Raw genomic sequence first — 114,538 nt, 5'->3', positions numbered from 1 at the left:
CAGCTGCTTGTCGCGCTGCACCCACGACCAGCCCTCGCCCATCTTGTGCCAGTCGACAGGACCGCCCTCGCCGGAGGCGCCGAGGACCTTGAGCGCGTTCTCCTCGCCGACCTTCCACTTGGCGGACTTGACGAACTGGAACACCCCGATCGGCCACCCCTGGTTCCAGGCGCGCAGCGCGAGCCCGAACGCGGCCGTCGACTTGCCCTTGCCGATGCCCGTGTGGACGACGACGAGCGGGCGGTTGCGGCGCTGGCGGGTGGTGAGCCCGTCGTCCGGTACGACGGACGGCTGTCCTTGCGGCATTACGCGGCCCTCCTGGCAGTCTGAACGTCCTTGACGAGTCCGGCGATGGAGTCGGCGTGCAGCTCGTCGAGTGTGACGGCGGTGCCGCCGAGATCGCCGGCCAGTGTGCCCGCAAGACCGAGCCGTACGGGCCCCCACTCGCAGTCCACGACGATCGCCGCTGTCCCTCCGGCGGAGTGCAGCCGCGCCGCGCGCGACGCCAGCGCCACCGGATCGACCCCGCCCGTCGCCCGCCCGTCCGTCACCACGACCAGCAGCGGCCGGCGCGACGGATCGCGCATGCGCTCCACCCGCAGCACGTCGTGCGCCTTGAGCAGCCCGGCCGCCAGCGGCGTACGGCCGCCCGTCGGCAGCGTCTGCAGACGAGCGGCGGCCGCGTCCACCGACGAGGTCGGCGGCAGCGCCACCTCCGCGTCCTTCCCGCGGAAGGTGATCAGCCCGACCTTGTCGCGCCGCTGGTAGGCGTCCAGCAGCAGCGAAAGCACCGCGCCCTTCACCGCGCTCATCCGCTGCCGGGCCGCCATCGAACCCGACGCGTCCACCACGAAGAGCACCAGGTTCCCCTCGCGCCCCTCGCGGTTCGCCTGCCGCAGATCGTCCCGCCGCACCACCAGACCCCGGCCGCTGCGCCCGCGCGCCCGCTGGTGCGGGGCCGCGGCCTGCACGGTCGCCGCCAAGTGCAGCTTGGTGAGCGCGCCTTGGGGCCGCCGCGCCCCGGTCGTCCGGCCCTGCTCCGTCCGCGCACGTGACCTGCGCCCTGCCGCGCCCTCGCCGAGACCCGGCACGCTCAGCATCTTCGTACGGAACGGCTCGGCGGCCCGTACGGCCTGCTGCTCACCGCCGCCGGCCTGCGGAGCGCCACCTTCGGCCGACTCCGCCTGAGCGGGCGTGTCGCCCTGTCCGGCATCGCCCTGCGGCGGCACGTCGGGCCCGCCCTGCGGCGGCTGCCCGCCCCCGCCGGGCCCGTCCGGATCCGGGTCCGGATCGTCGTCGCCGAATTCCTCCAGGGTCTCGTCGAGCTTGTCCTCGTCGAGGCCGGGTGCGTCGAAGGGATTGCGCCGCCGCCGGTGGGGGAGCGCCAGCAGAGCGGCCTGCCGCACATCCTCGGCGAGCACCTCCGTACGCCCCGCCCACGCGGCGAGCGCGGTGGCGGTACGGGCCATCACGATGTCGGCGCGCATACCGTCCACCTCGAAGGCCGCACAGGTGGCGGCGATCTGCCGCAACGCGCCGTCGCCGAGCCGGACCTGGGACAGCAGGGCCCGCGCGGCGGCGATCCGGGCACGTACGGCGGATTCCTCGTCGGACCACCGGTCGGCGAAACCCGCCGGATCGTCGTCGTAGGCGAGCCGCCGCCGCACCACTTCCACCCGCTGATCGGGCTCCCGCGAGGCCGCGACCTCGACGGTGAGCCCGAAACGGTCCAGCAACTGCGGCCGCAGCTCGCCCTCTTCGGGATTCATCGTCCCGACGAGAAGGAAGCGCGCGGCGTGCCGCACCGAGACGCCTTCGCGCTCGACGTACGACGCGCCCATGGCGGCCGCGTCGAGCAGCAGGTCGACCAGGTGGTCATGGAGGAGGTTGACCTCGTCCACATAGAGAATCCCGCGGTGCGCGTCCGCGAGCAGCCCCGGCTCGAAGGCCTTCACGCCCTCGGCCAGTGCCCGCTCGATGTCGAGCGCGCCGACAAGCCGGTCCTCGGACGCCCCGACGGGCAGCTCGACCATGCGCGCGGGCCGCGCAACACCGCCGCCCGTCTCGTGCGGACCGTCGGGACACGCCGGGTCCGGAGACACGGGATCGCACGAGAACCGGCATCCGGAGACCACCGCGACCTCCGGGATCAACGCCGAGAGCGCACGTACGGCGGTCGACTTGGCGGTCCCTTTCTCTCCGCGCACCAGCACACCGCCGACCGCCGGGGAAACGGCGTTCAGCAGCAGCGCGAGCCGCAGGTCGTCCATGCCGACGATCGCGGTGAACGGGTATGGCGTACTCACGAAGAAGCCTCCACATCAAGCCTGTTCAGCCCGGCAGGACCGGCCGGCGCCGGCGTTCGGGGACCGGGGTCCGGGTTCGGGCTCCGGTTCGCCAAAGACGTCACGCGTCCCCCTCCAAGTCACCCTCGAGCTCCAGATACGTCGCCCGCAGCCGTTCCAGCGTCTCCGCGTCCGGCTCCGCCCACAGCCCACGGTCCGCCGCCTCCAGCAGCCGCTCCGTAATGCCCCGCAGCGCCCACGGGTTGGACTTCTGCATGAACTCCCGGTTCTCCGGTGCGAAGACGTACTCCGCCGAGAGCTTCTCGTACATCCAGTCGTCGACCACGCCCGCCGTCGCGTCGTAGCCGAACAGGTAGTCCACCGTGGCGGCCATCTCGAAAGCGCCCTTGTAGCCGTGCCGCCGCATCGCCGCCATCCAGCGCGGATTGACCACCCGCGCCCGGAACACCCGGTGCGTCTCCTCGCCCAGCGTGCGCGTCTTCACCTGGTCCGGCGTGGCACTGTCACCCACATACGCCTCGGGCGACTCACCGGTCAGGTGCCGCACCATGGCGACCATGCCGCCGTGGTACTGGAAGTAGTCGTCCGCGTCGACGAGGTCGTGCTCCCTGGTGTCGACGTTCTTCGCGGCGACCGCGATCCGCCGGAACGCCGTCTCCATGTCCCCGCGCGCGGCCCGTCCTTCGAGCCCGCGTCCGTAGGCGTATCCGCCCCATACCGCGTACACCTCGGCCAGGTCGGCGTCGCTGCGCCAGTTCCGCGCGTCGATCAGCGGCAGCAGCCCCGCACCGTAGGCCCCCGGCTTCGAGCCGAAGATCCGGGCCGTGGCACGCCGCCGGTCGCCGTGCTCGGCGGTGTCCTCGTCGGCGTGTGCCCGTACGTAGTTGGACCCGGCCGGCTCGTCCAGTTCGGCCACCGCCCGTACCGCGTCGTCGATCAGCCCCACCACATGCGGGAAGGCGTCCCGGAAGAAGCCGGAGATACGCACCGTCACATCGATGCGCGGGCGGCCCAGCTCCGCGGCCGGCACGATCTCGAAGCCGGTGACGCGCCTCGACGCGTCGTCCCAGACCGGCCGGCAGCCCAGCAGCGCCAGGATCTCGGCGATGTCGTCGCCCTGGGTGCGCATCGCGGATGTGCCCCACACCGTCAGGCCCACCGACTTGGGGTACTCACCCGTGTCCGTCAGATACCGGGCGACGAGGGAGTCGGCCAGCGCCTGGCCGACCTCCCACGACAGGCGGGACGGAATCGCCTTGGGGTCGACCGAGTAGAAGTTACGGCCGGTCGGCAGCACATTCACCAGACCGCGCGTCGGCGACCCGGAAGGACCGGCCGGTACGTAACCGCCGTCCAGCGCCAGCAGAATATGGTCGATCTCGTCCGTCGTCCTGGCCAGCCGCGGCACGACCTCCGCGCAGGCGAAGTCCAGCACGGCCACCGCGTCCGGGCACGGGGATACGGTGGGAGTCACCCCGGAAGGCCCGGCACTGCCCAGCACCTCGGCCACGAGACCGGCCACGGCGGACACCTCCCAGCCGCGCTCCTCCATCCCCTCCGCGAGCCGCCGGCACAGCTGTTCCAGCAGGTCGATCGCGTCGGCACCGGTCCGCGCGGGTCCATCGACCAGCTCCGTGAGCTCCACCGGCACCTTCACCGGCGCACCCGGCTCGCCGAGCAGCTCCTTCTCCACCAGTCCGAAGTGTTCGGCGAGACAGGCCCTGAGCCCCGGCAGCGCGTTCGCCGTGCCGCCCCACACCTGAGAGGCGCGCAGCACGGCCAGTACGAGATTGACCCTGGCCTCGGCCTCCGGGCCGCCGCCCAGGATGTGCAGACCGTCCCTGATCTGAACGTCCTTGATCTCGCAGAGATAGCCGTCGATGTGCATGACGAAGGAGTCGAACTCGCCGTCGTCCGGCTGCTCGTCGACATGCAGATCGTGATGCAGCTCGGCGGCCTTCACCAGCGTCCAGATCTGCGCCCGTACGGCCGGGGCCTTTGTCGGGTCGAGATCGCTGACGAGGGCGTACTCGTCGAGCAGCTGCTCCAGCTTGGCCAGGTCGCCATAGGTGTCGGCACGCGCCATCGGCGGCACCAGATGGTCCACGACGGTGGCGTGACCGCGCCGCTTGGCCTGGGTGCCCTCGCCCGGGTCGTTGACGATGAACGGGTACACCAGCGGCAGTTCGCCGAGCACCGCGTCGGGGCCGCAGCCCGCCGACAGCCCGAGCCCCTTGCCCGGCAGCCACTCCATGGTGCCGTGCTTGCCCATGTGCACGATCGCGTCCGCGCCGAAACTGTTGTCCAGCCAGCGGTACGCCGCCATGTAGTGGTGCGACGGTGGCATATCGGGGTCGTGGTAGATCGCGATCGGGTTCTCGCCGAAGCCGCGCGGCGGCTGGATCATCACGACGACGTTCCCGAACTGCAAGGACGCCAGCACGATCTCGTCGCCGTCGATGTACAGGCTGCCCGGCGGTTCGCCCCAGTGCTCCAGCATTCCGTCGCGCAGCCCCGGCTCCAGCTTGTCGAACCAGGCGCGGTAGTCGGCGAGCGGCACGCGCGCGGGCGCGGCGGCCAGCTGCTCCTCGGTGAGCCACTCCACATCATGACCACCGGCGTTGATCAGCCGGTGGATCAGCTCGTCGCCGTTGTCCGGATGGCCCTCCACGGCGTAACCGGCGTCGCGCAGCGCGTCCAGCACCCGCACGGCGGACGCCGGGGTGTCGAGACCGACGGCGTTGCCGACCCGCGAATGCTTGGTCGGGTAGGCGGTGAAGACGAGCGCGAGCTTCTTCTCGGCGTTCGGCTTGTGCTTCAAACGGGCGTGGCGTACGGCGATTCCGGCGACGCGCCCGGCCCGCTCCGCGTCGGCGACGTACACCGGTACATCGTCCGGGCCCTGCTCCTTGAAGGAGAACGGGACGGTGATGATCCGGCCGTCGAACTCGGGGATCGCCACCTGCATCGCCGCGTCCATGGGGGACAGGGCCGCGTCCGAGGCCTCCCAGACGGCCTTCGACGAGGTCAGGCACAGTCCCTGCAGCACCGGCACATTGAGCTCGGCGAGCGCGCCGATGTCCCAGGCCTCGTCGTCCCCGCCGGCGCTGGCGTCGCTCGCCCGCGTGCCGCCCGCCGCCAGCACCGTGGCGACCAGTGCGTCGGTCCTGGCCAGCAGCTCGTACAGCTCCGGGTCGGCACCGCGCAGCGAACCGCAGTACACGGGCAGGGCGTTGGACCCGCGCGCCTCGATCGCATCGCACAGCGTGTCGACGAAGCCGGTGTTCCCGGAGAGCTGGTGCGCGCGGTAGAAGAGCACGCCGACGCTCGGCCGCCCCTCCACATACGCACGCGCGCCGTGCACGCCCCACTCCGGCATCTTCCGCGGCTCGGCACTGCGCCTGTTCTGCGCGGCTTCGGCACGACCGTGTCCGGCCAGCAGTACGTCCTCGGTGAGGAAGCGGGCCAGCTCTACAAGGTTCCCGGGACCGCCCTCGACGAGATACTGCAGAGCCTCCGCGACAGCACCCGCATGCACGGACGACTCGGCCATCAACTCCGCGTCGGGCACCGCCTCGCCGCCCAGCAGCACGGTCGGGATACCGGACGCCTTGAGGGCCGCGAGCCCGTCCTCCCAGGCCCGCTTCCCGCCGAGCAGCCGCACGACCGCGACGGACGCGCCCGCGATGAGCGCGGGCAGCTCCTCCGCCACATCGATACGGGTCGGATTGCCGATCCGGTACGGCGCGCCGGAGGCCCGGGCCGCCAGCAGATCCGTATCGGCGGTGGACAGCAGCAGCACGGTGCTCTCGGTGCTCATGGCGCTCCAGGTGCGATGAAGGGAAGTCCTGAGGGTGCGCCCGACTCGATCAGCCGCAGCAGCGCATCCGTATCCGCGTGTTCTTCGATGAGGTCGCCGAGGCGGTCCAGCTGCTCCTCGCGCAGCGCCCCGAAGGTGGTGTCGGGCGCGGGCACGAACCGCCGGCCCGCGGCCCGGGCGACGTCGCGCAGGTACGCCCGGCGGAAGCCGTCGCTCTCCAGCGATCCGTGCCAGTGCGTACCCCGGACGGCACCGACCCGGCAGCCGTCCAGGCCCCGTCCGTCGCCATCGGAGATGAAGGTGTCGCCGCCGAGCACTTCGGCGACGCCGTGATGGATCTCGTAGCCCTCCACGCGCTCACCCAGAGCCTCGCCGACCGGCCGGGCGAGGGTCTTCTCGCGCGCGAACCGCACCCGTACGGGCAGCAGTCCAAGCCCCTGGACACGGCCCGCCCGAGACTCGACCTCGTCCTCGATGTGCTCGCCGAGCAGCTGGAAACCGCCGCAGATACCGAGCACGGGCCGCCCCTCGGCGGCCCTGCGCGCCAGCGCGTCGGCCAGCCCGCGCTCCTTGAGCCACGCCAGGGCCCTGACCGTGCCCCGGGTTCCCGGCAGGACCACCAGGTCGGCGTCGACGAGCTCCTCGGGCCGGTCCACGAACCGCACGACGACACCCGGCTCGGCGGCCAGCGCGTCCACGTCCGTGAAGTTGGACATCAGGGGCACGGCACACACCGCGACCCGCAGCACGTCCTCGCCCACGGGCGGCGCGACCACCGACTCCCGTACCGCGCCGCGCAGCGAGATGCGCAGCCCGTCCTCCTCGTCGATGCCGAGCCCGTGCGCGAACGGCAGAATCCCGTACGTGTGCCGCCCGGTCAGCCCGCGCAGCATCTCGATACCGGGCTCGAGCAGCGACACATCGCCGCGGAACTTGTTGACGATGTACCCGGCGACGAGCGCCTGATCCTCGGCGCTGAGCAGCGCGGTGGTCCCGAAGAACGAGGCGAAGACCCCACCGCGGTCGATGTCTCCGACCACCAGCACCGGGAGCCGTGCAGCTCGCGCGATGCCCATGTTCACGATGTCCGTACGCCGCAGATTGATCTCGGCCGGGCTGCCCGCCCCCTCGCAGATCACGGCTTCATACGTGCCCCGCAGCTCCTCCAGGCACTCCACGACGGTGCCGAGCAGCGCCTCCTGCCGGCCCCCGCGCAGTGTCCTTGCCGGGGACCCCGCGGCTGACTGCGGCTGCGCCGCGGGCCCGGACCCCCCGAAGAACCCCCGCGCACTGAGTTCGCCCACCGGCTTGCCCATCAGCACGACCTGACTGGACCGGTCGCTGCCGGGCTTGAGCAGCACCGGGTTCATCAGCGCGCTCGGCTCCACGCGTGCGGCCTGCGCCTGCATGGCCTGCGCCCGGCCGATCTCCGCGCCCTCACGCGTCACGAACGAATTGAGCGACATGTTCTGCCCCTTGAAGGGCGCGACCTTCACTCCCCGCCGTACCAGCCACCGGCAGATCCCGGCCGTGACGACGCTCTTGCCCGCGTCGGACGTCGTCCCCGCGATCAGCAGCCCGCCGCCTCTGTGCCCGCTCATCCCCGCCCCTCTCCCGCGCGCCGCGCGCGCAGTGCGTGACCCGCGAGGCGGCCCGCCGCGCAGGTCGCCAGTGTCAGCCAGCCGACGCGGCGCGAGAGCCGTACGGCGCGTTCGATGTCGCCGAACTCCACCGGGCGCCCGCCGGAGTTGAGAACGGGACGGTGCTCGACCCGGCCGCCGTACGAGAGGGTCCCGCCCAGCCGTACGCCGAGCGCACCCGCGAACGCGGCCTCCACCGGGCCCGCGTTCGGGCTGGGGTGCTTCTTCGCATCGGCCCGCCAGGCCCGTACGGCCCCGCGAGCGTTCCCGCCCGCGAGTACCGCGAGACCCGCGGTGAGCCGGGCCCCTGGCCAGCCGGCCACATCGTCGAGCCGCGCCGAGGCCCAGCCGAACCGCCGGTACCTGGACGACTTGTGCCCGACCATCGCGTCCAGCGTGTTGACGGCACGGAACCCCACCAGACCGGGCACGCCCGCGAGAGCGCCCCAGACCAGTGCGCCCACCACGGCGTCGGAGGTGTTCTCGGCGACGGACTCGACGACGGCGCGCGCGATCTGCTGCTCGTCCAGCGCCTGCGGATCGCGCCCGCACAGATGCGGCAGGCGCTCCCGCGCCACATCCACGTCCCCGGCGGCGAGCGCGCCGCCGATGGCCCGTGCCTCCCGGCCCAGCGAGGTCCCTCCGACGACGGCCCAGGTGGCCGCGGCGATCAGCGCGACGGATGCGCGGCCGCGGTCCCGTACACCGCGCGCGAGAAGCGCGGCGGCACCCGCGGCGCCACCGGCGCACACGGCGGTGTGCAGCGCGCCCCAGCCGCGGTGGTCACGCCACAGGACATGCTCGACAGCGCCCGCGGCCCGCCCGAACGCGGCGACCGGATGGCCTCGGCGGGGGTCGCCGAGCAGCAGGTCGCCGGCCAGGCCGGCGGTGGCGCCGTACACGAATTCACGGTCGGCACGCATGGGTTCAGGCCGACGCTTCGCCTCGAACGACCCTTGTACTCACAGCAGGAACTGAACCGCAGCCGGGCATGGCGACATGTCCTCACTCAGGGTGTCCGCGCCCTGGTTCGACGTGATCGGCGGTGAGAGTTCCTGGCTTCCGGGGATTGTTCCCCGGTGACAGTGGCGGGACCGCGCCGGATTTGCACCGGCTTCCTCTTCTGCCGCCGTAGATGGCCTCGGCAGTCCACCACGCTGCGAGAACGACCGTCAACTTGCCTTTGACCTGCGGTGCAAGAGTGTGTTGGGGCACACATGGGGAGCGGATCGTCCTAGGTGTCGAAAACGGGCCGTACTGCCGCTTCGCCCGCGACGGAAAAGCCGGGCCGGGTCACCCGAAGGGGTGCCCGGCCCGGCCTGTGAAGCGGCTGTCGAAAGCCCGGTGGAACTGTGCCGTCAGGTGACGATCAGATAGATCCCGTACGCCACGGCCGCCGCGCACAGCGCGAAGCAGGCGTACGCGCCGGTGCGTGCCAGGGCGGCGGAACCGCCCTGCGCGGCCGCCGACTCCTGCTTGGTCAGGCCCACGACGCCCAGGGTGAACAGACCCACCAGGGCGACGGTGGCGACGAGGCTCACGCCGAAGACGGAGCCGAGAGCTGCCCAGTCGATACTCATGCTGATCTGTCCTTACACCGTGGCCGGCTGGGTCGGCTCGGAGTCGGCGGAGGCCGGAGCCGGGATGGTGGTCTTGAAGTCCTGCGCGGGCGTGCCGGCCGGCGGCGGGGTGACGGCCGCGATGGCGGTGGTCACGACTCCCGCGGGCTCGGCGTCCGGCGTGGTGACGTTGGTGTGGTCGACCACCTGGCGGCGGGAGATGAACCAGATCGCGGCGCAGGCGCCGATCAGGAAGGCCGCGACGACCGCGACACCCCAGTCGCCCTGCTTGGTCACGAACTCCGAGCCCGCGGCGACCAGGCCCGCGGCCGGCAGCGTCAGGCCCCAGGCGACGAACATCCGGGTGGCGGTGGACCAGCGGACCACGCCGCCCTTGCGGCCCAGACCCGCGCCCATCACGGCGCCGGAGCAGGAGTGCGTGGTCGACAGCGAGAAGCCGAGGTTGGAGGAGGCGAGGATGACGCTGGCCGCGCTGGTCTGGGCGGCGAAGCCCTGCTGCGGCTGGAGGTCGGTGAGGCCCGTGCCCATGGTGCGGATGATGCGCCAGCCGCCGAGGTAGGTGCCCGTCGCGATCGCGAGACCGGCGGAGAGGATGACCCACATCGGGGGGTTGGAGCCGGGGGAGAGGACACCGCCGGCGACGAGAGCCAGCGTGATGACACCCATGGTCTTCTGAGCGTCGTTGGTGCCGTGGGCCAGCGAGACCAGGCCGGCAGACGCGATCTGGCCGGAGCGGTAACCCTTCGAGGTGGCCTTCGCGTCGGCGTTCTTGCCGATCTTGTACGTCAGCCGGGAGGCGAGGAACGCCGCGACGCCGGCGACCAGCGGTGCGGCGATCGCGGGAATCAGCACCTTGGTGACGACCGTGCCGCCGTTGACGCCGCTGACGCCGACCGAGGCGATGGTGGCGCCGACCAGACCGCCCATGAGGGCGTGCGAGGAACTGGACGGCAGGCCGATCAGCCAGGTCATCAAGTTCCAGAGGATGGCGCCGACGAGCGCCGCGAAGATGACTTCGGGTGTGATGCCTGACTCGGTGACGATGCCGCTGGAGATCGTCTTGGCGACCTCCACGGACAGGAATGCGCCGACGAGGTTGAGCGCGGCGGACATGGCCACCGCCGTCTTGGGTTTCAGAGCGCCGGTCGAGATGGTCGTCGCCATCGCGTTGGCGGTGTCGTGGAAACCGTTCGTGAAATCGAACACGAGAGCTGTCACGATCACAATCGCGAGCAGCAAGGTGATGTGTTCCATTTACCCAGGCAATCGTTTGACGTCAGTGGCTCGGCGAACGTAGTTAATCTGGATGAACGGAAGATGAACTGGGACGGGCTTTGCGGTGTCCGCAAGTGAGGAACCGTCACTCCGCTTGTCGATCGCCGCGGCAACGGTACGGGCGATGCCATGAAAGGCGCCATTTCTGGCGAATTGGGTGATATCGGTCACTGCGGCCTCTGTGGCGGCGCGGCCCCGCCTGACAGGATCACCGCATGACCGATCAGGTGCGGCAGGACGCGATCGAGCGGGCATGGGAAGACCTCGTGGCCACGGCCCGCAGAACGGCGGCGGAAGGCCTGGTCGTGGGCACCTCGGGCAATGTCTCGGTACGGGTCGGCGGACTCGTCCTGGTCACCCCGAGCGGAGTGCCCTACGACCGGCTCACTTCCGAGGACGCCGTCGCCGTCGATCTCGACGGGAACCAGGTCCTCGGTGATCTCGCCCCCACCAGCGAGCTGCCGTTGCACCTCGAGGTCTACCGGAACACCGGTGCCGTCGCCGTCGTGCACACCCACGCCGTACACGCCACCGCCGTCTCCACCCTCGTCCCCGAGCTGCCGCTCATCCACTACATGGCGGCCGCCCTCGGCGGCCCCGTCCGGGTCGCCGCCTACGCCCTGTACGGAACGGAGGAGCTGGCCGAGAACATGCTGAGCGCCCTGCGGGACCGCACGGGGTGTCTCCTCCAGAACCACGGCACGGTCACCTACGGCGACTCCCTCGACCAGGCCTACGACCGCACCGCTCAGCTGGAGTGGATGTGCCGGCTCTGGATCACCGCCGCCGCGGTGCCCGGCTACTCGCCCACCCTGCTCTCCGGGGCCCAGCTGCGTGAGGTGGCGGACAAACTCCAGAGCTACGGCCAGCCCCGCTGACGCCCGGGACACGCCCGCTGCCCGGGTCGCCTCGACCCCGGAGATCTCCGCAGACACCGGCGGCCCCCGTCCACTGGCCGCGCGGCGCGCGGGTGCCGACACTGGAACGGTGCGCCCGGCAACAGCGACGGCAGTGGCCGTCACCACTCTGATCGGTGTCGGCGCGGCCGCGATAGCGGCCGGCCGCTACGCAAGCGACCTCGCGCTCAAGACGCCGCCCGGCAGGCCCCTGCCCGGTGACCCCCCGCTCACCGTGCACGCCATGACCCCGGACCGGGTGACCCTGACCCGCAGCCTCGCCTCGCTGCGCCCCGGTACGTACGGTCTCGAGGGCCCGGACGTCCACGCGGTTGTCGGCCCCGCCCTCGACGACGTGCCGCACGCCGCCGACACCGTCGTACGCCGCCTGGAACGCGTCAGCCACGGCAGTCTGGAACCGGGCACCCGGGTGCGGCTCACCCCGCAGGTGCACAGCGGCGACCCGGACAGCGCGCTCGGCCTCAAGTACAGCGATGTCGACATCCCGGGCGAACTGGGCGGGCTGCCCGCCTGGTTCGTGCCCGGCGCCCGCGACACCTGGGTGATCACCGTGCACGGCCTGGGCGCCACCCGGGAACACCCCATGAACATCATGGAATTCCTGCATGTCCACCGGTTCCCGGTGCTCGACATCGGCTACCGCGGAGACGTCGGCGCCCCAAGGTCCCCGGACGGGCTCGGTCACCTCGGCGACTCCGAGTGGCGCGACCTGGACGCCGCCATCCGCTACGCCGTGCGCTACGGCGCCCAGCACGTCGTCCTCTACGGCTGGTCCACCGGCGCCTCGATGGCCCTGCACGCCGCGGCCAACTCCGCGCTGCGCGACCGGATCAGCGGACTCGTACTGGACTCACCGGTCCTCGACTGGGAAGCCACGCTGCGCAATCTGGCCGCCGCCCGTGGCACCCCGGGGCCGCTGCTGACGCTCGCCGTCAGGGCGGCGCAGGGCAGAACAGGACTGCACGGCGACCGGCTGCTCGAAGCCGCGGACCCCGACACGATGCGCGTACCGACGCTGATCTTCCACGGCCCGGACGACAACCTCGCGCTGTGGTACCCGTCCCGCGAACTCGCTGCCCGCCGCCCGCAACTGATCAGCCTGCAGACGGTCCCGCACGCCCCGCACGCCGCGATGTGGAACGCGGACCCGGTTCGCTACGAAGAGGCCCTCCGCCGGTTCCTCACCCCCTTGATGTAGCACCTCGTGAGTCGACGGGTCATCCATGCCGGAGGGCCGCCCCGTCCGGCCGACCAGGTTCCGTTTGGGCTTTCGGGCTGTCAGCGGGAAGACTGCCCCCCGTGACGTCCCGAAAGCCTGATGAGCAATTGGCGCGCAACTCCAGACTCCGTCTTGTCCGCTCGCGATCGCTGGCCACCGCACGGCGGGCCGTGACTGCCCGGCGCACCCGGACCGCCCCGCGGCCTCCCGAGGGCACTCCGGCCCCCGCCGAGCTCGCCCGCCAGGCGCGGGCGGTCCTCGCCGATGCCGTACGGATCGCCCGCTGGGCCGCCGTCGAACGGGACCCCAGCACCGCGCCGCTCGCCGCCCGTGCCCAGGACCGGGCCGCGGCCGACCTGGAGTTGACCCCGCTCCAGGTACGCGCGGGCTGGGACCGCGCCCGCCTCGCCGGCCTGGTCGAGCTGCACGGCGACACCGCACGCCCCGGCTGGCGGCTGCGCGCCTGGGACCGTGACGACATGGCCGTACTGCGCGGCTGGGTCGCCCTCTTCGACGCCTGGTCGCTGGTCCACCCCGCGCCCGACGATGTCGCCCCCACCGCGGTCGCCGAGGTCGTCGAGGCCGTCCCCCAGGTGCTCTCCCTCCTCCAGCTGTCGGCCGGCCCCGTGCTGGTACCGGTCCTGCTCGACCTGCTGCAGCAGCGCGTCGTGGAACTGCGCGAGGAGCGCTGCGAGGTCGCCCACGGTCCTCAGTCCGCATCACGGGATGTCGTCGCCGGGCCGGAGACCGGGACCGCACCCGGGACCGAGCCCGCCCCCGACCCCGGGTTCAGGTCCGGGTCCGACCTCGAGCCCCGGCGGGACGTTCCCGTCTCCCTCCTTCTCGACTGGGCCCTGGAGGGACTGTCCGCCGTCGGCGCCCTGACCCTGGACAAGGGCCGGTCCGCCACCCTCACCCCGCTCGGCAACTGGGCGGTCTGGGTCAAACTCGAGCAGATCTGCGTCGCCGCACAGAGCCCCGCCGGTAATATCGAGCAGCCCGCCGAGGACATGCTGCGCGGCTGCGCCCGCCTCACCCCCGGTCCGGCCCGCGCCGAGTACCGTGCCTGGCTCGCCGCCCGTACCGTCTCCAGCGCTGTCGCCGAGCTCCTGGGCGTCGCGCGTGGCGAGGACGCCCTGCTGCGCGGACTCGCCTTCGAGGCACTGCGCGTCGTCGGCGCCCCCGCCGAGGCCGACGTCCGCGCGGCCGCCGACGAGCCTTCGCTGCGCCCCTACGTCCTGCTCTGGCTCGCCGAATACGAGGGAGCGGACCCCGAGGACGCCGCCGAGGTCCTCACCCGCGAGGAAGCGACCTGGCTCTGGGTGGACACCGCGGCGGCCGTCGCCGACCACGGCGAGCCCCAGCTGCTGCTGCGCCATCTCGACTCCGCGGTGCAGGGCACCGTCCCGGCGCTGCTCGACGAGGTCCGGGCCGGCGGCCACCCCCGCACCGTCCAGGTCCTGGTCGCGCTGGCCGCCGCGCACCCGGACCCGGCCCTGGCCAAGGCCGTGCGGCGGGCTGCGTTCCAGGTGCACACCGGAGGCGTCTAGCGCGAACGCGGCGAGTGGCGGGGGAGGCTAGGACTCCTCCGCCCCCGGTGCGTAGGTGCCGAAGCTCCACACATTGCCCTCGATGTCGCGCGCCATGTAGTCACGGGCGCCGTAGTCCTGGTCGGTCGGCGGCATCACGATGTCCGCGCCGTGCTCCACCGCATGGCTGTGATGTGCGTCGACATCGTCGACATGGACGAACACACCCGTCGGCCCGCCGCCCTCCATCAGCTTGTCGAACTCGCTGCCGGTGCCTCTGCTGCCCAGCATGACCATGCCGTTGCCGAAGGTCAGCTCGGCATGCATCACCGCACCCGCCTCGTCCTCGTACACCGCGTGCTCGGCGAAGCCGAAGGCCTCGGTGAGCTGCTTGATCGCGGCCTTCGCGTCCGCGTACACCAACGTCGGACAGATGCTCGGTGAAACCGACATCTCGGTCACTCCTTCATGCTCGACGGTAGGAATGTGATCCGTGCCTCAGTCTTGCACCGGCCACTGACAACGCCCGGCAGTCGGGCGCTCAGGCGAAGGTGTTGCACCGGGCCATGTCGCCGGTGCGGAAGCCGTTGTAGAACCACTGCCGGCGCTGCGCCGCCGAGCCGTGCGTCCAGGACTCCGGAGCGACCCGGCCCTGGAACCTCTCCTGGATCCGGTCGTCGCCGACCGCCGCCGCCGCGTCGAGACCGTCCTCGATGTCCGCCGCCGTCAGCGTGGTCAGCAGCGGCCGCCCGGTGACCTCGTCGGGCGTGGTCGTCGCATGGTGCGCCCACACCCCGGCGTAGCAGTCCGCCTGCAACTCCGCCCTCACGGCATTGCTGTTGGCACCCGGTCGCCCGTCCTGCGCCCGCCGCAGCGTGCCCATCAGGTTCTGCACATGGTGGCCGTACTCATGAGCCACCACATATGCCTGGGCGAACGGACCGCCGCTCGCCCCGAACGTGGTACGCAGGTCGTCGAAGAAGCCGAGGTCCAGATAGACCTTCCGGTCGCCGGGGCAGTAGAAGGGGCCGACCGCCGAGGTCGCGGTCCCGCACGCCGTGTCCACCCGGCCCGTGAACATGACCGTCTGCGCGTCCGAGTAGCGCCACTGACGCCGCCGGAATTCGGCCCGCCAGTAGTCCTGCACGCTGTTCACCACCGCGACGATCCGGCAGTCCTCCCGCTTGTTGGCGTCCGAGCCCCGCTTGCAGGCCTGATCGACCTGCGCCTGCGAGGAGGCCGTCGCCGCCGGGTCGGAGTCGCCCGACGACAGCCCGAGCTCGTCGGGCCCCACCCCGAAGAACAGCCCCAGGATCAGTGCGATGAGGCCGGCGACGCCGCCGCCGATGGTGGCCTTCCCGCCGGGAACGCGGCTGCCGCGCACATCCCGGACCTCCGAAGTGTCCAGATCGGCGTCGTCGTCGAACTGCATGGGCCACCACCCTCCGCTCCTCGACGGCGGCAGCCCGCCGCCCTGCGCCGAGTATCGATCACGCCGGTGCCGCCCGCCCCTTTTGCCGTACGGTTACAGGGCCCGTGGCCCACGGCCCCTGCGCCCGCCCACCGACACGGCGCCATCCCCGCCTTCGGTGGCCGCTCCGAGGGCGCAAACCACTTGCACGGCCCCGTTAGACTGGTTCGTATGGCAATTCTCCTTGCGCACTAGACGGCGTCGAAGCTCCCACGTCCGTCCCTTCCGCCGTCCATACCGCCCTGGAGACTTTCCGTGATCAACGCTTCCGGCATCGAGCTGCGCGCCGGCGCACGCATTCTTATCGAGTCCGCTTCCTTCCGTATCGCCAAGGGCGACCGCATCGGCCTGGTGGGCCGCAACGGAGCGGGCAAGACCACGCTCACCAAGTGCCTCGCGGGTGAGGGCATCCCCGCCGCCGGCACCATCACCCGCTCCGGCGAGGTCGGCTACCTCCCGCAGGACCCCCGTACGGGCGACCTCGACACCCTCGCCCGCGACCGCATCCTCTCCGCCCGCGAGCTCGACTCCGTGCTGAAGAAGATGCGCGAGAACGAGGAGCGGATGGCGAACGGCAAGGGCGCCACCCGCGAGAAGGCGATGAAGAAGTACGAGCGGCTGGAGACGGAGTTCCTGACCAAGGGCGGTTACGCAGCCGAGGCCGAGGCCGCCACCATCGCCGCCGCGCTCGGACTGCCCGACCGGGTGCTCGGCCAGCCGCTGCATACGCTCTCCGGCGGCCAGCGCCGCCGCGTCGAGCTCGCGCGGATCCTCTTCTCCGACGCCGACACCCTTCTCCTCGACGAGCCCACCAACCACCTCGACGCCGACTCGATCGTCTGGCTCCGGGATTACCTGAAGAGCTACCGCGGCGGCTTCATCGTGATCTCCCACGATGTCGACCTCGTCGAGACGGTCGTCAACAAGGTCTTCTACCTGGACGCCAACCGCTCGCAGATCGATGTCTACAACATGGGCTGGAAGCTCTACCAGCAGCAGCGCGAGGCCGACGAGAAGCGCCGCAAGCGCGAGCGTCAGAACGCCGAGAAGAAGGCCGCGGCCCTCAACTCCCAGGCCGACAAGATGCGGGCCAAGGCGACCAAGACCGTCGCCGCGCAGAACATGGCCAAGCGCGCCGAGCGGCTGCTGTCAGGCCTGGACGCGGTACGTGTCTCCGACAAGGTCGCCAAGCTGCGCTTCCCCGATCCCGCGCCCTGCGGCAAGACCCCGCTGACCGCGGAGAGCCTGTCAAAGTCGTACGGCTCACTCGAGATCTTCACCGATGTGGACCTCGCCATCGACAAGGGCTCACGCGTCGTCATCCTCGGGCTCAACGGCGCGGGCAAGACGACACTGCTGCGGCTACTCGCGGGCGTGGAAACGCCGGACACCGGAGAGGTCACCCCCGGGCACGGTCTCAAGCTCGGCTACTACGCGCAGGAGCACGAGACTCTCGACCCGGACCGTACGGTCCTGGAGAACATGCGCTCCTCCGCGCCCGACCTCGACCTTGTCGCGGTGCGCAAGACGCTCGGCTCCTTCCTCTTCTCCGGCGACGACGTCGACAAGCCGGCCGGGGTGCTCTCCGGCGGCGAGAAGACCCGTCTCGCGCTGGCCACCCTGGTCGTCTCGTCCGCGAATGTCCTGCTTCTCGACGAGCCCACGAACAACCTCGACCCGGCCAGCCGCGAGGAGATCCTCGGCGCGCTGCGCACCTACAAGGGCGCCGTCATCCTCGTCACCCACGACGAGGGCGCGGTCGAGGCGCTGGAGCCGGAGCGGATCATCCTGCTGCCGGACGGGGTCGAGGATCTGTGGGGGGCGGACTACGCGGATCTGGTGGCGCTCGCCTGATCCGGGCCCGGACCCGGACCCGGACCGGGCTGCTCTGCCCCGGATCCGCCGCTGATCCACTCCGTATGGATCATTCGGCTCACGGGTGATCCATCATCTGTGTGAGAACGTCTCGTACCCCGGCGTGGCACCGTGCGGATTCCCTCCGTCCGGGCCTCTGTCGTGTCTGCGCCCCTTGCGCGGCGCTGACCTGGCACTTCTGCCGGGACCCCGTTCGGACGTGCGAACACGGACTCGCGGAATCTCTGATTCCGGTAGTGGTGTGCGCCCGGTGTACGGCAAAGCTTGTCGCACGGACCTTGCCGAATGGGTGGCCAGGAGGCTCCCGAGGGGTGATCATGAGAGTCCAGAGCGCACTTCGCATGAGGAGGCACGGGTGGCCGAGACTCTGAAGAAGGGCAGCCGGGTTACCGGCGCCGCGCGTGACAAGCTCGCGGCAGACCTGAAGAAGAAGTACGACTCCGGTGCGAGCATCCGGGCGTTGGCCGAAGAGACAGGCCGCTCCTACGGATTCGTCCACCGGATGCTCAGCGAGTCCGGAGTCACGCTGCGGGGACGCGGCGGAGCGACGCGAGGCAAGAAGGCCGCCTCGGCCTGACGACCGAGGCTTCCTTCGGACCACCGGTTTTCCACGGTGGCCACCCGGCCGGTCGCGCGGTCGACCGGGTGGTTACTGTGCAGTCACTTATCTTCGTTTGCAGTGACTGTTCCCGAACCGGAGGCGCCCCATGGCTTCGCTCGACTCTGTGCTCGACAAGGACGGCGTACGGCTCACCGTCGAGGACGCGGTTGCCACGGTAACCCTGACCAACCCGGACAAGCGCAACGCCCAATCTCCCGCTCTGTGGCGGGCGTTGGCGCAAGCGGGACGGTCGTTGCCGGGCAATGTGCGGGTCGTGGTGCTGCGCGGCGAAGGCAAGTCCTTCTCCGCCGGTCTCGACCGGCAGGCGTTCACGCCCGAGGGCTTCGACGGCGAGCCGTCCTTCCTCGACCTCGCACGCGGCTCCGACAAGGAGCTCGACGCGGTCATCGCCGAGTACCAGGAAGCGTTCACCTGGTGGCGCCGTAGCGACGTCGTCACGATCGCGGCCGTCCAGGGCCATGCGATCGGAGCCGGCTTCCAGCTCGCCCTCGCCTGCGACCTCCGGGTCGTCGCGCAGGACGTGCAGTTCGCCATGCGCGAGACCAGCCTCGGGCTCGTCCCGGACCTCACGGGCACGCACCCGCTGGTGTCGCTCGTCGGCTACGCCCGCGCGCTGGAGATCTGCGCGACCGGCCGTTTCGTCCACGCGGACGAGGCGGAGCGTACCGGCCTCGCCAACCTCGTCGTGCCCGCCGATGAACTGGACGGTGCGGTACGGGACCTGGCGTCCGCCCTGCTGGCGGCGCCGCGGGACGCGGTGATCGAGACGAAGGCGCTGCTGCAGGCCGCGGGCACCCGTTCGTACGAGGACCAGCGCACCGCGGAGCGCGCGGCACAGGCGCGCCGCCTGCGTGACCTGGCGGGGCTTGCGGACTGATCCGCTCGGCCACCCCGGCTCACGCCTGTACCGATTCACGAGGTACCCCTTCACGCCGGTGACGGTTGTCCTCACCCGGTACCGGCGTGAACCTCACTCGGTACCGGGTGGCGGTGGCACCCCTTCACACCGGTACCGAGGTGACCAGCACCGCCACCGGGCGGCCGTCCGCGAGCGCCGCCGTCACCGCCTCGCGGACCGCCCGGACCACATCGGGCGGGTGATACCCGCTCGCCGTCGCCACCTCGACGCGGACATGGTCGGGTGCCAGGTGCACCGCCGTGCCCAGCGCTGCCGTCAGATGCGCGACACCCGGGGCTCCGGACGCCGCCGTGCCCGCCGGGTCGCTCGCGGTGACGGCCCGTACCCCGGGTGGCGGAGCGGGGACCGGGGCTTGTGCAGCGCTGTCCAGCAGCTCCGTCACCCGCAGATCCACCTCCGAGACACCGAGCCCGAGATCCACCGATGCCGCGAACAGTGCGGCCCGCAGAGCCGCCGCGGCAGCAGGCAGCGGCTGCAGTGCCGAGGCCGCGAAATCCGCCTCGATCCGCAGCGGCCCCGGAGGCAGTGCGCTCGGCGGAGCCGGTACGACAGGCCGCGCCGTCGAGTCCGGATCGGCGAGCCCCAGCCTCAGCCGCCCGAGCACCACCCCTGGTACCGCGGCCGCCGCGCGCCGCAGCACCGTGTCGGCAGCCTGCTCGGTCAGCCAGGCCCCGTCCGCCGCTCCGCCCAGCGGGAGCAGCCGGCCGAGGCCGAGCCGTCTCCGTACCGCATCAGCAGTGGTCATTGCTCCAGCCTGCAGCATCCCCGGCGCGATATCGGGCAAGCGCACTTAATGTGGGCAGCGGAGTCCACCACCGCCCGGAAAGGACGAACGGCGATGAACGACACCGCTCAGTGGAACCGGTCCGAGTCCCCCGGTAGCGAACCGTCGGGCTCGGGCGAAGGTCTCAGGAAGTCGTCGGGGAGCAAGCGCGGCGGCGGCGATCCCGCCTCCCGCGGCCGTACCACCATCGCCGACGGCGTGGTGGAGAAGATCGCCGGGCTCGCGGCCCGCGAAGTGCTCGGTGTCCATGCGATGGGCAGCGGTTTCTCCCGTACGCTCGGCGCGGTCCGCGACCGTGTGCCCGGCGGCAGGTCCAATGTCGCCCGGGGCGTGAAGGCCGAGGTCGGCGAGGTGCAGACGGCCCTCGACATCGAGATCGTCGTCGACTACGGCGTCTCCATCGCCGCCGTCGCCCGCGCGGTCCGCGAGAACGTGGTCTCCGCGGTCGAGCGGATGACGGGTCTCGAGGTCGTCGAGGTCAATATCGCGGTCAGCGATGTGAAACTGCCCGATGAAGAAGAGGAAGAGCCGGAGCCGCGTCTCCAGTAGAGGAGCTTACGATGAGCATGGCGGTGGTCGGCCTGATGGCCGGCATGGCGCTCGGCTTCGCCGGATACTTCGGCGGCTTCGGCGCCTTCCTGCTGGTGGCCGCGTTGGGGGTGGTCGGCTTTGTCGCGGGCCGCCTCCTCGAGGGCGACCTGGAACCAGGCGACTTCTTCCGGAGTCGTGACCGCGGCGACCGGCGGCGGTGACACGCTGTGACCGCCGGGGGTCCCCCCGCCCGAGGCAGGGGGAGCGTCGCAGCGGCCGAGCGCGGCGCGACCACGATCGCCGACCGGGTCGTGGCGAAGATCGCCTCGCAGGCGGCGCGGGAAGCGATCGACGGCGTACCGGAGGGCGGCTCGCCGCCGCAGGCCACGGTCACGGTCCACCATGACGCCGCCCGGGTGCGGGTCAGCCTCGAACTCGACTATCCCTGCGACATCGGCGGTCAGTGCGGTGCCGTGCGTCAGCGAGTCGTACAGCGGGTAAAGGCGTTGGCGGGGATGGACGTGCCCGAGGTGGCCGTGCTGGTCGAGCGGCTGCACTCCGTCCACTCGCGCAGTGCGGCCCAGGGGAGGATCCGATGAGCGAGCCGGTACGGCCCGCACCGCCCGTACTCGATCTGGACCAGTCGGCGTCAGCAGCGGCGTACGAGCCGGTTCCGGTCCTGGAAGGCGAAGGCGGCAAGGCCGGACGCTTCTGGTCCGTGCGCCGGGTCCCGGCCGGGCTGCTGGCTGTCGTGGTCCTCGGCTGCGCGGGTCTGCTGCTGTACGACATCGCGGCGGTACGGGCCGGCCGGCCGGCCATGGAATGGCGCCGCGCCGCCGCGGAGCAACTCGCGAAATGGCGGCTGGAAGATGTGGGCGTGCTGGCGTGCGCGGGAGCCGTGATGCTTCTCGGCGTCATTCTGATCGTCCTCGCCGTGACCCCTGGACTGCGGGCACTGCTGCCGATGCGTCGCTGCACCGCGGCCGTACGCGCCGGCCTCGACCGGGAGGCCGCTGCGCAGGTGCTGCGGGACCGGGCGATGGAGGTCTCCGGGGTGCAGTCCGCACGCGTGCGGATGGGACGGGCGAAGGTCTCGGTGCGGGCGCAGTCCCACTTCCGTGAACTCGACGACGTACGGGCCGATCTGGACTCGGCGCTGGCCACCGCCATCCGGGAACTCGGCCTCGCCAGGCCGCCGGCCCTGGCCGTGCACGTCACCAGGCCGCCGGCGAAGAAGAGGTGAGGGCGCGGTGGGTGGAACGCTGCGAGTGGTCAACCGGGTCCTGCTGGGCCTCGCCGGTCTGGTGCTGCTGTGCGCGGGCGGCGCGGTCATGGCGGCGGGGGTGGGGCTGCCCGTGCCGGCCTGGTGGCCCTACGACGGGCCCCGCGATGTGCTGCTGAGCAGGGCGGACCGGTACCGCTGGCGGGACGAGGGCTGGTGGTGGCCGACGGTCATCGCGGTGCTCGCAGTGCTGGTGCTGCTCGCCGTGTGGTGGCTGCTCGCCCAACTGCGGCGCTCCCGGCTGGCGGAAGTCCTGGTCGACAGCGGCGACGGCGAGGGCGCGCTGCTGCGGGGCCGCGCGCTGGAGGGAGTACTGGAGGGTGAGGCGAAAGCCCTGGACGGGGTGGCCCGCGCCCGGGTGACCCTCACCGGCCGCCGGAGCACGCCGGAGGCCCGGGCGGACCTGCTGCTGGAGCCGCACGCGGCGCCCGTCGAAATGCTGGCGCGCCTGACGGACGAGGCGGTGGCACACGCACGGGACTCGGCGGGTCTGGCGTCGCTGCCGGCAGAGGTCCGCCTCAGGGCGGCGAAGCACCGGGCGCAACGGGTGAGTTGAGGCACAACGGGTGAGTTGAGCGGCGCGCCCAGCGCGCTAGAACCCGTGCCGTGCGCCCCCGTCCACCGGGAGCATCACTCCCGTCAGGTACGACGCCGCAGGCGACAGCAGGAACGCCGCCGCGTTGCCGAACTCCTCCGGTGTGCCGTACCTCCGCAGTGGAATGCGGGACTCGTGCGCCGTACGTGCCGCCTCCGCGTCGCCCGACAGCGCGTCGAGTTCGCGCACCCGGTCCGTGTCGATACGGGCCGGCAGCAGGCCGACGACCCGGATGCCGCGCGGGCCCAGCTCGTCCGAGAGGGACTTGGCGAAACCGGCCAGGCCCGGACGGAGGCCGTTGGAGATCGTCAGGCCCGGGATCGGTTCGTGGACCGAGCCGGACAGGACGAAGCCGATGACGCCGCCCTCGCTCAGCGCCGCCGCCGCGCTGCGGGCGAGGCGCACCGCGCCCAGGAAGACCGACTCGAACGCCGACTCCCACTGCTCGTCCGTATTGTCCGCGGCGAAGCCCGGTGCCGGGCCGCCCACGCTGATCAGTACGCCGTCGAGACGTCCGAACTGCGCCCGCGCCGCCGCGACGAGGCGCTCCGCCGACGCCGGGTCGGCGTTGTCGGAGGCGAGACCCACGGCGTTCGGGCCGAGTTCCGCGGCGGCGTCCGAGACCGCCTTCTCGCCGCGCCCGGTGATGACGACCCTCGCGCCGTCGGCGACGAGCGCGCGGGCGGACGCGTTGCCCAGCCCACGCGACGCACCCGTGACGATGTAGACGCGGTCCTTCAGTCCAAGATCCATGGGCCTATCCTGCCGTCTCTTCCCCGCTCAGCGCGAGGGCCGTGTTCACCAGCCCGATATGGCTGAAGGCCTGCGGGAAGTTCCCGACCTGGCGACCGCTCACCGGGTCGTACTCCTCGGCGAGCAGCCCGACATCGTTGCGCAGGGCGAGCAGCCGCTCGAAGAGCTCTGTGGCCTCCTTCACCCGGCCCGTCATCCGCAGCGCGTCCGCCATCCAGAACGAGCAGGCCAGGAACGCCCCTTCGCCTCCCGGCAGCGCGTCGACAGCCTTGTTGTCCGTGCTGTAGCGGCGCACCAGACCGTCGGCGCCCAGCTCCGCCCGTACCGCGTCCACCGTCCCGGTCACCCGCGGATCGTCGGGCGGCAGAAAGCCGACCCGCGGGATCAGCAGCGCCGCGGCGTCGAGTTCGATGGAGCCGTACGACTGCGTGAAGGTGTTCCGTACCGGGTCGTACCCCTTCTCACACACTTCCCGGTGCACTTCGTCCCGCATCGTCCGCCACCGCGCGACGTCGCCGGGCAGCGAAGGATGCTCCTCCAGGGTTCGAACCGCACGGTCCGCCGCGACCCACGACATCACTTTGGAGTGCACGAAGTGGCGGCGCGCGCCGCGTACTTCCCAGAGCCCCTCGTCCGGCTCGCGCCACTTCGACTCCAGGAATCCGAGCAGGCTGAGCTGCAGATTCCAGGCGTGCCTCTCCGAGGACAGGCCGGCCTCCCGCCCCAGACGGAGGGAGTCGATGACCTCTCCGTACACATCGAGCTGCAGTTGGCGTACGGCTTCGTTGCCGGTACGGACCGGGACGGAGCCCGCGTACCCGCTCAGCCACGGCAGCTCCGTCTCGGGCAGCCGGCGCTCGCCGGACAGCCCGTACATGATCTGCAGATCGGCGGGGTCACCGGCCACCGCCCGCAGCAGCCAGTCGCGCCAGGCCGCCGCCTCGTCGAGGTAGCCGGCCGAAAGGAGCGCGCCCAGGGTGAGGGTGGAGTCTCGCAGCCAGCAGTAGCGGTAGTCCCAGTTGCGTACGCCGCCGAGCTCCTCCGGCAGGGACGTGGTGGGCGCGGCGACGATCCCGCCGGTCGGCTCGAAGGTGAGTGCCTTCAGGGTGATCAGAGAGCGGACGACGGCCTCGCGGTACGGGCCCTTGCTCCGGCAGCGCGAGGACCACTTGGCCCAGTCCTCCAGGCTCTGCTCCAGTGACTCCAGCGGATCGCAGAGCCATGGCCGCGGTTCGTTCGAAGGATGCCAGGTGAGGATGAAAGCCACCTTTTCGCCCGGGCCGACCGTGAACGACGAGCGGGTGCTCAACTCGTGTCCCCAGGTCTTGACCTGCGGCTCGCTGCGCAGCCATACGGAGTCGGGGCCGGCGATCGCCACCCGGTGGCCGTCCGAGCGGCGCATCCACGGCACGACGGAGCCGTAGTCGAAGCGCAGCCGCAGCGTCCCGTTCATCTCCACCCTGCCGCTGACGCCCTCCACGATCCGGACGACATCGGGCGCCGTGTCGCGCTGCGGCATGAAGTCGAGGACTTTGACGGTGCCGGAGCGGGTCTCCCACACCGACTCCAGGACCAGCGATTCACCGACGTAGCTGCGGCGGGTGCACTGCCCGGCGCCCTTGGGGGCGATCCGCCAGTGGCCGTTCTCCTCGTCGCCCAGCAGTGCGGCGAAGCAGGCCGGCGAGTCGAAGTGGGGCAGGCACAGCCAGTCGATGGAGCCGTCTTTGCCGACCAGCGCCGCGGTCTGCAGATCGCCGATGAGGGCGTAGTCCTCTATACGTTGGGTCACGCTCTGGCGTGTTCCCGCCAAACGCTGCGGTTAAGCGGTCGCGGGGGCGGGCTGCGGGGCGCTCCGGGCGTCGGCTGCCCGGCGGTCGTGCTTCTCGCGGCGTACGAGAATCACCCAGCCGACAGGTACGGCCGCGGCGAACAGCCACCACTGGACGGCGTATGCCATGTGCGGGCCGATGGACTCGTGATCGGGTTCGGGGATCAGTTCCGGATTGCCGCCCGAGGGCTCCGGCGCGCTCTGTTCCAGATAGCCGCCGAGGACGGACCGGCCCAGCGACTTCGTCTGCTGCGCACTGTTGATCAGCATGATCTGGCGGAGCGGCAGGCCGGACAGGTCCTTGATGCCGCTGGCGCTCGTCGTCTCGTCGGCCTTGAGCCGGCCGGTGACGGTCACGGTGCCCTTGGGCGCCGCGGGTACGGGAGGGAAGGACTTCTGGTCGGCGGCGGACGGCACCCAGCCGCGGTTGACCAGGACCGCCCGGCCGTCGGCCAGGACCAGCGGGGTCAGCACATGGAAGCCGACGCGCTCGTCGGCGGAGGTGCGGCGGCGTACGACGACTTCGCGCGCGGTGTCGAAGGTGCCGGTGGCGGTGACCTGGCGCCAGTAGTCGGCGCGCGGCACGGTGTGCCCCGGGGAGGTGAGCTCGGTCACGGGGACGGGCTTCGCCTTGAGGTTCCGCGAGATCAGGGTGTTCTGCTCGACCCGGTGCTCGTGCCGGTGAAGCTGCCAGAAGCCCAGCTCGATCATCGCGGGGATGAGGACGAGGGCGATGAGGGTGAGGATCACCCACTGCCGGGACAACAGGAAGCGGTACACCCCATGACCGTACAACTGGGGTCATGGGGTGCGGAGGGTGGGGGTCGGGGTGCGGTGCCCCCGAGCACCGTGGGCGGGGGCCGTGGGATCAGACTTTGTCGACGATGCCCGCCCTCCCGTCTGCGCGGGCGCAGTGCCCGCCGCAGAACCAGTGGCCCTCGACCTCGACGCCCTGGCCGATGATCTGGACCCGGCAGTGTTCACAGATGGGCGCCATGCGGTGAATGGCGCAGGAGAAGCAGTCGAAGACGTGCACCGCGCCCTGCGCGTGCACCTCGAAGGACATGCCGTAGTCGTTTCCGCATACCTCGCAACGTGCCATGCGCCACAGGGTGGGACGCGAGGCGCCACGGGGCGAGCGGTCGCCGGGCGAGTCGCGCCGGGTTCACTCCGATGCGGGTGCCGGAGCCACGTCCCGCAACAGCTGGGTGAAGGCCGCCTCGTCGATCACCGGCGTGCCGTACGACTTCGCCTTGACGGTCTTCGAGGTCGACGCCTGCGGATCGTTGGTCACCAGCAGGCTGGTCAGCCGGGAGACGCCGGACGCGATATGCAGCCCCGCCTCGATCGCCCGGTCCTCGAGCAGCTCGCGGTCGACGGAGGTGTCGCCCGAGAAGGCCACCCGCATGCCTTGCACGAGCGGTTTGTCCGCCTGGTATCGCCCGGGGTTGGGATAGGGGCACGGCGGGCGTTTGCGCGAGGGCCGCCAACTGCTCTGCCCGTACGAGGCCTGGTAGCCGATCCGCGGGGCGGCGGGGGAGTCCGACCACTCGGTCAGCGGGCGGCACTCCAGCAGCGGCAGTCGCACCCCGTCGCGGGCCGCGGTGTGCAGACTCGGCCGGAACGCCTCGGCCAGCACGCGCGCGTCGTCGAGCGCGTGGTGCGCCCGCTGCTGTACGACACCGAAGTGCGCGGCGAGCGACGCCAGCTTGTGGTTGGGCAGCGGCAGCCGCAGCTCCTTGGAGAGCGCGATGGTGCACAGCCGCTGACGGGTGGGCGCGGTCCCCTCCGCGCGTGCGTACTCCCGGGCGATCATCGACCAGTCGAAGATGGCGTTGTGCGCGACGAGGACCCGGCCGTCGAGCCGCTCGGCGAACTCGCCCGCGATCTCGCCGAAGAGCGGGGCGCCCTCCAGCACATCGCTGGTCAGACCGTGGATCCACACCGGGCCCGGATCCCGCTCCGGGTTGACCAGGGTGTACCAGTGGTCCTCGACATTGCCCCGGGCGTCGAGGCGGTACACCGCAGCGGAGATTATCCGGTCGTCGCGGGCGAGTCCGGTGGTCTCCACGTCGACGACCGCGTACCCCTGTGGGTACGCGGCCGGCCACGTTGTTGCTGCGGTTGTACGGTCGTCGAGCATGGTCACAGAGAATACGGGCCGGGACTGACAGGCCCGCCATCCGCCCGGCCGCATGGCCGGTTCGGTGTCGGGGTGCTGACGGTGACCAGGTCCGGGCCGCGGCGGCCGAAGGACCGCTCCGGTCACGAGCGGGTGGACCGCTCCGGTCACGAGCGGGCGGGCGGTGACTGTCGCTCCATCGGGGGACACGGAACCACGCCATGGGCGAGCAACAGCCGCCTGCCGGCCCCGGGTTCGGAGTCGGGCGCGTCGGCGCTGTTATCGGCCCCGAGACTCCTGACGTCCGGTTTCAGCCGTCCAGCAGGGCGCTCACCAGCGCCCGTACGGAGGCGGTGAACAGCTTCTCCGGATCGGCGGGGCGCGCCAGCGCACGGGCCAGCGCCGGGTCGTGCTCCGCCGCGCCGGCGGCCTCCCACAACTCGCCCTCCCCCGGCGACTGGACGGGCGAGCGTTCGCGGTTGCGCTCGACGAGTACGAAGCCGACGACCTGGAACTGCACGGCGCGCACAGCCTCGGCTGCGCGCGCCCCGCGCAGCCCCGCCGCGTGCACCTCATGGACGAGCGCCTGTTGGGCGGGCAGGAACATCCTTTCGGTGAGCCCCCGTTCATGGACCATCGCGATCAGATGAGGACGGTCCCGCAGCTCACGACGGAGCTTGCGCGCGACCGAGACCGCGCGCTCGGCGGGTGTACGGCCGGTGGGCCGGATGGCGCCCATCTCCTGCACCGTGCGCTCGACCAGAGCGTCGAGCAGCGACTCGCGATTGCCGACATGCCAGTAGATCGAGGTGACGGCGGTGCCGAGCCCGGCGGCGAGCTTGCGCATCGTCAGGGCCTGCGGGCCGTGCTGCCTGACGAGGACGGCAGCCGAGTCGAGGACCTCTTCGCGGGTCAGGGCGGTTCTCGGCATGGTGCCCCCAATTCCGGTACGCGCACGGCTCTTTACCCTTCATCGCCTCCGGTGTAACTGTGTTACAGACCCCGGAGAGGAACACCCCACGAAGGGCGGGTACGACATGGCACGCGTACGGTACGGCGCGCGCACCGAGGCGGAGATCGCCGCGGCCCGTGCATCCAGTTCCAAGCTCCCCGACATCTGGTCCACGGGCGTGACGGCAGTGTGGGAGAGCGACCCGGACGCGGTGGCGGCCGTACTGCCGCCGCCGCTCAAGCCCACCGAGCGGCCGCTCGTACGGGCCGGCATCAGCAAGGTCGATCTGCCCGGCTATCGGCTGGGAGCGGGCTCCGTGGCGGTCGCCGCGCTGCACGACGGCCGCGAGGGGTGGTACCCGCTCGTCATGCCGATGACCCATGAGCGCGCGCTGATCGGCGGCCGTGAGGTCTTCGGCGAGCCGAAGAAGCTGGGCGAGGTCGGGGTCGAACGCGACGGCCTGGTCGTACGGGCGGTGCTCGCCCGGCACGGCATCGCCTTCGTCGAGGTGCGGGGCGCGGTGGACGGACCCCTTCCGCTGCCCGAGCCGGCCGAGAAGCTCGACTTCTACTTCAAGTTCCTGCCCGCCGTGGACGGCCAGGGCTTCGACGCCGACCCGGTCCTCGTCCACTGCACCCGTAACGAGAAGTTCCGCAAGCTGGAGAGGATCACCGGCGACATCGTGCTGCGGGAGTCCATGTACGACCCCGTCGCCGACCTCCCCGTACGCCGCGTGGTCGAGCTCACCGTCGGCGAGAAGACCACCGACCAGAAGGGCCGGGTCGTGGAACGGGTCAGCGCGCAGGCGCTGCTGCCCTACATCCATCAGCGCTACGACGACCCTCGGCAGATCCTCGACGGCCCGCCAGAGGGGAGCGTCTGATGGAGCTGACGGCGGGACAGGTCGCCGTCGTCACGGGTGCCGCGAGCGGCGTCGGCCTTGCGATGGCGCGCCGCTTCGCGGCGGACGGGCTGAAGGTCGTCCTCGCGGACGTCGAGGAGAAGGCGCTGAGCGCGGCCGCGGACGAACTGACCGGGGAAGGCGCCCGGGTGCTCGCCCGCACCGTCGACGTCAGCGACCGGGCCTCCTTGTTCGCGCTGGCGGACGCGGCGTACAGGACCTTCGGCGCCGTCCATGTCCTGTGCAACAACGCGGGCGTCGGTTCCGGCGCCGAGGGCCGGATGTGGGAACACGAGCCCAACGACTGGAAGTGGGCCTTCGCGGTCAACGTCTGGGGCGTCTTCCACGGCATCCAGGCCTTCGTGCCGCGCATGATCGAGAGCGGCGAGCCCGGCCATGTCGTCAACACCTCGTCGGGCGACGGCGGAATCGCCCCGCTGCCCACCGCCTCCGTCTACGCCGTCACCAAGGCTGCGGTCGTGACGATGACCGAGTCGCTGTACGCGCATCTGAAGGCGGAGCACGCGCGTGTGGGCGCGTCCGTGCTCTTCCCGGGACCGCACATGCTGCGCACCGGACTGTGGGAGTCGCACCGCAACCGGCCCGAGCGCTATGCCAAGGAGCGGCCGCGCAGGACGCCGTACCGCAGCCTCGACCAGTGGGAGGCGGCGATGAGGGACGCAGGGCACGAGGTGACGTTCACGCCGGTCGAGGAGGTCGCCGCACTCGTCGTGGACGGGATCCGTGCGGACCGGTTCTGGATGCTGCCGGAGAGCGAGCGCAGCGACCGGCAGATCCGCGCCAGGTCGCAGTCGATGCTCGACCGCGCCGACCCGTCGTACCTGGAAAGCTTCATTCTCGATTGAGGGATGCGTGATGGCGGACCCGTACCTGATCATCTCCTCCGACTGCCATGCCGGACTGCCGACCGAGCAGTACCGGCCCTATCTGGACAGCAGGTTCCACCGGGCCTTCGACGAATTCCTCGCCGGGCGCGACGCGCGCCGCGAGGAGATGAACCGGCTCGGTGTACGCAACGAGGCCTTCGCGGCCAAGTGGTTCAGCGACAACTCGGAAGGTCTGAAGGGAGGCTGGGACAGCGCCCAGCGGATCAAGGAGCTCGACGGCGACGGAGTGGCGGCCGAAGTCGTCTTCCCCGACGCGGACGCCGTGGACAGCCGCACCGCCGCGCCCTTCGGGGTCGGCCTCGGACTCTCCGGCGACCAGGACCCCGGCCTCGGTATGGCGGGCGCACAGGCGCACAACCGCTGGCTTGCCGAGTTCGTCGGCGGGAACACGGAGAACGCGGCACGTCACTGCGGGGTCGCCCTGCTGCCTGTCACCGGCGAGGTCGACAGTGTCGTCGCCGAGATCCACCGGGCCAGGGAGTCCGGGCTCGGCGCGCTGATGATCCCCTCGATGTGGGTGGACAAGGCGCCCTACCACGATCGCCGTTACGACCCCGTGTGGGCCGCCGCCGCCGAGACCGGTATGCCGGTGCTCACCCACTCCGGCGCGGCTCCACGCCATGAGTACGGCGACCACCTGGGCATCTACGTCTCGGAGGTCACCTGGTGGCCGGCCCGCCCGCTGTGGTTCCTGCTCTGGTCGGGCGTCTTCGAACGCCACCCGCGCCTGAAGTTCGGCGTCGCCGAGTCCGGCTGCTGGTGGCTGCCGAACCTCCTGTGGTTCATGGACCGGCTCTACCTCGGAGCCCACGGCGGGAAGAAACTGTCGCCGTTCGCCGAGCTGAAGAGGCCGCCGAGCGAGTATCTCGACCGGCAGATCTTCATCTGCGCCACCAACACCAAGCGGCGCGAGCTGGCGCAGCGGTACGAGATAGGCGTCGACAACATCCTCTGGGGCAGCGACTTCCCTCATCCGGAAGGGACCTGGCCCAACACCCGCGTATGGCTGAGGAACACCTTCCACGACATCCCGGTCGCCGAGACCCGGCGCATGCTCGGCCTGGCCGCGGCGGAGGTTTTCGGCTTCGACGTGTCCGCGCTGGAGCCGGTCGCCCGGCGGATCGGCCCGACGCCGGCCGAGCTGGGCCAGTCCGACGACCAGGCGGCCGTCGAGGCGTCGTGGGCGAGGTCGCGAGAGGTGGGCCGGCACTGGCTGACCGACAACGACTTCCCGGTCCTGGGAGCGTCCTCATGACGGGCCGCACCACCGACCGCGCGACGGACCGCTACACCGTCATCTCCGCCGACTGCCACGCCGGCGCCGATCTCCCCGACTACAAGCCGTACTTGGAGAAGAGGTACCACGAGGACTTCGACGCCTGGGCGGACACCTACATCAATCCGTACGAGGATCTCCTCGCCGACACGGCCGACCGCAACTGGAACTCGGACCGGCGGCTGGCCGAGCTGGAGGTGGACGGCATCGTCGCCGAGGTCGTCTTCCCCAACACCATCCCGCCCTTCTTCCCCAGCGCCTCCCTGATGGCTCCGGCGCCGACGCGGGAGGAGTACGAGCACCGCTGGGCCGGACTGCGTGCCCACAACCGCTGGCTCGCCGACTTCTGCGCGGCGGCCCCCGGGCGCCGGGCGGGCGTCGCGCAGATCCTGCTCAACGACGTGGACGAGGCGGTCCGCGAGATCCACCGGATCAAGGAGGCGGGCCTCACCGGCGGGATCCTGCTGCCCGGTACCCCGCCGGGCTCGGGTCTGCCCGAGCTGTACTCGCAGACGTACGACCCGGTCTGGGCGGTCTGCGACGAGCTCGGCATACCGGTCAACCACCACGGCGGCTCGGCGTCCCCGCCGCTGGGCGACGAACCGGCGGCCCGGGCGGTGTTCATGGTGGAGACCACCTGGTTCTCGCACCGGGCGCTGTGGCACCTGATCTTCGGCGGCGCCTTCCGCCGCCACCCGGGCCTGAGACTGGTCCTCACCGAACAGGGTTCCGGGTGGATTCCGGGCGTGCTCGACATGCTGGACTACTACCACTCGCGCCTGGTGGCCGCGGCGAACAGGGCCGTCACCGCCGAGTCCAAGTTCGGTGCCGGGCTTGCCGCTTCGATGGGCAGAGGTCCGAGCGAGGTCTGGCGCGACAACTGCTTCGTCGGCGCGAGCTTCATGCGTCCGCACGAGGTGCCGCTGCGCGACCGGATCGGCCTCGACAAGATCATGTGGGGCAGCGACTATCCGCACGACGAGGGCACGGCCCCGTACTCCCGCGAAGGTCTCCGCATCGCCTACGCGGGTCTGCCGAGGGACGAGGTCGCGGCGATGGCCGGCGGCAACGCCGCGCGTGTCTACGGTTTCGACCTGGGCATCCTCGACCCGATCGCGGCGAAGGTCGGTCCGACGGTCGAGGAGATCGCCGAGCCCCTGGGGGAGATACCGGCCGACGCGACGAGTCCCGCCTTCGCGCGGGGCGGGTCGGTGCGCGTCTGGTGACGGGCCGGGTGAGAGTCTCCCGAGGTGACTGACGTACCCCACGACGCACCTCACGACGAAGCCCACGGCGGGGCGCTCGGCTCGCGGCTCAACTGGCTCCGTGCCGCGGTACTCGGCGCCAACGACGGCGTCGTCTCCACCGCGGGCCTCGTCGTCGGCGTCGCCGGAGCCACGAGCTCGCGCGACACCCTGCTCACCGCGGGTCTGGCGGGACTGCTGGCCGGCTCCATGTCGATGGCGGCCGGTGAGTACGTCTCCGTATCCGCGCAGCGCGACTCGGAGAAGGCGGCGCTGGCCATGGAGCGACGCGAGCTGCGCGAACAGCCGGAGGAGGAACTCGAGGAGCTGACCGGTCTGTTGGCGGCCCGCGGCCTGTCCCTGGAAGTGGCCCGCGAGGCGGCGGAACAGCTCACCGAACGGGACGCGCTGCGCGCCCACGCGCGCGTCGAGCTCGGCATCGACCCGGACCAACTGACGAACCCCTGGCACGCGGCAGGCGCCAGCTTCCTGGCCTTCACGGTCGGCGCGCTGCTGCCGCTGCTGGCGATCGTTCTGCCGCCGCCGTCGATGCGGTTGTACGTCACCGTGTTCTCGGTGCTCGCGGCCCTGGCCCTGACGGGCTGGTGGAGCGCACGCCTGGGCGCGGCGGCCGCGGGCCCGGCGGTGCTGAGGAACATGGGCGGCGGAGCGGTGGCGATGGCGGTGACATACGGGGCGGGTTCGCTGCTGGGCGCGGCGGGCGTCTGAGATACGACCGCACCGTACCCGTACCGGACTCGCGACAGCTTGGCGGAAGTCACCAACGGTTGATGACAACTTGTCTCGCATACTTGTCGGTAACACCATCTAGCCGCGCCACGGCCCCCGCCTCTACGGTGCACCCATGCCGAACCTGCCCGATGTCGTGCTGTGGTCGATACCCGCCTTCGTGCTGCTCAGCGCCCTGGAGATGGTGACCGTCCGCCTCCATCCCGACGAGGATGCCGCCGGGTACGACACCAGGGACGCCGCCACCAGCGTCGGCATGGGGCTCGGCAGTCTTGTCTTCGACTTCCTGTGGAAGATCCCCATCGTCGCGATCTACACCGCGGTCTACGAGCTCACCCCCGCACGCGTCCCCGTCCTGTGGTGGACGATCCTGCTGATGCTGCTCGCGCAGGACTTCTTCTACTACTGGTCCCACCGCGGCCACCATGTCATCCGGATCCTGTGGGCCTGCCATGTCGTGCACCACTCGAGCCGGAAGTTCAACCTCACCACCGCGCTGCGCCAGCCCTGGACGAGTCTGACGGTCTGGCCGTTCTATCTGCCGCTCATCGCGTGCGGTGTGCATCCGGCCGCGCTCGCCTTCTGCTCGTCCGCCAGCCTCGTGTACCAGTTCTGGGTGCACACCGAGCGGATCGACAAGCTGCCGCGGCCCCTGGAGTACGTACTGAACACGCCCTCCCACCACCGGGTGCATCACGCCTCCCAAGGCGGCTATCTGGACCGGAACTTCGGCGGGATCCTGATCGTCTGGGACCGGCTCTTCGGGTCGTTCACGCCCGAGACCGAGCGGCCCGTGTTCGGGCTCACCAAGAACATCGGGACCCACAACCCGCTGCGGGTCGCCACGCATGAGTACGCGGCGATCGCCCGGGACGTACGAGCCGCGGACAGCTGGCGCGAGCGGGCCGGGCGGGTCTTCCGTGGCCCCGGCTGGCAGCCGGAGCCACGGACTGCGGCGGCGGCCGCCGCGCCGGAGGCCGCCGCGTGAGCACGCGGCGGCACGAGCCCACCGCTGTCGCCGGCCGTGCGTCCCGCGATCGGACCGGCCGGGCCCTCCTCCTCTCCTTCCTCCTCGCAGTCGGCTGCGATCTGGCCTTCCTCGTCCTCGGCCCGGACATCGGGCACCAGGTCGCCAAGCCCCTCCTGATGCCGCTGCTCGCGGCATACGCCATCACCCGCGGTGCGCCCCGGACGCTCGTCGCCGCGCTGCTCTTCGGCTGGGGCGGCGATGTCTTCCTGCTCGGCGACGCGGACTGGGCCTTCCTCGTCGGCATGGGGTCATTCGCTGCCGGACACGTCTGCTACCTGGTCCTCTTCGGACGTACGCGTACCTCCGGACTGCTCGCGGCGGTCTTCGGCACCGCTCTCGTCGCCGCCGTCGCGCAACTGTGGCCCGACCTCCCTGCCGAGCTGCGCATCCCGGTCGCCGGTTACTCGCTGCTGCTCACCGCCATGGCCTACCGCTCCAGCGGACTCGGCCTCGTCGCCCGCGCGGGCGGCGCGCTCTTTCTGCTCTCCGACACGCTGATCGCCACCGGTGTCGCCGAGTGGCCGCAGCCACCGGCGCCCGACTTCTGGATCATGCTCACCTACTGCGCGGCGCAGCTGCTGCTGGCCACCGGCGTGCTGCTGCGGGTTCCGCAGGCGTACCGTGAGAGTCCTACATTCGTATGACACTCATCTGATCAGCAAGGAATTGCCGCATGCGCGCCACCGTCATCCACGCCCCGCACGACATCCGCGTGGAGGAGGTGCCCGATCCGGCGATCCAGCAGCCCACCGACGTGGTCCTGCGTGTCCTGCGCGCCTGCATCTGCGGCAGTGACCTGTGGGCGTACCGCGGTGAGTCCGCGCGCCGGCCGGGACAGCGCATCGGGCACGAGTTCCTCGGCGTGGTCGAGGAGGCCGGTTCCGCGGTCAGCGGCTTCGCGCCCGGCGACCTCGTCGTCGCCCCGTTCGTCTGGTCCGACGGCACCTGTGACTTCTGCGGCGAGGGCCTGCACACGTCCTGCCCGCAGGGCGGCTTCTGGGGCTCGGTCGGCTCCGACGGCGGGCAGGGCGAGGCCGTGCGCGTGCCCTTCGCCGACGGCACCCTGGTCAAACTCCCGGCCGAAGCCGCCTCCGACGACCGGCTGCTGACCGCGCTGCTCGCGCTCTCCGACGTCATGGGCACCGGGCACCACGCCGCCGTCGGCGCCGGGGTGCGGGCCGGCTCCACGGTCGCGGTCGTCGGCGACGGCGCGGTCGGGCTGTGCGGGGTGCTGGCCGCCAAGCGGCTCGGCGCCGAGCGGATCATCGCCCTCGGCCGCCACCAGGTGCGTACCGACATCGCGAAGACCTTCGGCGCCACCGATGTCGTCGCGGAGCGCGGCGAAGCTGCCGTCGCGGCCGTCCGCGAGCTGACCGGCGGTCAGGGCGCGCACGCCGTGATCGAGGCCGTCGGCACCGAGCAGTCGATGCGTACGGCCGTCGGGATCACCCGCGACGGCGGCGCGATCGGCTACGTGGGCGTGCCCCACGGCAGCGGCACCGGCCTGGACCTCGGCGTGATGTTCGACCGGAACATCGCCCTGCGTGGGGGCGTCGCGCCCGTCCGCGCCTACATCCCCGAGCTGCTGCCCGACATTCTGGACGGCACGATCGACCCGTCGCCCGTCTTCGACCTGTCGGTCGGCCTCGACGGCGTACCGGCCGGCTACAAGGCGATGGACGAGCGCACCGCGCTCAAGGTCATCATCAAGCCGTGACCGGGGCCTGACCCGGATCGCCGGATCAGGCCGCCGGGCTCTCCGCGGCCACGGCCCGCGGCTCGCGGACGCGGCGCGGCCTGATCTCGCGTGGCAGCTCGGAGTGCTTGTGGCGCAGGACCCAGCCCTGCGCCACAAGCGTCCTAAGGACGTGACCGGCGCCCACGGCGCGGTACTTGCACAGCGGCGTCCCACAGGTCGACGGCGGCCCGGCGTTGTTCTCGCCGTGCGGCGCGGTCGCCCTGCGCGTCCGGTCCGCCACCGCCCGCTCCGCGCGCCGGCCGTGGAAGACCGTGCCGCCCTCGTGCCGGAGCCCGGGCCACGGCAGAACCAGCGGCCGGGCGTGCGGCTCAGCGCCACTCGGGCGGGTCGGCTCCCCAAAAGCCGGGTGGGCGCAACCAGTTGGCGGGGCCGCCGGTGAAGGAGACCGGCGCCACGGCGTGCCGCAGCCGGCCCATGGGGCTGTCCGTCTCCGTGAGCCACTGTTCGGGGGCGTACACAGCGCCAACCCCGGCCTCCTCGGCCGGATCCTTCCTGAGCCGGTTCATCAGCCAGGCCGCCGTCTGGGTGAGGGAGAGCCGGACCAGCCTGGCCCTGCCCTCGTCGTGCTGCTCGGTGAGTGCGCGCAGCACGCCGGCCGCCAGCAGATATCCGGTGCCGTGGTCCAGCGCCTGGGCGGGCAGCGCGCCGGGCTGTCCGTGATCGCCCTCGACCGCCGCGATACCGGTCGCCACCTGCACCAGACTGTCGAAGCCGCGCCGTTCGGCCCACGGCCCGTACCGGCCCCATGCGGAGAGCTGCGCGATCACCAGCCCCGGGTTGCGTGCGGCGAGCGCTGCGGGTGCCATTCCGCGGAACCGGTCCAGTGCGCCGGGACGGTAGCCCAGCACCACCACATCGGCGCTCTCCAGCAGTTCCTCGAAGATCCGCCGGTCGCGAACCCTGTCGCCCAGGTCCAGCAGGGTCGAACGCTTCCCCATCCCCGTGTCGTTGTGCGCCTCCTGGCTCTCCGGCAGGCGGGGGGAGTCGATCCGCAGCACATCCGCGCCGAGCAGCGCGAGAGTGCGGGTGGCGATCGGCCCGGCGAGTACCCGGGTGAGATCCAGGACCCGCAGCCCGGCGGCCGGAAGCAGAGTCTGGCCCGTCAACTCCGGCAAGATGCGCGGTGGCTGCTCGTCGAGTTCATGGACCGGCGTGAGGGCCAGCAGCGGGTGCGCGGCGGCCCGCGATCCCTGGTCGTGCGCCGCCCACTCTTCGGGCGTACGGGCGGCGACGGCGAGACCGCCGGCCGCGTACACGGTCTCCTCGACCTCCAGGGCCCGCCGCCGGCCGATCCCCGCGGCGACGGCCTCCACATCCGCGTCGCCGGGCAGCCCGAGTGCGGACAGCAACCGGGCCCGGTGATGCGGGTAGTTGGCGTGCGTACGGACCCAGCCGTCCTCCGCCCGCCAGAAGCGGGACAGCGGGGCGAAGGTCGTCGGCGCCACGCCGTCGACCCGTACCAGCCGGTCGCTGTGGAACGCTGCGGTCACCGCCCCGTCGTCGACCCGGACGGCCGGGACCGGACCACCGGTGCGGCGCGCGGCGAGTTCGGCGGCGGCCAGTGCGCAGACCGCCACGCAGGAGCGGGCCAGCTCCATGACGGGCAGCCGGGCGGGCAGTCCGCCCGTGCCTTCGTACCTGACGCGGTCGAGGAGCGCGGGATCGCCGCCGAGCGCCGCCCACGCGTGTGCCGTGCCGCTCGAAGACGTGCCGCCCGAAGACGTACCGCTCAAGGATGTGTGAGCCATGCACGCACTATGGCACCGAGTGCCACCCGAGTGCCATGGGAACCCGCGGCCACGCGAAGGGGCCGGACGCGGAACTCCGCGTCCGGCCCCCGGGAAGCACCGTTACCGGCGAACCGCGTCCAGGGCGTCGGCGACGCCCGTTCCGTAGAAGCTGTTGTCGCGCTTGCCGCCCTCGCACACCGCGTCGACCGTGCCGTCGCCGTTGATGTCGTACGGGTTGGTGCAGGCCGTGTCGTCGGCCTGCGCGTAGAGCAGCGCCTTCACCTGCGCCGCCGAAGCGTGCGGGTGGGTCGACTTGATCAGCGCGACCACGCCCGCGACATGCGGCGAGGCCATCGACGTACCGGCCTTGTAACCGTACTTGCCGCCCGGCAGCGTGGACAGGATCCGGCCGTCGACGGCCGGCGCCTCCGGCTTCTGGAAGACGGTCGAGTCACCGCCCGGGGCGGAGATGTCGATGACGCCGAGACCGTAGTTGGAGTACGAGGACTTCAGGTTCTTCGCACCCAGTGCGGAGACGGTGACGACCCCGGGAATCTGGGTGGGAATGTCCAGGCACTCACGGGGGTTGATGACCCGCTCGACGGGGGTGGTGTCGTTCGGGCTCGTCGTGTCCGTGATCTCGTCGGCGGCCAGGTCCATCTCGGAGTTGCCGGCCGCGGCGACATTCACCGTGCCCTTGCGCTCCGCGTACCGGATGGCCCGGGCGTGAGCCTCGACGAGAGCGCCCTGGTCGGGGTCGTTCTTGCAGTTGAACAGCCACGGGTCGGTGTAGTAGCTGTTGTTGGTCACATCGACGCCGTGCTCGGCGGCCCAGACAAAGCCGCAGACGACCGCTTCGGTGTAGAAGAAGCCGTCCGTGGTCGCCACCTTGATGCCGGCGACCTTGACGCCCGGTGCGACACCGGTGACGCCGATACCGTTCTTGGCCGCGGCGATCGTGCCCGCGACATGCGTGCCGTGGTCGCTCTCGTTGGCGGCCGGCCGCCAGGAGCCGGGCGTGGTGTCCGGCTTGCCGCTCACGCAGTTGGCCGACGCGTTGGCGTTGAAGTTGGGCGCGAGGTCGGGGTGCGTGTCGTCGACACCCGTGTCGATGACCGCGACCGTGACCTTCTTGCTGCCCAGCGTCTTCTGGTGTGCCTTGTCCGCCTTGATGGCGGGCAGGTCCCACTGGAGCGGCTCGAGCGGGTCCTGCCCCGTCGTGGCCTGCGCTGCCGCGGTCTTCGCCTCCTGGGCGGTCAGCGGGCGCTCGGAGTCGATCGCCGTGTCACTCGCGGGGGCGATCGGCGCAGTGCGCGTCGCGCCGGCCGATGCGACCCCCCGGACCGTACGGATCGCCTTGGCGAAGTCCGGGTTCTGCGAGTGAACGACGATGACGCCTATCTGGTCGTAGGCGATCACCACCGAGCCGCCGGCCTTGGCTATCGCCTTCTTGACCGACTTGGCGGTGCCGTGGCCGCCCTTGACGTTCACGACGTACGACAGCTTCGGGCCGTCGGTCACCACCGCGGCGGGAACTTCGTCCGCGGGAGCGGCCGAGGCCGCTCCCGCCGGAAGGAAGCCGAGCGAGGCCGTGAGCGCCAGACCTGCAGGCAGGGCGAGTGCGCGCCGCCGTCTGGATCCCAGATGAGCCATGGGTTCTCCACATCATCCGTGAAAACCGCCCAGGCATACGCGAATGGGCGGGTACATGACCAGTGAAGCTATCGCTGATCATGCGGACCCATCAATGAGTTCGAAAAGAAACCAGGAAGAAGCCGGGAAGAAAGTGGCCGGAGTTGAACCGGTTCGCAGCGCTCTCCGTGCCGTTGTCAGGGGATGGAGCAACATCCAACCGTCCCCGACTGTGAGGTTTCGCTGTGACCATCCCCAAGTCCTTCCCCACCGCACCCGCGTCACGAGGAGATTCCGTGGCTACCGATGCACTGCCGCCCCCGGGCGGTACGGACACCAGCCCCGCTCAGCCCACGACAGAGTCGTTCGTCGAGGTGCAGGAGAGTGCGGAATTCGGCGAACTGCGCCGCACATACCGCTCCTTCGCCTTCCCCCTGACCGTTGCCTTCATCGCCTGGTATCTGCTGTACGTCCTGCTGTCCAACTACGCCGGCGGCTTCATGGGCACGAAGCTCTTCGGCAACATCAACGTCGCCCTCGTCTTCGGACTCGCCCAGTTCGCCACCACCTTCCTCATCGCCTGGCTCTACTCGCGTCACGCTGCCGCGAAGCTCGACCCGAAGGCCGACGCGATCAAGTCCCGTATGGAGGCTGACGCATGAGCGCCGCGTACGCCGCGAATCCCACGGTCCTGCTCGCCGCCGAAGGGGCGAGCGAGCACCGGCCGCTGATCATCACGCTTTTCGCGTGTTTCGTCGTCGCGACCCTCGTCATCACGGTGTGGGCCGGCCGGCAGACCAAGAACGCCGCCGACTTCTATGCCGGCGGCCGTCAGTTCACCGGATTCCAGAACGGCCTCGCCGTCTCCGGCGACTACATGTCCGCCGCGTCGTTCCTCGGTATCGCCGGCGCCATCGCGCTCTTCGGCTACGACGGCTTCCTGTACTCGATCGGTTTCCTGGTCGCCTGGCTGGTCGCTCTGCTGCTGGTCGCCGAACCGCTGCGCAACTCCGGCCGCTACACGATGGGCGATGTCCTCGCCTACCGGATGCGCCAGCGCCCTGTCCGTACCGCCGCCGGCACCTCCACCATCGTCGTCTCGATCTTCTATCTGCTGGCGCAGATGGCGGGGGCGGGCGTGCTGGTCTCGCTGCTGCTCGGCATCACCAGCGACGCGGGCAAGATCGCTATCGTCGCGCTGGTCGGCGTTCTGATGATCGTGTACGTGACCATCGGCGGGATGAAGGGCACCACCTGGGTGCAGATGGTCAAGGCCGTCCTGCTCATCGCGGGCACCGTGCTCATCACCTTCCTGATCCTGCTGAAGTTCAACTTCAACCTCTCGGACCTGCTCGGCTCGGCGGCGAAGAACAGCGGCAAGGGATCGGCGTTCCTGGAGCCCGGTCTCAAGTACGGCGCCACCAGCATCTCGAAGCTGGACTTCATCTCGCTCGGCATCGCGCTGGTCCTCGGCACCGCGGGCCTGCCGCACATCCTGATCCGGTTCTACACAGTGCCGACCGCCAAGGCCGCCCGTAAGTCCGTGAACTGGGCCATCGGCATCATCGGTGCCTTCTACCTGATGACGATCGTGCTCGGCTTCGGCGCGGCCGCGCTGCTCAAGCCCGGCGACATCATCGCCTCGAACAAGGCGGGCAATACCGCGGCTCCACTGGCGGCGCTGGAGATCGGCGGCGGATCAGGCTCCACCGGGGGCTCGATTCTGCTGGCGGTCATCTCTGCGGTCGCCTTCGCCACCATCCTCGCGGTGGTCGCGGGCCTCACCCTGGCGTCCTCGTCGTCGTTCGCGCACGACATCTACGCGAACGTCATCCGCAAGGGCCAGGCCACCGAGAAGGAAGAGGTCCGCGCCGCCCGCTGGGCGACGGTCGCCATCGGCATCGTCTCCATCGCGCTCGGGGCGCTCGCCCGTGACCTGAACGTCGCCGGCCTGGTGGCGCTCGCCTTCGCGGTCGCCGCGTCGGCGAATCTGCCGACGATCCTCTACAGCCTGTTCTGGAAGAGGTTCACCACGAAGGGCGCCCTGTGGTCCATCTACGGCGGCCTGACCGCGTCGGTGGTGCTGGTGCTCTTCTCGCCGGTCGTCTCCGGCAAGCCCACCTCGATGTTCAAGGAAGCGGACTTCTACTGGTTCCCGCTGGAGAACCCGGGCATCGTCTCGATCCCGCTGGGCTTCCTGCTCGGCTGGCTCGGCTCCCTCCTGTCGAAGGAGGAGCCCGACAAGGGCAAGTACGCGGAGCTCGAGGTCAAGTCCCTCACCGGGATCGGGGCACACTGATCCGAGACCTTGGTACCGAGTGCCCGGCACGGCCGCGTCGTAGGGTCCTACGACGCGTCCGTGCCGCTCCTCGTGACAATCGGCCCCCGGAGTTGTCGGAGCGCTGGCGTAGTCTCGGAGTCAATAAGATCCGTCAAGCGGGGAGGGGGCCACAGTGCTCATCGACACATTTGGCCGTGTGGCCACTGACCTGCGGGTTTCACTGACCGACCGGTGCAATCTGCGGTGTACGTACTGCATGCCGGAGGAGGGTCTGCAGTGGCTCGCCAAGCCGGATCTCCTCACTGACGACGAGATCGTCCGGCTGATCCGTATCGCCGTCACCGATCTCGGGATCACCGAGGTCCGCTTCACCGGCGGGGAGCCGCTGCTGCGCCCCGGCCTGGTCGGCATAGTCGAGCGGTGCGCCGCTCTCGAGCCCCGCCCCAAGATGTCACTGACCACCAATGGCATCGGACTCAAGCGCACGGCGGCCGCGCTCAAGGCCGCCGGTCTTGACCGGGTCAATGTCTCGCTCGACACCCTGCGGCCCGACGTCTTCAAGACGCTCACCCGCCGCGACCGCCACCGCGATGTGCTGGACGGCCTGGAGGCGGCCCGTGCCGCCGGCCTCACTCCGGTCAAGGTCAACACGGTTCTGATGCCGGGGCTCAACGACGACGAAGCCCCCGAGCTGCTCGCCTGGGCCGTGGCGAACGACTACGAGCTGCGCTTCATCGAGCAGATGCCGCTCGACGCGCAGCACGGCTGGAAGCGCGACGGCATGATCACCGCAGGGGACATCCTGGAGTCTTTGCGTACCCGATTCACGCTCACCGCTGAGGGCGACGAGGAGCGCGGCTCCGCGCCCGCCGAGCGCTGGACGGTGGACGGCGGACCGCACCGGGTCGGCGTCATCGCCTCCGTCACCCGCCCGTTCTGCCAGGCCTGCGACCGCACCCGCCTCACCGCAGACGGACAGGTGCGCACCTGCCTGTTCGCCCGCGAGGAGACTGACCTGCGCGCAGCGCTCCGCTCGGACGCATCCGACGAGGAGGTCGCGCGCCTCTGGAAGCTGGCGATGTGGGGCAAGAAGGCCGGATCAGGCCTTGACGACCCGTCGTTCCTGCAGCCCGACCGGCCGATGTCAGCGATCGGCGGCTGAGCCGGCGGAGCCGCGTTCCCACTCCTCGAGCGTCACCACATCTTTGAGAAAGCCACGCAGGCCAAGGAAGTGGGAGAGATGCTCACGGTGCTCGTCGCAGGCGAGCCAGGTCTTGCGGCGCTCGGGAGTGTGCAGCTTCGGGTTGTTCCACGCCAGCACCCAGACGGCGTCGGTGCGGCAGCCCTTGGCGGAGCAGATCGGGGGTTCGTCACTCACTGAGTTCATCCCAAACAAGGCGACGCCGAGCAGCCACGGGGGGAGCTGCCCGGCGTCGGTCCGTCGCTCCGACGGGGGATGCGGAGCGCCTACGAAGTATGTCACGGGGAACGGGGTGCGGTGCACCGGAACTTCATGATTGATCTGAGCTTTTCTTGAGCTTCGCAAGGCCGGGAAATCAGCTCTGCCCGCGCTCCTGGCGGTTCCGCTCAAAGGCTCCGGCTTCCGGCTCGCCCTCCGCCGCGGCGGCTGTCGGCGCGGATTCCGGGACAGGCTCGATCACCGGCCGGGAAGGGGTCGGAACGAAGGTCGACGGCAGCGAAGGCGCGTTCTCCCGGCCCGCGTTGGCGATCACGACGGCAATGTACGGAAGAACCCCACCAAGCACCAGGGCCACGATCGCCACATGACGTTCGACGTTCCACAGGACGGCGGCGAGGATGACCGCCAGGGTCCGCACCGACATCGAAATCACATAGCGGCGCTGCCGGCCACGGACATCGTCCGCGAGCCCCTGCCGGGCTCCCGTGATCCGGAAGACCTCCGTACCGCCACGCTTCCGCATCAGGTTTCACCACCGATTTCCACGCCGGACGCTCCCAGGTCCTGACGCCTTCCACCGTACGCCGCGCCTCCGACACCTACGAGAGTGGGGGAGGCCCCACCTGCGTGTCCCGACTGCGCCGTACCGCGTATGGCGCCGTCCGACATGCGCTGTATGACGGACAGGCCGAGACTGACGGCGTAACTGCTCATGCGGAATACGTACGAGGAGGCAGCCATGGGCTGGTTGTGGGCGATCATCGTGGGCTTCGTACTGGGCCTGATCGCGAAAGCCATCCTTCCGGGCAAGCAGCACATGCCTCTGTGGCTGGCCACTATTTGCGGCATCGTCGGTGCCGCGCTCGGCAACTGGCTCGCGGTAGGGCTCGGCATCGGCGAGACCAAGGGCATCGACTGGGGCCGGCACGGACTCCAGCTCGTGGCGGCCGTCGTCCTCGTCTTCCTCGGGGAAATGGCCTACACCTCGATGCGGGGCAGGAAGCAGAGAGCCTGAGCCGGGTACGGCGGCGGCCGGGCGAGCAACGGCGCTCACCCGGCCGCCACCGGACTCTGTTCATCCACCGCCGCTGACCGGCCGTCCTGCTACCGGCCTGTTCAGCCGACCTTCAGCCGCGGCTGATCAGGCCGTGACCTCGACCGCAGCCAGGTTCTTCTTGCCCCGGCGCAGCACGAGCCAGCGTCCGTACAGCAGCTCCTCCTTCGCCGGTACGGCGTCCTCGGCGGCGACCTTCACGTTGTTCACATAGGCCCCGCCCTCCTTCACCGTGCGGCGGGCGGCCGACTTGCTCGGCGCGAGACCGACCTCCGCGAGCAGATCCACCACCAGGCCCAGCTCGGTGACCCGCGCGTGCGGCAGCTCGGAGAGCGCCGCCCGCAGCGTCGGCTCGTCCAGCTCGGTCAGCTCGCCCTGCCCGAAGAGCGCCTTCGACGCATTGACCACCGCCGCGCACTGGTCCGCGCCGTGCACCAGCGTGGTCAGCTCCTCGGCCAGGGCCCGCTGAGCGGCACGCGCCTGCGGCCGTTCCTCGGTCAGCTTCTCCAGCTCCTCGATCTCCTCGCGGGACTTGAAGCTGAAGATCCGCAGGAACTTGGAGACGTCCCGGTCGTCCGCGTTCAGCCAGAACTGGTAGAAGGCGTACGGCGTGGTCCGCTCCGGGTCGAGCCAGACCGTGCCGGACTCCGTCTTGCCGAACTTCGTGCCGTCGGCCTTGGTGATCAGCGGTGTGGCCAGGGCGTGCACCTCGGCCTCGGGCTCGACACGGTGGATCAGGTCGGTGCCCGCGGTGAGGTTGCCCCACTGGTCGCTGCCGCCGGTCTGCAGGGTGCAGCCGTAGCGCCGGTACAGCTCCAGGAAGTCCATGCCCTGCAGGATCTGGTAGCTGAACTCGGTGTAGCTGATACCGGTGTCGGAGTTCAGCCGCCGGGCGACCGCCTCCTTCGCGATCATCTTGTTGACCCGGAAGTACTTGCCGATGTCGCGCAGGAAATCGATCGCCGACAGCCCCGACGTCCAGTCCAGGTTGTTGACCATGGTCGCGGCGTGCGGGCCGTCGAAGTCGAGGAACCGCTCGATCTGGCCGCGCAGCCGCTCCACCCAGGCCGCGACGACCTCCGGCGCGTTCAGGGTGCGCTCCGAGTTCGGCTTCGGGTCACCGATGAGACCGGTGGCACCGCCGACCAGGCCCAGCGGGCGGTTCCCCGCCTGCTGGATCCGGCGCATGGTGAGGATCTGGACCAGGTTGCCGAGGTGCAGGCTGGGCGCGGTCGGGTCGAAGCCGCAATAGAACGTGACGGGACCGTCCGCGAACGCCTTGCGCAATGCGTCCTCGTCAGTGGAGAGGGCGATCAGCCCTCGCCACTGCAGTTCCTCGACGATGTCCGTCACGGGTCTCGCGTCTCCTTCGGTGTGCTTACAGACTCCTCCGAGGTTATACGCCCTGGCTGACCGAACTCATATTGAAATCGGGCACCCGGAGCGCGGGCATCGCGGCCCGGGTGAACCAGTCGCCCCACTCGCGCGGCAGCGTCTTCTCGGTGCGGCCGGCCTCGGTGGCCCGCGACAGCAGGTCGACCGGCGACTCGTTGAAGCGGAAGTTGTTGACCTCGCCGACGACCTCGCCGTTCTCCACGAGATAGACACCGTCCCGGGTGAGACCGGTCAGCAGCAGCGTCGCCGGGTCGACCTCGCGGATGTACCAGAGGCAGGTCAGCAGCAGTCCGCGGGCCGTCGCGGAGACCATCTCCTCCAGCGAACGTTCACCGCCGCCGTCCAGGATCAGATTTCCGGCGCCGGGCGCGACCGGCAGGCCCGTCAGAGCGGCGCTGTGCCGGGTGGCGACCAGGTGTTCCAGCTTGCCGCCGCGTACCCAGTCGGTCGCCGGCAGCGGCAGGCCGTTGTCGAAGACCGAGGCGTCGTCGCCGGAGGAGTGGGCGATCACGAAGGGCGCGGACTCCAGGCCCGGCTCGTTCGGATCGCTGCGCAGGGTGAGCGGGAGGTCGGACAGCTTCTCGCCGACGCGGGTACCGCCGCCCGGCTTGGAGAAGACCGTGCGGCCCTCCGCCGCGTCCCGCGCCGTCGACGACCACAGCTGGTAGATCAGCAGATCGGCCACGGCGGTGGGCGGCAGCAGCGTCTCGTACCGCCCGGCGGGCAGCTCGATACGGCGCTGAGCCCAGCCGAGCCGCCGCGCGAGCTCCGCGTCCAGCTGGGCCGGGTCCACGTCCTTGAAGTCCCGGGTCGAACGGCCCGCCCAGGCCGAACGGGAGCGGTCCGGGGACTTGGCGTTGAGCTCCAGCGTCCCGTTCGGCTGGTCGTGCCGCAGCCGCAGCCCGGTCGACGTACCGAGGTAGGTGGAGGTCAGCTCATGGTTGGCGAAGCCGTACAGCTCACGCTCACCGGCCTTGGCGCGGGCGAAGGCCTCGCCCAGCGCGGGTGCGAAGTCCGCGAAGACGGCCGAGGACGTCTCGACGGGCGCGTCCGTGAAGTCCGGGGAGGCCGGGACCCCTTCGACCAGGGGCCGGGCGTCCTCGGCGGGCCCGGCCGTGCGGGCGGCTGCCTCCGCGGCCCGTACCAGCGGCTCGAGATCGTCGGCGGTGACGGCGGACCGCGACACGACACCGGACGCGGTGCCCTCGGCGCCGTCGACGGTCGCGATGACGGTGAGGGTGCGGCCGCGGGTCACACCGTTGGTGGTCAGGGCGTTGCGGGCCCAGCGCAGATTGGCGGAGGAGTGCTCGTCGGCGATGACGACACAGCTGTCGGCGGTGGACAGCTCCAGCGCCCGCTCGACCGTCTCGTGCGGCTTGCTGTTGCGGCTCATCGACCGGCCTCCTGCGTGGTGTTGACACTGCACGGCGTACGGCGCGCGCTCATCGGCCCGCCTCCAGCGTCGTGTTGAGAATGTTGACGCCGCGGAACAGCGCGGACGGGCAGCCGTGGGAGACCGCCGCGACCTGGCCCGGCTGGGCCTTTCCGCAGTTGAAGGCGCCGCCCAGGACGTATGTCTGCGGGCCGCCCACCTTCTCCATCGAGCCCCAGAAGTCGGTCGTCGTGGCCTGGTACGCGACATCGCGCAGCTGGCCGGCCAGCTTGCCGTTCTCGATACGGAAGAAGCGCTGCCCGGTGAACTGGAAGTTGTAGCGCTGCATATCGATCGACCACGAGCGGTCGCCGACCACATAGATGCCGCGCTCCACCCCGCCGATCAGATCCTCCGTCGACAGGCCGCCCGGGTCCGGCTGCAGTGACACGTTCGCCATCCGCTGCACCGGCACGTGCCCCGGGGAGTCCGCGTAGGCGCAGCCGTTGGACCGGCCCAGACCCGTCAGCTTCGCGATCCGCCGGTCCAGCTGGTAGCCCACCAGAGTGCCGTCCTTGACGAGGTCCCAGGACTGCGCCTCGACGCCCTCGTCGTCGAAGCCCACCGTGGCGAGACCGTGCTCGGCGGTCCGGTCGCCCGTCACATTCATCACCGAGGAGCCGTACGCCAGCTTCCCGAGCTTGTCGAAGGTGGCGAAGGAGGTGCCCGCGTACGCCGCCTCGTACCCCAGCGCCCGGTCCAGCTCCGTGGCATGGCCGATCGACTCATGGATGGTCAGCCACAGATTCGACGGGTCGACCACCAGGTCGTACCGCCCGGCCTCCACGCTCGGCGCGCGCATCTTCTCGGCCAGCAGCACCGGGATCTGCTCCAGCTCGGACTCCCAGTCCCAGCCCGTGCCGGTCAGATACTCCCAGCCACGCCCCACCGGGGGCGCGATCGTACGCATCGAGTCGAACTCGCCCGTCGTCTCGTCGACGGCGACGGCCGTGAGCTGCGGATGCAGCCGCACCCGCTGCTGCGTGGTGACAGTGCCCGAGGTGTCCGCATAGAACTTGTTCTCCTGGACCGTGAGCAGCGAGGCGTCCACGTGCGCGACGCCGTCCGCCCCCAGCAGCCGCCCGCTCCACTCCTCGAGCAGCGCCGTCTTCTCCGCGTCGGGTACCTCGAACGGGTTGATCTCGTACGCCGAGATCCAGGTCCGGTCCGCGTGCACGGGCTCGGGCGCCAGCTCCACCCGCTCGTCGGAGCCCGCCGCCGCGATCACCTTGGCCGAGAGCTTCGCCATCGCGACCGCCTGGCCGGCGACCCTGGCGGCCGCGTCCATCGTCATGTCGACCCCTGAGGCGAAGCCCCAGGCACCGCCGTGGACCACCCGCACCGCGTACCCGAGGTCCGTGGTGTCCGACGATCCGGCGGGCTTGGCGTCGCGCAGCCGCCAGGCCGCACTGCGTACTCGCTCGAAGCGGAAGTCGGCATGCTCGGCGCCGAGCGCACGCGCCCGGGCGAGTGCCGCGTCGGCGAGTGCCCGCAGCGGCAGCGCTGTGAAGGCTTCGTCGATGGAATGAGGCACGAATGTCTCCTGTCGTCGAGACGGGTCGACCCGATCATGTCGCGCCGGAGGGGTCGTTGCCCAGCCGCCCGCCCATGCCGTAGGGCGACGCCTTCTGTAGGGACCCGACAGTGACTGCAGGACGGCGCTGTCAGGGCCCGATTCTCCGTAAGGCGGGCGGGACCGATAGGTTTTCGAGGTACCAGACCGCATATCGAAAGGGTGATCCGTTGAGCCGCTCGGTTCTCGTCACCGGAGGAAACCGGGGCATCGGCCTCGCCATCGCCCGCGCGTTCGCCGATGCCGGCGACAAGGTCGCGATCACGTACCGCTCCGGCGAGCCGCCGGCCGGCTTTCTCGCCGTCAAGTGCGACATCACCGACACCGAGCAGGTGGAGCAGGCCTACAAGGAGATCGAGGAGAAGCACGGTCCGGTGGAGGTGCTGGTGGCCAACGCCGGTGTCACCAGGGACCAGCTCCTGATGCGGATGTCCGAGGAGGACTTCACCACCGTCCTCGACACCAACCTCACCGGCACCTTCCGGGTCGTGAAGCGTGCCAACCGCGGCATGCTGCGGGCCAAGAAGGGCCGCGTGGTGCTGATCTCCTCCGTGGTCGGCCTGCTGGGCTCGGCAGGGCAGGCGAACTATGCCGCCTCGAAGGCCGGTCTCATCGGCTTCGCCCGCTCCCTCGCCCGTGAGCTCGGCTCGCGGAACATCACGTTCAATGTCGTCACACCCGGTTTTGTCGACACCGACATGACCAAGGTGCTCACGGACGAGCAGCGCGCGGGCATCGTCTCGCAGGTGCCGCTCGGCCGCTATGCGCAGCCGGAGGAGATCGCCGCCACGGTGCGCTTCCTCGCCTCCGACGACGCCTCGTACATCACTGGAGCCGTCATCCCCGTTGACGGCGGATTGGGCATGGGTCACTGATCACATGAGTGGAATCCTCGCCGGCAAGCGCATTCTCGTCACGGGCGTCCTCACCGAGGGGTCCATCGCCTTCCACGCCGCCAAGGTGGCCCAGGAGGAGGGCGCGGAGGTCATCCTCACCGGCTTCGGCCGGCTCTCACTCGTCGAGCGCATCTCCAAGCGGCTGCCGAAGCCCGCCCCGGTCATCGAGCTGGATGTCACGAACCAGGAGCACCTGGACGGCCTCGCGGACAAGATCCGTGAGCACTCCAGCGACGACTCGGGCCTCGACGGCATCGTGCACTCGATCGCCTTCGGCCCGCAGGGCGCGTTCAACTTCCTCGAAGCCGGCTGGGAGGACGTCTCGACGGCCGTCCAGGTCTCGGCGTACTCCTACAAGTCGCTGGCCATGGCATGCCTCCCGCTGATGAAGCGCGGCGGTTCGATTGTCGGCCTCACCTTCGACGCGACGATCGCCTGGCCGAAGTACGACTGGATGGGCGTGGCCAAGGCGGCCCTGGAGTCCACCAACCGCTACCTCGCCCGCGACCTCGGCGCCAAGAACGTCCGCTGCAACCTGATCGCGGCCGGCCCGATCAAGTCGATTGCCGCGAAGTCCATCCCGGGCTTCGAGGAGCTCGCGGACGTGTGGAACCACCGCGCCCCGATCGGCTGGGACCTGGCCGACCCGGACCCGGCAGGCCGCGGGGTCGTCGGTCTGCTCTCGGACTTCTTCCCGCGCACGACCGGCGAGATCGTCCACGTCGACGGTGGCGTGCACATGATGGGTGCCTGACCCCTCTCGTACGAGAATCCCTCCCGTACGAGGACGACGCCCCGTTTCCCGCTCTGTGCGGGGAGCGGGGCGTCGCCCGTTCGGGCCCCCGGAGCGCGCGGCGCACCGCCGGGAAGGTGATGCTGGAGAGGCAATCCCCCTTGTGGTGCAGCCGCGGCTATTCCGGCCGCAGTACGGCCGAGGAGGTTCTGCTTGTGCGTACGACCTGGTGCTTCGCCTCCGTACTGACCACGGTGACGGCCCTGCTGTGGGCAGCGCCGAGCGCCGTTTCCCAGCCGCCCCGTGAAGACTCGAAGCCCCGGTCCGAGCCACGGGATTTCAGGGCCGACTGCACCACCGTCCTCGACGGCTCCCGGGCCACCGCCTACTGCCACAACCCGTACCCCCAGACCGACCGCGTCCGGCTGCACATCGAGTGCGAGCGCTGGTGGGACGTCGACTCGGACAGCGCGCCCGTCGAGATAGGGCCGGCCGGCTACATAGAACTCACCGACCGCTGCTGGAAGGAGGTGAGCACGGTCTGGGTCAGCCACCAGCCCCTGCGGGATCCCGCAGGCACATGAACGGGTAGCTCGCCGCCTCCGTGGCCGCCGCATCGCCGTCACCCGCGCGGATCGCCTCGACCATCCGGGCATGGTCCATATGGTTCTCCGGGCGCAGTTCCCGGCCGACATCGTCGCGCAGCCAGTCCCGCAGCAGATCGCCCAGGTCTGCGTAGATCTCGGTCAGCACCTCATTGTGCGAGGCGGCCACCACCGCCAGATGGAATGTCGTGTCCGCGGTGACGAACTCCTCCGCGTCCCCCGTGGTCCACGCGTCCTCGCGACGGGCGAGGAGCGTGTCCAGCTGCTTGAGATCGCGTTCCGTGCGCCGCTCGGCGGCCAGCCTGGCGGCCGAGGACTCCAGGGTGGAGCGCAGTTCGGCGATATGCCGGGGGTCGGCGTCCGCGAAGCGGCGGTGCATGACGCCGGCCAGCTCGCTCGTCGCCACGACATACGTCCCCGAGCCCTGCCGGATGTCCAGGAGACCGTTGTGCGCGAGTGCGCGGACCGCCTCGCGGACGGTGTTGCGGGCCACGCCCAGCTGTTCGACCAGTTCCGGCTCGGTGGGGATCCGTGAACCGACCGGCCACTCGCCCGAGGTGATCTGGTTCCGCAACTGAGCGATCACCTGATCGGACAGTGCGGAACGCCGGGGAGAGGTCAGCGCCATAGTGCTCCTTGTGCCCAAGACTCGTACAGGATTGGACAACCAATCATCCCATGATTCTATGATGGCTTTCATGTCCGACGAGACCCAGACGCTGAGCCCCGCCACGACCGACCGTACCGCCGTGGAAACTCCGGCCTCACGGCCCGCGGCCTGGCTCACCCGGCTGGTTCTCGTCGGCATCGTCCTCGCGGCACTCAATCTCCGCCCCGCCATCACCAGCCTCGGCGCGCTCCTCGAAGAGGCGCGGGTGGGGCTGCACATGAGCGGCACCGTGGCCGGCGTCCTCACCTCCGTACCGGCGCTGTGCTTCGCGCTCTTCGGGATCGCGGCACCGCGGCTGTCCCGCCGCTTCGGCGCCGGCGCCGTCGTCTGCGCGGGCATGGCCGCCATCGCGACCGGGCTGCTGATCCGGCCCTTTGCGGGCGGCACGGCCGGCTTCCTCGCCGCCAGCGCGCTCGCCCTCATGGGCATCGCCGTCGGCAACGTCCTGATGCCGGTGATCGTCAAGCGGTACTTCCCCGACCGCGTCGGCCCCATGACCGGGCTCTACTCGATGGCGCTGGCGCTCGGCACTTCTGCCGCCGCGGCCACGACCGTGCCCATGACCGAGGCGCTGGGCGGCAGTTGGCGTGTCGGCCTCGGTATCTGGGCGGTCCTCGCCGCCCTCGCCGTACTGCCCTGGGCCGGCCTCGTCCGCGACCGCGGAGCGGCCGCGCGGAGCGCTGCGGCCACACCTGTCCAGGGCACCCGGACCCCGCGGATCACCCGCAGCCCCACCGCATGGGCACTCGGCTGCTTCTTCGGCCTCCAGGCCACCGGCGCGTACATCACCATGGGCTGGATGCCGCAGATCTTCCGTGACGCGGGGGTCCCGGCCGGCAAGGCCGGTGTGCTGCTCGCCGTGACCATGGCCATGGGTGTGCCGCTCGCCTTCGTCATTCCGCGGCTGGCCACCCGGATGAGGACCCAGGGCCCGATCGTCGTCGCCCTCGGCCTGTGCGGACTGACCGGGTACGCGGGCCTGTTCCTCGCGCCGGCCGCCGGAGCGTGGGCCTGGGCGCTGCTGCTGGGCATCTCCAACTGTGCCTTCCCACTCGCCCTCACCATGATCGGCCTGCGGTCGAGGACCGGCACCGGCGTCGTACGGCTCTCGGCCTTCGCGCAGTCCACCGGCTATCTGATCTCCATCCCCGGACCACTGCTGGTGGGCATGCTCTACCAGCACAGCGGCGGCTGGGGGCTGCCGATCGCGCTGATGGCGGGGCTGATCGTGCCGCAGATCGCCGTCGGCATCCTGGCCGGCCGGGACCGGACGATCGAGGACGAATGCTGAGATGCGAGACTGGCACCATGCCTGTGCTCGACCCGAATCCCCCGAATGGCCAGAAAAAGCTCCTCTACATCTTCGGCACGATGATCGCCATCACCGTGGTGATCGCCGTGATCGCGTCCATCGCCTCACCCTGACAGGGGCGTTGGACCTGCGTCCGCAGCCCGGTGGTGGGGCTGGCACCAGCAACCCCTAGGGGGTCAGGCTCAGGGTGAAGTGGGTGGGTCACCGGATGGGCCCGCGAGTACGTGATCCGTAGGTTTGAAGCAACAAACCGCAGACCTACGGAGGCGGCCAATGTCGGCCCATACGCACACCCGGTCCCACGCCAAGGCTGCGGGCAGCGTCGACATCCGGCTGCCGTGGTGGGCACTCGCACTGCCCATGCTCGCCTTCGTCGTACTGCTTCTGCTGATCGCGGACCCGGGCCAGGCGCACGCCGCGGGCGGCGATCCGGCAGTCGGCCAATTGATCGACCGCATCCAGCAGACCCTGTCCCGCTGACGGACTCACCCTTCGTGGGGGGAGCCGGTCAACGCCCTGCGCCCGCTGGCTCATTTCATGCGAAGCTGGGGAGCATGAGCGCCGCTGTGTCTTCCGAGGGGACACCCCCCGGATCTCCCGAGTCCCGCAGGATCGTCCTCCTCCGGCATGCGAAGGCCGACTGGCCCCAGGTGTCCGACCATGAGCGCCCGCTCGCCGACCGGGGGCGCATGGAAGCCTCTGTGGCCGGCCGCAGGCTCGCCGACACCGGTATCGCCTTCGACCTGGCTCTGTGCTCGACCTCGATCAGAACCCGCGAGACCTGGAAACTGGCTGTGCACGAGCTGTCGCACCGCCCCAGGACGGTGTACGAGGAGCGGCTGTACGAGGCATCACTCGGCGATCTTCTCGCGCTACTGGCCGAGACTCCGGACGAGGTGAACGACCTTCTCGTCATCGGCCACAACCCCGGGATCCACGCGCTTGCCGACGCCCTCGCCGGCAAGGTCGAGGGTGACGCGCTGGCGCGGATGACGCAGGGCGGCTTTCCGACCGCGGGGTACGCGATCGTCGGCTTCAGCGGCTCCTGGAAGTCCGTGGAGCACGGCGTGGGCACGCTGCTCGACTACTGGGCGCCGCACGACTGACCTCTGCCCCGCGCATGAGCCGGCCGCAGCACGCGGCCCCCGCACGCGGGCCGACCCTTCGCGTGAGCACGCTCCCGCGCGGAGACGCCGTTGCGTGGAACAGCCCCGCCGCGCTGCGTGAAACGGCCCTGGCGCGTGAAACAGCCCCGGCGCGGATCCCGCGCCGGGGCCTCGTACGTCGGCCGCGTACTGCGGTCGGTCAGTGCTCCTCGCCCTCGCCGTCGGCCGCCTCGACCTCTTCGCGAGTGATCCCCAGCAAGTAGAGAACAGTGTCCAGGAAGGGCACATTGACCGCGGTGTGGGCGGCCCGGCGGACGACCGGCTTGGCATTGAAGGCGACGCCAAGGCCTGCGGCGTTGAGCATGTCCAGATCATTCGCACCGTCGCCGATCGCGACGGTCTGTGCGAGCGGCACTCCGGCCTCGGCGGCGAACCGGCGGAGCAGCCTGGCCTTGCCCGCGCGGTCCACGATCTCGCCGACGACGCGGCCGGTGAGCTTCCCGTCCACGATCTCCAGCGTGTTCGCCGAGGCGAAGTCCAGCCCGAGCCGGACCTTGAGGTCATCCGTGACCTGCGTGAACCCGCCCGACACAACGCCCACTTGGTAGCCGAGCCGCTTGAGCGTACGGATCAGGGTCCGGGCGCCGGGGGTCATCCTGACCTCCGCCCGGACCTTGTCCACGACCGACGCGTCGAGGCCGGCCAGCAGGGCCACGCGCGCGTGCAGGGACTGCTCGAAGTCCAGCTCCCCGCGCATCGCGGCGGCGGTGACCTCGGCGACCTTGTCCTCACAGCCGGCGTGCGCGGCGAACAGCTCGATGACCTCGTCCTGGATGAGCGTCGAGTCCACATCCATGACGACCAGACGCTGGGCCCGCCGGTGCAGTCCGGCCGACACGACCGCCACATCGACGCCGATCTCGGCGGCCTCGGTCGCCAGCGCGGTACGCAGCGGCTCGGTCTCCGTACCGGACACCGCGAACTCCACCGCGGTGACCGGATACTTGGCGAGCCGGAAGGCACGGTCGATGTTGCCGCCGATGGCAGCGATGCGGGCCGCTATGGCGGCGGTCGACTCCGCTGTGAGCGGATTTCCGAGCACGGTGACATGAGAACGGCCACTCCCGCGGGGCCGGTTGTCGCCGGTGCCGGAGATGATCTCGGCCTCCAGCTTCAGCGACTCGGCCCAGCTGTGCACGGTGGCCCGCAGCTCGCCCTCGGTGGTCCCGCCGGCGGTCGGCGCGGTGACCAGGACACACAGGACGAGGCGGCCACGGGAGACCACCTGCTCGATGTCGACCACGTCGACGGAGTAGGCGGCGAGTGTGTCGAAGAGCCCGGCGGTGATCCCGGGACGGTCCTTCCCGAAGATCTTGACGAGAAGGGTGGGGACGTCGGAGTTCTGCGGTGCGCTCATGGTGCCTCCACCGTATCTGGCGGACGCCGCGCCGAGACGGCGCGTCCCGAGTAGCGGACAGGCGCACCCAGGCTCAGCGGCCGCTCCTCGGGGTACCGGGCGCCGGCGGGCCCTCCTCGGGGTCGGCAGGGGCGGTGCGATGCGGGGGCGGGGGCGCGGGCACCGGGCCCACCATCGTCGGCGCACCGTGGATCCCCGGCGGCGGGCGCAGATACGGGTTCGTGTCGTCGTTCGAGGGCCGGTACGGCGCCATCGGCCGGTACGGCCCCGGGACCTGCTGCGGCCCCGGGGCCCGCTCCAGCTCCTGCCCGGGAACGGGAACCTCCGCCCGGCCACCACCCCGCGTCGCGTACACCAGCAGCGCACCCACCCCGCCCGTCGCCGCACCCCACGCAGCCCCGAGCAGCAGCGCCATGCCCAGCTGCCCGTGCAGCTCGATTCCGGCGCCGAACGCGTCGACGCCCAGGACCGACAGCGAAGCGTCCGCCGAGACATCCGTCAGCCATACGAGCAGCGGCAGCGTCAGCGCCGTCACCCCGCCCAGCCGTACCGCGCACCGCCCCGCGAACCCCGCCGCGCCCAGGCCGCCCACCGGCGTGCGCGACGCCGCCAGCACCCCGGCGTACAGCATCAGCAGAGCCGCCGCGACCGCCAGCAGCCACACCCGCCCGTCCAGCTCCGCCAGCCTGCCGACCGTGGCAGGCTCGTCCGCCGAGACCCGCAGCAGTTCGTCCAGCGGATCGGGCAGCAGCTTCGCCAGCTCGCCCTTCGCCTCGCCGTCCCACGGCACGAACAGCCCGAGCGGAATCCCCAGCCATACTCCGTTCGGTGCCCCGAGCAGCGCCGCGCCCGCGATCCGTTTCGGGTGGTCGTCGCCGATCGCGGCGTATGCCGCCGTCGCGTACCCCGCGAGGACCGCGACGAGCAGCGCACTCGCCATCGCGGACGCGGCCGGCCGCACCGTCCGCCGCAGCGCCGCCCATGCCGCCCCGCCCGGCAGCGGCGTATGCCGTGACGCCAGGAGCGCGATCGCCAGCACGCCGAGCACCCAGAACAGCGCGCCCGCCAGCGAATCCGCGGTGTTCACGCTGAACCCCACCGCCGCCTTGGCGTCCACCAGATCCCCGAGGCGGTCGGGCAACAGCCCTCCGATATCGCCGATGTCGCCGAGGCCCGGCACTTCGATGCCGCCTCCGCCACCGCCCGCGCCCGGCAGCTTGTCGAGGCCGAGCCCCAGCTTCGCCCCGTCGATCGTGATGACGTCGTGACCTGCCCACGCCAAGCCGCCGATCGTCGCGACGAAGAGAGTCACCACCCCGCCCACCCGCGCGGCGAGTTCGGTCCCCGAGATGTACGGCCCGGCGCCACGCAGCGAGCGTAGGAAGAAGTACGCAAGGAGCAACGCCCCGACGAGCCCCACCCCAAGTGGCGTGATCTCGACGGTCGTCCGCGCCTGGGCACCTTCCAGCCCGAACACGGACACATCACTTGTCGGAGTGACCGATCCGCCTGCCGCGAGCACCACGACGGCTGCCGTCATCGGCCCGAGCGACGCAGCGGAATCCGCGCCCAGCAGGTGCAGGCCGAGCGCCGCGGCACCGGCCATCCCGACCAGTGCCCAGCTCACCGCGGCTATTGACGCGAGCAGCACATCGCCCCAGCGCACCCGGTCGCCACTGCCGCTCGCATCCATCCGGACCCCCCGATCCCTCTGGGTTTGCCCCAGTTGTCCCCAGTCACGCATGATCCGTACGCACTCATGGGTGGTTACCACTCTCCGTGGGTGTTTCTCCTCCGTCAACGGTCATCCCGGACGCGGTCTTCACATAGCCCGACTTTCGGATACGGGATCGCGCCTGAAATAGTTCCTCACGATGTTCGCCATCCCTAGACTCCCCGTGATGGGGGTAACTCGGGGGACAACTAGTGGGGCATGGAGTGCCGGAACTCGTACTGGAATTGAACGGAAGGACCTGGACCCTCGATCCGTCCAGGTCATACACCCTCGGACGTGATCCGCAGGGCGACCTGGTGATCGACGACGCCAGGGTCTCGTGGCGGCACGCCAGCATCAGCTGGGGCGGCCGCAGTTGGGTGATCGAGGACCACGGCAGTACCAACGGCACATACGTGCAGGGTCAGCGGATCCATCAGATGGAGATCGGCCCCGGCTCGGCGGTACATCTGGGCAATGCGACCGACGGACCCCGGCTGAATCTCTCCGGAGCCGCGGCCGGCGCGGGCGCGTACAGCGCCCAGGGCGCCGCGCCCCAGCAGCAGGCGGTCCAGCAGCCGCAGCAGGGCTGGCAGCAGCAGGCTCCGGCTCAACAGCCGCAGCAGGGCTGGCAGCAGCAGCCACCTCAGGCGCAGATCCCGCAGCAGCAGGGACCCGGCGGCGCGGGCGGTGTCGCGGGGGCTCCGCCGGTGTACGGGGACCGCAGCCCGACCACGTTCCATCAGTTGGCCCTCGGCCGGGTGATGCGTATCGGCCGTGCGCTCGAGAACGAACTGGTCGTCTCCGACCTCCAGGTCTCGCGCAACCACGCCGAGTTCGTGGCGACTCCCGACGGCCGCTTCGAGATCCGCGACCTCGGATCCCACAACGGCACGTATGTCAACGGTCAGCCGATAGCCAAGTCCGGCACCGTACTGATCGGCCCGAACGACATCGTCGGTGTCGGCCACTCGACGTTCCGTCTCGTCGGCGACCGGCTCGAGGAGTTCGTCGACACCGGCGAAGTCTCCTTCTCCGCCCGTCACCTGACAGTGACGGTCGACGGCGGCAAGCAGATCCTGCGGGATGTGTCCTTCGGCGTACCGGAGAAGTCGCTGATCGGCGTGATCGGCCCCTCGGGGTCCGGCAAGTCCACCCTGCTCAAGGCGCTCACCGGCTACCGGCCCGCCAACCAGGGTGATGTCCTCTACGACAACCGCAGTCTCTACAAGCAGTTCGCCGAACTCCGCCAGCGCATCGGACTGGTTCCGCAGGACGACATCCTGCACAAGGAGCTCACCGTCCGTAAGGCGCTCAAGTACGCGGCCAAGCTCCGCTTCCCCGGCGACACCGCCGAGGCCGAGCGCGAGGCCCGTATCGACGAGGTGCTGCGCGAGCTCAAGCTCGACATCCACAAGGAGAAGAAGGTCACTTCGCTCTCCGGTGGCCAGCGCAAGCGTGTCTCGGTCGCCCTCGAGCTGCTGACCAAGCCGTCGCTGATCTTCCTGGACGAGCCGACGTCCGGACTCGACCCGGGCATGGACCGCGATGTCATGCAGCTGCTCCGTGGCCTCGCCGACGACGGCCGTACGGTCCTGGTGGTCACCCACTCGGTGGCCGAGCTCGCGCTCTGCGACAAGCTCCTCGTCATGGCCCCCGGCGGTTCGGTGGCGTACTTCGGCCCGCCGGAGGAAGCGCTCAACTTCTTCGGCTACACGACATGGGCCGACGTCTTCTCCGCGTTCGAGAACTACCGGGACTACGACTGGGCCGGCCGCTGGCGCGGTTCCCAGCACTACCAGATGTACGCCGCGGACATCGACGCCGTCGCCGCGCAGTCGGTGCACATGCCGCCGCCGCAGCAGATGCGCCCGCCGAAGCCGCAGAGCTGGGGCTCCCAGCTGTGGACACTGATCCGCCGCTACTCCTCGGTCATCGCGTCCGACAAGGGCTTCATCGGCCTGATGGTGATCCTGCCCGCGGTCCTGGGCCTGGTCAGCGTCGTCATTCCGGCGAAGTTCGGCCTCGCGCCGCCCACGCCGCCGAGCAAGTTCAACGGCGACGCAGGCACGATCATGCTGATCCTCGCGGTCGGCATGTGCTTCTCCGGCGCGGCCAACTCGGTACGAGAGCTGATCAAGGAACGGGTCATCTACGAACGGGAACGGGCCACCGGCCTGGCCCGCTCGGCGTATCTGATGTCCAAGGTGATCGTCCTCGGCGTGATCACGGCCATCCAGGGCGTCATCATCTGCGGCATCGGCTTCGCCACCCGCGACCTGCCCGCAGAGGGCCTGGTCATGCCTCCGGCCGTCGAGATCTGCCTCGTGGTGATCGCGCTGGGCTTCACCTCGATGATGTTCGGCCTGGTCATCTCCTCGCTGGTGAAGACCGCCGAGAAGACCATGCCGCTGCTGGTCATGTTCGCCATAGTCCAGGTCGTCTTCACCGGAATTCTCTTCCAGGTCTACGGTTCGCCCGGCCTGGAGCAGTTCGCCTGGCTCATGCCGTCCCGGTGGGCCATCGCAGGCGCGGGTGCGACGCTCGACCTGTCGCATCTGATGCCGCCGTGGGACCCGAACAAGCCCGCCGACCTTGATCCGCTGTGGGAGCACTCGGCGGGCCAGTGGGGCCTGAACATCACGATCCTGCTTGCCATCGGCGTCGTGTGCGGCGTCGCGGTCGCGCGACTGCTGCGCCGCCACGAGCCGGAGGTCATGCGCAAGTAGCGCATGCGCACGCACCCAAGGGCGGCACCCGCAGTGGGGTGCCGCCCTTGGGCGTAGCTGTCAGACCGTCCGGTGCTGCTCGGTGGAGTCTGTCGACTCAGTAGGCGCTGTCGACGTTGTCGATCGAACCGTACTTGTCGGCGGCGTAGTTGGCCGCGGCCGTGATGTTGGCGACCGGGTCGTACTGGCTGTGCGGGGTGCCGGCGACGTGGTACGCGTCGAACGTCGGCTTGATGACCTGCAGCAGGCCGATCGACGGGACACCGTTGATCGCGTTGATGTCCCAGCCGTTGATGGCCTTCGGGTTGCCGCTGGACTCACGCATGATGTTGCGGTGCAGACCCTCGTACGAGCCGGGGATCTTGTGCTTCTTCATGATGTCGAGCGACTCGCGGATCCAGCCGTCAAGGTTGTTGGCGTAGATCGGCTTGCGGGCAGCGGTGCGGCTGGCGGCCTGCTGCTTCGCACGCTTCTTGGCAGCGGCCTGGGCCGCCTTCTTCTTGGCGGCGGCCTCGGCCTTGGCCTTGGCGGCAGCAGCGGCCTTGGCCTTCGCCGCAGCGTCGGCCTCGGCCTTGGCCTCGACGACCGACTGCTGCTTGACGATGCTCGCGTGGACAGCGGTCGTCCGGGCGGCGTCGGTCCCGGTGCTCCACGCCATCGGGGCGGCGGCGAGAGCCTCGGTCTGGGTACCGGCGGAGGCGTTACCCGGGACGAGGGAGAACGTGAGGGCGGCGACGGCAGCGGCGGCGATACCGGCGATCGAGACCTTGTTGGTCTTGGTCAGGCGGGTGCTGAACGCGGACATACAGACGTACCTCTTCGAATAGCGGAAAGTCGCATCAGGCCGGGGCGGCGCTGCGCTCCTCGGCGGCGACGTCCGCAATTCTTAGCGGCAGCAAAATGGTCTGGCAAAGGTGTGACGTACGACCCCGGATAGTAGATCCGAGCGCCGCAATGTCCCATTTTTTCCACTCGGTACGGGCCGGATGCCCTATTTGTGTCCACTAGAGAGGTTCGTAAGTGACGTGGGTCCTATGGGGGGGCTCACATGGAGCCCCCGGCGATCTCACGATGCGCTGCTTCAGTAATGCAAAGAGTGAGCGCCCTCTTCGGGAAGCACGAGGTGCACGTCGCCGAACTCGTGCCAGAGGTAGAGATGGCGCAGTGCCTCGGCATAACCGCGGCACAGCGCCGCCTGCCCGGCGATCGCCTCCAGCATCAGCAGATGCGAGGCCAGCGGCTCATGCAGCCCGGTCAGCAGTCCGTCCACCGCGTGCACGCCGCGCCCAGGCGTGATGACCAGATCGGTCCACCCCGAGGCCGCCCGCACCACCCCGCCGGGACCCGCCGCCGACTCCAGGGCGCGGACCGCCGTCGTACCGACCGCCACGATCCGTCCGCCGCCCGCCCGCGCGGCATTGACCAGCCACGCCGTCGTCGCGGGCACCTCGAAAGGCTCCGGGTACGGCGGTTCGTGCGCCTCCGCCGACGCCACCCCCGTATGCAGAGTGATCGGTGCGAACTGCACGCCCCGGCTCACCAGCTCCGCCACCAGCGGCGCCGTGAAGGGCCGGGCGGCACTCGGCATCTCCGCCGATCCGGCGCCGTCGGGGGAGGGGAGCGCGAAGACCGTCTGATACGCGGCCAGCGGCTGGTCCCGAGTCGTGTACCGGTACCGGATCGGTCTGCCGTACCGGGACAGCAGCTCCGGCACCTCCACCGGCACCGCCGCCCACCACAACCGGTCGGCGCCCGGCGCGAGCGGCGCCTGAAGCACGAGCTGCCCGCCACCGGGAAGCCGTACAACCGCACCTACCGGCCCCCCGGCGCGCGGCAGAGTGCTGCCCGCACCGTCCGGGCGGCGCAGTTCCACCGCCCACCGTCCGTCGTCCCCGCGCGTCGAGAAGTGCACGACGACCGCCTCGCCGCCGACCCGGCCATTGACGGCCGCCGGCAGCGTGGCCGACGTATTGACCACCAGGACATCCCCGGCACGGAGCTGCCCGGGAAGATCACGGAAGGCGTGATGGGACACCTGCGTCCCGCGCGAGACCATCAGCCGTACGTCGTCCCGACCCGATCCGCGCTCCTCGGCAGGCACCCGGGCCGACAGCTCCTCGGGCACCCACAGCGACCCCAGCACCTTCATCGCGCATCCAGCAGCGAGGGCGCCGCGTACCGACCGCTGACGGGCCGCTGTTCCAGCAGCCGCAGGAATCCCGGCACCACCGTCTCCGGCGCCGGGCGCGGGTCGTCGTCGCCCGGTACCGCGGCCGCGTACAGATCCGTCTGCATATCGCCCGGGTCCACCGTCCACACCCGCAGCTCCGGCTCCTCGACGGCGAGGACCGCCGCGAGATGGTCGAGGGCCGCCTTCGAGGCTCCGTAGCCGCCCCAGGTCTCGTACGCCTCCGCCGCCGCGTCCGAGCTGACCGCGATCACCGTGCCCGCCCCGGACGCCCGCAGCATCGGCAGCGCCTCCTGTACGAGTCCGAGCGCGGCGACCACATTGGTCTCCAGCGCAGCCCGCAGCCCTTCCAGCGGCAGCGCGTCCAGCCGCACCAGCGGCTCGGCCCCCAGCGCGCTCGCATTGCTCACCAGCAGGTCGAGACCGCCGAGCTCGCGTGCCGTGGCCAGCAGCCCCTTACGGTGTCCGGCATCGGTGACATCCCCCACCACCGCCACCACCCGCGTGCCCTGCGCCGCCCCGATACGACGCGCACTCTCCTCCAGGACGCTTCCGGTCCTGGCCCCCAGCACCAGATCCCAGCCCTGCTGGGCGAGGGCAGACGCGAGTGCGCGCCCCAAGCCCTTCGAAGCCCCAGTGATCACCGCTACCGGCATGATGTCCATCCCCTTGTTCCGCTTGCTCCGCGTCGGTGCCACCAACGTAGGAAGGCGGCCCGCCCGCCGCGTCGTACGCGGGACCCCATCTGCCAAGGGATTTCGACCTACGACCTGAGCCCTAAGCAGTAGCCGTCTCCGGCCCGATCCGGACCGTCACACCCCGCCGGTACGGTGAGTTCATGAGTCACCGACCGAGCTCCGGCCTCGCCGCCGTGAGCACCGCGCTCCTCGCGATGAGCAGGCATCTCGAGGTGCGTGACGTGCTGAAGACGATCGTCGCCTCGGCGCGCGAGCTCCTCGACGCCGAGTACGCGGCGCTGGGCGTGCCGGACGACCACGGCGGCTTCTCCCAGTTCGTGGTCGACGGCGTCAGCGACGCGCAGTGGAAGGCGATCGGCCCGCTCCCGCGGCAGCACGGCATCCTCGCCTCGATGCTCCGCGACGCGAAGGTGGAGCGCCTCGCGGATGTCCGCAAGGACCCGCGCTTCGAGGGCTGGCCGTCCGCCCACCCGGACATGTCCGACTTCCTCGGCCTGCCGATCAAGGACGGCGACGAGACCATCGGCGCGCTCTTCCTGGCGAACAAGCGGTGCCCCAAGCCCGATGGCGGCTGTGGCTTCACCGCCGAGGACGAGGAACTGCTCTCCATCCTCGCCCAGCACGCCGCGATAGCCCTGACCAACGCCCGGCTGTACGAGCGCAGCCGCGAGCTCACCATCGCCGAGGAACGCACCCGCCTCGCCCATGAGCTGCACGACGCGGTGAGCCAGAAGCTCTTCTCGCTGCGGCTGACCGCCCAGGCGGCCGCCGCACTGGTGGACCGCGACCCGGCCCGCGCCAAGGGCGAGCTCCAGCAGGTCGCCGTGCTCGCCGCGGAGGCCGCGGACGAACTGCGCGCCGCCGTGGTCGAGTTGCGCCCCGCCGCCCTCGACGAGGACGGACTGGTCAACACGCTCCGTACGCACATCCAGGTCCTCGACCGCGCGCACACCGCCGTGGTCACTTTCGACAGCTGCGGTGTCCGAGCGCTGCCGGCCGCCCAGGAGGAGGCCCTGCTCCGGGTCGCTCAGGAGGCCCTGCACAATGCGCTGCGGCACTCCGGCGCCGACGAGGTCGACGTGGTCCTGGCCCGCCGCGGCCAGGGTGCGGTCCTCCGCGTCACCGACAACGGCAAGGGGTTCGAGCCGAGGACGGTCCGCCGGGCCGGCCGTCATCTGGGACTGGTCTCGATGCGGGACCGGGCGAACGGGGTCGGCGGAAGACTCACCGTGGAATCGGCGCCCGGAAAGGGCGCCACGATCGAGATGGAGGTGCCCGGTGGCTGAGGCCGCGCCCCACGCGAAGACCGGGATGATCCGTGTGCTGCTGGTCGACGACCATCAGGTGGTACGGCGAGGACTGCGCACCTTCCTCGAGATCCAGGACGACATAGAGGTCGTGGGCGAGGCTGCGGACGGTGCCGAGGGTGTCGCCCGCGCCGAGGAGCTGAAGCCGGACGTCGTCCTGATGGACGTCAAGATGCCCGGGATGGACGGCATCGACGCCCTCCGTAAGCTCCGTGAACTGTCGAACCCCGCCAAGGTGTTGATCGTCACCAGCTTCACCGAGCAGCGCACCGTTGTCCCCGCCCTGCGCGCGGGTGCCTCGGGTTACGTCTACAAGGACGTCGACCCGGAGGCGCTGGCCCGCGCGATCCGCTCCGTGCACGCGGGCCATGTGCTGCTGCAGCCGGAGGTCGCGGGCGCGCTGCTCTCGCAGGACGACCTGAGCAATGGCACGGGCCGGGGCAGCACCCTCACCGAACGGGAGAGGGAGGTACTGGGCCTGATCGCCGACGGCCGGTCGAACCGCGAGATCGCCCGGGCGCTCGTCCTGTCCGAGAAAACAGTCAAGACGCATGTCTCGAACATTCTGATGAAGCTGGATCTGGCGGATCGCACCCAGGCGGCGCTGTGGGCCGTACGGCATGGTCTGGCGGGCTGAAACCGGCCAGGCGGAGCGTCCAAATTCAGATCTGAGATTCATACCGTCGGGTGTATGTCACCCGTACGGCGCATCCTGATCGACTCACGGCCGTTCTCCATGGCGTGCTGCGGCGGCCGGCCGCAGCGAAGCTCAGGAGGATTTCGAAGTGAAGAACCTGAAGAAGGCCGCTGCCCTCACCATGATCGCCGGCAGCCTCGTCGCCGCCGGCTCGGGTGTGGCGTCCGCCACCACCGGTGCGCACGCCAACGGCCAGGCCATCGGGTCCCCGGGCGTTGCCTCCGGCAACCTGGTGCAGGTCCCGGTCCACGTTCCGGTGAACGTCGTCGGCAACACCGTCAACGTGATCGGCGCCCTGAACCCGGCGTTCGGCAACGAGGGCTACAACGGCTGACCGGTTCCCCACGACCGAGCAGTGACCACCGGCCCCCAGGCACCGCCTGGGGGCCGGTCGCCTCAGTACTCGGTCATGTGGTCGAGGTGGGCCGGGGGCGCAGTCATCCGGTCATGTGGTCGAGGTGGGCCGGGGGCGTTGGTGGTTGCTGTCCGGTGGGTGGTTTCCACCGGCGAACCGCCGACCCCCCAACGGCCCGAGCGAGTCCCGTCCTGGTGGGGAGGGGCCGTGCAGGGTCGCCCCCGCCATTTGCCCGGTGATGTGGCCCAGGTGGGCCGGTGGCGCAGTCATCCGGTCATGTGGTCGAGGTGGGCCGGGGGCGTTGGTGGTTGCTGTCCGGTGGGTGGTTTCCACCGGCGAACCGCAAGGGGATTGGCGGCAAAACCCGGGTCATGCGCCAAGACCCTGTACGCCGCCGACCCCGAGGAGTCGAGTCCGGAGGGGCACCGGTAGCCCGCACCTGACGAGATCCCGCCCCCCGCCGGAGGCAGCCCGCTCTGGACGAGACCCCGCACCCCCAGGCCGGGGCAACGAGATCCCGCCCCCCGGGCCCGGGCAAGAAGCGCCCGCACCCGACAAGACCCCGGACCCCGGCGGAGGCTCACCGCTCACGTTCCTCCACGTACGCGTTGTACGCCGCCACCTGGGCCCGTCTCGCCACCCGTTCCACCGGGCGCAGCGCCTCGCCCCTCGCCGCCATCTCGGACGCGCTCACCGCCCCGCCGTGCCCGTTCTCGTACGCCACCGAGATCAGCAGCCCGACCCGCTGCGCCAGCTCCAACACCCGTACCGCCCGCGGCGGATACCCGGGTGCCAGGGTCTCGCCCGCACCGCGCTCCGCCCGCGCCCGATACGCGTCGATCGCCGCCTCCGCCACCGGCCCCGACGCCGCCACGTCCAGCCGCGACAGCACCTCCGTCGCGTCCCGCAGCGCCTCCGCCAGCTCACGCTCCGCCTCGCCGAGCGACGGCACATCCGCGGGCGGCGCCTCCCGCACCGGCAGACAGCGCCAGACGACCTCCACATGCAGATCACCCGCCGGCCCGGCCTCGGAGACCTCGGGCACCAGCCCGTACGCGGCGCCCGAAGCGATGACCGCCTCCTCCGCGTCGAGCGCCCGCGCGTTGAACTCCGGCGGCCCGCTGAGCCCCAGCGGATGCCCCGGCGCGGGCAGCGCGACCCGGTATCCGGTCACCCCGAGCGCCCGCAGCCGCCCCATCGCAAGCGTGAGCCCGACCGGGCCCGCCTCGCCCGGCAACTCCTCCACCCGGTGCACCGCGTCGTCGCCGACGATGGCGAGTGCCGCGTCATCCGGCGATACAAATCCGGCCAACAGGGCATTTCCCCATGCGGCCAGCCGTCCTGAGCGTGGTTCGGAAAGCATGGACCCAGCCTAGGGACCGGACCCGGCGACCGGGCCACCTGGCCGTGGCGTAGGTTTTCCCTGGGAGCTGTGCCCACAGGTGCATAAATCGCCCCCAATACCTCAAGACGATTGCATGGGGAGACAACGCGCTCATGAGCGATGTACTGGAGCTGGTGGACGTATCCGTGGTCCGCGACGGACGCGCTCTGGTGGATGACGTCTCCTGGTCGGTCAAGGAAGGTGAGCGCTGGGTGATCCTCGGCCCCAACGGCGCCGGCAAGACCACCCTCCTCAACATCGCCTCCAGCTACCTCTTCCCGACCTCCGGTACGGCCAGGATTCTGGGCGAGCGGCTCGGCACCGCCGGTGTCGATGTATTCGAGCTCCGCCCCCGTATCGGCATGGCGGGCGTCGCCATGGCCGAGAAGCTGCCCAAGCGCCAGACCGTGCTGCAGACGGTGCTCACCGCCGCGTACGGCATGACAGCCACCTGGCACGAGAACTACGACGCCGTCGACGAGGAGCGCGCCCGCGCCTTCCTGGACCGCCTCGGCATGACCGAGTACCTGGAGCGCAAGTTCGGCACGCTCTCCGAGGGTGAGCGCAAGCGGACGCTGATCGCCCGCGCGATGATGACCGACCCCGAGCTGCTGCTCCTCGACGAGCCGGCCGCCGGCCTCGACCTCGGCGGCCGCGAGGACCTGGTCCGCCGCCTCGGCCGCCTCGCCCGCGATCCGTACGCCCCCTCCATGATCATGGTGACGCACCATGTCGAGGAGATCGCCCCGGGCTTCACGCACGTCCTGATGATCCGTCAGGGCAAGGTGCTGGCCGCCGGTCCCATGGAGACCGAGCTGACCTCCCGCAACCTCTCGCTCTGCTTCGGCCTCCCGCTGGTCGTCGAGCAGAACAACGAGCGCTGGACCGCGCAGGGCCTCCCGCTCGGCTGACTCCGGCCCCGGCCCGCGCGGCTGACCCGATCTCGACCCTGCTCTCGCCCCCTGTCCCCACCGCGACCGGCGGACCTACCATGACGACGTGGACATCGACGCATGGGTGTGGTGGCTGATCGGCGCGGTCGGACTGGGCATTCCGCTCGTGCTGACAGCGATGCCCGAATTCGGCATGCTCTCCGCCGGAGCGGTGGCCGCGGCCGTCGTCGCCGCGCTCGGCGGCGGCACGGTGGCCCAAGTGCTCGTCTTCGCCGTGGTTTCCGTCGCACTCATCGCCGTTGTACGCCCCATCGCCACCCGGCACCGTTCCCAGCGCCCTCAATTCGCCAGCGGGGTCGACGCGCTGAGGGGCCGTCAGGCCGTCGTCCTGGAACGGGTCGACGGCAGCGGCGGCCGGATCAAACTCGCCGGTGAGGTGTGGTCCGCACGCGCACTCGACGCGACCATGTCGTACGAGGCGGGCCAACAGGTCGACGTCGTCGAGATCGACGGAGCAACCGCCGTGGTCATGTGACAAATAGGGAAGCCGAACACCCCCCACATCAGCCCGTGTTCTGGGAAACTCGATCATCAGAATCATCCGGCAGCGAAGGGCACAGGGAACTCGATGCAACCGATCATCATCGTCCTGATCATTCTGGTGGTGCTGGTCTTCATCGCCCTGATCAAGACGATCCAGGTCATCCCACAGGCCAGCGCCGCCATCGTCGAGCGCTTCGGGCGATACACCCGAACTCTCAACGCGGGCCTGAACATTGTCGTCCCGTTCATAGACTCGATCCGCAATCGCATCGACCTCCGCGAACAGGTCGTCCCCTTCCCGCCGCAGCCGGTGATCACCCAGGACAACCTGGTGGTCAACATCGACACCGTCATCTACTACCAGGTGACCGACGCCCGCGCCGCCACGTACGAAGTCGCCAGCTATATCCAGGCGATCGAGCAGCTCACGGTCACCACCCTGCGAAACATCATCGGTGGCATGGACCTTGAGCGGACCCTGACCTCCCGCGAGGAGATCAACGCGGCCCTGCGCGGCGTGCTCGACGAAGCAACCGGCAAGTGGGGCATCCGCGTCAACCGCGTCGAGCTCAAGGCGATCGAGCCGCCCACCTCCATCCAGGACTCGATGGAGAAGCAGATGCGCGCCGACCGTGACAAGCGCGCCGCGATCCTCACCGCCGAGGGCATCCGGCAGTCGCAGATCCTCACCGCCGAAGGTGAGAAGCAGTCCGCGATCCTGCGCGCCGAAGGCGAGGCCAAGGCGGCCGCGCTGCGCGCCGAGGGCGAGGCCCAGGCCATTCGTACGGTCTTCGAGTCCATTCACGCCGGCGACGCGGACCAGAAGCTTCTCGCCTACCAGTACCTCCAGATGCTCCCGAAGATCGCCGAGGGCGACGCCAACAAGCTCTGGATCGTGCCCAGCGAGATCGGCGACGCGCTCAAGGGCCTGAGCGGCGCCATGGGCAGCTTCAACCCGATGGCCGGCATGGGCGGCGGCTCCGGATCCGGGAAGTCCGGCGGCGGCAACGGCACGGAACGCCGCGAACAGCCCCCCATCGACTGACCCCGGAGCCCCCTCAGGCATGATCGGTGCATCCGGCACCGATCATCGAGGGGCACAGCGTGACCATCTGGGAGATGCTCGCCGTCTTCGCCGCGGGCATCAGCGCCGGCACCATCAACACCATTGTCGGCTCAGGCACACTGATCACCTTCCCGGTGCTCCTCGCCACCGGCCTGCCCCCGGTCACCGCCACCGTCTCCAACGCCCTCGGCCTGATCCCCGGCTCGGTCAGCGGCGCCATCGGCTACCGCGCCGAACTCACCGGCCAGCGCAGCCGCCTGCTGCGTCTGAGCATCGCCGCCGCGATCGGCGGCATCAGCGGGGCCCTGCTGCTCCTGATGCTCCCCTCGACGGCCTTTGAGACGATCGTGCCCGTACTGGTCGCGCTCGCCCTCACTCTGGTGATCCTCCAGCCGCGCATCACCAAGGCCGTCCAGCGCCGCCGCGACCGCAATGGCGGCCACGCCCACCCCGACGGCGGCCCGCTCCTGTTCATCGGACTGCTGATCGCCAGCGTCTACGGCGGCTACTTCACCGCCGCCCAGGGGATCATCTACCTGTCCCTGATGGGCATGCTGCTCGACGACACCCTGCAGCGCCTCAACGCCGCCAAGAACGTCCTCGCCGCCGTCGTCAACAGCATCGCCGCGCTCTTCTTCCTCTTCGTCGCGGACTTCGACTGGACGGCGGTCCTGCTGATCGCGGTCGGCTCCGCCATCGGCGGCCAGCTCGGCGCCAAGATCGGCCGCCGTCTCCCGCCGACCGCGCTGCGCGTACTGATCGTGGTGGTCGGCAGCGTCGCCATCGTCCAGCTGCTGCTGCGCTGACGCAGGAAAGCCCGCCTCCCAGCGAAGGCGGGCTTCATACAGACTGCTTGGGTGCTACGCGGCCGGCAGCGCCGCCAGCCACTGCGGCAGCTCCGACCGCTCACCGGCCCGCATCCCGAGCAGCATTGCGTCCGCCGGAGACGGTATGAACGGCTCGTGCAGCAGCGGCATCCCCGCCTGCTCCGGCGTACGGTCCGCTTTGCGGTGATTGTCCTCGGCGCAGGACGCGACCGTATTCAGCCAGCTGTCCGCACCGCCGTGCGACCGCGGCACCACGTGGTCCACCGTCGTGGCGCGCCTGCCGCAGTACGCGCACCGGTGCTGGTCCCGCACCAGCACACCCCGCCTCGACCACGGCGCCTGTCTTCGGAAAGGCACCCTGACGTAGCGGCAGAGCCTGATCACCCTGGGCACCGGAAGATCGACCTCGGCCGCACGCACACGGAGTCCGGGGTGGGCCTGCTCGACGACGGCCTTGTCCTGCAGCACCAGCACGACCGCACGGTTGAGTGTCACTGTCGACAGCGGCTCGAAGCTCGCATTCAGTACCAGCGTGTCCCGCATCTCGCCCACCTCCCGATTGCCGGCCCAGCCCATTGCGGGCGTTGGGCTTGGATCAACTTTGGCCGGGCGCGCCGAGATGGACAACGCAATAAAAGATGCCCTGCCCTGATCTCTCCAAGACCAGGGCAGGGCAAACAACAAAAGAACGCTGAGCTCTAGGCGGGGCCCTCGTACTCAGCGATCAGCTGCGCACGGGCCAGCGTGTGAAACCGCAGGTTGAAGCCGACGGCGGCCGCCGAGACATCCGCGCCGGGCCCGAGCTTCGCACGGTCCACCGCGTACACCGTGAAGACATAGCGGTGGTTCTCACCGGCCGGCGGAGCCGCACCGCCGAAGTCCTTCGACCCGAAGTCGTTACGGACCTGGAGGGCGCCCTCGGGCAGCCCCTCGAACTTCCCGCTGCCCGCACCCGCAGGCAGCTCGGTGACCGACGCCGGGATGTCGAAGAGCACCCAGTGCCAGAAGCCGCTGCCCGTCGGCGCGTCCGGATCGAAGCACGTCACGGCGAAGCTCTTGGTGTCCGCCGGGAAGCCTTCCCACCGCAGCTGCGGTGAGGTGTTGCCCGCCGAGTGGACCTGGGCGTCCTTCAGCACCGACCCCGGCTCGATGTCATCGCTCACCACCGTGAACGACGGCACCACCGGATGAAAGTCGTGCGGAAGCGGCGCCCTCTTGGGCTCGGTCACGTCTGAACCTCCGATTTCGGCTGTCCTGTCCTGCCTCATCCGAGCCTAGAGCCAGTTACGGCGCCCACCGACATCGGCGAGCCACTGGTTGAGGTACGCCGCCCAGTCGGTCGACTGGAAGTCGTGGTGACCCACCCTGAAGGCCTTGTACGAGTCACTGCCCTCGCTGAACAGCCCCGGCTTCTTGTCCATCTCGAGGATGACGTCCATCTCGCGATCGTCCGCGACGAACGTGAGCTCGACCTGGTTCAGCCCGCGGTACTGCTGCGGCGGGAAGAACTCGATCTCCTGGTAGAAGGGCAGCCGCTGCCGGGTACCGCGGATGTGCCCGCGCTCCATGTCCGCGCTCTTGAAGCGGAAGCCCAGCCCGATGAAGGCGTCCAGGATCGCCTGCTGCGCCGGCAGCGGGTGCACATTGATCGGGTCCAGGTCGCCCGAGTCCAGTGCCCGCGCGATCTCCAGCTCCGTCGTCACACCGATGTTCATCCCGCGCAGCTGCTGCCCGGCGATGCTCGTGACCGGGGTCTCCCACGGAATCTCGAGCCCGAACGGCACGATGTGCACGGCCCCTGCCTTCACCTCGAAGGCGCCACCGAGCCGCTGCTTTGTGAACTCGATGTCCTGCTTGACCTCCTGGTCACCACCCTCGACCTCGACCCGCGCCTGCAGACCGACGGAGAGCCCCTCGATCAGCTGGTCCACCGAGCCGCCCTGGATGCGCACCTCGCCCTGCACCACACCGCCGGGCACGACGTTCGCCTCGGTCAGCTCCGTCTCCACGGAAGCACCGCCGGCGCCCATGCTCGCAAGCAGCCTCTTGAAGCCCATGTCCACTCCTTCTTGGTCCTGACCCCTACATACGCGCGACGACCGTAGTCGGTTCCCCGCTAGGCTCGTACGCCATGATCGAGAGCCCCGACCGTACGCCGCTGCCGCGGGAGTTCTTCGACCGCCCAGTACTGGAGGTCGCCCCCGAGCTCCTTGGCTGCACCCTGACACGCCTCACCGACGACGGCCCCCTCGAGGTGCGTCTTACCGAAGTAGAGGCGTACGCGGGCGATGTCGACCCCGGCTCCCACGCCTACCGCGGCCGCACCACGCGCAACGACGTGATGTTCGGTCCGCCCGGCCATGCGTACGTCTACTTCACCTACGGCATGTGGCACTGCCTCAACGTGGTGTGCGGCCCGGAAGGCAGGGCGAGCGGGATCCTCCTGCGCGCCGGTGAGATCCGAGTGGGCGCCGACCTCGCACGTAAACGTCGGTTCTCGGCCCGTAGTGACAAGGAACTGGCCAAAGGCCCCGCCCGCCTGGCCACGGCCCTCGACGTCGACCGCGACCTGAACGGCACCGACCTCTGCGTCGGCCCGCCCGCCCCACTGTCCCTGTTCCCCGGTACCGCACCGCGCTCTGACCAGGTGCGCAGTGGCCCGCGCACGGGAGTGGGCGGTGAAGGCGCCCACCACCCCTGGCGGTTCTGGATCGATGGCGATCCGACTGTGAGCCCCTACCGGGCCCATGCGCCGCGCCGCAGGGCAACTTGACTCGCCCTGCCGGGACGCCTAACGTAGCCCGAGCCGCTTGAAACGGGCCCTGCTGTTCAGCAACCCGAAGTGGCCATCCACTACTCAATGCGAACCCAACCGGGTTGGATTTCGGCGTGCCGCAATCCAAGCCGAATGACTCGATTATGAGTCGCCTAGGGAATCAGCTAAAGTAGTGAACACGCCGAAAGGCAAAAGGCTCCCAACGGCCACTGGAATCGAATTCCGAACCGGAAACGGAACGGGAAAAGGATCTGGTAAGGTTGGAAACACGAAGGGAAGCGCCCGGAGGAAAGCCTCAGACAGTGTTCTGTGGGTGAGTACAAAGGAAGCGTCCGTTCCTTGAGAACTCAACAGCGTGCCAAAAGTCAACGCCAGATATGTTGATACCCCGGCCTGTTTCGGCAGGTTCGAGGTTCCTTTGAAAGTCCTGTCCCTGCTCATTGCAGCGGGGCAGGCAATGACACAGCGAGGAAGCTGTGAACAGTCGGTCTTATTCCGACCGGCTGTTCCGCTCTTGTGGTGTTGATCCCGATTACGGGAGAACATTCATGGAGAGTTTGATCCTGGCTCAGGACGAACGCTGGCGGCGTGCTTAACACATGCAAGTCGAACGATGAAGCCCTTCGGGGTGGATTAGTGGCGAACGGGTGAGTAACACGTGGGCAATCTGCCCTTCACTCTGGGACAAGCCCTGGAAACGGGGTCTAATACCGGATAACACTCCTTCCTGCATGGGGAGGGGTTGAAAGCTCCGGCGGTGAAGGATGAGCCCGCGGCCTATCAGCTTGTTGGTGGGGTGATGGCCTACCAAGGCGACGACGGGTAGCCGGCCTGAGAGGGCGACCGGCCACACTGGGACTGAGACACGGCCCAGACTCCTACGGGAGGCAGCAGTGGGGAATATTGCACAATGGGCGAAAGCCTGATGCAGCGACGCCGCGTGAGGGATGACGGCCTTCGGGTTGTAAACCTCTTTCAGCAGGGAAGAAGCGAAAGTGACGGTACCTGCAGAAGAAGCGCCGGCTAACTACGTGCCAGCAGCCGCGGTAATACGTAGGGCGCAAGCGTTGTCCGGAATTATTGGGCGTAAAGAGCTCGTAGGCGGCTTGTCACGTCGGATGTGAAAGCCCGGGGCTTAACCCCGGGTCTGCATTCGATACGGGCTAGCTAGAGTGTGGTAGGGGAGATCGGAATTCCTGGTGTAGCGGTGAAATGCGCAGATATCAGGAGGAACACCGGTGGCGAAGGCGGATCTCTGGGCCATTACTGACGCTGAGGAGCGAAAGCGTGGGGAGCGAACAGGATTAGATACCCTGGTAGTCCACGCCGTAAACGTTGGGAACTAGGTGTTGGCGACATTCCACGTCGTCGGTGCCGCAGCTAACGCATTAAGTTCCCCGCCTGGGGAGTACGGCCGCAAGGCTAAAACTCAAAGGAATTGACGGGGGCCCGCACAAGCAGCGGAGCATGTGGCTTAATTCGACGCAACGCGAAGAACCTTACCAAGGCTTGACATATACCGGAAAGCATCAGAGATGGTGCCCCCCTTGTGGTCGGTATACAGGTGGTGCATGGCTGTCGTCAGCTCGTGTCGTGAGATGTTGGGTTAAGTCCCGCAACGAGCGCAACCCTTGTTCTGTGTTGCCAGCATGCCCTTCGGGGTGATGGGGACTCACAGGAGACTGCCGGGGTCAACTCGGAGGAAGGTGGGGACGACGTCAAGTCATCATGCCCCTTATGTCTTGGGCTGCACACGTGCTACAATGGCCGGTACAATGAGCTGCGATGCCGCGAGGCGGAGCGAATCTCAAAAAGCCGGTCTCAGTTCGGATTGGGGTCTGCAACTCGACCCCATGAAGTCGGAGTTGCTAGTAATCGCAGATCAGCATTGCTGCGGTGAATACGTTCCCGGGCCTTGTACACACCGCCCGTCACGTCACGAAAGTCGGTAACACCCGAAGCCGGTGGCCCAACCCCTTGTGGGAGGGAGCTGTCGAAGGTGGGACTGGCGATTGGGACGAAGTCGTAACAAGGTAGCCGTACCGGAAGGTGCGGCTGGATCACCTCCTTTCTAAGGAGCACTTCTTACCGGGCTTGCCCGGTCAGAGGCCAGAACACCGGCGAATGTCCGGTGCTGGTTGCTCATGGGTGGAACGTTGACTATTCGGCACGATCGGTTTGGGACTGTCAGTACTGCTTCGGCGTGGAACACAGGATCTGGACCGGACGTGCCGGGCGCGCTGTTGGGTATCTGAGGGTGCGAGCGTGAGCTCGCCCTTCGCGATGCCGGCCCCGGTGAACTCGCTCGTGAGAGCGGGGTGGTGGGTGGCTGGTCGTTGTTTGAGAACTGCACAGTGGACGCGAGCATCTGTGGCCAAGTTTTTAAGGGCGCACGGTGGATGCCTTGGCACCAGGAACCGATGAAGGACGTGGGAGGCCACGATAGTCCCCGGGGAGCCGTCAACCAGGCTTTGATCCGGGGGTTTCCGAATGGGGAAACCCGGCAGTCGTCATGGGCTGTCACCCGCTGCTGAACACATAGGCAGTGTGGAGGGAACGAGGGGAAGTGAAACATCTCAGTACCCTCAGGAAGAGAAAACAACCGTGATTCCGGGAGTAGTGGCGAGCGAAACCGGATGAGGCCAAACCGTATGCGTGTGATACCCGGCAGGGGTTGCGCATACGGGGTTGTGGGATCGCACTTCAACAGTCTGCCGGCTGTTGGGCGAGTCAGAAACCGTTGATGTAGGCGAAGGACATGCGAAAGGTCCGGCGTAGAGGGTAAGACCCCCGTAGCTGAAACATCAACGGCTTGCTTGTGCGACACCCAAGTAGCACGGGGCCCGAGAAATCCCGTGTGAATCTGGCGGGACCACCCGCTAAGCCTAAATATTCCCTGGTGACCGATAGCGGATAGTACCGTGAGGGAATGGTGAAAAGTACCGCGGGAGCGGAGTGAAATAGTACCTGAAACCGTGTGCCTACAAGCCGTGGGAGCGTCGCTGGCAGCACTTGTGCTGTCAGTCGTGACTGCGTGCCTTTTGAAGAATGAGCCTGCGAGTTTGCGGTGTGTTGCGAGGTTAACCCGTGTGGGGAAGCCGTAGCGAAAGCGAGTCCGAACAGGGCGATTCAGTAGCGCGCTCAAGACCCGAAGCGGAGTGATCTAGCCATGGGCAGGTTGAAGCGGAGGTAAGACTTCGTGGAGGACCGAACCCACCAGGGTTGAAAACCTGGGGGATGACCTGTGGTTAGGGGTGAAAGGCCAATCAAACTCCGTGATAGCTGGTTCTCCCCGAAATGCATTTAGGTGCAGCGTCGTGTGTTTCTTGCCGGAGGTAGAGCACTGGATAGGCGATGGGCCCTACCGGGTTACTGACCTTAGCCAAACTCCGAATGCCGGTAAGTGAGAGCGCGGCAGTGAGACTGTGGGGGATAAGCTCCATGGTCGAGAGGGAAACAGCCCAGAGCATCGACTAAGGCCCCTAAGCGTACGCTAAGTGGGAAAGGATGTGGAGTCGCAGAGACAACCAGGAGGTTGGCTTAGAAGCAGCCACCCTTGAAAGAGTGCGTAATAGCTCACTGGTCAAGTGATTCCGCGCCGACAATGTAGCGGGGCTCAAGCGTACCGCCGAAGTCGTGTCATTCGTACACATATCCCCAACGGGAGTACGGATGGGTAGGGGAGCGTCGTGTGCCGGGTGAAGCCGCCGCGGAAGCGAGTGGTGGACGGTTCACGAGTGAGAATGCAGGCATGAGTAGCGATACACACGTGAGAAACGTGTGCGCCGATTGACTAAGGGTTCCTGGGTCAAGCTGATCTGCCCAGGGTAAGTCGGGACCTAAGGCGAGGCCGACAGGCGTAGTCGATGGACAACCGGTTGATATTCCGGTACCCGCTTTGAAACGCCCAGTATCGAGCCCATTAATGCTAAGGCCGTGAAGCCGCCCTGATCTCTTCGGAGTTGAGGGGAGTGGTGGAGCCGCCGGCCCAAGGTGGTAGTAGGTAAGCGATGGGGTGACGCAGGAAGGTAGTCCAGCCCGGGCGGTGGTTGTCCCGGGGTAAGGGTGTAGGCCGTGTGATAGGCAAATCCGTCACACATCAAGGCTGAGACCTGATGCCGAGCCGATTGTGGTGAAGTGGATGATCCTATGCTGTCGAGAAAAGCCTCTAGCGAGTTTCATGGCGGCCCGTACCCTAAACCGACTCAGGTGGTCAGGTAGAGAATACCGAGGCGTTCGGGTGAACTATGGTTAAGGAACTCGGCAAAATGCCCCCGTAACTTCGGGAGAAGGGGGGCCATCACCGGTGACGGCATTTACTGCCAGAGCTGGGGGTGGCCGCAGAGACCAGCGAGAAGCGACTGTTTACTAAAAACACAGGTCCGTGCGAAGCCGTAAGGCGATGTATACGGACTGACGCCTGCCCGGTGCTGGAACGTTAAGGGGACCGGTTAGTCACATTTCGGTGTGGCGAAGCTGAGAACTTAAGCGCCAGTAAACGGCGGTGGTAACTATAACCATCCTAAGGTAGCGAAATTCCTTGTCGGGTAAGTTCCGACCTGCACGAATGGCGTAACGACTTCTCGACTGTCTCAACCATAGGCCCGGTGAAATTGCACTACGAGTAAAGATGCTCGTTTCGCGCAGCAGGACGGAAAGACCCCGGGACCTTTACTACAGTTTGATATTGGTGTTCGGTTCGGCTTGTGTAGGATAGGTGGGAGACTTTGAAGCGGCCACGCCAGTGGTTGTGGAGTCGCCGTTGAAATACCACTCTGGTCGTGCTGGATGTCTAACCTGGGTCCGTGATCCGGATCAGGGACAGTGTCTGATGGGTAGTTTAACTGGGGCGGTTGCCTCCTAAAGAGTAACGGAGGCGCCCAAAGGTTCCCTCAGCCTGGTTGGCAATCAGGTGTTGAGTGTAAGTGCACAAGGGAGCTTGACTGTGAGACCGACGGGTCGAGCAGGGACGAAAGTCGGGACTAGTGATCCGGCGGTGGCTTGTGGAAGCGCCGTCGCTCAACGGATAAAAGGTACCCCGGGGATAACAGGCTGATCTTCCCCAAGAGTCCATATCGACGGGATGGTTTGGCACCTCGATGTCGGCTCGTCGCATCCTGGGGCTGGAGTCGGTCCCAAGGGTTGGGCTGTTCGCCCATTAAAGCGGTACGCGAGCTGGGTTTAGAACGTCGTGAGACAGTTCGGTCCCTATCCGCTGCGCGCGCAGGAGTCTTGAGAAGGGCTGTCCCTAGTACGAGAGGACCGGGACGGACGAACCTCTGGTGTGCCAGTTGTCCTGCCAAGGGCATGGCTGGTTGGCTACGTTCGGAAAGGATAACCGCTGAAAGCATCTAAGCGGGAAGCCTGCTTCGAGATGAGGACTCCCACCCCCTTGAGGGGTTAAGGCTCCCAGTAGACGACTGGGTTGATAGGCCAGATGTGGAAGCCGGGCAACCGGTGAAGCTGACTGGTACTAATAGGCCGAGGGCTTGTCCTCAGTTGCTCGCGTCCACTGTGTTGTTCCCGGGTTGCGAACAGTCGCACCGGTTGAACAAAGTTTCACACTTAATTATTTAATTGAAGAGTGTGCTTGTTCGCTAAGCGCCGATATCCCGCATTGCGGGGTGGCCCGATAGAGTTTCGGTGGTCATAGCGTTAGGGAAACGCCCGGTTACATTCCGAACCCGGAAGCTAAGCCTTTCAGCGCCGATGGTACTGCAGGGGGGACCCTGTGGGAGAGTAGGACGCCGCCGAACAATCTTTCAAGGACCCGTGGTCCAGCGTTCACGCTGGGCTACGGGTCCTTTTTGTTTTGCCTATTTTTCGAAGCGCGTCCGATGGCCGGCTGCGCGAGAATGACTGCAGTACCCGAAGACAGGAGTCACGTCGATGTCCACCAACTCTCCCGACGACCGTCCGGAGCGCGAGCCGCGTAGGGACGGTGGAGACCGGGGCGGCTTCCGCGGCGGCCGTGACGACCGGGATCGTGGGCCGCGCCGTGACGATGACCGTGGTGGCTACCGTGGTCCGCGTCGTGATGACGACCGTGGTGGCCGTCCCACTGGTGGTGGTCGTCCCAGCGGTGGTGGTGGCTACGGGTCGCGCCCCAGTGGCAGTGGTGGCAGCAGCAGTGGCGGTGGCTTCCGTCGCGATGACCGTTCCGGTGGCGGCGGCGGTGGCTATGGCCGTCGTGACGACCGGCCGAGCGGGCCTCGTCGTGATGACGATCGTGGTGGTCGTCCCAGCGGTGGTGGTGGCTACGGGTCGCGTCCCAGTGGCAGTGGTGGCAGCAGCAGTGGCGGTGGCTTCCGTCGCGATGACCGTTCCGGTGGCGGCGGCGGTGGCTATGGCCGTCGTGACGACCGGCCGAGCGGCCCGCGACGCGATGACGATCGTGGTGGTCGTCCCAGCGGCGGTGGTGGCTACGGGCGTCGTGACGACCGGCCGAGCGGCCCCCGTCGTGACGACGAGCGCGGTGGCGGCGGTGGCTTCCGTCGTGATGACCGACGCGACGAGCGTCGTGATGACCGTCCGGGCGGTTTCCGTCGCGATGACCGCGACCGGCCGAGTGGTCCGCGTCGTGATGACGATCGTGGTGGTCGTCCCAGCAGTGGTGGTGGCTACGGGCGTCGTGACGACCGGCCGAGCGGCCCCCGTCGTGACGACGAGCGCGGTGGCGGCGGTGGCTTCCGTCGTGATGACCGACGCGACGAGCGTCGTGATGACCGTCCGGGCGGTTTCCGTCGCGATGACCGCGACCGGCCGAGTGGTCCGCGTCGTGATGACGATCGTGGTGGTCGTCCCAGCGGTGGTGGTGGCTACGGGGCGCGTCCCAGTGGCAGCGGCAGTGGCGGTGGCTTCCGTCGCGATGACCGTTCCGGTGGCGGCGGCGGTGGTTATGGCCGTCGTGACGATCGGCCGAGTGGTCCGCGTCGTGATGATGATCGTGGTGGTCGTCCCAGCGGTGGTGGTGGCTACGGGCGTCGTGACGACCGGCCGAGCGGGCCGCGCCGTGATGACGATCGTGGTGGTCGTCCCAGCGGCGGCGGTGGCTATGGCCGTCGTGACGACCGGCCGAGCGGCCCCCGTCGTGACGACGATCGTGGTGGTCGTCCCAGCGGTGGTGGTGGCTACGGGCGTCGTGACGACCGGCCGAGCGGCCCCCGTCGCGACGACGAGCGCGGTGGGTACCGCGGGCAGCGCGACGACCGGCGTGACGACCGCGGTGGGTACCGCGGGTCTCGCGACGACCGTGGTGGCTACGAGCGGCGCGACGACCGCGCTGACCGGGAGCCGATCAAGCGGCTGCCGATTCCCGAGGACGTCACGGGCGACGAGATCGACAAGGACGTGCGGCAGGAGCTCCAGAGCCTGCCGAAGGGTCTCGCCGAGGACGTGGCCAAGAACCTCGTCATGGTCGCCAATCTGATCGACGAGGACCCCGAGCAGGCGTACGCCTACTCCAAGGTGGCGTTGCGTCTCGCTTCTCGTGTGGCTGCTGTGCGCGAGGCCGCGGGCTTCGCCGCGTACGCGACGCAGAAGTACTCGGAAGCACTTGCCGAGTTCCGTGCGGCCAAGCGGATGACCGGGAGCGTCGAGCTGTGGCCCGTCATGGCGGACTGCGAGCGAGGGCTCGGACGGCCCGAGCGTGCGATGGCGATGGCCGGTGAGCCCGAGGTGCAGAAGCTCGACAAGGCCGGCCAGGTCGAAATGCGGCTGGTCGCGGCCGGAGCGCGCAGGGACATGGGGCAGATCGACGCCGCCATCGTGACCCTGCAGAGCCCCGAGCTGGCGTCCAACTCCGTGCAGCCCTGGACCCCGCGGCTGCGTTACGCGTACGCCGACGCGCTGCTGGCCGCCGGGCGCGACGACGAGGCGCGTGAGTGGTTCGCGAAGGCGCTCGAGGCCGACAAGGACGGGTCGACCGACGCTTCGGACCGGCTCGCGGAGATGGACGGTGTGGAGTTCGTCGACGCCATGGGCGACGACGAGACGCCCGAGACGCCCGAGGCATCCCCGGAGTCGGCGGCGGCCACCGACGAGGCCGACGCCACGGACGAGGCCGACGTCACCGACGAGGCCGACGTCACCGACGAGGCCGATGCCGACACCGACGGCGATGTCGATGGTGACAAGGCCTAGTAGGTAAGTACGCGGAGACGAAAGGGCGGCACCCGGCATGGGTGCCGCCCTTTCGTATGTCTGTGTCTTGGCTGTTGTCTGTGTCTCGTCGTCAGCTCTGGATGGTCAGTCCAGCGCGAGACTTCTGAGGACCAGGCCCGTCGCCGGCTTCGGGCCGAACGACGTGGACTTGCGAGGCATCGTGACGCCCTCACGAGCGAGATCCCGCACGACCTCTTCCCGTACCGGATGCATCACCACCGCGGTGCCGCCCGTGCGTTCCGCCTGCTCGACGGCCGCCTCCGTGTCATGGATGTAGGCGATGTGCTCCGGGGTGTCCGGGATCCGCCAGATGTGGTCCAGCAGCGTGGAGTGGAGGACCGTGGCGTCGAGTGTGCGCCAGGCCTCCGGGCGGTCGCGCCGGACCGTACGGGACAGCAGCTCGGCGTCCGGGCGGTCGACGAGGTGGAATCCGCCGTCGCCCGCGAGGAGGAAGGCGTTGCCCTCGGCGGCTGCGTCCGCGAGAGTCTCGAGCGCGTGCGTCAGCGGGCCGTCGAGGTGCTTGATGCGAAAAGAGCCGGTCAGTGCCGCCAGCGCCTCGGAGACCGGGAGGCGGTGCAACAGGCGGTGGATCGCGCGCACCCTGAGGGGATAGCGGGCCGTGTCGATCAGCAGAACCAGGCCGTAGTTCCAGGGGCTCGAGGAAGGGTGTTCGGCGCGCAGCCGGAGATAGGTCGCCCAGCGGTGGTGGCCGTCGGCGATCAACGCCTGGTGGTCGGAGAGGTCCGTCCGGACCTCGGCCAGGTCGTCGGGGTCCGTCACGGACCACAGCCGGTGGCTGAAGCCGTCCTCCGTGGTGGTGGCCAGCAGCGGGGTGCGCAGGATGGTGCGGTCGATGACGGCGGTCGCGCCGGTCCCACTGCCCGTGCTGCGGTAGGTGAAGAGCAGCGGTTCCAGATTGGCGGCGGTCGTACGCATCAGAGCCGCGCGGTCAGCGACGACGTCCGGCATCACGTCCTCGTGCGGCAGGACGACACCCTCGGACGGTTCGGACAGAGCGAGTGCCCCGATGATGCCGCGCTGGAGGATGTCGCCCTTGCGCTGCTCGTACACGTAGAACGCGGGCTCGGGGTCCGGGGCCAGGACGCCCTCGGAGAGCCAGCGGTCGAGGGTCTCGGCGGCCTGCTGGTTGCGGGCGCCGGCAGTGTTCGCCTGCGGGAGGATCAGCCGGACGATGTTGTACGGATCCGCCGACTCCAGATGGAGCAGCCCGTCGGGCCTGACGACGACGTCGTACGGCGGCGAGGTCACGGCGGCGAGGCTGCCGACCCGCTCGGGGACGTAGCGCAGTCCACGGAACGGGATCAGGTGCAGACCGCCATTGGCCGCGGGACCTTCGTTGTTCATTTGTGCATCGTATGCGGGTTGCGCGGATGAGCGATGATCGGGGGAGCGACACCGAGCGAGGAGCGGAAGCGAATGAGTCAGCAGAGCAGGAACCGGCCGAGCGGCAGTGCTACGGCGCTGAGCGAGGCGTACGACACGGCGCTGCTCGACCTCGACGGGGTGGTGTACGCGGGCGGTGAGGCGATCGCGCACGCCGTGGATTCGCTGCTGACGGCGCGGGGCGGCGGGATGCATCTCGCGTATGTGACCAACAATGCGCTGCGGCCGCCCGAGGCCGTGGCCGCGCACATCACCGAGCTGGGCGTGCCCACCGACGCGGCGGATGTCATCAATTCCGCGCAGGCGGTTGCCCGGTTGATCTCCGAGCAGGTGCCGGGCGGGTCCCGGGTGCTGGTGGTCGGCGGGGAGGGGCTGCGGGTCGCGCTGCGCGAGCGTGGGCTCGAGCCCGTGGAGTCCGCCGACGACGATCCGGCGGCGGTGGTGCAGGGGTACGGGGGTCCGGACCTGGCCTGGGGGCGGTTCGCCGAGGCCTGTTACGCGATCGCGCGCGGAGTGCCGTGGTTCGCTTCCAACACGGATCTGACGATTCCGAGTGCGCGCGGGATCGCGCCCGGCAATGGTGCGGCCGTGGAGGTCGTGCGGATCGCGACGGGCGCGGAGCCGCAAGTGGCGGGCAAGCCGCTGCCGCCGATGCACAAGGAGACGATCCTGCGGACGGGCGCGCGCAAGCCGCTCGTGGTCGGGGACCGGCTGGACACGGACATCGAGGGCGCGTTCAACGGCGGTGTGGACTCGCTGCTCGTACTGACCGGGGTGACGGACGGCGCGCAGCTGCTGGCCGCGCGGCCCGAGCACCGGCCGACCTATGTGGACGCCGATCTGCGCGGGATGCTGACCGGGCAGCCCGAAGTCGCCGAGGCGGAGGGCGGGTTCACATGCGGTGGGTGGACCGCGTGCGTATGGGAGGACGAACTGGCGCTCGACGGGGACGGCGAGCCGTTGGACGGCCTGCGGGCGCTGTGCGCGGCGGCCTGGACCGAGGCCGGCGACGGTGTGTGCGAGCTGGATGCGGGCAAGGCGCTGTCCCGGCTCGGCCTGTAGGGGCGGCCCGCGGGCGGGGGTGTCTTGCCGGCCGGGGGTGTCTGCCGGCCGGGGGTGTCTGCAGGCCGACGCGGTTCATGGAACGCGGCCTCCCTCACCGAGAATCGGCCCCTCACCGAGAGGCGATGAGAGGGTAGGCTAACCTAACTTCGTGTTGGTCGACAGTCTCCCCAAACAGAGCGCCGAGCCGCAATCCGCCCCCGCATCCCGCAAGCGCCACGGGCTGCGCGCAGCCGGGTTGCTCCTGTCCGCCGGCATCCTGGTGATGGTCTGCGTCGCGAGCATCGCGACAGGTGCCAAGTCGATGCCGCTTTCCGACGTCTGGCACGGTCTGTTCCACGACTCGGGCGCCGGCAACGACGTGATCGTCCACGATGTGCGGGTACCGCGGACTCTGCTCGGCCTGATCGTCGGCGCGGCTCTCGGGCTCGCCGGCGCGGTGATGCAGGCGCTGACCCGCAACCCGCTCGCGGAACCGGGTCTGTTGGGCGTGAACGCCGGCGCCTCGGCCGCTGTCGTCTCCGCCATCAGCTTCTTCGGTGTCACCTCGCTCACCGGCTATGTGTGGTTCGCGTTCCTGGGTGCGGGTGTGGTCTCCGCGCTCGTGTACATCCTCGGCGGCAGTCGCGGCGCTACACCGGTCCGCCTCGCGCTCGCCGGAACCGCCGTCAGCGCCGCGCTCTTCGGCTACATCAACGCCGTACAGCTGCTGGACGCCGCCTCGCTCGACCGGCTCCGCTTCTGGACGGTCGGCTCGCTGGCCTCGGCCGATATGGAGACCATCGGCAAGGTGGCGCCTTTCATCGGCATCGGCGTGGTGCTCGCGCTGCTGCTCGCCCGGCCACTGAACGCGATGGAGATGGGCGACGACACAGCCCGCGCGCTGGGCGCGCATCTCCATCGCACCCGCGTCCTCTCGATGCTCGCCGTCACTCTGCTGTGTGGGTCGGCGACCGCCGCCTGCGGGCCGATCATCTTCATCGGACTGATGATCCCGCACCTCGTCCGCGCCATCACAGGACCGGACATGCGGTGGATCCTGCCGTACGCGACGGTCCTCTCGCCCGTCCTGCTGCTGGGGGCCGATGTCGTCGGCCGGGTCGTCACCCGCCCCGCCGAGCTGCAGGTCGGCATCGTCACCGCGCTGATCGGCGGACCCGTCTTCATCCATCTCGTACGCCGCAAGAAGATGGCCCAGCTGTGAAGGCCGTGCTGTGTCTTCCCGGGGCACAACCCCCGGACTCCCGGCAGGACAGACAGCTCCGACGGCCTGCCCGGAACGTCATGCGAGGGAAATCCCAGTGAAAGCGATACGCACCCCCGGCGGACTCTCCGTCCGGGTCGATCCCCGAGCGGCCGTCGTCGTGCTGCTGCTCTCCGCCGCCACCGCTGCCACCGGAGTCGTACTCATCGGCAGCGGCGACTTCCCGATCTCATCCGGCGATGTGATCGCCACGCTGCTCGGGAACGGTACGCCGGCGCAGGAGTTCATCGTTCGGGACCTGCGGCTGCCGCGGGTGCTGGTCGCAGTCCTCGTCGGCGTCTCGCTCGCCCTCAGCGGCGCGATCTTCCAGTCCATCTCCCGCAACCCGCTGGGCAGTCCGGACGTCATCGGCTTCGGGCAGGGCGCGACCGTCGGCGCGCTCGGCGTCATCGTGCTCTTCCACGGCGGGGCCGTCGCGGTGGCGGGCGGCGCCGTCGTCGGCGGAGTGGCGACCGGCGTCGGCGTCTATGTACTGGCCTGGAAGCGCGGGGTGCACGGCTACCGGCTGGTCCTCGTCGGCATCGGTATCGCCGCCATGCTCACCGCCGCGATCCATTATCTGCTCACCAAGGCCAGCCTGGTCGACGCCACCCGGGCCACGCTGTGGATGACCGGGTCGCTCGACGGCCGCGACTGGGCGCAGGTCTGGCCACTGCTGGGCGTGTGCGCCGTCCTCGTGCCACTGGTGTCCGGGTTCGGGCGGCCGTTGCGGATGCTGGAGATGGGCGACGATGCGGCGTACGCGCTGGGCGCGCCGGTCGAACGCACCCGTCTGGTGCTGATGAGCGCCGGCGTCCTGCTCATCTCGGTAGCGACCGCGGCGGCGGGACCGATCGCCTTCGTCGCGCTGAGCGCACCGCAGCTCGCCCGTCGGCTGACCCGCTCGCCGGGACCGAACCTGGCCGCCGCGGCGGTGATGGGGGCCGCGCTGCTGCTGGTCGCCGACTGGATCGCCACCAACGCCTTCGGCGAACGGCAGTTGCCGGTCGGTGTGGTGACCGGAGTGCTCGGCGGCTGCTATCTGCTCTGGCTGCTGTTCACCGAACGCAGAGCAGGACGCATATGAGCCCCGTGAAGCCCGTGGCAGACGAACCATCGGAATCCAGGAGTATGACGACAATACAGCGCCTCACCGCGGAATCGGTCACCCTCGGCTACGACCAGCGGGTCATTGCCGAGAACCTCTCGGTGGAGATCCCCGACAACTCCTTCACGGTGATCGTCGGCCCGAACGCCTGCGGAAAGTCGACACTGCTGCGTGCCCTGTCCCGGATGCTGAAGCCGTCCGAGGGCCGGGTCCTGCTCGACGGACAGACCATCCACTCGCTGCCGGCCAAGAAGGTCGCCAGGACGCTGGGCCTGCTGCCGCAGTCGCCGATCGCACCGGACGGGATCACGGTCGCCGACCTTGTCGCGCGCGGCCGCTACCCGCACCAGGGACTGCTGCGCCAGTGGTCGCCGGAGGACGAGCGGATTGTCGAGGAGTCGATGGCAGCGACCGGAGTCGGCGAACTGGCAGAGCGCTATGTCGATGAATTGTCCGGTGGACAGCGGCAGCGCGTATGGATCGCGATGGCGCTGGCCCAGCAGACACCGCTGCTGCTGCTCGACGAGCCCACGACGTTCCTCGACATCCAGCACCAGCTCGAGGTGCTCGACCTGTGCGCGGAACTGCACGAGAACCAGGGGCGCACGCTCGTCGCCGTACTGCACGACCTCAACCAGGCCGCCCGTTATGCCACACACCTCATCGCGTTGCGCGAAGGCAGGATCGTCGCGGAGGGTGCGCCCGCGGACGTGGTCAGCGCCGAGCTGGTGGAGCAGGTCTTCGGGGTGAGGAGCCAGGTCATCGAGGACCCGGAGTCCGGGACGCCGCTGGTGGTGCCGGCGTCCCGGAGGCGTGGCGCCCCGGTGGTGTCCTGAGCGCTGGAGCACTGCCCCGGCCACCGGGACACCGTCCTGTCCGGCGGTGCGGTGTCCTGACCGCTACAGCAGTGTCCTGAGGCGGAGCAGATCGCGGAAGCCCGCCTCGAGCCTGACGCGGCCGGAGGCCCACGCCTTCGCGAAATTCAGCTCGCCGTTCACCATGGCCACCAGATCGTCGCCGCTCATCGCGAGACGGATCTGAGCCTTGTCGGCCGGCGGCCCCTGGAGCGTGTCGACCACGTCGATCCGGCCGTCCCTGAGGCGGCCGGTGAAGGTGATGTCCAGGTCCTTGATGTGGCAGCTGAGGGAACGGTCGAGCGCGGCAGCGCTGCGTACATCACCGTCCGCCCGTGCCAGGTTGTCCGAGAGTTTGTCGAGTGCGCTGCGGCACTCTTCCGTCGTCGCCATCGTGATCGACGGTACCTCAGCGCTTCGCGGTAGCGTCTGGGCATGAGCGACTCGATGCCGGGCCCGGAGATCCATAAGCAGGGGTTTCAGGTGGAACCGGTGAGCCCGGAACCGGTGAGCCCGGAAGGGGTGAGCCCGGAAGGGGTGAGCCCGGAGCCCGCGAGCCCGGAGCCCGCGAGCCCGGAGTCAGGGAACCCGGAGCCGGCGGGGCCCGAGGCGGCCGCCCGTCAGGCGTACGACCCTGCCGCGCCCGCGCCCGTCGGCGTGCAGCGCGTGCCTACCGGCAACGCCGACGTCGACGAGCGGCTGGCGCGGCTGGCCGACGCGGACCACCTCCCGGCGGACGGACACCTCCAGGTGTACGAGGATGTACACCGGGGGCTGCGCGATGCGCTGACCGCGCTCGACGCACGCCCGGCACCTGCGCCTCAGGGGCCCGCGCCATCACCCTCGTACGACAACAGGAGCTGAACCGAACGTGGCAGGAGTGGCCCGCCGCCGTCTCGACGCCGAGTTGGTACGCCGCAACCTCGCACGCTCGCGCGAGCACGCGAGCCAGCTGATCGCCGCGGGGCGGGTGACGGTCGGCGGCAACACCGCGACCAAACCTGCGACCCAGGTCGAGACCAGCGCCGCTGTCGTCGTCACCACCGACGACAGAGACCCCGACTACGTCTCGCGCGGCGGACACAAGCTCGCCGGCGCGCTGGCGGCCTTCGTGCCGCTCGGGCTGAAGGTCGAGGGCCGGCGGGCACTGGACGCGGGCGCGTCCACCGGCGGCTTCACGGATGTACTGCTGCGGGCGGGCGCCGCCCATGTCGTCGCCGTCGACGTGGGATACGGACAACTCGCCTGGTCTCTTCAGAGTGATGAACGCGTGACGGTCAAGGACCGTACGAATGTGCGCGAGCTGACGCTGGAGACGATCGACGGTGAGGCGGTGGACCTGGTGGTGGGGGACCTTTCCTTCATTCCGCTCGGGCTCGTCCTGCCCGCGCTCGTCCGGTGTACGGCGTCCGGCGCGGATCTGGTGCTGATGGTCAAGCCGCAGTTCGAGGTGGGCAAGGAACGCCTCGGCAGTGGCGGGGTCGTCCGCAGCCCGGAACTGCGTGCGGACGCGGTACGCAACGTGGCGCGCAAGGCTGGGGAGCTGGGCCTCGGCGTGCTGGGCATTACCGCCAGTCCGCTGCCGGGCCCCTCCGGGAACGTCGAGTATTTTCTGTGGCTCCGGGCCGGAGCGCCCGAGCTCGACCCGGCGGATGTCGACCGTGCAGTGGCGGAGGGACCTCGTTGACAACGACAGCGGCAGAGACACCAGTACGTACCGTTTTCCTGCTCGCGCACACCGGCAGGCCTGCGGCGATCCGCAGTGCCGAACTCGTCGTACAGGGGCTGCTGCGCAGCGGCCTCGGCGTACGCGTACTGGAGGCGGAAGCGGCCGACCTGCCGCTGCCGCCGTCCGTCGAGACGGTCCGCGAGGCGACCCCCGACGTACTCGACGGCTGTGAACTGCTGATCGTGCTCGGCGGGGACGGGACGCTGCTGCGCGGCGCCGAATTCGCCCGCGCCTCCGGGGTGCCGATGCTCGGCGTCAACCTGGGGCGGGTGGGGTTCCTCGCCGAGGCCGAGCGCGACGACCTCGACAAGGTCGTCGCCCGCGTCGTCACATGCGAGTACGAGGTCGAGGAGCGCATGACCATCGATGTCGTCGTGCACAGCAACGGCGATGTCGTGCACCGGGACTGGGCGCTGAACGAGGCGGCCGTGCAGAAGGTCTCGCCCGAGCGGATGCTCGAGGTCGTCCTCGAGATCGACGGGCGGCCGGTGACCGGCTTCGGCTGCGACGGCATCGTCTGCGCGACGCCGACCGGCTCGACCGCGTACGCCTTCTCCGCCGGCGGCCCGGTGGTCTGGCCGGAGGTGGAGGCGCTGCTGATGGTGCCGATCGGTGCGCACGCGCTTTTCGCCAAGCCGCTGGTGACCTCGCCGACGTCGGTCCTCGCGGTGGAGGTGCAGCAGCACACACCCCAGGGGGTGCTCTGGTGCGACGGGCGCAGGACGATCGAACTGCCGCCGGGCGCACGGGTGGAGGTACGGCGCGGGGCCGTTCCCGTACGGCTGGCGCGGCTGCACCACGCGTCCTTCACGGACCGTCTGGTGGCCAAGTTCGCGCTGCCGGTGTCCGGTTGGCGAGGGGCGCCGCACTAGCAGGTGTTCCGGAACACGACCAGCAGGTGTTCCGGAACATGCCCTGGTCCTCACGTGGCTGCGGATGCGGCTCGACCGGCCGCTCGGGGTGGGTGCGAGGGGCGGGCACGGTCCGGTGCGCCACACGGTCGTCGGGTGGCGTCCGGCCGGCGGGTCCGATTCCGCTTCACCGGGCCGCGCGGCTTCCACGAGTACGTCACGGAGGAAGCGGACGGCGCTGTCGTGCTGAACCATCTGCTCGCGATGGGCGTGCGGCCCCGCCCGGCTGATGCGCGTAGGGCGCGGCCCCGCCGGGCTGACGCGGCCGCTCTTCCGGCGCCGGCCGCACGATTCCGTGAGCGAGGGCAGCCCTGGCCGGGCGGAGGGTGTACGCACGTCGCGGTGGGTCCTTATGTCCGACTGCTGCGGCGTGCGAAGGGGCTCCGGTGACTCTCCGCTGCCCGGGAGAGTGAATCGGAGGCCGGGGCCCGTCGCACAGCGGGCCCCGGACCTCGTAAGGTCATGTCCGTGTTGGAGGAGATGCGGATACGGTCGCTCGGTGTCATCGACGACGCGGTCGTCGAGCTGTCACCCGGTTTCACTGCGGTGACCGGCGAGACGGGCGCGGGCAAGACCATGGTCGTCACCAGCCTGGGGCTGCTGCTCGGCGGGCGCGCCGACCCCGCCCTGGTGCGGATCGGCGCGAAATCGGCGGTGGTGGAGGGGCGGATCAGTGTGTCCGCCGACGGCCCCGCCGCCGTACGGGCCGAGGAGGCCGGGGCCGAACTCGAGGACGGCACGCTGCTGATCAGCCGGACCGTTTCTGCCGAGGGGCGCTCGCGCGCCCACCTCGGCGGGCGCTCGGTGCCGGTGGGCGTGCTGGGCGAGCTGGCCGACGAACTCGTCGCCGTGCACGGCCAGACCGACCAGCAGGGGCTGCTGCGGCCCGCGCGGCAGCGGGAGGCGCTCGACCGCTACGCGGGCGGTGCGGTCACCGGGCCGCACGCCAAGTACGCGGCCGCCTACCGGCGGCTGCGGGCCGTCTCCGTAGAGCTGGAGGAGCTGACCACGCGCGCCCGTGAGCGGGCACAGGAAGCCGATCTGCTGCGCTTCGGGCTGAACGAGATCGCGCGTGTCGAGCCGCGGGCGGCCGAGGACGTGGAACTCGCGGCGGAGGCGGAGCGGCTGGGCCATGCCGAGGCGCTGGCGTCCGCCGCGGCGCTCGCGCACGGTGCGCTGGCGGGCAACCCCGAGGACCCGGAGGGCGTCGACGCGACAACGCTGGTCGCGGGCGCGGGACGGGCACTGGACGCCGTACGCGCGCACGACCCCGCGCTGGCCGGGCTCGCCGACCGGATGGGCGAGATCTCCATCCTGCTCGGTGACGTGGCGGGAGAGCTCGCCGGGTACGCGGACAATCTGGAGGCCGATCCGCTGCGGCTGGCCGCGGTGGAGGAACGGCGTGCGGCGCTGACCGGGCTGACGCGCAAGTACGGCGGGGCCGGTGAGGGCATTGCCGCCGTGCTGGCGTGGGCGGAGGAGGGCGCGGGCCGGCTCACCGAGCTGGACGGCGACGACGACCGGATCGGCGAGCTGGCGGTGGAGCGGGACGCACTGCGGGGCGAATTGTCCGGTCTGGCGCAGGCGTTGACCGACGCGCGTACGGAGGCGGCGGCGCGGTTCGCCGACGCGGTCACCGCGGAGCTGGCCTCGCTCGCGATGCCGCACGCGCGCGTGTCCTTCGACATCAGGCAGGCCGAGTCCGCCGACGAGGCCTCGGGCGTCGAGGTGGGCGGCCGCGCGGTGGTGTACGGCCCGTCGGGCGTCGACGAGGTCGAACTGCTGCTGGCCCCGCACCCGGGAGCGCCGCCGCGGCCGATCGCCAAGGGCGCGTCGGGTGGTGAGCTGTCGCGGGTGATGCTGGCGGTCGAGGTCGTCTTCGCGGGGACGGACCCGGTGCCGACGTATCTCTTCGACGAGGTCGACGCGGGGGTCGGCGGCAAGGCGGCGGTCGAGATCGGCCGGCGGCTGGCGAAGCTCGCCAAGTCGGCGCAGGTGGTCGTCGTGACGCATCTGCCGCAGGTGGCGGCGTTCGCCGACCGGCAGCTGCTCGTCGAGAAGACGAACGACGGCACGGTCACGCGAAGCGGTGTGACGGTCCTGGAGGGCGAGGACAGGGTGCGCGAGCTGTCGCGGATGCTGGCGGGCCAGGAGGACTCGGAGACGGCCCGTGCGCACGCGGAGGAGCTCCTGGCGACGGCCCGGGCGGACGGGTAGCCAGCGGCGGGACCGTGACTGTCCGGGCGCGTGAGCCCGTGGTGCGGGCTTGCGGTGCGGAGCCCGGGCCTTGTGCCGCGGAGTCCGTGCCGTGGGGGTGCGGGCGGTGCGTGCGGAGCCTGGGGCGGGCGGCTTTGTGCCGTCGGCACGTTGGCAGCACGGATCATGCGCCCTGGGCCCGCGCCCTGGGCCGGCCCCCGTGCGGGCCGGGCGGAACCCCGCCCTGGACGCGGCCCTCGGCGCAGTCGTCGCGGGCAACGGCCGCGCCGGGCTTGCCGTTCGCGCCGTCGGTCTCGTCGCCGCGGCCGCCTACGGAGACGTCGTCAGCCGGCTCGAGCGTTCACCCATGTGAGTGATCCGGCGTACGGAGTCCAGTTCCGGACACGGGCACGACGCCCCGACGGTGCCGGAACGTGCGTACGGGCTGGCATCCTTGGCCGGGTGATACAGCTGCGTACGGTCCAAGTGCTGGGCGGCGGCAGCGCGGGCAGCAGCGCGCACGTCAGGTCGCTGGCCGAGGGGCTGGTGGCGCGGGGCGTGCGGGTGACCGTGTGCGCCCCCGCCGAACTGGAGCACGTCTACGACTTCCCCGGCGCCGGGGCCCATTTCGCGCCAGTACCGCGGCGCAGTGACCCGGCGGCGGTCGGCGCGCTGCGCGCGGCGTGCGCGGGCGCGGATGTCGTGCACGCGCACGGGCTGCACGCCGCCGTACGTGCCACGCTGGCCCTGAGCGGGCAGCGAGTACCTCTGGTCGTCACGTGGCACACGCGGGCGCACGACGACGACGGCGCGCGCGGCCGGGTGCTGCGCCTGCTGGAGCGCAGGGCAGCGCGGGCGTCGGCGGTCGTGCTCGGTACGTGCTCCGAGCTCGTCGACCGGGCCCGCACTCGGGGCGCGCGTGACGCCAGGCTCGCGCCGGTTGCCGTACCCGCGCCGCGCGGCCGGCCGGGTGGCGCGGAGAGCAAGGCACGCGCCGAACTGGGCGCTGTCGAACGGCCCTTGTTGATGACTGTCGGGAGCCTGGTGCCGCACCGGGGGTACACAACACTGCTGGACGCGGCCCGGCTGTGGCGCGGCCTGGACCCCGTGCCGCTGGTCGTGATCGCGGGGGAGGGGCGGCAGCGGGGTGCGCTCCAGCGCCGTATCGAGGCGGAAAGGCTGCCGGTGAGGCTGATGGGGCGCCGGGACGACATCGGTGAGCTGCTCGCGGCGGCGGATGTGGCGGTGCTGCCGAGCCGTTGGGAGGCTCGCTCGCTGCTCGCGCAGGAAGCGCTGAGGCTGGGCGTCCCGCTGGTCGCTACGGCGGTGGGCGGCGTCCCGGAGCTGGTGGGCGAGGCGGCGGAACTCGTTCCGTACGGTGATGCGGCGGCGCTGGGCGAGGCGGTGGCGCGGCTGCTGGGTGACCCGGGGCGGCGGGAGGAGCTGGCGGCGGCGGGGCGGGCGCAGGCGGCGACATGGCCGACGGAGGACGAGACGATCGCGCTGGTGCTGAGCGTCTACGACGAGTTGGTGGCGGGGCGGAGCTGAGGCTCGGGCCGGGGGTTCCCCGGCTCGTGGCGCGGCAGCCCGGATCCTGAGGAGCGCCGGGTACGCACCGCACGGAATCCTCAACGAGGGGATCACCGAGGCCGGCGCCATCCCACCCCCGAGCCCCTGCCCCTCTGCCGCGCCCACCTCACCCCACGTGTCGTCGCGCCCTCAGTGCCAGGCTCAACGCCAGCACGGTTTGGGGGTCGTCCAGGTCCGTGCCCAGGAGTTCCGAGATCCGGGCCAGGCGGTTGTACAGCGTCTGGCGGTTCAGGTGGAGTTCGCGGGCCGTCTCCGCCTTTCGGCCCGCGTGGGCCAGGTAGGTCTCCAGCGTCGGGAGCAGCGGCGGGCGGGACGCCCGGTCGTGGGCGCGCAGGGGGCCGATCGCACGGTCCACGAACGCCGCCAGGTCCGGATGGTCCCGCAGGCGCCACAGCAGCAGGTCGATGTCCAGCCGGCGCGCGTCGTACCACGGGCGGTCCGGGAGGCCCTGCGCCGCCGTCGCCGTCTCCGCAGCGTGGCGCAGGCCGGCCGACGCCGCCGCCCAGCTGCCGGCCATGCCCACCACCACGACCGGCGGATGCCCGCCCGCCCGCTCCAGGCCGGCCCGTTCCACACCCGCCCGCAGCGCCGTGGCGACCCGGTTCGCGACCGCCGTGCGCTCCGACTCGTTGCGCAGGCCCAGCAGTAGCGGTACGCGGCCCTCCACCGGACGTACGCCCAGCAGTACCGGCACTCCGACCGAGGCCAGCTCCTCCAGCACCGCGCGTGTCAGCAGCGCCCAGTTCCCCGAAGGGAAGAGCTCAGGGGCGAGGCGCATCACGACCGGCAGCAGCGGGCCCTCGCCCGGTCTGAAGCCCAGCACCCTCGCCTGGGCCGGCGCGTCCTCCGCCGTGATGCGACCCTCCGCGAGGTCCGTCAGGAAGTCGCCGCGGCCACGCGCCGCCAGCTCCTCGTCCTGGCGTGCCTGCATCAGTACGACCGCCAGCAGCCCGGCCGCTCGCTCCGCCGCCATCCGATGCACCGGAAGCATCGGGGAGCCGACGGCCAGCAGCACCAGCCGGGCGCGTACCGAAGCCGCCCCGTGGCCGCCGCCCGGTACGTCCACGAGGACCGCGCCGGCCGGAGGAGACTCGCGCGCGGCCCGCTGGCCGCGCAGCCCCTCCCACACCTGCAGCGGATCGGCGCCGGCCTGCCCCGACTCGGACTCGGCCGCGTAGAGCAGTTGGCCGTCCGCAGTCTCCAGGAAGACCGGGTTCGCGGTGAAGTCCGCGAGGATACGCAGCACTTGGGGCACTCCGCCGCCGTCGAGGAGCACCTCGGTACACCGCCGGTGCACTTCCTCGGCCTGCCGCAGCAACGCGTAGTGCCCGTTGACGATCTCGGTGTGGATCTCCTCCGTCACCGAGACGAAGGGGACTTCTCGGTGCAGCTGTACCAGCGGCAGCCCGGCCGCTCTGGCCGTCTCCACGATCGTCGCCGGCAGTCGGCTGAAACGCGGACCCAGCTCCACCACCAGCGCGGCGATCCCGCGGTCCGCCAGCTGCCGTACGAAGGCGCGCTGCTCGGCCGGCCGGGTGCCGAGGCCCAGGCCCGTGGTGAGCAGCAGCTCACCGCCCTTGAGGAGCGAGGCGATGTTCGGCACCTCGCCCGCGTGCACCCAGCGCACCGTGCGGTTCAGCCGTTCCGCGCAGGCGACGACCTCCGGAAGTCCGGCGCGCAGCCCGGGCAGTTCGAGCGCCCGCTGCACCGTGATTCCACCTTGGGTCGTCTCCACTGACTCTCGCCTCGCGATTCGGATCCGGTCCGACGGGCGACGGCCGCCCTGGCTGCGGACGCTACCGGGCCCGTGCATCAGTGCGCATCACCCGGCGCGTCCGGACCGACCACGCCCGCGCGGCAACCGGACAACCTGTTCGGCGCGTGCGGGCAATCGCCGTGCCTCGTCTCAGCGCAGCGGTTTGATGTTGTGGTTCCGCCGGAACACGTTGGACGGGTCGTACTTCGCCTTGACCGCGGCCAGGCGCTTGTAGTTGTCCTCGCCGAAGCCGGCGAGGACCCGCCCCCGCCCCTCGTCCCCGATGAAGTTCAGATAGACCGTGCCCTGGGACCAGGGCCGTACGGCGGCGCGTACGTCGCGGACCCACTGGATGCCGCGCCGGTCGTCGGCCGGGTCCTCCCAGATCCCGAAGGGATGGACGGCCCACTGCGCGGTGCGCCAGGGCAGCGGATAGTCGGCCTCGCTCCTTGCCACCGCGCCGCCCATCGGGAAGAGGACGTGCTGTGTGCCCGTGGGCACGGGCATGGTGTCGGCACGTGAGCAGAAGGCGTCCACGCCCTCGTCCGGGAAGCTGTCGAGGTACTCGGCCGACCAGTAGTTACGCATACCGGGCGGGTCGTCGAGCATGCACTGCAGCTCCGCGTAGGGCAGTTCGGAGATCACTTCCGCGTCGTGTCCGAGCCCCAGAAGCGGCTCGGTCACCTGCCGGGCCTCCGCTTCCGTGCCCGTGTAGGTGACCAGGGCCGCGCACACGAGCCTGCCGACCAGATGCTCGGGGACGAATGGCTCGGGCGCCCCGGTGAGGTAGATGCAGCCACCGCCTGCCTCGTCCGGCGCCGACTCCATGAAGTCACGGAAGGCACGCACGACTTCGGGTCCGGCCTCCGGCCGGAACAGCAGCATGACCATCGACATCGCGGGCAGCGAGTGCAGTTGAAGGGTGATCGCGGTCACCACCCCGAAGTTGCCGCCGCCGCCGTGCAGCGCCCAGAACAGCTCCGCGTTCTCGTCCGCACTGGCGTGGACGGTCTCGCCGTCGGCAGTCACCAGCTCGGCGGCGATCAGATTGTCGCAGGCCAGGCCGTACTTGCGCTCCAGCCAGCCGGATCCGCCGCCGAGCGTGAAGCCGCCCACACCGGTGGTGGACGCACGGCCCCCGGTGGTCGCCAGACTGAACGGCTGCGTGGCCCGGTCGAGATGGCTCATGGTGGCGCCGCCGCCGACGCGTGCCGCCCGGGAGGCGGGATCGACGATCACGGTGTGCATACGGCCCAGATCGACCACGATTCCGCCGTCGGTCGACGACATGCCCGCGACGCTGTGGCCGCCGCCGCGGACGGCGATCTCCAGTTCGTTGTCCCGGCCGAAGCGGATCGCCCTGGCCACATCCGCTTCCGTCTCGCACTGCGCGACAACGGCGGGCCGCCGGTCGAGCATGCCGTTGAAGACTGCGCGGGCGTCGTCGTATCCCTGATCGCCGGGGGCGACGGCTGTGCCGGTCAGTTCCTGGCGGAGACCGGCCAGCGCCGCCTCCGCAATGCCTTGGGGCGCCATAGTGGCCCCCTTCCGAGGGCGCGAGGGGACCTTCTCATGGTAATCCCGATGAGGGAGAGATGATCAGTCGAGCGGTCCTGCCCCGCAGCCTCGCCGTTACCCTCCGTAAGCCCCGGAAGCCGTCAGCCGCAGCGCCGTGTCGATCAGCGGCACATGGCTGAACGCCTGCGGGAAGTTGCCCACCTGGCGCTGCAGCGTCGCATCCCACTCCTCGGCCAGCAGTCCCAGATCGTTGCGCAGGGAGAGCAGCTTCTCGAACAGCCGCCGTGCCTCGTCCACCCGGCCGATCATCGCCAGGTCGTCCGCGAGCCAGAAGGAGCATGCCAGGAACGCACCCTCGTCGCCCTCCAGGCCGTCGACGCCGGCATCCGCTCCCGCGGTCGGATAGCGCAGTACGAATCCGTCCGGCGTGGCCAGCTCGCGCTGGATCGCCTCGATCGTGCCGATGACGCGCTTGTCGTCCGGCGGCAGAAAGCCCATCTGAGGAATCAGCAGCAGCGAGGCGTCCAGTTCCTTCGAGCCGTACGACTGCGTGAAGGTGTTGCGCTCCTTGTCGTAACCCTTCTCGCAGACATCGCGGTGGATGTCGTCGCGCAGTTCGCGCCACCGCTCGATCGGCCCGTCGGCGTCGCCGGACTCGATCAGCTTGATGGTGCGGTCGACCGCGACCCAGGCCATGACCTTCGAGTGCACGAAGTGCCGGCGCGGCCCGCGCACCTCCCAGATGCCCTCGTCCGGCTGGTCCCAGTGCTTCTCCAGGTAGCGGATCAGCTTCAGCTGCAGCACCGAGGCGTAGTCGTTGCGCGCGAGACCTGTCATATGGGCCAGATGCAGCGCCTCGGTGACCTCGCCGTACACATCCAGCTGCAGCTGGTGCGCGGCGCCGTTCCCGACCCGTACCGGAGTCGAGTTCTCGTAGCCCGGCAGCCAGTCCAACTCGGCCTCGCCCAGCTCCCGTTCGCCCGCGATCCCGTACATGATCTGCAGGTTCTCCGGGTCGCCGGCGACCGCGCGCAGCAGCCACTCGCGCCAGGCGCGGGCCTCCTCGCGGTAGCCGGTGCGCAGCAGCGACGACAGGGTGATCGCGGCGTCGCGCAGCCAGGTGTAGCGGTAGTCCCAGTTCCGTACGCCGCCGACCTCCTCCGGCAGCGAGGTCGTCGGCGCCGCGACGATCCCGCCCGTCGGCGCGTACGTCAGCGCCTTCAGGGTGATCAGCGAGCGCACCACGGCCTCGCGGTAGGGCCCGTTGTACGTACAGTGCTCGACCCACTCCCGCCAGAAGTCCGAGGTCGCCTCCAGCGAGCCCTCCGGGTCGGGAAGCCCCGGCGGCTGGTGGTGCGAGGGCTGCCAACTGATCGTGAAGGCGATCCGCTCACCGGGAGCGACCGTGAAATCGGAGTACGTGGTGAGGTCCTTGCCGTACGTCTCCGTGTCGGTGTCCAGCCAGACCGAGTCGGGCCCGGCGACGGCGACCGTACGACCGTCGACCTTGTGGACCCACGGCACCACACGCCCGTAGCTGAAACGCATACGCAGCGCCGAGCGCATCGGCACCCGTCCGCTCACGCCCTCCACGATCCGGATCAGCTGCGGCGCGCCGTCACGAGGCGGCATGAAATCCGTCACACGGACCGTTCCGCGTGGTGTGTCCCACTCCGATTCGAGGATCAGCGAGTCCCCGCGGTAGCGGCGACGGTCGGCGTTCGGCGGCTTGGCCCCCGCGGCATGTGCCGGGCCCAGCCTCCAGAAGCCGTGCTCCTCGGTGCCGAGCAGGCCGGCGAAAATGGCATGCGAGTCGAAGCGGGGTAGGCACAGCCAGTCCGCAGAGCCGTCCCTGCAGACCAGCGCCGCTGTCTGCATGTCTCCGATGAGTGCGTAATCCTCGATGCGCCCGGCCACGTGCATCTCCAGTCGAACGGCCACGTCCGCCCCTCGGGGCGCTTACTGCTTCAAGGGTCGTTGACGAGCGCGGGTTCCGGGTGACGGACGGGGATGGTGCCGTTTGCCGGCCTGGCTCGGCAGCGAGTGTCCGAGCAGGATACGACGGGCTCGGAAGCGAGTGTCCGAGCAGGATACGACGCAGCCTGGTGATCCGCGCGACCGTCCCGGCAACATGGGTCCGCCGAACGGGTGAGCCAGGGGTGAGCCCAAGGTGAACGGGGTGCTCATGTGGGAGCGCGCGGCCGGAAGCGGTCACCCGCTGTCGCTGATACCCTGGTACCCCGTGGACCGGTGGCCGCCCTGTGCAGAACAGGGGCCCCGAAACCGCAGCGACGGCACCCCCCGAACCCCTCGAAGGGTCGCCGGTACGCACCTCACCTCGCGACCACGGGAGCCCCCTCTTGGCGATGCCGCCCAAATCCATGACGACCAAGCACATCTTCGTCACCGGGGGTGTCGCCTCCTCCCTCGGCAAGGGCCTCACGGCCTCCAGCCTGGGCGCGCTGCTCAAGGCACGGGGCCTGCGGGTCACCATGCAGAAGCTCGACCCGTACCTGAACGTCGACCCCGGCACGATGAACCCGTTCCAGCACGGTGAGGTGTTCGTCACCAACGACGGCGCCGAGACCGACCTGGACATCGGCCACTACGAGCGCTTCCTCGACGTGGACCTCGACGGCTCGGCCAACGTCACCACCGGCCAGGTCTACTCCACGGTCATCGCCAAGGAGCGCCGCGGCGAGTACCTGGGCGACACCGTGCAGGTCATCCCGCACATCACCAACGAGATCAAGCACCGCATCCGCCGCATGGCCACCGACGACGTCGATGTCGTCATCACCGAGGTCGGCGGCACGGTCGGTGACATCGAGTCGCTGCCGTTCCTCGAGACCGTCCGCCAGGTCCGCCACGAGGTCGGCCGCGACAATGTCTTCGTCGTGCACATCTCCCTGCTGCCGTACATCGGGCCGTCCGGCGAGCTGAAGACCAAGCCGACCCAGCACTCGGTCGCGGCCCTGCGCAACATCGGTATCCAGCCGGACGCGATCGTGCTCCGGGCGGACCGTGAGGTGCCGACCGCGATCAAGCGCAAGATCTCGCTGATGTGCGACGTCGACGAGGCCGCCGTCGTGGCCGCGATCGACGCCAAGTCGATCTACGACATTCCGAAGGTGCTGCACACCGAGGGTCTGGACGCGTATGTCGTGCGCAAGCTGGACCTGCCGTTCCGCGATGTCGACTGGACCACGTGGGACGACCTGCTGGACCGGGTGCACAACCCCGACCACGAGGTCACCGTCGCGCTCGTCGGCAAGTACATCGACCTGCCGGACGCGTACCTCTCGGTGACCGAGGCGCTGCGCGCCGGCGGCTTCGCCAACAAGGCCCGCGTCAAGGTCAAGTGGGTCGCCTCCGACAACTGCAAGACCCAGGCGGGCGCCAAGAAGGAGCTCGGTGACGTCGACGGGATCCTCATCCCGGGCGGTTTCGGCGACCGGGGTGTCAGCGGCAAGGTCGGCGCGATCCAGTTCGCCCGTGAGAACAAGATCCCGCTGCTGGGCCTCTGTCTAGGCCTGCAGTGCATCGTGATCGAGGCCGCGCGGAACCTCGCCGAGATCCCCGACGCCAACTCGACCGAGTTCGACGCCGCCACCGCCCATCCCGTCATCTCGACGATGGAGGAGCAGCTGGCGTACGTCGAGGGTGCGGGCGACCTCGGCGGGACCATGCGGCTCGGCCTCTACCCGGCGAAGCTCGCCGAGGGCTCGATCGTGCGCGAGGTCTACGGCGACCAGCCGTACATCGAGGAGCGCCACCGCCACCGCTACGAGGTGAACAACGCCTACCGCGCGGAGCTGGAGAAGAAGGCGGGCATCCTCTTCTCGGGCACGTCTCCCGACAACAAGCTGGTCGAGTACGTCGAGTACCCGCGCGAGACGCACCCCTACCTGGTGGCCACCCAGGCGCACCCGGAGCTGCGTTCCCGTCCGACCCGTCCGCACCCGCTCTTCGCCGGTCTGGTGAAGGCCGCGGTGGAGCGCAGGACGGGCGTGTAGTTCCAAGCGATACGGTTGCCGGGGTAGGCGTTCTCAGGGACGCGTACCCCGGTTTCTGCTTGTGGTGTGGAGGACGTACATGGAGCTCAAGGACACCCCCGAGGAATGGCCGGTCATCGCGACCGCGACGCCGTTCAGGGGCAACAAGACCAGCGTCCGCACCGACGATGTGGTCATGCCCGACGGCACCGTCGCGCGCCGCGACTACCAGGTGCACCCCGGTTCCGTGGCGGTCCTCGCGCTCGACGAATCCGGGCGCGTCCTCGTACTGCGCCAGTACCGGCACCCCGTGCGCCACAAGCTCTGGGAGATCCCGGCAGGTCTGCTCGATGTGCCGGGCGAGAACCCGCTGCACGCCGCACAGCGCGAACTGTACGAGGAGGCGCATGTCAAGGCCGAGGACTGGCGGGTACTGACCGACGTCTACACCACGCCGGGCGGCTGCGACGAGGCCGTACGGATTTTCCTCGCCCGCGATCTGTCGGAGGCTGAGGGAGAGCGCTTCGAGGTCTCCGAGGAGGAGGCCGACATGGAGCTGGCGCGGGTCCCGCTCGAAGATCTTGTCCGCGATGTGCTCGCCGGAGATCTGCACAACAACTGCCTGGTGGTGGGCGTGCTGGCGCTGACCGTCGTGCTGAACGGCGACGGCGTTGACACACTGCGTCCGGCCGGGGCGCCGTGGCCGGCGCGCCCGTTCGAGGCCTGAGCGATTCCTGGTCGGACAATCCGCTGATCCGATCGGGCGATGCCACCGCCGCGCTCTGCCGGCTCTGCCGCGATCGTTGCAGAGCGTGAACTACGCTCGGATCGCCCGCGCGGAGTCCCTTGCGGGCTCGGCTCGTGCGCGGACTGACGGGAGCGTGGCCCGTGACGGATCAGGCGGTGGACGTGGGCGGCCAGGCCGAGGCGCAGTCGGGCCGATTCTTCGGGCGCCAGCGCGAGTTGAGGTCCCTACGGGCCGATATCGAGCGGGCCGGTCTGGACACCATCTCCGGGCGCAAGGCTCCGCGTGCCCGGGTGCTGCTGATCGCCGGGCGGCCCGGTTCCGGGCGCACCGCGCTCGCCGAGGAACTCGCGCGCGAGGTCGCCGCCGACTACCCCGACGGGGTACTGCGGGCCCGGCTGACCGAGCCGGGCGGGCGGCGGGTCCCGATGGAGCGGGTGGCCCGCGAACTGCTCGACTCCCTCGATATCGCATCGCCGCCCGGCGCCGGCGAGGACGAGCTGACCTGGATGGTGCGCGAGGCGCTCACCGTACGCCGGATGCTGCTGCTCCTCGACGACGCCGGGGACGCGGAGCAGGTCGACCCGCTGCTGCCCGACAACCCGGACTGCCTGGCCGTGGCCGTGGCCGAGGGCCCGCTCACCGGCATTTCCGATGTACGGCCGTGCACGCTCGGTGGCATGGACGCCAAGGCCGCGATCGAGCTGCTGGGCACCTTCACCGGATCGGTGCGGATCACCGTGGATCCGCAGGCTGCCGAGTCCATCGCGGAGGAGTGCGGCGGGCTGCCCACCGCGCTGGTCCTGGTGGGCGGCTGGCTCGCTGCCCGGCCGAGGGCATCGGTCGCCGATGTGGCCAAACGGCTGCGGGCGCTGCCGGACGACGGCGAACAGCCCAAGGTCGGCCGCCCGCTGGCCCGTGCTTTCCGGCTGGTCTATGAATCCCTGCCGCCGTCGGCCGCCGGGATGCTGCGAATGCTGTCGCTCGCGCCCGGCGGGATCGCCGACGCGCACACCGCGTCCGCGCTGGTCGGCTGTTCGGTGCAGTCTGCCGAAGCGACCCTCGACGACCTCGCCGACCTGGGATTCCTGCGCTCCGCCGGTGACTACTACGAGCTGCCGGGTGCCCTTCTGCCGCTTGCGCGCACCCTGATGCGGGCGCACGACCGCCCGGCCGATGTGCAGCTGGGCCGGGCGCGGATGCTGGAGCGGACCGTACGGCAGCTGCATTCCTGCCGGGCGATCACCGAGCCTGACGGCTCACCGGCCCGCAAGAAGCTGGCCGGTCTGCCGCGCGAGCTGCGGTTCTCCACCGCGCCGGCCGCCGCCGAGTGGCTGGCGATCCGGTTGCCCGCCCTGCTGGCCTCGGCGCGGATCGCGGTCGAGGACGGCGGGCTGGACACCTTGGCGCGGCGGCTGGTCGCAGCCCTGGTCCGGGCGCTGGCCGCGCATCGCGGCACGGAGGACGCGGCTCCCGAGCTGTACGGACTGCACCAACTGGTGCTCGGCGTGGCCGAGCGCCGCGGGCTGCACCGTGAACAGGCCGCAGCCCTGCTGAATCTTGCCGATCTGGACGTATCGACCGGCCGTACCGAGGAGGCGCTGGCCCGCTACCGGGCGGCCCTGGACGCCGGACGTGCCGCGAACGATCCCTACGCGACCGGCCGCGCGATGGAATCCGTGGGGGGTGCCTACCAGGAGCTGGAGGACTGGCAGCGGGCCGCGGACTGGTACGGCCGGGCGCTCGCCGAGCGGCAGGCGCGCGGCGAGCGGGCCGACGAGGCCCGGCTGTACGGCCGGCTGGGTGCCGTGCACACCTATGCGGGGCGCTACGGCGAGGCGCTGCGCAACTGGCGGGCGGCGGTGGCCGGCTACCGAAGGCTCGGCGATCTCCCGTCCCGGGCACGGGCGTTGAGCGAGGTGGCGCGCGTACAGGAATACGCGGGCCGGCCGGAGGAGTCCTTGCACACCTGTCATGAGGCGGTGGAGCTGGCTCGGCAGACCGGGGACGCACGGTTGCAGGCAGCGTTGCAGCTCAGGCTGGCCGACACCCTCGGACGGCTCGGCGACCCGACAGCCGCCAGGCTGCACCGCGCCATGGCCGAGAGGCTGCTAGGGCCAGAGGACACTGAGGGTTCTACCTACGAAATCCGCAGCGCTTCAGCCGAAGATTAATGCTTTGTAAGGCTAGACAGCGCGAAGTCCTTCATTAGACTGGCTCCGCCACATGTTCTCGTGGTGTCTTCCGGTACGCCATGCGTATCCGGGTATGTATGGCATTGCCCCCTTATACCCCCAGAGCCAAGGACCGTGATCGACGTGAAGGTCGGCATCCCCCGCGAGGTCAAGAACAACGAGTTCCGGGTGGCGATCACCCCCGCCGGTGTGCACGAGCTCGTGCGCCACGGCCACCAGGTCTTCATCGAGCAGAACGCCGGTCTCGGCTCCTCGATCACGGATGACGAGTTCGTCGCCGCCGGCGGGCAGATCCTGCCCACCGCCGACGAGGTCTGGGCCACCGCCGACCTGTTGCTGAAGGTCAAGGAGCCCATCGCCGAGGAGTACCACCGCCTCCGCAAGGACCAGACCCTCTTCACGTACCTGCACCTCGCCGCATCCCGCGAGTGCACGGACGCGCTGCTCGAGTCCGGCACCACCGCCATCGCGTACGAGACCGTGGAGACCGCCACCCGCGCGCTGCCTCTCCTCGCCCCGATGTCCGAGGTCGCCGGCCGTATCGCCCCGCAGGTCGGCGCGTACCACCTGATGCGCCAGGCCGGCGGTCGCGGCGTGCTGCCCGGTGGGGTCCCGGGTGTCCACGCGGGCAAGGCCGTCGTCATCGGCGGTGGCGTCTCCGGCTGGAACGCCGTGCAGATCGCGGTCGGCATGGGCTTCCACGTCACGCTGCTCGACCGGGACATCAACAAGCTGCGCGAGGCCGACAAGATCTTCGGCACGAAGGTGCAGACGATCGTCTCGAACGCCTTCGAGCTCGAGGCGGCGGTCGTCGAGGCCGACCTCGTCATCGGCGCCGTTCTCATCCCGGGCGCCAAGGCCCCGAAGCTGGTCACCAACGAGCTCGTCGCCAAGATGAAGCCCGGAAGTGTACTTGTCGACATTGCAATCGACCAGGGTGGCTGCTTCGAGGACTCGCGTCCGACCACCCACGCCGACCCGACCTTCGTGGTCCACAACTCGGTCTTCTACTGCGTCGCCAACATGCCCGGCGCGGTGCCGAACACCTCCACCCACGCGCTCACCAACGCGACGCTGCCGTACATCGTGGAGCTCGCGAACCGTGGCTGGGTCGAGGCGCTGCGCCGTGACCCGGCGCTGGCGCTGGGCCTCAACACCCATGACGGCCAGGTCGTTTACGGCCCGGTCGCGGAGGCCCACGGCCTGGCCAGCACCGAACTGAGCACGTTGCTCGGCTGACGCGTCAACGCGGCTCGTCAACATCATGCCCGCGGCCGGACCTTGCCGAGCAAGGTCCGGCCGGATGTGTATCCGACCGCTTTTGCGAGACTCGCTCAACTCGCCTCGAACGTAACCCTTTAACCGTTTCGCACACCCTCGAAACGTGCGGGCCTGGTCATGCCCGGAGTCCGGAGCACCCTTGACAGAAGGGTGTTCGGTTGCCGACACATCGGGCCGGGTCCGGCGGATTGTGTTGCTGCGGACCGGTGACACGCCATAGAGTCGCCAACCGTCGGCATGGTGCCACGCTGACCTATCGATAAGTTTCCTGGTCACGTCCAAGGAGGTAAGACGACTTGTGAATGAGTCGACATTTACTCCCGGGGGTGGTCAACCGGGAATGCCTGCGAGGGGCCGGGTCCCGTCAACAGAGCAGTCCGGGCTCGAGGCTGTCGGCTCTGTCGCTGTCCGAACCTTCGCGACACAACCGCACACGACGCACATGACGACAGCCCACACGATGAAGATGATGGACGGCCAACACGTGAACGCCATGGCCGGCAACGAGAGTGGCCGAGAGTCCACCCACTTCGCCGCCTACCAGGAAGTCCCCGAGGGGCACTTCTACGACCCCGATGCCGAGTACGAGCCCGACCCCGAGTACGCGGCCACGCTCGCCCCTGACGCCGCGCGTCAGCGCCGCGAGCGGATCGGCCCCACCGGGCGGCCCCTGCCGTACTTCCCGATCCCGGGCCCGCTGACCGATCACGGTCCCGCGACGATCATCGCGATGTGCAACCAGAAGGGCGGCGTCGGCAAGACGACGTCGACCATCAACCTGGGCGCCGCGCTCGCGGAGTACGGACGGCGTGTGCTGCTCGTCGACTTCGACCCGCAGGGAGCCCTGTCGGTCGGCCTCGGCGTCAACCCGATGGAGCTCGACCTCACCGTCTACAACCTGCTCATGGAGCGGGGCATGTCGGCGGACGAGGTGCTGCTGAAGACCGCCGTGCCCAACATGGATCTGCTGCCGAGCAATATCGATCTCTCGGCCGCGGAAGTGCAGTTGGTGAGCGAGGTCGCGCGCGAGTCCACGCTGCAGCGTGCGCTGAAGCCGCTGCTGCCGGACTACGACTACATCGTGATCGACTGTCAGCCCTCGCTGGGACTGCTCACGGTGAACGCGCTGACCGCCGCGCACAAGGTGATCGTGCCGCTCGAGTGCGAGTTCTTCGCGCTGCGTGGTGTGGCGCTGCTGACCGAGACGATCGAGAAGGTCCAGGAGCGGCTCAACCCCGACCTGGAGCTCGACGGAATCCTCGCCACGATGTACGACTCCCGTACGGTGCACAGCCGGGAGGTGCTGGCGCGGGTGGTCGAGGCGTTCGACGATCACGTCTACCACACGGTGATCGGCCGGACCGTGCGCTTCCCGGAAACCACGGTCGCCGGTGAGCCCATCACCACATACGCGTCGAACTCCGTCGGCGCCGCCGCGTACCGTCAGCTCGCCAGGGAGGTGCTCGCCCGGTGTCACGCCGAGTGAGTCTGCCCGGGGCCGACGAACTGTTCCGTACCACCGGGGGCATGGCGCTCCAGTCGTCGTCCCCGCGGCGGCAGGCGAACGGCGAGGCGAGGGTGCCGGCGCCGGCGGGTGAGAGCGATCCGGTCGGGGAGGGGGCGGCTGAGCCGTCCTCGTCGTCCGGGGCCTCCTCTTCCTCGCAGGAGCACTCCGCGGCGGACGCGGACGCCCCGGCGGGAGGACGCAGCCGGGGCGCGGAGGCCGGCCAGGCCGCGCCGGCCGGCGGTGCCACGGGCCGCCGCCCGCAGGACGCTGCCGCGTCCGGAGCCGCCGCCGTGTCGCCGACCGGACAGACGCGCCGCCGGCAGCGCGGCGCGAACCGCCGGCCCAGTGGCCGTGAACGGCACGACGAGAAGATCACGGTCTACGTCTCGGCCGAGGAACTGATGGACCTCGAGCACGCGCGGCTGGTGCTGCGCGGTGAGCACGGGCTGGCCGTCGACCGCGGGCGGATCGTCCGCGAGGCGGTCGCGGTGGTGCTGGCGGATCTCGAGCAGCGCGGCGACGCGAGCATTCTCGTGCGACGCCTTCGCGGCCGCTGACGGTAGCCTGCGCGCTGCCCTGCCTGCTCCTTTTGCCCCTGGACCGCGATGCCGCCGACCGACGACTCCACCCGCCCGCCCCGCCGCTCCCTGGGCCGCGGTCCCGGCACGGACCGGGGCGGGTCGCCTGCGCCTGCCGTGCCGGTGGAGGAGCGGCTGGAGGGGGGCGGTGCGGACGGGGACCGGGCAACGGTGGCGCCGGGTGAGCCCACCGCGCCTCTTTCCGCCGCATCGACAAGCGGCGCTGCCGCGGGCGCGGACGAGCCCCAGGACCCCGGCAGCCCGCTGCGCGGGGACGACGGCCCCTCCGGGGGGCCGGAGGCGGTCGCCGAACCGGTGACGGCCTCGGAGCCGGGCCGGGGTGAGGCCGAGGACCCCGGCAGCCCGCTGCGCGGCGGCGACGGCCGTGAGCCGAAGACTGCTGTCGCGGCCCCCACGCCAGGCAGGGCGGACGCCGCCCGTCTTCCGCGTGGGCCCGAGCCCGCGCCGGAGGCCGGGCCGGTTGCCGACGGGGGCGGGGATGAGCCCCCCTACGAGGTCCCGGACCCCGGCAGCCCGCTGCGCGGCGGCGAGGGGCGTACCGCCGTGGCGGCCGAGGCTGGGCAGGCAGCGCCGCAGGCCGCCGCCCCCGCGGTGTCGGCAACCCCCTCCGCGGAGCCCGCGGCCGCGCCCCCGACCCCCGACGACGGGCGGTTCAAAGTACGGCTCGCCAACTTCGAAGGGCCCTTCGACCTTCTCCTGCAGCTCATTTCCAAGCACAAGCTCGATGTGACCGAAGTCGCGCTCTCCAAGGTCACCGATGAGTTCATGGTGCACATCCGGGCCATGGGGCCCGACTGGGATCTCGATCAGACCACCGAGTTTCTCGTCGTGGCCGCCACACTGCTCGACCTCAAGGCCGCGCGGCTGCTGCCCGCCGCCGAGGTGGAGGACGAGGCCGACCTCGCGTTGCTCGAGGCGCGGGATCTGCTCTTCGCGCGGCTGTTGCAGTACCGCGCGTACAAGCAGATCGCCGAGATCTTCAGCGCGCGGCTGGACGCGGAGGGCAAGCGGTACCCGAGGACCGTCGGGCTCGAGGACCATCACGCAGAGCTGCTGCCCGAGGTCGTCATCAGCGTCGGCGCCGAGGGCTTCGCCAGGCTCGCTGTGAAGGCGATGCAGCCCCGGCCCAGGCCGCAGGTGTACATCGACCACATCCACGCGCCCCTGGTGTCCGTGCGCGAGCAGGCCGAGGTGGTCGTCGCGCGGCTGCGGGAGGCCGGTGAGGTCAGCTTCCGCGAGCTCGCCGCCGACGCACCCGACACCCTCACCGTCGTCGCCCGCTTTCTCGCGCTGCTCGAGCTCTACCGTGAGAAGGCCGTCATCCTGGAGCAGGAGGACGCCCTCGGTGAGCTGATGGTGCGCTGGGCCGGCGGCGGGGACGCGGAGCGGCCCCTGGTCACCGATGAATTCGATCAAGAGGTTCGCGAGAACCAGGAGCAGGAGGGGAACGCGTGAGTGATCTCAAGCCCGCGCTCGAAGCCGTTCTCATGGTCGTCGACGAGCCGGCCACCGAGGAGCACCTGGCCAAGGTCCTGGAACAGCCGCGCAGGGCTGTCGCCGACGCGCTGCGGGAGCTCGCGGACGAGTACACCGTCCAGGGCCGCGGCTTCGAGCTGCGGCTCGTCGCGGGCGGCTGGCGGTTCTACACGCGGGCGGAGTACGCCGATGCCGTCGAGCGCTTCGTTCTCGACGGGCAGCAGGCGCGGCTCACCCAGGCCGCTCTGGAGACCCTCGCGGTCGTCGCGTACCGGCAGCCGGTCAACCGGTCACGCGTCTCCGCCGTGCGCGGAGTGAACTGTGACGGCGTCATGCGCACCCTCCTCCAGCGCGGTCTGGTCGAGGAGGCGGGCGCGGAACCTGAAACAGGTGCGATCCTGTACAGGACGACGAACTACTTTCTGGAGCGGATGGGCCTGCGCGGCCTGGACGAGCTCCCGGAGCTCGCGCCCTTCCTCCCCGAGGCAGAAGCGATCGAGGCCGAGACGCAAGAGGGTGTGCCGTCGTTCGATCCGGACGCACCGGACACCGACGCAGACGACAAGACGGAATTTTGATGCGAAGCAGCGGCAGGAACAGCGGAAGCGGCAACCGGGACCCCCGGGGCGCCGGCGGCAACCGGGACTCCCGGAGCGCCGGCGGGAACCGGGACTCCCGGGGCGCCGGCGGGAAGGGGCGCGACGACAAGCAGGAACAGCGCCCCCGCCGCCCCCGGCCCGAGGAGCGCCGCTACGACGTCGGCGGCAGCCAGGGTTCCGAGGGCGGCAAGTCGGGTGGGCGCGGCGCGTCCGCCCGCGGCGGTGCCAAGGGCGGCCCGAAGGCCCCGCAGGGCGGCGGCAGGGCCGGTGCCCCGCGCCGCGGCCCGCACGGCCAGCGCGAGTCCCGTCCCCGCGAGCTCGACGCCAAGATCGAACAGCGCAACCGCGACCGGTACGCCGACAAGCCGCAGATCAAGACGCCCAAGACTTTCCCCGGGGCCGAGCAGGAGGGCGAGCGCCTGCAGAAGATCCTCGCCCGGGCCGGCATGGGCTCGCGCCGCGCGTGCGAGGAACTGATCGAGCAGGCCCGTGTCGAGGTCAACGGCGAGATCGTCCTCGAGCAGGGCAGGCGCGTCGACCCGCAGAACGACGAGATCAAGGTGGACGGCCTGACGGTCGCCACGCAGTCGTACCTCTTCTTCGCGCTCAACAAGCCCGCCGGTGTCGTCTCCTCCATGGAGGACCCGGACGGTCGGCAGTGCCTGGGCGACTACGTCACCAACCGCGAGACCCGGCTCTTCCACGTCGGACGACTCGACACGGAGACGGAGGGCATCATCCTGCTCACCAACCACGGTGAGCTCGCGCACCGCCTGACCCACCCCAAGTACGGGGTGAAGAAGACCTACCTCGCCGCGATCCAGGGACCGCTCCCGCGTGACCTGGGCAAGCGGCTCAAGGACGGAATCCAGCTGGAGGACGGCTACGCCCGCGCCGACCACTTCCGCGTCGTCGAGAACACCGGCAAGAACTACCTGGTGGAGGTCACCCTCCACGAGGGCCGGAAGCACATCGTCCGTCGCATGCTGGCCGAGGCCGGCTTCCCGGTCGAAAAGCTCGTGCGGGTCAGCTTCGGCCCGATTGCCCTCGGTGACCAGAAGTCCGGCTGGCTGCGCCGGATGACCAACACCGAGGTCGGCATGCTGATGAAGGAAGTCGGTCTGTAGAGACCCCCGTTCACTGGGCGAAGCCCGCGGTCACTCTGACCGCGGGCTTCTCGCATCTTGTGTGAACAGCCTTGTGGGACCGGCCGTTCACCTTTATAGTCAACTTGACCATAAAGGAGGCGGGTGTGAGTCTCGCGGATATCCTCGAACCCCTGCAGCAGCCGCTGTTCACCGTTCTCGACACCCCGGTGAGCTGGACCGAGGTCCTCGGCTTCGGCAGTGGCGCGCTCTGCGTCTGGCTCGTCGCCCGCCAGCACATCGCCAACTGGCCGATCGGCATCGCCAACAACCTCTTCTTCATTCTTCTCTTCACCCAGGCCGGCCTGTACGCCGACGCAGGCCTGCAGGTCGTCTTCATCACCCTCGCCGTGTACGGCTGGTGGACCTGGACCCACGGGGGTGGACCAGGTCCCGACGGACTACCGGTGCGGCGCACCACGCGCACCGAGTGGACGTGGCTGCTCGCGGCGGGGGTGGTGGGGACTCTCGGGCTCACGCTCCTTCTCGACAGCGCCACCGATTCGAGCGTCCCGTTCTGGGACGCGCTCACCACCGCCCTGTCGCTGACGGCGACGTACGGGCAGTGCCGCAAGCGCCTCGAGTCCTGGTGGCTGTGGATCGCGGCCGACGTGGTCTACATCCCGCTCTACGCCTACAAGGAGCTCTATCTCACCTCCCTGCTGTACGTCGGCTTCATGACCCTGTGCGTCATCGGACTGCGCAGCTGGTCCCGCGATCTTGCCGCGGAGCGGCGGGAGTTGGCGGAGGCGACCGCATGAACCTCCACCGGCACGGTCTGGTGCTCGGGAAGTTCTATCCGCCGCACGCCGGACACCACCATCTCGTACGGACCGCGGCCGACCGCTGCGAGCGGCTGACCGTGCTGGTCTGCGCCGCCTCGGTGGAGTCGATTCCGCTCGCCGACCGGGTGAGCTGGATGCGCGAGGTGCATCCGGACGTACGGGTCGTGGGAGCCGTCGACGACATCCCCGTCGACCTGCACGACCCCGGCGTCTGGGAGGCGCACATGGCCATCTTCCGCACCGCCGTCCCCGAGCCGGTCGACGCCGTCTTCACCTCGGAGCCGTACGGCCGGGAGCTCGGCCGGCGCTTCGGCGCCGAGTCCGTGTGCGTCGACCCCGACCGCACCGTCTTCCCGGTCTCCGGCACGGCCGTCCGCAAGGACCCCGTCGGCTGCTGGGACTTCCTGGAACCGCCCGTGCGCGCGGCGCTCGCCCGGCGAGTGGTGGTGCTCGGCGCCGAATCCACGGGAACCACGACGATGGCCTGGGCGCTCGCCGAGCACTACCGGCACCGCGGCGGCGTCTGGACGCAGACGCGCTATGTGCCCGAGTACGGGCGGGAGTTCAGCGAGCACAAGCTCGCCGAGCTGCGCGCCGGGCGGCCGGGCGCCGGCTGGGACGAGGTGGAGTTCACCTCGGAGGAATTTCCGCTGATCGCCCGACGGCAGACGGAGCTGGAGGACGAGGCGGCCAGAGCGGGATCGCCGGTGCTGTTCTGCGACACCGACGCCTTCGCCACCACGATCTGGCACGAGCGTTATCTGGGCGGCCCGAACGAGGAGGTGGCGCGGATCGCCGCGCGCGGACAGCAGCATCTGTGGCTGCTCACCGACCACCGCGGCGTCGGCTTCGAGGACGACGGCCTGCGCGACGGAGAGCATCTGCGGCCCTGGATGACCGCCCGCTTCGCCGCGGAACTGGCCCGCACCGGACGCCGGACCGTCGCGCTGACCGGCCCCCACGAGCAGCGGCTCGCCACCGCCGTCGCCGCTGTGGACGCGCTACTCGGCGAGGGCTGGGACCTCGCCGACCCTCTCCCTACGCCCTGCGGGTGTGGTGGGACCGCCGTCCCGGAGAATCGATGAAGGACTACGACCCGGGTGCCTTCCCGCCCTTCGCGGTCACCGTCGACCTCGCCGTCTTCACCGTCCGCGAGGGCCGGCTGCATGTCCTGCTCGTCGAGCGGGGCGAGGACCCGTACAAAGGTGCCTGGGCGCTGCCCGGCGGCTTCGTACGGCCCAAGGAGTCCGCCGGTCTCGCCGCGCGACGTGAACTCGCCGAGGAGACGAGCCTGTCCCAGGACACCGTCGCCGGCCTCCACCTGGAGCAGCTGCGGACCTACAGCGATCCCGACCGCGATCCCCGGATGCGTGTCGTCTCCGTCGCGTACACCGCGCTCGTACCGGATCTGCCGGAGCCACGCGGCGGAGGCGACGCGGCTCGCGCTCAGTGGATGCCGCTCGACCCGGCAGGCCGGCTCGCCTTCGACCACGACCTGATCCTCGCCGACGCACACCACAGGGTCGGCGCCAAGCTCGAGTACACCTGCCTCGCCACCGCCTTCTGCCCGGCCGAGTTCACCCTCGGGGAGCTCCAGCAGGTCTACGAGACCATCTGGGGTGTCGAGCTCGACCGGCCCAACTTCCGGCGCAAGGTCCTCACCACGCCCGGCTTCGTCGAGGCTGCCGAGGGTCCGCCGCGCCGTACCGGCGGCCGTGGGAAACCGGCCGCGCTGTACCGGGCGGGTGCCGCCTCCGCCCTGCACCCTCCACTCCTGAGACCGGAAGGACGGCACGCATGACCACCATGAAGACCACCAGGACCATCACCAAACAAGCAGCCACCGGCTCGCTGATCGGGCTCGCGCTCGGGGACGCGCTCGGCTACCCGACCGAGTTCAACGATGTGCCGCAGATCCTCGCGAAATGCGGGCCGTGGCGCGGGATGAACCTCCCCAGGCCCGCGATCGTCTCCGACGACACCCAGATGACGCTCGCCCTGGCGCGCGGGATACGCACCGCGATGGACAGCGGACTGCTCGTCGCCTCCCGGCTGACCCGTCCGGTACGCGAGGAGTTCGTCCACTGGTACCACTCCCCGGAGAACAACCGTGCCCCCGGCCGCACCTGCCTGGTCGCCTGCGAGAAGCTCGACAGCGACCTGCCCTGGCAGGTGGCCAGCCAGATCGGTTCCAAGGGCTGCGGCGCCAATATGCGGGTCGCGCCGGTCGGACTCGTACCGGGGCTGAGTGAGGAACAACGTGCGGGCGCCGCTCAGTTGCAGGCGGCTCTCACCCACGGCCACCCCACCGCGCTGGCGGCGAGCGACCTCACGGCCCGCGCCGTGTTCCTGCTGGCGCAGGGCGCGGAGCCGATGGGGCTGGTCGGACAGCTGCGCTCGTACGCGTACGAGAACCGCGGCCGCTACTACCACCACTGGCTGGGCAATCTCTGGACCTACTCGCACGACCCGACGCCCGAGGCGTTCATCGCACGCGGCTGGGACGAGTGCCTGCAGGTCCTCGAACGGCTCGCCGGCGCGCTGCGCGACCCGCAGCCGGAGGTCGACCCCTGTCTGGCGACGGGCGACGGATGGATCGCCGAGGAGGCGCTCGCCACCGCCCTGCTCTGCTTCCTGATGTTCCCCGAGCAGCCGGCGACGGCTCTGCGCAGGGCCGCCTGCACCAAGGGCGACTCGGACTCGATCGCCTGCCTCGCCGGGGCGTTCGCCGGCGCGCATCTGGGAGCCGGCGTCTGGCCCAAGGAGTGGTCCGAGCGGATCGAGTACCGCAGCGACCTGATGTCGCTGGGCGCCCTCTGGGACTCTTGATCCATGACTGATCCGCTGGACATGGAACTCGGCCCCGTCGTCGCCGAACAGCCCGACCCGCTTCTGTTTGCCACCGTCTCCGGGGCGCATCTGTACGGATTCCCGTCCCGGGATTCGGACGTGGACCTGCGGGGGATCCATCTGCTCCCCGTGGAGGAGCTGCTGGGGCTGAGGGAGCCGGAGGAGACCCGGTCCCGGATGTGGGACCGGGACGGCGTCGAGATGGATCTCGTCACCCACGACGTACGCAAGTTCGTACGGCTGATGCTGCGGCGCAACGGATACGTACTGGAACAGCTGCTGTCGCCGCTGGTGGTGCACACCTCGGACGCCCACACGGAGCTGGCGGAGCTCGCCCCGGGCGTGCTCACCAGCCACCACGCCCACCACTACCGGGGATTCGCGAACACCCAGTGGCGGCTCTTCGAGAAGACCGGCGAGCTCAAACCGCTGCTCTACACCTTCCGCGCGCTGCTCACCGGTATCCATCTGATGCGCAGCGGCGAGGTGCAGGCGCATCTGCCCACGCTGCTCGGGGAGGTCGACGCCCCGGGCTATCTGCCCGGCCTGATCGCGGCCAAGGCGCACGCCGAGCACGGTCCGGTGTCGGGGGTCGGCCTGGAAGACGCGCGCGCCGACGTGGACGCGCTGCACGCCGTGCTCGACGAGGCGCGGCTGGCCTCGCGGCTACCCGCCGAGCCCACCGCCTATGAGGCGCTGCGCGAATTCGTCGTCCGCATACGCCTGGAGGGCTGAGTTCCTGCGCGTACGGAACAGGAAGTCCTCGACCCGAGGCCGGTCCGGCCCGGGCGGCAGGGGGAGCCCGGCGCCGCGGCGTCGGCCTCCTCGAAGAGGCGAGTCATCCACGCCTCGACCTGCGGCCACGGCACCTCGCCCCGCCTGACCTCGAGCAGCCGCTCCCGGTCGGCACCGACGTCGATCACCAGCACGCCCGTACGCAGCAGATCGCGACAGGCGCCGAGGAGACGCAGCAGGTGCATGGCGTGCTTCCAGCGCGGCGCGCCGTGCTGCCTGACGTCCGCCGCCAGCTTCTTGCGCTGGCCGATCGCATAGCGCGCGAAGGTCTGGTGGGCCGCACGGGAGAGGAACGCCCCCCGCAGGTCGAGCAGTTCACGGCCGGTGTCGTCGATGTGCTCGACGAGCGGGGAGTGCAGGCACTCCAGGACATTCGGGTTGGCGCGCAGCGCGAGCTCCAGGAAGCGTTCCAGCTCCCAGGAGAACTGCTCGGGTGCCGGTCCCTCGGTATGGGTCGGGGGCTTGTCGAAGCGCCAGTAGAGCGGGGCCGGGGCGAGGAAGATCCCGCGGCGGTCGGTGTCGCTGCCGTCCGTGGCCAGCCCGAAGGCGCGCGAACCCATCACACAGGAGTAGATGGTGCGGTCGCGTACGAGTGCTTCGGAGGCCGGTTCGGGAGGCATGCGCGAGAGGGTACGCGAGCGGGTCAGGTCAGCATGATGCTGTCCCCGGAGACGGTGATCTGCTTCGGCGGCAGCGGCCTGGGCGCGGGGC

105 protein-coding genes, 3 rRNA genes, 1 pseudogene and 1 riboswitch (2 of these 110 only partly in view) are annotated in these 114,538 nt (G+C 70.0%); of the genes and pseudogenes, 68 read left to right on the top strand and 41 right to left on the bottom strand.

Annotated features, from left to right (window positions below):
• The 7 genes from cobO to OG966_RS09790 form a co-directional block, all read right to left on the bottom strand.
• Positions 1-306 carry the 5' portion of a cob(I)yrinic acid a,c-diamide adenosyltransferase gene (gene cobO, locus OG966_RS09820; protein ID WP_326649084.1) on the bottom strand. It extends 294 nt beyond the left edge of the window, so 306 of the gene's 600 nt are visible here — the first part of the coding sequence; the start codon lies at positions 304-306; its stop codon lies beyond the left edge, outside the window.
• Positions 306-2,306 carry a putative cobaltochelatase gene (locus OG966_RS09815; RefSeq protein ID WP_326649082.1) on the bottom strand — a complete coding sequence of 667 codons (2,001 nt, stop codon included), beginning with the start codon at positions 2,304-2,306 and terminating at the stop codon, positions 306-308. Before OG966_RS09815 ends, cobO begins: the two co-directional genes overlap by 1 nt.
• Before the next feature lie 100 nt (positions 2,307-2,406).
• Positions 2,407-6,126: a cobaltochelatase subunit CobN gene (cobN, locus tag OG966_RS09810; protein ID WP_326649081.1), complete on the bottom strand. Its 3,720-nt coding sequence runs from the start codon at positions 6,124-6,126 to the stop codon at positions 2,407-2,409.
• Positions 6,123-7,727, bottom strand: coding sequence for a cobyric acid synthase (locus OG966_RS09805; RefSeq protein WP_326649080.1), 1,605 nt, complete (start codon positions 7,725-7,727; stop codon positions 6,123-6,125). The genes cobN and OG966_RS09805 overlap by 4 nt, the downstream gene beginning before the upstream one ends.
• Positions 7,724-8,689, bottom strand: coding sequence for a cobalamin biosynthesis protein (locus OG966_RS09800; RefSeq protein WP_326649079.1), 966 nt, complete (start codon positions 8,687-8,689; stop codon positions 7,724-7,726). The genes OG966_RS09805 and OG966_RS09800 overlap by 4 nt, the downstream gene beginning before the upstream one ends.
• A 107-nt stretch (positions 8,690-8,796) precedes the next feature.
• A riboswitch (cobalamin riboswitch) is annotated at positions 8,797-8,935 on the bottom strand.
• Positions 8,936-9,124: 189 nt separating this feature from the next.
• Positions 9,125-9,346 carry a hypothetical protein gene (locus OG966_RS09795; protein WP_326649078.1) on the bottom strand — a complete coding sequence of 74 codons (222 nt, stop codon included), beginning with the start codon at positions 9,344-9,346 and terminating at the stop codon, positions 9,125-9,127.
• 12 nt (positions 9,347-9,358) lie between these two features.
• Positions 9,359-10,600 (bottom strand): inorganic phosphate transporter, encoded by a 1,242-nt coding sequence (locus tag OG966_RS09790; RefSeq protein ID WP_326649077.1) that lies wholly within the window; start codon positions 10,598-10,600, stop codon positions 9,359-9,361.
• Between the two features lie 236 nt (positions 10,601-10,836).
• Between OG966_RS09790 and OG966_RS09785 the strand changes: the two genes are divergently transcribed.
• From OG966_RS09785 to OG966_RS09775, 3 genes are all read left to right on the top strand, one after another.
• A complete protein-coding gene (locus OG966_RS09785) occupies positions 10,837-11,499 on the top strand; it encodes a class II aldolase/adducin family protein (protein WP_326649076.1) in 663 nt (220 codons plus the stop codon).
• 109 nt (positions 11,500-11,608) lie between these two features.
• Positions 11,609-12,736: an alpha/beta hydrolase gene (locus tag OG966_RS09780; protein ID WP_326649075.1), complete on the top strand. Its 1,128-nt coding sequence runs from the start codon at positions 11,609-11,611 to the stop codon at positions 12,734-12,736.
• 101 nt (positions 12,737-12,837) lie between these two features.
• Positions 12,838-14,307, top strand: coding sequence for a hypothetical protein (locus OG966_RS09775; RefSeq protein ID WP_442806676.1), 1,470 nt, complete (start codon positions 12,838-12,840; stop codon positions 14,305-14,307).
• A gap of 27 nt (positions 14,308-14,334) precedes the next feature.
• Here the strand turns inward: OG966_RS09775 and OG966_RS09770 are convergent, their stop codons facing one another.
• Together OG966_RS09770 and ypfJ are read right to left on the bottom strand one after the other, a co-directional pair.
• Positions 14,335-14,739, bottom strand: a complete 405-nt coding sequence (locus OG966_RS09770) for a VOC family protein (RefSeq protein WP_326649074.1) — start codon at positions 14,737-14,739, stop codon at positions 14,335-14,337.
• Positions 14,740-14,827: 88 nt separating this feature from the next.
• Positions 14,828-15,718: a KPN_02809 family neutral zinc metallopeptidase gene (ypfJ, locus tag OG966_RS09765; protein WP_326649073.1), complete on the bottom strand. Its 891-nt coding sequence runs from the start codon at positions 15,716-15,718 to the stop codon at positions 14,828-14,830.
• Between the two features lie 294 nt (positions 15,719-16,012).
• On the opposite strand from ypfJ, the gene OG966_RS09760 reads away from it, so the two are divergent.
• The 3 genes from OG966_RS09760 to OG966_RS09750 all read left to right on the top strand — a co-directional run bounded on the left by OG966_RS09760 (position 16,013) and on the right by OG966_RS09750 (position 19,131).
• Positions 16,013-17,611 (top strand): ABC-F family ATP-binding cassette domain-containing protein, encoded by a 1,599-nt coding sequence (locus OG966_RS09760; protein WP_326649072.1) that lies wholly within the window; start codon positions 16,013-16,015, stop codon positions 17,609-17,611.
• 376 nt (positions 17,612-17,987) lie between these two features.
• Positions 17,988-18,209: a helix-turn-helix domain-containing protein gene (locus OG966_RS09755; RefSeq protein ID WP_006123601.1), complete on the top strand. Its 222-nt coding sequence runs from the start codon at positions 17,988-17,990 to the stop codon at positions 18,207-18,209.
• Positions 18,210-18,339: 130 nt separating this feature from the next.
• The gene (locus OG966_RS09750) at positions 18,340-19,131 is read left to right on the top strand and encodes an enoyl-CoA hydratase/isomerase family protein (RefSeq protein WP_326649071.1); all 792 of its coding nucleotides are present in this window, start codon (positions 18,340-18,342) and stop codon (positions 19,129-19,131) included.
• Between the two features lie 124 nt (positions 19,132-19,255).
• Here the strand turns inward: OG966_RS09750 and OG966_RS09745 are convergent, their stop codons facing one another.
• Complete coding sequence (locus OG966_RS09745; protein WP_326649070.1) at positions 19,256-19,918, bottom strand: hypothetical protein; 663 nt, start codon at positions 19,916-19,918, stop codon at positions 19,256-19,258.
• Positions 19,919-20,011: 93 nt separating this feature from the next.
• Between OG966_RS09745 and OG966_RS09740 the strand changes: the two genes are divergently transcribed.
• Genes OG966_RS09740 through amaP form a run of 5 tightly spaced genes read left to right on the top strand, consistent with a single transcriptional unit; the run spans position 20,012 to position 22,326 of the window.
• A complete protein-coding gene (locus OG966_RS09740) occupies positions 20,012-20,506 on the top strand; it encodes an Asp23/Gls24 family envelope stress response protein (protein WP_326649069.1) in 495 nt (164 codons plus the stop codon).
• 11 nt (positions 20,507-20,517) lie between these two features.
• Positions 20,518-20,709, top strand: coding sequence for a hypothetical protein (locus OG966_RS09735; RefSeq protein WP_326649068.1), 192 nt, complete (start codon positions 20,518-20,520; stop codon positions 20,707-20,709).
• Between the two features lie 6 nt (positions 20,710-20,715).
• The gene (locus OG966_RS09730) at positions 20,716-21,087 is read left to right on the top strand and encodes an Asp23/Gls24 family envelope stress response protein (RefSeq protein ID WP_326649067.1); all 372 of its coding nucleotides are present in this window, start codon (positions 20,716-20,718) and stop codon (positions 21,085-21,087) included.
• Entirely contained in the window at positions 21,084-21,731 is a 648-nt protein-coding gene (locus OG966_RS09725; protein ID WP_326649066.1) for a DUF6286 domain-containing protein, read from the top strand. The genes OG966_RS09730 and OG966_RS09725 overlap by 4 nt, the downstream gene beginning before the upstream one ends.
• 7 nt (positions 21,732-21,738) lie before the next feature.
• A complete protein-coding gene (gene amaP, locus OG966_RS09720) occupies positions 21,739-22,326 on the top strand; it encodes an alkaline shock response membrane anchor protein AmaP (RefSeq protein WP_326649065.1) in 588 nt (195 codons plus the stop codon).
• Positions 22,327-22,362: 36 nt separating this feature from the next.
• On the opposite strand, the gene OG966_RS09715 is transcribed toward amaP, so the two are convergent.
• The 6 genes from OG966_RS09715 to OG966_RS09690 form a co-directional block, all read right to left on the bottom strand.
• Entirely contained in the window at positions 22,363-23,118 is a 756-nt protein-coding gene (locus tag OG966_RS09715; RefSeq protein ID WP_326649063.1) for an SDR family oxidoreductase, read from the bottom strand.
• Between the two features lie 4 nt (positions 23,119-23,122).
• Positions 23,123-24,907 carry a glycoside hydrolase family 15 protein gene (locus OG966_RS09710; RefSeq protein ID WP_326649062.1) on the bottom strand — a complete coding sequence of 595 codons (1,785 nt, stop codon included), beginning with the start codon at positions 24,905-24,907 and terminating at the stop codon, positions 23,123-23,125.
• Positions 24,908-24,937: 30 nt separating this feature from the next.
• Positions 24,938-25,726, bottom strand: a complete 789-nt coding sequence (locus OG966_RS09705; RefSeq protein WP_326649061.1) for an SURF1 family cytochrome oxidase biogenesis protein — start codon at positions 25,724-25,726, stop codon at positions 24,938-24,940.
• A gap of 88 nt (positions 25,727-25,814) precedes the next feature.
• On the bottom strand, positions 25,815-26,048 hold the full coding sequence (locus tag OG966_RS09700; protein ID WP_266542878.1) for a hypothetical protein: 234 nt from the start codon (positions 26,046-26,048) through the stop codon (positions 25,815-25,817).
• 63 nt (positions 26,049-26,111) lie between these two features.
• Complete coding sequence (locus tag OG966_RS09695; RefSeq protein WP_326649060.1) at positions 26,112-27,089, bottom strand: DEDDh family exonuclease; 978 nt, start codon at positions 27,087-27,089, stop codon at positions 26,112-26,114.
• Between the two features lie 289 nt (positions 27,090-27,378).
• Positions 27,379-27,999, bottom strand: coding sequence for a TetR/AcrR family transcriptional regulator (locus tag OG966_RS09690; RefSeq protein ID WP_326649058.1), 621 nt, complete (start codon positions 27,997-27,999; stop codon positions 27,379-27,381).
• Positions 28,000-28,105: 106 nt separating this feature from the next.
• Between OG966_RS09690 and OG966_RS09685 the strand changes: the two genes are divergently transcribed.
• The 8 genes from OG966_RS09685 (at position 28,106) to OG966_RS09650 (ending at position 35,846) form a co-directional block, all read left to right on the top strand.
• Positions 28,106-28,903: an acetoacetate decarboxylase family protein gene (locus OG966_RS09685; protein ID WP_326649057.1), complete on the top strand. Its 798-nt coding sequence runs from the start codon at positions 28,106-28,108 to the stop codon at positions 28,901-28,903.
• A complete protein-coding gene (locus OG966_RS09680; protein ID WP_326649056.1) occupies positions 28,903-29,787 on the top strand; it encodes an SDR family NAD(P)-dependent oxidoreductase in 885 nt (294 codons plus the stop codon). The genes OG966_RS09685 and OG966_RS09680 overlap by 1 nt, the downstream gene beginning before the upstream one ends.
• A 10-nt stretch (positions 29,788-29,797) precedes the next feature.
• The gene (locus tag OG966_RS09675; RefSeq protein ID WP_326649055.1) at positions 29,798-31,084 is read left to right on the top strand and encodes an amidohydrolase family protein; all 1,287 of its coding nucleotides are present in this window, start codon (positions 29,798-29,800) and stop codon (positions 31,082-31,084) included.
• Positions 31,081-32,331, top strand: a complete 1,251-nt coding sequence (locus OG966_RS09670; protein ID WP_326649054.1) for an amidohydrolase family protein — start codon at positions 31,081-31,083, stop codon at positions 32,329-32,331. Before OG966_RS09675 ends, OG966_RS09670 begins: the two co-directional genes overlap by 4 nt.
• Positions 32,332-32,355: 24 nt before the next feature.
• Positions 32,356-33,078 carry a VIT1/CCC1 transporter family protein gene (locus tag OG966_RS09665; RefSeq protein WP_326649053.1) on the top strand — a complete coding sequence of 241 codons (723 nt, stop codon included), beginning with the start codon at positions 32,356-32,358 and terminating at the stop codon, positions 33,076-33,078.
• Positions 33,079-33,214: 136 nt separating this feature from the next.
• Positions 33,215-34,087, top strand: a complete 873-nt coding sequence (locus OG966_RS09660) for a sterol desaturase family protein (RefSeq protein ID WP_326649052.1) — start codon at positions 33,215-33,217, stop codon at positions 34,085-34,087.
• On the top strand, positions 34,084-34,773 hold the full coding sequence (locus tag OG966_RS09655) for a lysoplasmalogenase (RefSeq protein ID WP_326649051.1): 690 nt from the start codon (positions 34,084-34,086) through the stop codon (positions 34,771-34,773). Before OG966_RS09660 ends, OG966_RS09655 begins: the two co-directional genes overlap by 4 nt.
• Before the next feature lie 29 nt (positions 34,774-34,802).
• Complete coding sequence (locus OG966_RS09650; RefSeq protein WP_326649050.1) at positions 34,803-35,846, top strand: zinc-dependent alcohol dehydrogenase family protein; 1,044 nt, start codon at positions 34,803-34,805, stop codon at positions 35,844-35,846.
• Between the two features lie 25 nt (positions 35,847-35,871).
• Here the strand turns inward: OG966_RS09650 and OG966_RS09645 are convergent, their stop codons facing one another.
• The 3 genes from OG966_RS09645 to OG966_RS09635 all read right to left on the bottom strand — a co-directional run bounded on the left by OG966_RS09645 (position 35,872) and on the right by OG966_RS09635 (position 39,271).
• A complete protein-coding gene (locus OG966_RS09645; RefSeq protein WP_326649049.1) occupies positions 35,872-36,108 on the bottom strand; it encodes a hypothetical protein in 237 nt (78 codons plus the stop codon).
• Positions 36,109-36,196: 88 nt separating this feature from the next.
• Positions 36,197-37,636: a CoA transferase gene (locus tag OG966_RS09640; RefSeq protein WP_326649048.1), complete on the bottom strand. Its 1,440-nt coding sequence runs from the start codon at positions 37,634-37,636 to the stop codon at positions 36,197-36,199.
• Between the two features lie 102 nt (positions 37,637-37,738).
• Entirely contained in the window at positions 37,739-39,271 is a 1,533-nt protein-coding gene (locus OG966_RS09635) for a S8 family peptidase (protein WP_326649047.1), read from the bottom strand.
• 275 nt (positions 39,272-39,546) lie between these two features.
• Between OG966_RS09635 and OG966_RS09630 the strand changes: the two genes are divergently transcribed.
• The 3 genes from OG966_RS09630 to moaA all read left to right on the top strand — a co-directional run bounded on the left by OG966_RS09630 (position 39,547) and on the right by moaA (position 42,693).
• Positions 39,547-39,912 carry a DUF485 domain-containing protein gene (locus tag OG966_RS09630; RefSeq protein ID WP_326649046.1) on the top strand — a complete coding sequence of 122 codons (366 nt, stop codon included), beginning with the start codon at positions 39,547-39,549 and terminating at the stop codon, positions 39,910-39,912.
• Positions 39,909-41,549 carry a solute symporter family protein gene (locus OG966_RS09625; protein ID WP_326649045.1) on the top strand — a complete coding sequence of 547 codons (1,641 nt, stop codon included), beginning with the start codon at positions 39,909-39,911 and terminating at the stop codon, positions 41,547-41,549. Before OG966_RS09630 ends, OG966_RS09625 begins: the two co-directional genes overlap by 4 nt.
• A 154-nt stretch (positions 41,550-41,703) precedes the next feature.
• Positions 41,704-42,693 carry a GTP 3',8-cyclase MoaA gene (gene moaA / locus OG966_RS09620; RefSeq protein WP_326649044.1) on the top strand — a complete coding sequence of 330 codons (990 nt, stop codon included), beginning with the start codon at positions 41,704-41,706 and terminating at the stop codon, positions 42,691-42,693.
• Here moaA and OG966_RS09615 read toward each other — a convergent pair.
• On the bottom strand, positions 42,676-42,918 hold the full coding sequence (locus tag OG966_RS09615; RefSeq protein WP_326649043.1) for a hypothetical protein: 243 nt from the start codon (positions 42,916-42,918) through the stop codon (positions 42,676-42,678). The two genes, moaA and OG966_RS09615, sit on opposite strands and share 18 nt — an antisense overlap.
• Positions 42,919-43,087: 169 nt before the next feature.
• The gene (locus OG966_RS09610; RefSeq protein ID WP_326649042.1) at positions 43,088-43,474 is read right to left on the bottom strand and encodes a DUF3099 domain-containing protein; all 387 of its coding nucleotides are present in this window, start codon (positions 43,472-43,474) and stop codon (positions 43,088-43,090) included.
• A gap of 216 nt (positions 43,475-43,690) precedes the next feature.
• Here OG966_RS09610 and OG966_RS09605 point away from each other — a divergent pair, with 216 nt between their 5' ends.
• Positions 43,691-43,966 carry a GlsB/YeaQ/YmgE family stress response membrane protein gene (locus OG966_RS09605; protein ID WP_326649041.1) on the top strand — a complete coding sequence of 92 codons (276 nt, stop codon included), beginning with the start codon at positions 43,691-43,693 and terminating at the stop codon, positions 43,964-43,966.
• Between the two features lie 126 nt (positions 43,967-44,092).
• Here OG966_RS09605 and tyrS read toward each other — a convergent pair whose 3' ends face one another.
• Genes tyrS through OG966_RS09590 form a run of 3 tightly spaced genes read right to left on the bottom strand, consistent with a single transcriptional unit; the run spans position 44,093 to position 48,366 of the window.
• Positions 44,093-45,358, bottom strand: coding sequence for a tyrosine--tRNA ligase (tyrS, locus tag OG966_RS09600; RefSeq protein WP_326649040.1), 1,266 nt, complete (start codon positions 45,356-45,358; stop codon positions 44,093-44,095).
• Between the two features lie 43 nt (positions 45,359-45,401).
• A complete protein-coding gene (locus OG966_RS09595) occupies positions 45,402-46,793 on the bottom strand; it encodes a metallopeptidase TldD-related protein (RefSeq protein WP_326649039.1) in 1,392 nt (463 codons plus the stop codon).
• A 49-nt stretch (positions 46,794-46,842) separates the two neighbouring features.
• The gene (locus OG966_RS09590; protein WP_326649038.1) at positions 46,843-48,366 is read right to left on the bottom strand and encodes a TldD/PmbA family protein; all 1,524 of its coding nucleotides are present in this window, start codon (positions 48,364-48,366) and stop codon (positions 46,843-46,845) included.
• 209 nt (positions 48,367-48,575) lie between these two features.
• Between OG966_RS09590 and fabG the strand changes: the two genes are divergently transcribed.
• The 3 genes from fabG to OG966_RS09575 all read left to right on the top strand — a co-directional run bounded on the left by fabG (position 48,576) and on the right by OG966_RS09575 (position 50,618).
• Entirely contained in the window at positions 48,576-49,280 is a 705-nt protein-coding gene (gene fabG / locus OG966_RS09585) for a 3-oxoacyl-[acyl-carrier-protein] reductase (RefSeq protein WP_326649037.1), read from the top strand.
• A gap of 4 nt (positions 49,281-49,284) precedes the next feature.
• Positions 49,285-50,055: an enoyl-ACP reductase FabI gene (fabI, locus tag OG966_RS09580; RefSeq protein WP_326649036.1), complete on the top strand. Its 771-nt coding sequence runs from the start codon at positions 49,285-49,287 to the stop codon at positions 50,053-50,055.
• A 194-nt stretch (positions 50,056-50,249) separates the two neighbouring features.
• Positions 50,250-50,618: a hypothetical protein gene (locus OG966_RS09575; RefSeq protein WP_326649035.1), complete on the top strand. Its 369-nt coding sequence runs from the start codon at positions 50,250-50,252 to the stop codon at positions 50,616-50,618.
• On the opposite strand, the gene OG966_RS09570 is transcribed toward OG966_RS09575, so the two are convergent.
• The gene (locus OG966_RS09570; RefSeq protein ID WP_326649034.1) at positions 50,581-51,267 is read right to left on the bottom strand and encodes a FadR/GntR family transcriptional regulator; all 687 of its coding nucleotides are present in this window, start codon (positions 51,265-51,267) and stop codon (positions 50,581-50,583) included. The two genes, OG966_RS09575 and OG966_RS09570, sit on opposite strands and share 38 nt — an antisense overlap.
• Positions 51,268-51,337: 70 nt before the next feature.
• On the opposite strand from OG966_RS09570, the gene OG966_RS09565 reads away from it, so the two are divergent.
• The 4 genes from OG966_RS09565 to OG966_RS09550 all read left to right on the top strand — a co-directional run bounded on the left by OG966_RS09565 (position 51,338) and on the right by OG966_RS09550 (position 53,727).
• On the top strand, positions 51,338-52,600 hold the full coding sequence (locus OG966_RS09565; RefSeq protein WP_326649033.1) for a CynX/NimT family MFS transporter: 1,263 nt from the start codon (positions 51,338-51,340) through the stop codon (positions 52,598-52,600).
• Positions 52,601-52,617: 17 nt separating this feature from the next.
• Positions 52,618-52,734: an SGM_5486 family transporter-associated protein gene (locus tag OG966_RS09560; protein ID WP_326649031.1), complete on the top strand. Its 117-nt coding sequence runs from the start codon at positions 52,618-52,620 to the stop codon at positions 52,732-52,734.
• Between the two features lie 160 nt (positions 52,735-52,894).
• Positions 52,895-53,101 (top strand): hypothetical protein, encoded by a 207-nt coding sequence (locus tag OG966_RS09555; protein WP_326649030.1) that lies wholly within the window; start codon positions 52,895-52,897, stop codon positions 53,099-53,101.
• A gap of 74 nt (positions 53,102-53,175) precedes the next feature.
• A complete protein-coding gene (locus OG966_RS09550; RefSeq protein ID WP_326649029.1) occupies positions 53,176-53,727 on the top strand; it encodes a SixA phosphatase family protein in 552 nt (183 codons plus the stop codon).
• A gap of 199 nt (positions 53,728-53,926) precedes the next feature.
• Here the strand turns inward: OG966_RS09550 and serB are convergent, their stop codons facing one another.
• Positions 53,927-55,144 carry a phosphoserine phosphatase SerB gene (serB, locus tag OG966_RS09545; protein ID WP_326649028.1) on the bottom strand — a complete coding sequence of 406 codons (1,218 nt, stop codon included), beginning with the start codon at positions 55,142-55,144 and terminating at the stop codon, positions 53,927-53,929.
• 73 nt (positions 55,145-55,217) lie between these two features.
• Positions 55,218-56,837, bottom strand: coding sequence for a streptophobe family protein (locus OG966_RS09540; protein ID WP_326649027.1), 1,620 nt, complete (start codon positions 56,835-56,837; stop codon positions 55,218-55,220).
• Between the two features lie 233 nt (positions 56,838-57,070).
• On the opposite strand from OG966_RS09540, the gene OG966_RS09535 reads away from it, so the two are divergent.
• Positions 57,071-59,587, top strand: a complete 2,517-nt coding sequence (locus tag OG966_RS09535; RefSeq protein WP_326649026.1) for an ABC transporter ATP-binding protein/permease — start codon at positions 57,071-57,073, stop codon at positions 59,585-59,587.
• 97 nt (positions 59,588-59,684) lie between these two features.
• Here the strand turns inward: OG966_RS09535 and OG966_RS09530 are convergent, their stop codons facing one another.
• The 3 genes from OG966_RS09530 to OG966_RS09520 all read right to left on the bottom strand — a co-directional run bounded on the left by OG966_RS09530 (position 59,685) and on the right by OG966_RS09520 (position 62,431).
• Positions 59,685-60,392: a transglycosylase SLT domain-containing protein gene (locus OG966_RS09530; RefSeq protein ID WP_326649025.1), complete on the bottom strand. Its 708-nt coding sequence runs from the start codon at positions 60,390-60,392 to the stop codon at positions 59,685-59,687.
• Between the two features lie 276 nt (positions 60,393-60,668).
• On the bottom strand, positions 60,669-61,736 hold the full coding sequence (locus OG966_RS09525) for an S-adenosylmethionine:tRNA ribosyltransferase-isomerase (RefSeq protein ID WP_326649023.1): 1,068 nt from the start codon (positions 61,734-61,736) through the stop codon (positions 60,669-60,671).
• Positions 61,733-62,431 (bottom strand): SDR family NAD(P)-dependent oxidoreductase, encoded by a 699-nt coding sequence (locus OG966_RS09520; protein ID WP_326649022.1) that lies wholly within the window; start codon positions 62,429-62,431, stop codon positions 61,733-61,735. The genes OG966_RS09525 and OG966_RS09520 overlap by 4 nt, the downstream gene beginning before the upstream one ends.
• A 182-nt stretch (positions 62,432-62,613) precedes the next feature.
• On the opposite strand from OG966_RS09520, the gene OG966_RS09515 reads away from it, so the two are divergent.
• From OG966_RS09515 to OG966_RS09505, 3 genes are all read left to right on the top strand, one after another.
• Positions 62,614-63,759, top strand: a complete 1,146-nt coding sequence (locus OG966_RS09515; protein ID WP_326649021.1) for a GAF domain-containing sensor histidine kinase — start codon at positions 62,614-62,616, stop codon at positions 63,757-63,759.
• A 25-nt stretch (positions 63,760-63,784) separates the two neighbouring features.
• Positions 63,785-64,417: a response regulator transcription factor gene (locus OG966_RS09510; protein ID WP_326655147.1), complete on the top strand. Its 633-nt coding sequence runs from the start codon at positions 63,785-63,787 to the stop codon at positions 64,415-64,417.
• Positions 64,418-64,565: 148 nt separating this feature from the next.
• Positions 64,566-64,811: a chaplin family protein gene (locus OG966_RS09505; RefSeq protein WP_326649019.1), complete on the top strand. Its 246-nt coding sequence runs from the start codon at positions 64,566-64,568 to the stop codon at positions 64,809-64,811.
• A gap of 601 nt (positions 64,812-65,412) precedes the next feature.
• On the opposite strand, the gene OG966_RS09500 is transcribed toward OG966_RS09505, so the two are convergent.
• Entirely contained in the window at positions 65,413-66,195 is a 783-nt protein-coding gene (locus OG966_RS09500; RefSeq protein ID WP_326649018.1) for a hypothetical protein, read from the bottom strand.
• Between the two features lie 134 nt (positions 66,196-66,329).
• Between OG966_RS09500 and OG966_RS09495 the strand changes: the two genes are divergently transcribed.
• The 4 genes from OG966_RS09495 to OG966_RS09480 all read left to right on the top strand — a co-directional run bounded on the left by OG966_RS09495 (position 66,330) and on the right by OG966_RS09480 (position 69,524).
• The gene (locus OG966_RS09495; protein ID WP_326649017.1) at positions 66,330-67,127 is read left to right on the top strand and encodes an ABC transporter ATP-binding protein; all 798 of its coding nucleotides are present in this window, start codon (positions 66,330-66,332) and stop codon (positions 67,125-67,127) included.
• Positions 67,128-67,215: 88 nt separating this feature from the next.
• Positions 67,216-67,644, top strand: a complete 429-nt coding sequence (locus OG966_RS09490; protein ID WP_326649016.1) for an NfeD family protein — start codon at positions 67,216-67,218, stop codon at positions 67,642-67,644.
• A 93-nt stretch (positions 67,645-67,737) separates the two neighbouring features.
• Positions 67,738-68,697, top strand: coding sequence for an SPFH domain-containing protein (locus OG966_RS09485; protein ID WP_326649015.1), 960 nt, complete (start codon positions 67,738-67,740; stop codon positions 68,695-68,697).
• A 59-nt stretch (positions 68,698-68,756) separates the two neighbouring features.
• Positions 68,757-69,524 carry a sulfite exporter TauE/SafE family protein gene (locus OG966_RS09480; protein ID WP_326649014.1) on the top strand — a complete coding sequence of 256 codons (768 nt, stop codon included), beginning with the start codon at positions 68,757-68,759 and terminating at the stop codon, positions 69,522-69,524.
• Positions 69,525-69,578: 54 nt separating this feature from the next.
• Here the strand turns inward: OG966_RS09480 and OG966_RS09475 are convergent, their stop codons facing one another.
• The 3 genes from OG966_RS09475 to OG966_RS09465 all read right to left on the bottom strand — a co-directional run bounded on the left by OG966_RS09475 (position 69,579) and on the right by OG966_RS09465 (position 71,602).
• Positions 69,579-70,088 carry an HNH endonuclease gene (locus tag OG966_RS09475; RefSeq protein WP_326649012.1) on the bottom strand — a complete coding sequence of 170 codons (510 nt, stop codon included), beginning with the start codon at positions 70,086-70,088 and terminating at the stop codon, positions 69,579-69,581.
• Between the two features lie 155 nt (positions 70,089-70,243).
• Positions 70,244-70,774: a YbhB/YbcL family Raf kinase inhibitor-like protein gene (locus OG966_RS09470; protein ID WP_326649011.1), complete on the bottom strand. Its 531-nt coding sequence runs from the start codon at positions 70,772-70,774 to the stop codon at positions 70,244-70,246.
• A gap of 45 nt (positions 70,775-70,819) precedes the next feature.
• Positions 70,820-71,602, bottom strand: a complete 783-nt coding sequence (locus OG966_RS09465) for a sporulation protein (RefSeq protein ID WP_326649010.1) — start codon at positions 71,600-71,602, stop codon at positions 70,820-70,822.
• 74 nt (positions 71,603-71,676) lie between these two features.
• Here OG966_RS09465 and OG966_RS09460 point away from each other — a divergent pair, with 74 nt between their 5' ends.
• The 6 genes from OG966_RS09460 to OG966_RS09435 all read left to right on the top strand — a co-directional run bounded on the left by OG966_RS09460 (position 71,677) and on the right by OG966_RS09435 (position 80,463).
• Complete coding sequence (locus OG966_RS09460) at positions 71,677-72,318, top strand: DNA-3-methyladenine glycosylase (RefSeq protein ID WP_326649009.1); 642 nt, start codon at positions 71,677-71,679, stop codon at positions 72,316-72,318.
• A 548-nt stretch (positions 72,319-72,866) separates the two neighbouring features.
• Positions 72,867-74,392: ribosomal RNA gene (locus tag OG966_RS09455) — 16S ribosomal RNA — on the top strand.
• Positions 74,393-74,693: 301 nt separating this feature from the next.
• Positions 74,694-77,818: ribosomal RNA gene (locus OG966_RS09450) — 23S ribosomal RNA — on the top strand.
• Between the two features lie 142 nt (positions 77,819-77,960).
• A 5S ribosomal RNA gene (rrf, locus tag OG966_RS09445) occupies positions 77,961-78,077 on the top strand.
• The 16S, 23S and 5S rRNA genes sit together here, the layout of an rRNA operon.
• A 215-nt stretch (positions 78,078-78,292) precedes the next feature.
• The gene (locus OG966_RS09440) at positions 78,293-79,750 is read left to right on the top strand and encodes a hypothetical protein (protein ID WP_326649008.1); all 1,458 of its coding nucleotides are present in this window, start codon (positions 78,293-78,295) and stop codon (positions 79,748-79,750) included.
• Positions 79,672-80,463 (top strand): tetratricopeptide repeat protein, encoded by a 792-nt coding sequence (locus OG966_RS09435; protein WP_326649007.1) that lies wholly within the window; start codon positions 79,672-79,674, stop codon positions 80,461-80,463. The genes OG966_RS09440 and OG966_RS09435 overlap by 79 nt, the downstream gene beginning before the upstream one ends.
• A 105-nt stretch (positions 80,464-80,568) precedes the next feature.
• Here the strand turns inward: OG966_RS09435 and OG966_RS09430 are convergent, their stop codons facing one another.
• Positions 80,569-81,849 (bottom strand): DUF1015 domain-containing protein, encoded by a 1,281-nt coding sequence (locus OG966_RS09430; protein ID WP_326649006.1) that lies wholly within the window; start codon positions 81,847-81,849, stop codon positions 80,569-80,571.
• A 72-nt stretch (positions 81,850-81,921) separates the two neighbouring features.
• Here OG966_RS09430 and OG966_RS09425 point away from each other — a divergent pair, with 72 nt between their 5' ends.
• The 4 genes from OG966_RS09425 to OG966_RS09410 all read left to right on the top strand — a co-directional run bounded on the left by OG966_RS09425 (position 81,922) and on the right by OG966_RS09410 (position 86,137).
• A complete protein-coding gene (locus tag OG966_RS09425; RefSeq protein ID WP_326649005.1) occupies positions 81,922-82,950 on the top strand; it encodes an HAD hydrolase-like protein in 1,029 nt (342 codons plus the stop codon).
• Positions 82,951-83,101: 151 nt separating this feature from the next.
• Positions 83,102-84,154: a FecCD family ABC transporter permease gene (locus tag OG966_RS09420; protein WP_326649004.1), complete on the top strand. Its 1,053-nt coding sequence runs from the start codon at positions 83,102-83,104 to the stop codon at positions 84,152-84,154.
• Between the two features lie 91 nt (positions 84,155-84,245).
• Positions 84,246-85,280 carry a FecCD family ABC transporter permease gene (locus OG966_RS09415; RefSeq protein WP_326655146.1) on the top strand — a complete coding sequence of 345 codons (1,035 nt, stop codon included), beginning with the start codon at positions 84,246-84,248 and terminating at the stop codon, positions 85,278-85,280.
• Between the two features lie 53 nt (positions 85,281-85,333).
• Positions 85,334-86,137 (top strand): ABC transporter ATP-binding protein, encoded by an 804-nt coding sequence (locus tag OG966_RS09410; protein WP_326655145.1) that lies wholly within the window; start codon positions 85,334-85,336, stop codon positions 86,135-86,137.
• A gap of 63 nt (positions 86,138-86,200) precedes the next feature.
• Here the strand turns inward: OG966_RS09410 and OG966_RS09405 are convergent, their stop codons facing one another.
• On the bottom strand, positions 86,201-86,548 hold the full coding sequence (locus OG966_RS09405; RefSeq protein ID WP_326649003.1) for an SCP2 sterol-binding domain-containing protein: 348 nt from the start codon (positions 86,546-86,548) through the stop codon (positions 86,201-86,203).
• A gap of 144 nt (positions 86,549-86,692) precedes the next feature.
• Here OG966_RS09405 and OG966_RS09400 point away from each other — a divergent pair, with 144 nt between their 5' ends.
• The 6 genes from OG966_RS09400 to OG966_RS09375 all read left to right on the top strand — a co-directional run bounded on the left by OG966_RS09400 (position 86,693) and on the right by OG966_RS09375 (position 92,539).
• Positions 86,693-87,019 carry a hypothetical protein gene (locus OG966_RS09400; protein ID WP_326655144.1) on the top strand — a complete coding sequence of 109 codons (327 nt, stop codon included), beginning with the start codon at positions 86,693-86,695 and terminating at the stop codon, positions 87,017-87,019.
• A 7-nt stretch (positions 87,020-87,026) separates the two neighbouring features.
• On the top strand, positions 87,027-87,842 hold the full coding sequence (locus OG966_RS09395; protein WP_326649001.1) for a TlyA family RNA methyltransferase: 816 nt from the start codon (positions 87,027-87,029) through the stop codon (positions 87,840-87,842).
• A complete protein-coding gene (locus tag OG966_RS09390) occupies positions 87,839-88,756 on the top strand; it encodes an NAD kinase (RefSeq protein WP_326649000.1) in 918 nt (305 codons plus the stop codon). Before OG966_RS09395 ends, OG966_RS09390 begins: the two co-directional genes overlap by 4 nt.
• Positions 88,757-89,257: 501 nt before the next feature.
• The gene (recN, locus tag OG966_RS09385; RefSeq protein WP_326648999.1) at positions 89,258-91,012 is read left to right on the top strand and encodes a DNA repair protein RecN; all 1,755 of its coding nucleotides are present in this window, start codon (positions 89,258-89,260) and stop codon (positions 91,010-91,012) included.
• 106 nt (positions 91,013-91,118) lie between these two features.
• Positions 91,119-91,364, top strand: a complete 246-nt coding sequence (locus OG966_RS09380; RefSeq protein ID WP_326648998.1) for a hypothetical protein — start codon at positions 91,119-91,121, stop codon at positions 91,362-91,364.
• 89 nt (positions 91,365-91,453) lie between these two features.
• Positions 91,454-92,539 carry a glycosyltransferase family 4 protein gene (locus tag OG966_RS09375; RefSeq protein ID WP_326648997.1) on the top strand — a complete coding sequence of 362 codons (1,086 nt, stop codon included), beginning with the start codon at positions 91,454-91,456 and terminating at the stop codon, positions 92,537-92,539.
• A gap of 148 nt (positions 92,540-92,687) precedes the next feature.
• Here the strand turns inward: OG966_RS09375 and OG966_RS09370 are convergent, their stop codons facing one another.
• The 3 genes from OG966_RS09370 to OG966_RS09360 form a co-directional block, all read right to left on the bottom strand.
• Positions 92,688-94,316, bottom strand: coding sequence for a PucR family transcriptional regulator (locus tag OG966_RS09370; protein ID WP_326648996.1), 1,629 nt, complete (start codon positions 94,314-94,316; stop codon positions 92,688-92,690).
• Between the two features lie 171 nt (positions 94,317-94,487).
• A complete protein-coding gene (locus OG966_RS09365; protein ID WP_326648995.1) occupies positions 94,488-95,873 on the bottom strand; it encodes an FAD-binding oxidoreductase in 1,386 nt (461 codons plus the stop codon).
• A gap of 96 nt (positions 95,874-95,969) precedes the next feature.
• Complete coding sequence (locus OG966_RS09360; RefSeq protein ID WP_326655143.1) at positions 95,970-97,772, bottom strand: glycoside hydrolase family 15 protein; 1,803 nt, start codon at positions 97,770-97,772, stop codon at positions 95,970-95,972.
• A gap of 449 nt (positions 97,773-98,221) precedes the next feature.
• On the opposite strand from OG966_RS09360, the gene OG966_RS09355 reads away from it, so the two are divergent.
• The 14 genes from OG966_RS09355 to OG966_RS09290 all read left to right on the top strand — a co-directional run bounded on the left by OG966_RS09355 (position 98,222) and on the right by OG966_RS09290 (position 113,767).
• Complete coding sequence (locus tag OG966_RS09355; protein WP_326648994.1) at positions 98,222-99,871, top strand: CTP synthase; 1,650 nt, start codon at positions 98,222-98,224, stop codon at positions 99,869-99,871.
• 79 nt (positions 99,872-99,950) lie between these two features.
• On the top strand, positions 99,951-100,577 hold the full coding sequence (locus OG966_RS09350) for an NUDIX hydrolase (protein ID WP_326648993.1): 627 nt from the start codon (positions 99,951-99,953) through the stop codon (positions 100,575-100,577).
• 161 nt (positions 100,578-100,738) lie between these two features.
• Positions 100,739-102,769, top strand: coding sequence for a tetratricopeptide repeat protein (locus tag OG966_RS09345; RefSeq protein WP_326648991.1), 2,031 nt, complete (start codon positions 100,739-100,741; stop codon positions 102,767-102,769).
• 144 nt (positions 102,770-102,913) lie between these two features.
• Positions 102,914-104,029, top strand: a complete 1,116-nt coding sequence (gene ald, locus OG966_RS09340) for an alanine dehydrogenase (protein WP_326655142.1) — start codon at positions 102,914-102,916, stop codon at positions 104,027-104,029.
• A gap of 382 nt (positions 104,030-104,411) precedes the next feature.
• Complete coding sequence (locus tag OG966_RS09335) at positions 104,412-105,557, top strand: ParA family protein (protein ID WP_326648989.1); 1,146 nt, start codon at positions 104,412-104,414, stop codon at positions 105,555-105,557.
• Positions 105,554-106,135: a hypothetical protein gene (locus OG966_RS09330; protein ID WP_326655141.1), complete on the top strand. Its 582-nt coding sequence runs from the start codon at positions 105,554-105,556 to the stop codon at positions 106,133-106,135. Before OG966_RS09335 ends, OG966_RS09330 begins: the two co-directional genes overlap by 4 nt.
• A 387-nt stretch (positions 106,136-106,522) precedes the next feature.
• Positions 106,523-107,632, top strand: a complete 1,110-nt coding sequence (locus OG966_RS09325) for a segregation/condensation protein A (RefSeq protein ID WP_326655140.1) — start codon at positions 106,523-106,525, stop codon at positions 107,630-107,632.
• 32 nt (positions 107,633-107,664) lie between these two features.
• A complete protein-coding gene (scpB, locus tag OG966_RS09320; protein WP_326655139.1) occupies positions 107,665-108,231 on the top strand; it encodes an SMC-Scp complex subunit ScpB in 567 nt (188 codons plus the stop codon).
• Positions 108,231-109,379 (top strand): pseudouridine synthase, encoded by a 1,149-nt coding sequence (locus tag OG966_RS09315; RefSeq protein ID WP_326648987.1) that lies wholly within the window; start codon positions 108,231-108,233, stop codon positions 109,377-109,379. The genes scpB and OG966_RS09315 overlap by 1 nt, the downstream gene beginning before the upstream one ends.
• A 125-nt stretch (positions 109,380-109,504) precedes the next feature.
• The gene (pnuC, locus tag OG966_RS09310) at positions 109,505-110,158 is read left to right on the top strand and encodes a nicotinamide riboside transporter PnuC (RefSeq protein WP_326648986.1); all 654 of its coding nucleotides are present in this window, start codon (positions 109,505-109,507) and stop codon (positions 110,156-110,158) included.
• A complete protein-coding gene (locus OG966_RS09305) occupies positions 110,155-111,267 on the top strand; it encodes an AAA family ATPase (RefSeq protein ID WP_326648984.1) in 1,113 nt (370 codons plus the stop codon). The genes pnuC and OG966_RS09305 overlap by 4 nt, the downstream gene beginning before the upstream one ends.
• Entirely contained in the window at positions 111,264-111,983 is a 720-nt protein-coding gene (locus OG966_RS09300) for an NUDIX hydrolase (protein WP_326648983.1), read from the top strand. Before OG966_RS09305 ends, OG966_RS09300 begins: the two co-directional genes overlap by 4 nt.
• A 5-nt stretch (positions 111,984-111,988) precedes the next feature.
• Positions 111,989-113,011 (top strand): ADP-ribosylglycohydrolase family protein, encoded by a 1,023-nt coding sequence (locus tag OG966_RS09295; RefSeq protein ID WP_406733916.1) that lies wholly within the window; start codon positions 111,989-111,991, stop codon positions 113,009-113,011.
• A 3-nt stretch (positions 113,012-113,014) separates the two neighbouring features.
• Complete coding sequence (locus OG966_RS09290) at positions 113,015-113,767, top strand: nucleotidyltransferase domain-containing protein (protein WP_326648980.1); 753 nt, start codon at positions 113,015-113,017, stop codon at positions 113,765-113,767.
• Here OG966_RS09290 and OG966_RS09285 read toward each other — a convergent pair.
• Together OG966_RS09285 and OG966_RS09280 are read right to left on the bottom strand one after the other, a co-directional pair.
• Positions 113,699-114,447, bottom strand: a pseudogene (locus OG966_RS09285) (nucleotidyltransferase domain-containing protein). The gene OG966_RS09290 and the pseudogene OG966_RS09285 overlap by 69 nt on opposite strands.
• Before the next feature lie 23 nt (positions 114,448-114,470).
• Positions 114,471-114,538: the 3' end of a Rieske (2Fe-2S) protein gene (locus tag OG966_RS09280; protein ID WP_326648979.1), read on the bottom strand. It continues 394 nt past the right edge of the window; only the last 68 of its 462 coding nucleotides appear in the window; its start codon lies beyond the right edge, outside the window; it ends in the stop codon at positions 114,471-114,473.

This window comes from Streptomyces sp. NBC_01750 (assembly GCF_035918095.1).
In the GTDB taxonomy this organism is placed as follows: Bacteria; Actinomycetota; Actinomycetes; order Streptomycetales; family Streptomycetaceae; genus Streptomyces.
Note: the sequence above shows the minus strand (reverse complement) of the source record. Positions and strands in the feature narration are given on the sequence as shown.

Coding starts and splice junctions, on each gene's coding strand:
- ypfJ (WP_326649073.1), bottom strand. CDS start 15,718: ATGCAGTTCGACGACGACGCCGATCTGGACACTTCGGAGGTCCGGGAT.
- OG966_RS09610 (WP_326649042.1), bottom strand. CDS start 43,474: ATGCGGAAGCGTGGCGGTACGGAGGTCTTCCGGATCACGGGAGCCCGG.
- OG966_RS09805 (WP_326649080.1), bottom strand. CDS start 7,727: ATGAGCGGGCACAGAGGCGGCGGGCTGCTGATCGCGGGGACGACGTCC.
- OG966_RS09615 (WP_326649043.1), bottom strand. CDS start 42,918: ATGAACTCAGTGAGTGACGAACCCCCGATCTGCTCCGCCAAGGGCTGC.
- OG966_RS09530 (WP_326649025.1), bottom strand. CDS start 60,392: ATGTCCGCGTTCAGCACCCGCCTGACCAAGACCAACAAGGTCTCGATC.
- OG966_RS09745 (WP_326649070.1), bottom strand. CDS start 19,918: ATGACCACTGCTGATGCGGTACGGAGACGGCTCGGCCTCGGCCGGCTG.
- OG966_RS09525 (WP_326649023.1), bottom strand. CDS start 61,736: ATGAAGGTGCTGGGGTCGCTGTGGGTGCCCGAGGAGCTGTCGGCCCGG.
- OG966_RS09555 (WP_326649030.1), top strand. CDS start 52,895: ATGTCGGCCCATACGCACACCCGGTCCCACGCCAAGGCTGCGGGCAGC.
- OG966_RS09695 (WP_326649060.1), bottom strand. CDS start 27,089: ATGCTCGACGACCGTACAACCGCAGCAACAACGTGGCCGGCCGCGTAC.
- OG966_RS09315 (WP_326648987.1), top strand. CDS start 108,231: ATGCGAAGCAGCGGCAGGAACAGCGGAAGCGGCAACCGGGACCCCCGG.
- OG966_RS09795 (WP_326649078.1), bottom strand. CDS start 9,346: ATGAGTATCGACTGGGCAGCTCTCGGCTCCGTCTTCGGCGTGAGCCTC.
- OG966_RS09650 (WP_326649050.1), top strand. CDS start 34,803: ATGCGCGCCACCGTCATCCACGCCCCGCACGACATCCGCGTGGAGGAG.
- OG966_RS09560 (WP_326649031.1), top strand. CDS start 52,618: ATGCCTGTGCTCGACCCGAATCCCCCGAATGGCCAGAAAAAGCTCCTC.
- OG966_RS09350 (WP_326648993.1), top strand. CDS start 99,951: ATGGAGCTCAAGGACACCCCCGAGGAATGGCCGGTCATCGCGACCGCG.
- OG966_RS09515 (WP_326649021.1), top strand. CDS start 62,614: ATGAGTCACCGACCGAGCTCCGGCCTCGCCGCCGTGAGCACCGCGCTC.
- OG966_RS09305 (WP_326648984.1), top strand. CDS start 110,155: ATGAACCTCCACCGGCACGGTCTGGTGCTCGGGAAGTTCTATCCGCCG.
- serB (WP_326649028.1), bottom strand. CDS start 55,144: ATGAGCGCACCGCAGAACTCCGACGTCCCCACCCTTCTCGTCAAGATC.
- OG966_RS09550 (WP_326649029.1), top strand. CDS start 53,176: ATGAGCGCCGCTGTGTCTTCCGAGGGGACACCCCCCGGATCTCCCGAG.
- OG966_RS09685 (WP_326649057.1), top strand. CDS start 28,106: ATGGCACGCGTACGGTACGGCGCGCGCACCGAGGCGGAGATCGCCGCG.
- fabI (WP_326649036.1), top strand. CDS start 49,285: ATGAGTGGAATCCTCGCCGGCAAGCGCATTCTCGTCACGGGCGTCCTC.
- OG966_RS09430 (WP_326649006.1), bottom strand. CDS start 81,849: ATGAACAACGAAGGTCCCGCGGCCAATGGCGGTCTGCACCTGATCCCG.
- OG966_RS09295 (WP_406733916.1), top strand. CDS start 111,989: ATGAAGACCACCAGGACCATCACCAAACAAGCAGCCACCGGCTCGCTG.
- OG966_RS09460 (WP_326649009.1), top strand. CDS start 71,677: ATGATCGAGAGCCCCGACCGTACGCCGCTGCCGCGGGAGTTCTTCGAC.
- OG966_RS09800 (WP_326649079.1), bottom strand. CDS start 8,689: ATGCGTGCCGACCGTGAATTCGTGTACGGCGCCACCGCCGGCCTGGCC.
- OG966_RS09485 (WP_326649015.1), top strand. CDS start 67,738: ATGCAACCGATCATCATCGTCCTGATCATTCTGGTGGTGCTGGTCTTC.
- OG966_RS09750 (WP_326649071.1), top strand. CDS start 18,340: ATGGCTTCGCTCGACTCTGTGCTCGACAAGGACGGCGTACGGCTCACC.
- OG966_RS09520 (WP_326649022.1), bottom strand. CDS start 62,431: ATGCCGGTAGCGGTGATCACTGGGGCTTCGAAGGGCTTGGGGCGCGCA.
- OG966_RS09365 (WP_326648995.1), bottom strand. CDS start 95,873: ATGGCGCCCCAAGGCATTGCGGAGGCGGCGCTGGCCGGTCTCCGCCAG.
- OG966_RS09725 (WP_326649066.1), top strand. CDS start 21,084: ATGAGCGAGCCGGTACGGCCCGCACCGCCCGTACTCGATCTGGACCAG.
- OG966_RS09475 (WP_326649012.1), bottom strand. CDS start 70,088: ATGCGGGACACGCTGGTACTGAATGCGAGCTTCGAGCCGCTGTCGACA.
- OG966_RS09405 (WP_326649003.1), bottom strand. CDS start 86,548: ATGGCGACGACGGAAGAGTGCCGCAGCGCACTCGACAAACTCTCGGAC.
- OG966_RS09495 (WP_326649017.1), top strand. CDS start 66,330: ATGAGCGATGTACTGGAGCTGGTGGACGTATCCGTGGTCCGCGACGGA.
- OG966_RS09300 (WP_326648983.1), top strand. CDS start 111,264: ATGAAGGACTACGACCCGGGTGCCTTCCCGCCCTTCGCGGTCACCGTC.
- OG966_RS09700 (WP_266542878.1), bottom strand. CDS start 26,048: ATGGCACGTTGCGAGGTATGCGGAAACGACTACGGCATGTCCTTCGAG.
- cobN (WP_326649081.1), bottom strand. CDS start 6,126: ATGAGCACCGAGAGCACCGTGCTGCTGCTGTCCACCGCCGATACGGAT.
- OG966_RS09510 (WP_326655147.1), top strand. CDS start 63,785: ATGATCCGTGTGCTGCTGGTCGACGACCATCAGGTGGTACGGCGAGGA.
- OG966_RS09740 (WP_326649069.1), top strand. CDS start 20,012: ATGAACGACACCGCTCAGTGGAACCGGTCCGAGTCCCCCGGTAGCGAA.
- OG966_RS09640 (WP_326649048.1), bottom strand. CDS start 37,636: ATGGCTCACACATCCTTGAGCGGTACGTCTTCGGGCGGCACGTCTTCG.
- OG966_RS09465 (WP_326649010.1), bottom strand. CDS start 71,602: ATGGGCTTCAAGAGGCTGCTTGCGAGCATGGGCGCCGGCGGTGCTTCC.
- OG966_RS09335 (WP_326648989.1), top strand. CDS start 104,412: ATGCCTGCGAGGGGCCGGGTCCCGTCAACAGAGCAGTCCGGGCTCGAG.
- OG966_RS09500 (WP_326649018.1), bottom strand. CDS start 66,195: ATGCTTTCCGAACCACGCTCAGGACGGCTGGCCGCATGGGGAAATGCC.
- OG966_RS09660 (WP_326649052.1), top strand. CDS start 33,215: ATGCCGAACCTGCCCGATGTCGTGCTGTGGTCGATACCCGCCTTCGTG.
- OG966_RS09680 (WP_326649056.1), top strand. CDS start 28,903: ATGGAGCTGACGGCGGGACAGGTCGCCGTCGTCACGGGTGCCGCGAGC.
- OG966_RS09355 (WP_326648994.1), top strand. CDS start 98,222: ATGCCGCCCAAATCCATGACGACCAAGCACATCTTCGTCACCGGGGGT.
- OG966_RS09790 (WP_326649077.1), bottom strand. CDS start 10,600: ATGGAACACATCACCTTGCTGCTCGCGATTGTGATCGTGACAGCTCTC.
- OG966_RS09785 (WP_326649076.1), top strand. CDS start 10,837: ATGACCGATCAGGTGCGGCAGGACGCGATCGAGCGGGCATGGGAAGAC.
- OG966_RS09595 (WP_326649039.1), bottom strand. CDS start 46,793: ATGAGCCGCAACAGCAAGCCGCACGAGACGGTCGAGCGGGCGCTGGAG.
- OG966_RS09675 (WP_326649055.1), top strand. CDS start 29,798: ATGGCGGACCCGTACCTGATCATCTCCTCCGACTGCCATGCCGGACTG.
- OG966_RS09605 (WP_326649041.1), top strand. CDS start 43,691: ATGGGCTGGTTGTGGGCGATCATCGTGGGCTTCGTACTGGGCCTGATC.
- OG966_RS09290 (WP_326648980.1), top strand. CDS start 113,015: ATGACTGATCCGCTGGACATGGAACTCGGCCCCGTCGTCGCCGAACAG.
- OG966_RS09570 (WP_326649034.1), bottom strand. CDS start 51,267: ATGGCGCTGACCTCTCCCCGGCGTTCCGCACTGTCCGATCAGGTGATC.
- OG966_RS09625 (WP_326649045.1), top strand. CDS start 39,909: ATGAGCGCCGCGTACGCCGCGAATCCCACGGTCCTGCTCGCCGCCGAA.
- OG966_RS09670 (WP_326649054.1), top strand. CDS start 31,081: ATGACGGGCCGCACCACCGACCGCGCGACGGACCGCTACACCGTCATC.
- OG966_RS09770 (WP_326649074.1), bottom strand. CDS start 14,739: ATGTCGGTTTCACCGAGCATCTGTCCGACGTTGGTGTACGCGGACGCG.
- OG966_RS09635 (WP_326649047.1), bottom strand. CDS start 39,271: ATGGCTCATCTGGGATCCAGACGGCGGCGCGCACTCGCCCTGCCTGCA.
- recN (WP_326648999.1), top strand. CDS start 89,258: ATGTCCGTGTTGGAGGAGATGCGGATACGGTCGCTCGGTGTCATCGAC.
- OG966_RS09425 (WP_326649005.1), top strand. CDS start 81,922: ATGAGTCAGCAGAGCAGGAACCGGCCGAGCGGCAGTGCTACGGCGCTG.
- OG966_RS09540 (WP_326649027.1), bottom strand. CDS start 56,837: ATGGATGCGAGCGGCAGTGGCGACCGGGTGCGCTGGGGCGATGTGCTG.
- OG966_RS09715 (WP_326649063.1), bottom strand. CDS start 23,118: ATGGATCTTGGACTGAAGGACCGCGTCTACATCGTCACGGGTGCGTCG.
- scpB (WP_326655139.1), top strand. CDS start 107,665: ATGGTCGTCGACGAGCCGGCCACCGAGGAGCACCTGGCCAAGGTCCTG.
- OG966_RS09735 (WP_326649068.1), top strand. CDS start 20,518: ATGAGCATGGCGGTGGTCGGCCTGATGGCCGGCATGGCGCTCGGCTTC.
- OG966_RS09565 (WP_326649033.1), top strand. CDS start 51,338: ATGTCCGACGAGACCCAGACGCTGAGCCCCGCCACGACCGACCGTACC.
- OG966_RS09690 (WP_326649058.1), bottom strand. CDS start 27,999: ATGCCGAGAACCGCCCTGACCCGCGAAGAGGTCCTCGACTCGGCTGCC.